At 62.0% G+C, this 110,946-nt stretch carries 112 protein-coding genes (1 of these 112 only partly in view); 70 read left to right on the forward strand and 42 right to left on the reverse strand.

Going from position 1 to position 110,946, the window contains the following annotated elements:
- Positions 1-144 precede the first annotated feature (144 nt).
- The 3 genes from groL to AC07E3_RS12275 form a co-directional block, all read right to left on the reverse strand.
- Positions 145-1,788, reverse strand: coding sequence for a chaperonin GroEL (groL, locus tag AC07E3_RS12265; RefSeq protein WP_336066722.1), 1,644 nt, complete (start codon positions 1,786-1,788; stop codon positions 145-147).
- 62 nt (positions 1,789-1,850) lie between these two features.
- Positions 1,851-2,147: a co-chaperone GroES gene (groES, locus tag AC07E3_RS12270; protein ID WP_007009707.1), complete on the reverse strand. Its 297-nt coding sequence runs from the start codon at positions 2,145-2,147 to the stop codon at positions 1,851-1,853.
- 213 nt (positions 2,148-2,360) lie between these two features.
- Positions 2,361-2,999, reverse strand: coding sequence for a DNA-3-methyladenine glycosylase I (locus AC07E3_RS12275; RefSeq protein ID WP_336066720.1), 639 nt, complete (start codon positions 2,997-2,999; stop codon positions 2,361-2,363).
- A gap of 273 nt (positions 3,000-3,272) precedes the next feature.
- Here AC07E3_RS12275 and AC07E3_RS12280 point away from each other — a divergent pair, with 273 nt between their 5' ends.
- Positions 3,273-4,109, forward strand: a complete 837-nt coding sequence (locus tag AC07E3_RS12280) for a L,D-transpeptidase (protein WP_478362200.1) — start codon at positions 3,273-3,275, stop codon at positions 4,107-4,109.
- 82 nt (positions 4,110-4,191) lie between these two features.
- On the opposite strand, the gene glcF is transcribed toward AC07E3_RS12280, so the two are convergent.
- The 5 genes from glcF to AC07E3_RS12305 form a co-directional block, all read right to left on the reverse strand.
- Entirely contained in the window at positions 4,192-5,535 is a 1,344-nt protein-coding gene (gene glcF, locus AC07E3_RS12285) for a glycolate oxidase subunit GlcF (protein ID WP_478362202.1), read from the reverse strand.
- Positions 5,536-5,545: 10 nt separating this feature from the next.
- Positions 5,546-5,926, reverse strand: coding sequence for a DUF4870 family protein (locus AC07E3_RS12290; protein WP_223004859.1), 381 nt, complete (start codon positions 5,924-5,926; stop codon positions 5,546-5,548).
- Positions 5,927-5,967: 41 nt separating this feature from the next.
- On the reverse strand, positions 5,968-7,176 hold the full coding sequence (locus AC07E3_RS12295) for an FAD-binding protein (protein ID WP_478362204.1): 1,209 nt from the start codon (positions 7,174-7,176) through the stop codon (positions 5,968-5,970).
- Between the two features lie 52 nt (positions 7,177-7,228).
- Entirely contained in the window at positions 7,229-8,725 is a 1,497-nt protein-coding gene (locus tag AC07E3_RS12300; RefSeq protein WP_478362206.1) for an FAD-linked oxidase C-terminal domain-containing protein, read from the reverse strand.
- 78 nt (positions 8,726-8,803) lie between these two features.
- Complete coding sequence (locus tag AC07E3_RS12305) at positions 8,804-10,174, reverse strand: DUF3422 family protein (RefSeq protein ID WP_478362208.1); 1,371 nt, start codon at positions 10,172-10,174, stop codon at positions 8,804-8,806.
- A gap of 181 nt (positions 10,175-10,355) precedes the next feature.
- On the opposite strand from AC07E3_RS12305, the gene AC07E3_RS12310 reads away from it, so the two are divergent.
- Genes AC07E3_RS12310 through AC07E3_RS12330 form a run of 5 tightly spaced genes read left to right on the forward strand, consistent with a single transcriptional unit; the run spans position 10,356 to position 14,802 of the window.
- Positions 10,356-11,141, forward strand: coding sequence for an FCD domain-containing protein (locus AC07E3_RS12310; RefSeq protein WP_336067611.1), 786 nt, complete (start codon positions 10,356-10,358; stop codon positions 11,139-11,141).
- Positions 11,142-11,186: 45 nt separating this feature from the next.
- Entirely contained in the window at positions 11,187-11,948 is a 762-nt protein-coding gene (locus AC07E3_RS12315) for a (Fe-S)-binding protein (protein ID WP_336066704.1), read from the forward strand.
- Positions 11,948-13,387 (forward strand): LutB/LldF family L-lactate oxidation iron-sulfur protein, encoded by a 1,440-nt coding sequence (locus tag AC07E3_RS12320; RefSeq protein WP_336066702.1) that lies wholly within the window; start codon positions 11,948-11,950, stop codon positions 13,385-13,387. Before AC07E3_RS12315 ends, AC07E3_RS12320 begins: the two co-directional genes overlap by 1 nt.
- Positions 13,384-14,058 carry a LutC/YkgG family protein gene (locus AC07E3_RS12325; protein WP_478362211.1) on the forward strand — a complete coding sequence of 225 codons (675 nt, stop codon included), beginning with the start codon at positions 13,384-13,386 and terminating at the stop codon, positions 14,056-14,058. Before AC07E3_RS12320 ends, AC07E3_RS12325 begins: the two co-directional genes overlap by 4 nt.
- Before the next feature lie 3 nt (positions 14,059-14,061).
- A complete protein-coding gene (locus tag AC07E3_RS12330) occupies positions 14,062-14,802 on the forward strand; it encodes a metallophosphoesterase (RefSeq protein WP_478362213.1) in 741 nt (246 codons plus the stop codon).
- A gap of 7 nt (positions 14,803-14,809) precedes the next feature.
- Here AC07E3_RS12330 and AC07E3_RS12335 read toward each other — a convergent pair whose 3' ends face one another.
- Complete coding sequence (locus AC07E3_RS12335; RefSeq protein WP_223004866.1) at positions 14,810-14,950, reverse strand: hypothetical protein; 141 nt, start codon at positions 14,948-14,950, stop codon at positions 14,810-14,812.
- A 146-nt stretch (positions 14,951-15,096) separates the two neighbouring features.
- Here AC07E3_RS12335 and AC07E3_RS12340 point away from each other — a divergent pair, with 146 nt between their 5' ends.
- From AC07E3_RS12340 to yidC, 8 genes are all read left to right on the forward strand, one after another.
- Entirely contained in the window at positions 15,097-15,741 is a 645-nt protein-coding gene (locus AC07E3_RS12340; RefSeq protein WP_336066693.1) for a hypothetical protein, read from the forward strand.
- 31 nt (positions 15,742-15,772) lie between these two features.
- On the forward strand, positions 15,773-16,510 hold the full coding sequence (locus AC07E3_RS12345; protein ID WP_478362216.1) for a 16S rRNA (uracil(1498)-N(3))-methyltransferase: 738 nt from the start codon (positions 15,773-15,775) through the stop codon (positions 16,508-16,510).
- 115 nt (positions 16,511-16,625) lie between these two features.
- Positions 16,626-17,999, forward strand: a complete 1,374-nt coding sequence (locus tag AC07E3_RS12350) for a glutamate--cysteine ligase (protein ID WP_478362218.1) — start codon at positions 16,626-16,628, stop codon at positions 17,997-17,999.
- Between the two features lie 103 nt (positions 18,000-18,102).
- The gene (locus AC07E3_RS12355; RefSeq protein ID WP_336066687.1) at positions 18,103-18,999 is read left to right on the forward strand and encodes a DUF937 domain-containing protein; all 897 of its coding nucleotides are present in this window, start codon (positions 18,103-18,105) and stop codon (positions 18,997-18,999) included.
- 105 nt (positions 19,000-19,104) lie between these two features.
- Entirely contained in the window at positions 19,105-19,731 is a 627-nt protein-coding gene (locus AC07E3_RS12360) for an FMN-binding negative transcriptional regulator (RefSeq protein ID WP_478362220.1), read from the forward strand.
- A gap of 216 nt (positions 19,732-19,947) precedes the next feature.
- The gene (rpmH, locus tag AC07E3_RS12365; protein ID WP_007009688.1) at positions 19,948-20,082 is read left to right on the forward strand and encodes a 50S ribosomal protein L34; all 135 of its coding nucleotides are present in this window, start codon (positions 19,948-19,950) and stop codon (positions 20,080-20,082) included.
- A 23-nt stretch (positions 20,083-20,105) separates the two neighbouring features.
- Positions 20,106-20,486, forward strand: a complete 381-nt coding sequence (rnpA, locus tag AC07E3_RS12370; protein ID WP_478362222.1) for a ribonuclease P protein component — start codon at positions 20,106-20,108, stop codon at positions 20,484-20,486.
- The gene (yidC, locus tag AC07E3_RS12375) at positions 20,479-22,296 is read left to right on the forward strand and encodes a membrane protein insertase YidC (protein WP_336066682.1); all 1,818 of its coding nucleotides are present in this window, start codon (positions 20,479-20,481) and stop codon (positions 22,294-22,296) included. Before rnpA ends, yidC begins: the two co-directional genes overlap by 8 nt.
- A 54-nt stretch (positions 22,297-22,350) precedes the next feature.
- Here the strand turns inward: yidC and AC07E3_RS12380 are convergent, their stop codons facing one another.
- Positions 22,351-22,974, reverse strand: a complete 624-nt coding sequence (locus AC07E3_RS12380) for a TetR/AcrR family transcriptional regulator (RefSeq protein ID WP_065816318.1) — start codon at positions 22,972-22,974, stop codon at positions 22,351-22,353.
- A 105-nt stretch (positions 22,975-23,079) separates the two neighbouring features.
- Between AC07E3_RS12380 and AC07E3_RS12385 the strand changes: the two genes are divergently transcribed.
- The 6 genes from AC07E3_RS12385 (at position 23,080) to yihA (ending at position 26,827) form a co-directional block, all read left to right on the forward strand.
- The gene (locus AC07E3_RS12385; RefSeq protein ID WP_478362225.1) at positions 23,080-23,943 is read left to right on the forward strand and encodes an NAD(P)H-binding protein; all 864 of its coding nucleotides are present in this window, start codon (positions 23,080-23,082) and stop codon (positions 23,941-23,943) included.
- Positions 23,944-23,980: 37 nt separating this feature from the next.
- A complete protein-coding gene (locus AC07E3_RS12390) occupies positions 23,981-24,469 on the forward strand; it encodes an anthrone oxygenase family protein (RefSeq protein WP_478362227.1) in 489 nt (162 codons plus the stop codon).
- Positions 24,470-24,633: 164 nt separating this feature from the next.
- The gene (locus AC07E3_RS12395) at positions 24,634-25,272 is read left to right on the forward strand and encodes a CatB-related O-acetyltransferase (protein WP_478362229.1); all 639 of its coding nucleotides are present in this window, start codon (positions 24,634-24,636) and stop codon (positions 25,270-25,272) included.
- A gap of 111 nt (positions 25,273-25,383) precedes the next feature.
- Positions 25,384-25,761, forward strand: a complete 378-nt coding sequence (locus AC07E3_RS12400; protein ID WP_478362231.1) for a hypothetical protein — start codon at positions 25,384-25,386, stop codon at positions 25,759-25,761.
- Complete coding sequence (locus AC07E3_RS12405; RefSeq protein WP_478362233.1) at positions 25,748-26,056, forward strand: hypothetical protein; 309 nt, start codon at positions 25,748-25,750, stop codon at positions 26,054-26,056. The genes AC07E3_RS12400 and AC07E3_RS12405 overlap by 14 nt, the downstream gene beginning before the upstream one ends.
- A gap of 93 nt (positions 26,057-26,149) precedes the next feature.
- Positions 26,150-26,827, forward strand: a complete 678-nt coding sequence (gene yihA, locus AC07E3_RS12410; protein WP_418792852.1) for a ribosome biogenesis GTP-binding protein YihA/YsxC — start codon at positions 26,150-26,152, stop codon at positions 26,825-26,827.
- Positions 26,828-26,838: 11 nt separating this feature from the next.
- On the opposite strand, the gene msrB is transcribed toward yihA, so the two are convergent.
- From msrB to AC07E3_RS12430, 4 genes are all read right to left on the reverse strand, one after another.
- On the reverse strand, positions 26,839-27,348 hold the full coding sequence (gene msrB, locus AC07E3_RS12415) for a peptide-methionine (R)-S-oxide reductase MsrB (protein ID WP_478362236.1): 510 nt from the start codon (positions 27,346-27,348) through the stop codon (positions 26,839-26,841).
- A 171-nt stretch (positions 27,349-27,519) separates the two neighbouring features.
- Complete coding sequence (locus AC07E3_RS12420) at positions 27,520-28,074, reverse strand: fasciclin domain-containing protein (protein WP_065816311.1); 555 nt, start codon at positions 28,072-28,074, stop codon at positions 27,520-27,522.
- A gap of 129 nt (positions 28,075-28,203) precedes the next feature.
- Positions 28,204-28,929, reverse strand: coding sequence for an anti-sigma factor (locus AC07E3_RS12425; protein ID WP_336066669.1), 726 nt, complete (start codon positions 28,927-28,929; stop codon positions 28,204-28,206).
- Entirely contained in the window at positions 28,926-29,465 is a 540-nt protein-coding gene (locus AC07E3_RS12430) for a sigma-70 family RNA polymerase sigma factor (protein ID WP_223004879.1), read from the reverse strand. Before AC07E3_RS12430 ends, AC07E3_RS12425 begins: the two co-directional genes overlap by 4 nt.
- Before the next feature lie 191 nt (positions 29,466-29,656).
- Here AC07E3_RS12430 and argB point away from each other — a divergent pair, with 191 nt between their 5' ends.
- From argB to AC07E3_RS12465, 7 genes are all read left to right on the forward strand, one after another.
- Entirely contained in the window at positions 29,657-30,550 is an 894-nt protein-coding gene (gene argB / locus AC07E3_RS12435) for an acetylglutamate kinase (protein WP_065816308.1), read from the forward strand.
- A 90-nt stretch (positions 30,551-30,640) separates the two neighbouring features.
- Positions 30,641-31,057 (forward strand): nuclear transport factor 2 family protein, encoded by a 417-nt coding sequence (locus tag AC07E3_RS12440; protein WP_478362240.1) that lies wholly within the window; start codon positions 30,641-30,643, stop codon positions 31,055-31,057.
- On the forward strand, positions 31,054-31,458 hold the full coding sequence (locus AC07E3_RS12445) for a MerR family transcriptional regulator (protein ID WP_478362242.1): 405 nt from the start codon (positions 31,054-31,056) through the stop codon (positions 31,456-31,458). Before AC07E3_RS12440 ends, AC07E3_RS12445 begins: the two co-directional genes overlap by 4 nt.
- Entirely contained in the window at positions 31,439-31,876 is a 438-nt protein-coding gene (locus AC07E3_RS12450) for a carboxymuconolactone decarboxylase family protein (RefSeq protein WP_210180075.1), read from the forward strand. The genes AC07E3_RS12445 and AC07E3_RS12450 overlap by 20 nt, the downstream gene beginning before the upstream one ends.
- Positions 31,876-32,550, forward strand: coding sequence for a DUF6544 family protein (locus AC07E3_RS12455; protein WP_478362245.1), 675 nt, complete (start codon positions 31,876-31,878; stop codon positions 32,548-32,550). Before AC07E3_RS12450 ends, AC07E3_RS12455 begins: the two co-directional genes overlap by 1 nt.
- A gap of 457 nt (positions 32,551-33,007) precedes the next feature.
- The gene (locus AC07E3_RS12460) at positions 33,008-34,411 is read left to right on the forward strand and encodes an MFS transporter (RefSeq protein ID WP_478362247.1); all 1,404 of its coding nucleotides are present in this window, start codon (positions 33,008-33,010) and stop codon (positions 34,409-34,411) included.
- Between the two features lie 144 nt (positions 34,412-34,555).
- Positions 34,556-35,221 (forward strand): ArsR/SmtB family transcription factor, encoded by a 666-nt coding sequence (locus AC07E3_RS12465; protein ID WP_478362249.1) that lies wholly within the window; start codon positions 34,556-34,558, stop codon positions 35,219-35,221.
- Positions 35,222-35,427: 206 nt separating this feature from the next.
- Here AC07E3_RS12465 and AC07E3_RS12470 read toward each other — a convergent pair whose 3' ends face one another.
- Entirely contained in the window at positions 35,428-36,330 is a 903-nt protein-coding gene (locus AC07E3_RS12470) for an EamA family transporter (RefSeq protein WP_478362251.1), read from the reverse strand.
- 155 nt (positions 36,331-36,485) lie between these two features.
- Between AC07E3_RS12470 and AC07E3_RS12475 the strand changes: the two genes are divergently transcribed.
- On the forward strand, positions 36,486-37,202 hold the full coding sequence (locus tag AC07E3_RS12475) for a pyrimidine 5'-nucleotidase (RefSeq protein WP_065816301.1): 717 nt from the start codon (positions 36,486-36,488) through the stop codon (positions 37,200-37,202).
- Between the two features lie 5 nt (positions 37,203-37,207).
- Positions 37,208-38,110, forward strand: coding sequence for a DUF817 domain-containing protein (locus AC07E3_RS12480; RefSeq protein ID WP_336066646.1), 903 nt, complete (start codon positions 37,208-37,210; stop codon positions 38,108-38,110).
- Between the two features lie 122 nt (positions 38,111-38,232).
- Here the strand turns inward: AC07E3_RS12480 and AC07E3_RS12485 are convergent, their stop codons facing one another.
- A complete protein-coding gene (locus tag AC07E3_RS12485) occupies positions 38,233-38,775 on the reverse strand; it encodes a copper chaperone PCu(A)C (RefSeq protein ID WP_255606314.1) in 543 nt (180 codons plus the stop codon).
- Between the two features lie 530 nt (positions 38,776-39,305).
- Complete coding sequence (locus AC07E3_RS12490) at positions 39,306-40,145, reverse strand: LOG family protein (RefSeq protein WP_336067605.1); 840 nt, start codon at positions 40,143-40,145, stop codon at positions 39,306-39,308.
- Positions 40,146-40,289: 144 nt separating this feature from the next.
- Here AC07E3_RS12490 and dapD point away from each other — a divergent pair, with 144 nt between their 5' ends.
- The 4 genes from dapD to AC07E3_RS12510 are packed head-to-tail and all read left to right on the forward strand — an operon-like array spanning position 40,290 to position 43,380.
- Positions 40,290-41,144 (forward strand): 2,3,4,5-tetrahydropyridine-2,6-dicarboxylate N-succinyltransferase, encoded by an 855-nt coding sequence (gene dapD / locus AC07E3_RS12495; protein ID WP_336066643.1) that lies wholly within the window; start codon positions 40,290-40,292, stop codon positions 41,142-41,144.
- Positions 41,145-41,164: 20 nt separating this feature from the next.
- On the forward strand, positions 41,165-41,536 hold the full coding sequence (locus AC07E3_RS12500) for a DUF805 domain-containing protein (protein ID WP_478362255.1): 372 nt from the start codon (positions 41,165-41,167) through the stop codon (positions 41,534-41,536).
- A gap of 59 nt (positions 41,537-41,595) precedes the next feature.
- Positions 41,596-42,783 carry a succinyl-diaminopimelate desuccinylase gene (gene dapE, locus AC07E3_RS12505; protein ID WP_478362397.1) on the forward strand — a complete coding sequence of 396 codons (1,188 nt, stop codon included), beginning with the start codon at positions 41,596-41,598 and terminating at the stop codon, positions 42,781-42,783.
- Positions 42,784-43,380 (forward strand): transporter, encoded by a 597-nt coding sequence (locus AC07E3_RS12510; RefSeq protein WP_065816295.1) that lies wholly within the window; start codon positions 42,784-42,786, stop codon positions 43,378-43,380. It begins immediately after the preceding gene.
- 22 nt (positions 43,381-43,402) lie between these two features.
- Here AC07E3_RS12510 and AC07E3_RS12515 read toward each other — a convergent pair whose 3' ends face one another.
- The gene (locus AC07E3_RS12515) at positions 43,403-44,578 is read right to left on the reverse strand and encodes an MFS transporter (RefSeq protein ID WP_478362258.1); all 1,176 of its coding nucleotides are present in this window, start codon (positions 44,576-44,578) and stop codon (positions 43,403-43,405) included.
- Between the two features lie 51 nt (positions 44,579-44,629).
- Between AC07E3_RS12515 and AC07E3_RS12520 the strand changes: the two genes are divergently transcribed.
- Complete coding sequence (locus AC07E3_RS12520; RefSeq protein ID WP_065816293.1) at positions 44,630-45,172, forward strand: Lrp/AsnC family transcriptional regulator; 543 nt, start codon at positions 44,630-44,632, stop codon at positions 45,170-45,172.
- Here the strand turns inward: AC07E3_RS12520 and truA are convergent.
- The 3 genes from truA to def all read right to left on the reverse strand — a co-directional run bounded on the left by truA (position 45,166) and on the right by def (position 47,555).
- Positions 45,166-45,909 carry a tRNA pseudouridine(38-40) synthase TruA gene (gene truA / locus AC07E3_RS12525; protein WP_478362260.1) on the reverse strand — a complete coding sequence of 248 codons (744 nt, stop codon included), beginning with the start codon at positions 45,907-45,909 and terminating at the stop codon, positions 45,166-45,168. The two genes, AC07E3_RS12520 and truA, sit on opposite strands and share 7 nt — an antisense overlap.
- Before the next feature lie 55 nt (positions 45,910-45,964).
- A complete protein-coding gene (gene fmt / locus AC07E3_RS12530; RefSeq protein ID WP_478362262.1) occupies positions 45,965-46,900 on the reverse strand; it encodes a methionyl-tRNA formyltransferase in 936 nt (311 codons plus the stop codon).
- Positions 46,901-47,024: 124 nt separating this feature from the next.
- Entirely contained in the window at positions 47,025-47,555 is a 531-nt protein-coding gene (def, locus tag AC07E3_RS12535; protein WP_478362264.1) for a peptide deformylase, read from the reverse strand.
- Between the two features lie 98 nt (positions 47,556-47,653).
- Between def and AC07E3_RS12540 the strand changes: the two genes are divergently transcribed.
- Together AC07E3_RS12540 and AC07E3_RS12545 are read left to right on the forward strand one after the other, a co-directional pair.
- Positions 47,654-48,922 (forward strand): DNA recombination protein RmuC, encoded by a 1,269-nt coding sequence (locus tag AC07E3_RS12540; RefSeq protein ID WP_478362266.1) that lies wholly within the window; start codon positions 47,654-47,656, stop codon positions 48,920-48,922.
- Positions 48,923-48,973: 51 nt separating this feature from the next.
- Positions 48,974-50,209, forward strand: coding sequence for an MFS transporter (locus tag AC07E3_RS12545; RefSeq protein ID WP_478362268.1), 1,236 nt, complete (start codon positions 48,974-48,976; stop codon positions 50,207-50,209).
- A gap of 67 nt (positions 50,210-50,276) precedes the next feature.
- Here AC07E3_RS12545 and hisG read toward each other — a convergent pair whose 3' ends face one another.
- The 4 genes from hisG to AC07E3_RS12565 form a co-directional block, all read right to left on the reverse strand.
- Complete coding sequence (gene hisG / locus AC07E3_RS12550) at positions 50,277-50,969, reverse strand: ATP phosphoribosyltransferase (protein WP_478362270.1); 693 nt, start codon at positions 50,967-50,969, stop codon at positions 50,277-50,279.
- Entirely contained in the window at positions 50,966-52,084 is a 1,119-nt protein-coding gene (locus AC07E3_RS12555) for an ATP phosphoribosyltransferase regulatory subunit (protein ID WP_478362272.1), read from the reverse strand. Before AC07E3_RS12555 ends, hisG begins: the two co-directional genes overlap by 4 nt.
- A 211-nt stretch (positions 52,085-52,295) precedes the next feature.
- A complete protein-coding gene (hisS, locus tag AC07E3_RS12560; RefSeq protein WP_478362274.1) occupies positions 52,296-53,876 on the reverse strand; it encodes a histidine--tRNA ligase in 1,581 nt (526 codons plus the stop codon).
- A 95-nt stretch (positions 53,877-53,971) separates the two neighbouring features.
- Positions 53,972-55,894 carry a TadE/TadG family type IV pilus assembly protein gene (locus tag AC07E3_RS12565; protein ID WP_478362276.1) on the reverse strand — a complete coding sequence of 641 codons (1,923 nt, stop codon included), beginning with the start codon at positions 55,892-55,894 and terminating at the stop codon, positions 53,972-53,974.
- A gap of 234 nt (positions 55,895-56,128) precedes the next feature.
- Between AC07E3_RS12565 and AC07E3_RS12570 the strand changes: the two genes are divergently transcribed.
- The 4 genes from AC07E3_RS12570 (at position 56,129) to AC07E3_RS12585 (ending at position 62,155) form a co-directional block, all read left to right on the forward strand.
- Positions 56,129-56,989, forward strand: a complete 861-nt coding sequence (locus AC07E3_RS12570; RefSeq protein ID WP_090330030.1) for a TIGR01459 family HAD-type hydrolase — start codon at positions 56,129-56,131, stop codon at positions 56,987-56,989.
- A 9-nt stretch (positions 56,990-56,998) separates the two neighbouring features.
- Complete coding sequence (locus AC07E3_RS12575; RefSeq protein WP_478362278.1) at positions 56,999-57,997, forward strand: bifunctional riboflavin kinase/FAD synthetase; 999 nt, start codon at positions 56,999-57,001, stop codon at positions 57,995-57,997.
- A 226-nt stretch (positions 57,998-58,223) separates the two neighbouring features.
- Positions 58,224-61,286, forward strand: a complete 3,063-nt coding sequence (gene ileS, locus AC07E3_RS12580) for an isoleucine--tRNA ligase (protein WP_478362280.1) — start codon at positions 58,224-58,226, stop codon at positions 61,284-61,286.
- 200 nt (positions 61,287-61,486) lie between these two features.
- Positions 61,487-62,155: a hypothetical protein gene (locus AC07E3_RS12585; RefSeq protein WP_478362282.1), complete on the forward strand. Its 669-nt coding sequence runs from the start codon at positions 61,487-61,489 to the stop codon at positions 62,153-62,155.
- A gap of 39 nt (positions 62,156-62,194) precedes the next feature.
- Here the strand turns inward: AC07E3_RS12585 and AC07E3_RS12590 are convergent, their stop codons facing one another.
- Positions 62,195-62,656, reverse strand: a complete 462-nt coding sequence (locus tag AC07E3_RS12590; RefSeq protein WP_065816280.1) for a nucleoside deaminase — start codon at positions 62,654-62,656, stop codon at positions 62,195-62,197.
- A 257-nt stretch (positions 62,657-62,913) separates the two neighbouring features.
- Between AC07E3_RS12590 and AC07E3_RS12595 the strand changes: the two genes are divergently transcribed.
- The 5 genes from AC07E3_RS12595 (at position 62,914) to AC07E3_RS12615 (ending at position 68,702) form a co-directional block, all read left to right on the forward strand.
- Positions 62,914-64,434, forward strand: a complete 1,521-nt coding sequence (locus AC07E3_RS12595; RefSeq protein ID WP_478362284.1) for a pseudouridine synthase — start codon at positions 62,914-62,916, stop codon at positions 64,432-64,434.
- A 3-nt stretch (positions 64,435-64,437) separates the two neighbouring features.
- Positions 64,438-64,992, forward strand: coding sequence for a 16S rRNA (guanine(966)-N(2))-methyltransferase RsmD (gene rsmD / locus AC07E3_RS12600; RefSeq protein ID WP_322339639.1), 555 nt, complete (start codon positions 64,438-64,440; stop codon positions 64,990-64,992).
- A 90-nt stretch (positions 64,993-65,082) separates the two neighbouring features.
- Complete coding sequence (locus AC07E3_RS12605) at positions 65,083-66,456, forward strand: M16 family metallopeptidase (protein ID WP_336066600.1); 1,374 nt, start codon at positions 65,083-65,085, stop codon at positions 66,454-66,456.
- Positions 66,457-66,488: 32 nt separating this feature from the next.
- Positions 66,489-67,808, forward strand: a complete 1,320-nt coding sequence (locus AC07E3_RS12610) for a M16 family metallopeptidase (RefSeq protein ID WP_478362400.1) — start codon at positions 66,489-66,491, stop codon at positions 67,806-67,808.
- A 3-nt stretch (positions 67,809-67,811) separates the two neighbouring features.
- A complete protein-coding gene (locus AC07E3_RS12615) occupies positions 67,812-68,702 on the forward strand; it encodes a patatin-like phospholipase family protein (RefSeq protein WP_322339636.1) in 891 nt (296 codons plus the stop codon).
- A gap of 108 nt (positions 68,703-68,810) precedes the next feature.
- On the opposite strand, the gene AC07E3_RS12620 is transcribed toward AC07E3_RS12615, so the two are convergent.
- The gene (locus AC07E3_RS12620) at positions 68,811-70,616 is read right to left on the reverse strand and encodes a monovalent cation:proton antiporter-2 (CPA2) family protein (protein WP_478362286.1); all 1,806 of its coding nucleotides are present in this window, start codon (positions 70,614-70,616) and stop codon (positions 68,811-68,813) included.
- 127 nt (positions 70,617-70,743) lie between these two features.
- On the opposite strand from AC07E3_RS12620, the gene AC07E3_RS12625 reads away from it, so the two are divergent.
- From AC07E3_RS12625 to lpxK, 6 genes are all read left to right on the forward strand, one after another.
- Positions 70,744-72,090: a TldD/PmbA family protein gene (locus tag AC07E3_RS12625; protein ID WP_478362288.1), complete on the forward strand. Its 1,347-nt coding sequence runs from the start codon at positions 70,744-70,746 to the stop codon at positions 72,088-72,090.
- Entirely contained in the window at positions 72,077-72,877 is an 801-nt protein-coding gene (locus AC07E3_RS12630) for a 3'(2'),5'-bisphosphate nucleotidase CysQ (RefSeq protein ID WP_478362290.1), read from the forward strand. Before AC07E3_RS12625 ends, AC07E3_RS12630 begins: the two co-directional genes overlap by 14 nt.
- Positions 72,878-72,969: 92 nt before the next feature.
- Positions 72,970-73,218, forward strand: coding sequence for a DUF4170 domain-containing protein (locus tag AC07E3_RS12635; RefSeq protein WP_065816271.1), 249 nt, complete (start codon positions 72,970-72,972; stop codon positions 73,216-73,218).
- A 39-nt stretch (positions 73,219-73,257) separates the two neighbouring features.
- Positions 73,258-74,043: a lysophospholipid acyltransferase family protein gene (locus AC07E3_RS12640; RefSeq protein WP_418792848.1), complete on the forward strand. Its 786-nt coding sequence runs from the start codon at positions 73,258-73,260 to the stop codon at positions 74,041-74,043.
- Between the two features lie 3 nt (positions 74,044-74,046).
- Complete coding sequence (gene waaA / locus AC07E3_RS12645; RefSeq protein ID WP_459439397.1) at positions 74,047-75,366, forward strand: lipid IV(A) 3-deoxy-D-manno-octulosonic acid transferase; 1,320 nt, start codon at positions 74,047-74,049, stop codon at positions 75,364-75,366.
- Complete coding sequence (lpxK, locus tag AC07E3_RS12650; protein WP_478362293.1) at positions 75,359-76,384, forward strand: tetraacyldisaccharide 4'-kinase; 1,026 nt, start codon at positions 75,359-75,361, stop codon at positions 76,382-76,384. The genes waaA and lpxK overlap by 8 nt, the downstream gene beginning before the upstream one ends.
- Before the next feature lies 1 nt (position 76,385).
- Here lpxK and AC07E3_RS12655 read toward each other — a convergent pair whose 3' ends face one another.
- Positions 76,386-76,616, reverse strand: coding sequence for a DUF2093 domain-containing protein (locus AC07E3_RS12655; protein WP_322339631.1), 231 nt, complete (start codon positions 76,614-76,616; stop codon positions 76,386-76,388).
- A gap of 62 nt (positions 76,617-76,678) precedes the next feature.
- Positions 76,679-78,535 carry a DNA mismatch repair endonuclease MutL gene (mutL, locus tag AC07E3_RS12660; protein WP_478362295.1) on the reverse strand — a complete coding sequence of 619 codons (1,857 nt, stop codon included), beginning with the start codon at positions 78,533-78,535 and terminating at the stop codon, positions 76,679-76,681.
- A 1,246-nt stretch (positions 78,536-79,781) separates the two neighbouring features.
- Here mutL and AC07E3_RS12665 point away from each other — a divergent pair.
- The 5 genes from AC07E3_RS12665 to tdh all read left to right on the forward strand — a co-directional run bounded on the left by AC07E3_RS12665 (position 79,782) and on the right by tdh (position 86,110).
- Positions 79,782-80,816, forward strand: a complete 1,035-nt coding sequence (locus tag AC07E3_RS12665) for a hypothetical protein (protein WP_478362297.1) — start codon at positions 79,782-79,784, stop codon at positions 80,814-80,816.
- A 2-nt stretch (positions 80,817-80,818) separates the two neighbouring features.
- Positions 80,819-81,712 (forward strand): hypothetical protein, encoded by an 894-nt coding sequence (locus AC07E3_RS12670; RefSeq protein ID WP_478362299.1) that lies wholly within the window; start codon positions 80,819-80,821, stop codon positions 81,710-81,712.
- 416 nt (positions 81,713-82,128) lie between these two features.
- On the forward strand, positions 82,129-83,340 hold the full coding sequence (locus tag AC07E3_RS12675; RefSeq protein WP_478362402.1) for an acyl-CoA dehydrogenase: 1,212 nt from the start codon (positions 82,129-82,131) through the stop codon (positions 83,338-83,340).
- 328 nt (positions 83,341-83,668) lie between these two features.
- The gene (locus AC07E3_RS12680) at positions 83,669-84,856 is read left to right on the forward strand and encodes a glycine C-acetyltransferase (RefSeq protein ID WP_478362302.1); all 1,188 of its coding nucleotides are present in this window, start codon (positions 83,669-83,671) and stop codon (positions 84,854-84,856) included.
- Positions 84,857-85,075: 219 nt separating this feature from the next.
- Positions 85,076-86,110 carry an L-threonine 3-dehydrogenase gene (tdh, locus tag AC07E3_RS12685; RefSeq protein ID WP_478362304.1) on the forward strand — a complete coding sequence of 345 codons (1,035 nt, stop codon included), beginning with the start codon at positions 85,076-85,078 and terminating at the stop codon, positions 86,108-86,110.
- Between the two features lie 5 nt (positions 86,111-86,115).
- On the opposite strand, the gene AC07E3_RS12690 is transcribed toward tdh, so the two are convergent.
- From AC07E3_RS12690 to AC07E3_RS12700, 3 genes are read right to left on the reverse strand one after another with little or no spacing between them, the layout of a single operon-like run.
- Positions 86,116-86,523: a type II toxin-antitoxin system VapC family toxin gene (locus AC07E3_RS12690; RefSeq protein WP_478362306.1), complete on the reverse strand. Its 408-nt coding sequence runs from the start codon at positions 86,521-86,523 to the stop codon at positions 86,116-86,118.
- Complete coding sequence (locus AC07E3_RS12695) at positions 86,520-86,777, reverse strand: type II toxin-antitoxin system Phd/YefM family antitoxin (RefSeq protein ID WP_336066573.1); 258 nt, start codon at positions 86,775-86,777, stop codon at positions 86,520-86,522. Before AC07E3_RS12695 ends, AC07E3_RS12690 begins: the two co-directional genes overlap by 4 nt.
- A 52-nt stretch (positions 86,778-86,829) precedes the next feature.
- The gene (locus tag AC07E3_RS12700; protein ID WP_478362308.1) at positions 86,830-87,276 is read right to left on the reverse strand and encodes a MarR family winged helix-turn-helix transcriptional regulator; all 447 of its coding nucleotides are present in this window, start codon (positions 87,274-87,276) and stop codon (positions 86,830-86,832) included.
- 109 nt (positions 87,277-87,385) lie between these two features.
- Here AC07E3_RS12700 and hmgA point away from each other — a divergent pair, with 109 nt between their 5' ends.
- From hmgA to AC07E3_RS12730, 6 genes are all read left to right on the forward strand, one after another.
- A complete protein-coding gene (hmgA, locus tag AC07E3_RS12705) occupies positions 87,386-88,699 on the forward strand; it encodes a homogentisate 1,2-dioxygenase (protein WP_065816260.1) in 1,314 nt (437 codons plus the stop codon).
- Positions 88,700-88,790: 91 nt separating this feature from the next.
- Complete coding sequence (locus AC07E3_RS12710; protein ID WP_478362310.1) at positions 88,791-89,807, forward strand: fumarylacetoacetate hydrolase family protein; 1,017 nt, start codon at positions 88,791-88,793, stop codon at positions 89,805-89,807.
- 2 nt (positions 89,808-89,809) lie between these two features.
- A complete protein-coding gene (locus AC07E3_RS12715; RefSeq protein WP_478362312.1) occupies positions 89,810-90,145 on the forward strand; it encodes a hypothetical protein in 336 nt (111 codons plus the stop codon).
- A gap of 23 nt (positions 90,146-90,168) precedes the next feature.
- The gene (locus AC07E3_RS12720) at positions 90,169-91,119 is read left to right on the forward strand and encodes an MBL fold metallo-hydrolase (protein WP_478362314.1); all 951 of its coding nucleotides are present in this window, start codon (positions 90,169-90,171) and stop codon (positions 91,117-91,119) included.
- 213 nt (positions 91,120-91,332) lie between these two features.
- Entirely contained in the window at positions 91,333-92,949 is a 1,617-nt protein-coding gene (locus AC07E3_RS12725) for an FAD-dependent oxidoreductase (protein ID WP_478362316.1), read from the forward strand.
- A gap of 2 nt (positions 92,950-92,951) precedes the next feature.
- Positions 92,952-93,149, forward strand: a complete 198-nt coding sequence (locus AC07E3_RS12730) for a DUF2783 domain-containing protein (protein WP_478362318.1) — start codon at positions 92,952-92,954, stop codon at positions 93,147-93,149.
- A 42-nt stretch (positions 93,150-93,191) separates the two neighbouring features.
- Here AC07E3_RS12730 and AC07E3_RS12735 read toward each other — a convergent pair whose 3' ends face one another.
- From AC07E3_RS12735 to hppD, 3 genes are all read right to left on the reverse strand, one after another.
- Positions 93,192-93,587: a c-type cytochrome gene (locus AC07E3_RS12735; RefSeq protein WP_478362320.1), complete on the reverse strand. Its 396-nt coding sequence runs from the start codon at positions 93,585-93,587 to the stop codon at positions 93,192-93,194.
- 25 nt (positions 93,588-93,612) lie between these two features.
- Positions 93,613-95,199 carry a flavin monoamine oxidase family protein gene (locus AC07E3_RS12740; RefSeq protein WP_478362322.1) on the reverse strand — a complete coding sequence of 529 codons (1,587 nt, stop codon included), beginning with the start codon at positions 95,197-95,199 and terminating at the stop codon, positions 93,613-93,615.
- A 208-nt stretch (positions 95,200-95,407) separates the two neighbouring features.
- Positions 95,408-96,520, reverse strand: a complete 1,113-nt coding sequence (hppD, locus tag AC07E3_RS12745; protein WP_478362324.1) for a 4-hydroxyphenylpyruvate dioxygenase — start codon at positions 96,518-96,520, stop codon at positions 95,408-95,410.
- Between the two features lie 146 nt (positions 96,521-96,666).
- Here hppD and AC07E3_RS12750 point away from each other — a divergent pair, with 146 nt between their 5' ends.
- From AC07E3_RS12750 to AC07E3_RS12765, 4 genes are all read left to right on the forward strand, one after another.
- The gene (locus AC07E3_RS12750) at positions 96,667-97,134 is read left to right on the forward strand and encodes an Lrp/AsnC family transcriptional regulator (protein ID WP_065816253.1); all 468 of its coding nucleotides are present in this window, start codon (positions 96,667-96,669) and stop codon (positions 97,132-97,134) included.
- A gap of 205 nt (positions 97,135-97,339) precedes the next feature.
- Positions 97,340-98,389, forward strand: coding sequence for a TRAP transporter substrate-binding protein (locus AC07E3_RS12755; RefSeq protein ID WP_223004925.1), 1,050 nt, complete (start codon positions 97,340-97,342; stop codon positions 98,387-98,389).
- Positions 98,390-98,660: 271 nt separating this feature from the next.
- Positions 98,661-99,191 carry a TRAP transporter small permease gene (locus AC07E3_RS12760; RefSeq protein WP_478362326.1) on the forward strand — a complete coding sequence of 177 codons (531 nt, stop codon included), beginning with the start codon at positions 98,661-98,663 and terminating at the stop codon, positions 99,189-99,191.
- Positions 99,188-100,510, forward strand: a complete 1,323-nt coding sequence (locus AC07E3_RS12765) for a TRAP transporter large permease (protein ID WP_223004927.1) — start codon at positions 99,188-99,190, stop codon at positions 100,508-100,510. Before AC07E3_RS12760 ends, AC07E3_RS12765 begins: the two co-directional genes overlap by 4 nt.
- 189 nt (positions 100,511-100,699) lie before the next feature.
- Here AC07E3_RS12765 and AC07E3_RS12770 read toward each other — a convergent pair whose 3' ends face one another.
- The 7 genes from AC07E3_RS12770 to AC07E3_RS12800 form a co-directional block, all read right to left on the reverse strand.
- The gene (locus AC07E3_RS12770) at positions 100,700-101,038 is read right to left on the reverse strand and encodes a protein tyrosine phosphatase family protein (protein ID WP_336066550.1); all 339 of its coding nucleotides are present in this window, start codon (positions 101,036-101,038) and stop codon (positions 100,700-100,702) included.
- A gap of 8 nt (positions 101,039-101,046) precedes the next feature.
- Positions 101,047-101,493 carry a DUF6691 family protein gene (locus AC07E3_RS12775; protein WP_478362328.1) on the reverse strand — a complete coding sequence of 149 codons (447 nt, stop codon included), beginning with the start codon at positions 101,491-101,493 and terminating at the stop codon, positions 101,047-101,049.
- A gap of 3 nt (positions 101,494-101,496) precedes the next feature.
- The gene (locus AC07E3_RS12780; protein WP_478362330.1) at positions 101,497-101,919 is read right to left on the reverse strand and encodes a YeeE/YedE family protein; all 423 of its coding nucleotides are present in this window, start codon (positions 101,917-101,919) and stop codon (positions 101,497-101,499) included.
- Between the two features lie 88 nt (positions 101,920-102,007).
- Positions 102,008-104,080: a 3-hydroxyacyl-CoA dehydrogenase NAD-binding domain-containing protein gene (locus tag AC07E3_RS12785; protein ID WP_478362332.1), complete on the reverse strand. Its 2,073-nt coding sequence runs from the start codon at positions 104,078-104,080 to the stop codon at positions 102,008-102,010.
- 34 nt (positions 104,081-104,114) lie between these two features.
- On the reverse strand, positions 104,115-104,912 hold the full coding sequence (gene pcaD / locus AC07E3_RS12790; RefSeq protein WP_478362334.1) for a 3-oxoadipate enol-lactonase: 798 nt from the start codon (positions 104,910-104,912) through the stop codon (positions 104,115-104,117).
- An 88-nt stretch (positions 104,913-105,000) separates the two neighbouring features.
- Positions 105,001-105,414 carry an OsmC family protein gene (locus AC07E3_RS12795; RefSeq protein WP_322339610.1) on the reverse strand — a complete coding sequence of 138 codons (414 nt, stop codon included), beginning with the start codon at positions 105,412-105,414 and terminating at the stop codon, positions 105,001-105,003.
- An 81-nt stretch (positions 105,415-105,495) separates the two neighbouring features.
- A complete protein-coding gene (locus AC07E3_RS12800; protein WP_336066539.1) occupies positions 105,496-106,359 on the reverse strand; it encodes a beta-keto acid cleavage family enzyme in 864 nt (287 codons plus the stop codon).
- Positions 106,360-106,419: 60 nt separating this feature from the next.
- Here AC07E3_RS12800 and AC07E3_RS12805 point away from each other — a divergent pair, with 60 nt between their 5' ends.
- From AC07E3_RS12805 to AC07E3_RS12820, 4 genes are all read left to right on the forward strand, one after another.
- Complete coding sequence (locus AC07E3_RS12805) at positions 106,420-107,325, forward strand: MurR/RpiR family transcriptional regulator (RefSeq protein ID WP_478362336.1); 906 nt, start codon at positions 106,420-106,422, stop codon at positions 107,323-107,325.
- On the forward strand, positions 107,322-108,644 hold the full coding sequence (locus AC07E3_RS12810; RefSeq protein WP_336066533.1) for an aspartate aminotransferase family protein: 1,323 nt from the start codon (positions 107,322-107,324) through the stop codon (positions 108,642-108,644). Before AC07E3_RS12805 ends, AC07E3_RS12810 begins: the two co-directional genes overlap by 4 nt.
- 290 nt (positions 108,645-108,934) lie before the next feature.
- Positions 108,935-109,915, forward strand: coding sequence for a TAXI family TRAP transporter solute-binding subunit (locus AC07E3_RS12815; protein WP_336066531.1), 981 nt, complete (start codon positions 108,935-108,937; stop codon positions 109,913-109,915).
- 78 nt (positions 109,916-109,993) lie between these two features.
- Positions 109,994-110,946 carry the beginning of a TRAP transporter permease gene (locus AC07E3_RS12820; RefSeq protein ID WP_478362338.1) on the forward strand. Its footprint extends 1,741 nt past the window's final position, so 953 of the gene's 2,694 nt are visible here — the first part of the coding sequence; it begins with the start codon at positions 109,994-109,996; its stop codon lies beyond the right edge, outside the window.

Genomic DNA, 110,946 nt, shown 5'->3' on the forward strand with positions numbered 1-110,946 from the left:
TCTCGAGCGCTGTCTGTTCGGGGGCCGGTGTCTTCAACATGACCCAGTGAATCAAAAACCCCCGGCAAATGCCAGGGGTTTGTCAGCAGTCTGAGCGCGCTCCCGAAAGGAGCGCCCTCGATTTTCAAGCGATGCGTGGCTGGCTTAGAAGCCCATGCCACCCATGCCGCCCATGCCACCCATGTCGGGAGCACCGGCCGGAGCGTCCTTCTTCGGAAGCTCGGCGACCATGGCCTCCGTGGTGACGAGCAGGCCGGCAACCGAAGCGGCATCCTGCAGTGCGGTGCGGACAACCTTCATCGGGTCGACGATGCCCATGGCGATCATGTCGCCATACTCACCGGTCTGGGCGTTGTAGCCGAAGGTGACGCCTTCGTTCTCCAGAATCTTGCCGGCAACGATGGAGGACTCTGCACCAGCGTTTGCGGCGATCTGGCGAACCGGAGCCTGAACGGCACGGCGCACGATGTTGATGCCGGCTTCCTGGTCGGGATTGTCGCCCTTCGCCTTGATCTGCGTGGAAGCACGCAGAAGCGCGGTGCCACCGCCGGGAACGATGCCCTCTTCAACAGCAGCGCGGGTTGCGTTGAGCGCGTCGTCGACGCGGTCCTTGCGCTCCTTCACCTCGACCTCGGTCGAGCCGCCAACGCGGATCACGGCAACACCGCCGGCGAGCTTTGCAAGGCGCTCCTGCAGCTTCTCGCGGTCGTAATCGGAAGATGTCTCTTCGATCTGCTGCTTGATCTGGGCAACGCGGCCTTCGATCTCGGACTTCTGGCCGGCGCCGTCGACGATGGTCGTGTTCTCCTTGGAGATCGCAACCTTCTTCGCACGGCCGAGCATGTCGAGCGTGACATTCTCAAGCTTGATGCCGAGGTCTTCGGAGATGACCTGGCCGCCGGTGAGGATCGCGATGTCCTCGAGCATGGCCTTGCGGCGGTCGCCGAAGCCCGGAGCCTTGACGGCAGCGATCTTCAGACCACCGCGCAGCTTGTTGACGACGAGCGTGGCCAGAGCCTCGCCTTCCACGTCCTCGGCGATGATGAGAAGCGGCTTGGACGACTGAACGACCGATTCCAGAACCGGCAGCATGGCCTGCAGGTTGGAGAGCTTCTTCTCGTGGAGCAGGATGTATGCGTCCTCGAGCTCGGCAACCATCTTCTCCGGGTTCGTAACGAAATACGGGGAGAGGTAGCCGCGGTCGAACTGCATGCCCTCGACCACTTCGAGCTCGGTCTCGGCGGTCTTGGCTTCCTCGACGGTGATGACACCCTCGTTGCCGACCTTCTGCATGGCCTCGGCGATCATGTCGCCGATTTCCTTCTCACCATTCGCGGAGATCGTGCCGACCTGGGCAACTTCTGCGGAGGTGTTGATCTTCTTGGTGGAGTTGCCGAGATATTCGATGACGTCGGCAACGGCCTTGTCGATGCCGCGCTTCAGGTCCATCGGGTTCATGCCTGCGGCAACGGCCTTGGCGCCTTCCTGAACGATCGCCTGGGCGAGAACCGTAGCGGTCGTCGTGCCGTCACCGGCGATGTCGTTGGTCTTGGAAGCGACCTCACGCACCATCTGTGCGCCCATGTTCTCGAACTTGTCCTCAAGTTCGATTTCCTTGGCAACCGTCACACCGTCCTTGGTGATGCGCGGTGCGCCGAAGGACTTGTCGATGACAACGTTGCGGCCTTTCGGGCCGAGGGTCACCTTCACCGCGTCGGCGAGGATGTTAACGCCGCGCAGCATGCGCTCGCGTGCGTCGCGGGAGAATTTTACGTCTTTTGCAGCCATATTTCTCTAGCTCCTGAGCTTCTTCGAGAAACTCTGTTACCGTTTTGATGTGGTGGCGTGGATTAGCCGATGACGCCCATGATGTCGGATTCCTTCATGATCAGGAGATCCTCGCCATTGAGCTTGACTTCGGTGCCCGACCACTTGCCGAAGAGCACGCGGTCGCCAGCCTTGACGTCCAGCGGGACAAGCTTGCCCGCCTCGTCGCGCGCGCCGGAACCGACTGCAACGATTTCGCCTTCCTGCGGCTTCTCCTTGGCGGTGTCGGGAATGATGATGCCACCTGCCGTCTTTTCTTCAGACTCGACCCGGCGGACGACCACGCGGTCATGAAGCGGGCGAAAGTTCGTGTTGGCCATGTTCTCTGAACCCTTGATTCGGATGATGAATTAGGCTTTTCCTCCGTCCGGCGGACGCCGGACCTCTCGTTAGCACTCCCTTAGCAAGAGTGCTAACGCGGCTTTGAGATAGTAAGCCCCAAATTCGGAGTCAAGATTTTCATGCGCGGAATCTGGTACAATTTTCGCAGCCGCCGACCGGTTTTTCGATCTGGCGCGGAAAACCCGACGGGCTCAGGCGGGCCTGCTGAACGCTTCGCGCTTCTTCTCCACCGCTGCCCGGCAGCAGCACCCCTCGATATGATCGTTGACCAGCCCCATGGCCTGCATGAAGGCATAGACGGTGGTGGGGCCAACGAAGGACCAGCCCCGCTTTTTCAGGTCCTTTGAGATGCGGGTGGATATCTCCGTCGTCGGATTGGCCGTCAGGGTTTTGTAGTCGACGGGATCAGGGCGTTCATGCGGCTGTGGCTCGTGGCGCCAGAAATAGTGGGCAAGAGACCCTTCCTGCTCGCACAGTTCGATCGCGCGCTGCGCATTGTTGATGGTGGAGCGGATCTTGCCGCCGTGGCGAACGATGCCGGCATTGCCCAGGAGGCGCTCCACATCCTTCTCGGTAAAACGCGCGACGCGCTCGAAGTCGAAACCCTCGAAGGCTTCACGAAAGTTCTCGCGCTTGCGCAGGATCGTCAGCCATGAAAGCCCGGACTGAAACCCTTCCAGGCAAATCTTCTCGAACAGCCGGTGATTGTCGGAAACGGGATGTCCCCATTCATTGTCGTGGTAATCGAGATAGTCCGGCAGTTCACCCGGCCAGAAGCATCGGGTCTTGCCGTCGGCGCCGAGGATCAGGCCGGTCTTTTCTTCGCTCATGTGTGTTGAATTCCCTGGTTAATGTGAAATCAGCCCGGTTTAGCGATATGTTCACCAGCTTTTTGAACGCGCCGGTAACCACGCCAAATGGTTTTTTGAATACATCGCATTTTATCGATGTCGATTCACCATTCGGTTGCAGCTTCGAGTCAGCATCCTGACACGGACAGGCGCATAGGGTGCGTTTGCCCTTCGCCGCCACCTGTTTTTGAGCCTGTTTTCGAGAACGCGTGGTCTGTTTGATCTGTGACGAATCGTAGAGAGAAGTTTGTCATGAAGTCGATGTTGACTGCGGCCGGCCTTGCGACCGCGCTGCTTTTTTCCTGGGGGGCGCAGGCCCAGGATCGATATGTGGAACCGCCGCCGGTTCTCGTCAGTCCTGATCTTTCCGCTCCCTGGGTGATGCAGCTCCGCAGTTCGCCGGTGCAGGCGCAACATCGCACCCAGCAGGCCGTGGAGTACCAGACCTACCAGCGTGCCCGCAATGCACGTGAACGCGACAGCGCGCGCCGCGATTACCGACCGCGTCATCAAATGGCGGTTCGTGAAATGGCGGTTCGTGGCGCCCAGCAGGAAAAACCCGCGCAGAAGGTGGCGTTTATACCACGCGCGAGCGAGCCCTTTCCCCTGAATGAACGCTCATGGAGGATGAGCGATCCCAAATGGCTGCCGCAGGTCGTGGAGTACGAGACCGACCAGCCTCCAGGAACCATTGTTGTCGACACCAGGCAGCGTTTCCTTTTTCTGGTGCTGAAGGGTGGCAAGGCGAAACGCTACGGCGTTGGCGTCGGCAAAGAAGGTTTCGGCTGGACCGGAACTGAGAAGGTTTCCAACAAGCGCAAATGGCCGGACTGGCATCCGCCGGCTGAGATGATCGAACGCGAAAAAGCAAAGGGCAGGATACTGCCGGTGAAAATGGAGGGTGGCCCGGCCAATCCCCTCGGCGCGCGCGCGTTGTATCTCGGATCAACGCTCTATCGCATTCATGGCACCAACGCGCCCTGGACCATCGGCCGTGCGGTGTCTTCCGGTTGCATCCGCATGCGCAACGAGGATGTGGTCGATCTTTATAACCGCATTCCGGTCGGCACCAAAGTGGTGGTGAAGTGACCGGATAAGCGGGGGATGCCCGGCAAGGGGACTGCCTGGGTAGATGGAAAAGGGCGGTGCTTGGGGGAGCATCGCCCTTTTCTCATTCCGCTGCAGTCAGCGCCGTCCCCGGCTGTTCCCGGCTCACAATTGCATCGGGCAGAGCTGCCGGTTTCGGTCCGCCATAGGCCCAGTCGAGAAGCTCCACGGTGTGAACGACCGGCATTTCAGTGCCCGAACCGATCTGGGTCATGCAGCCGATATTGCCGGTGGCGACGAGCGCCGCGCCCGTCGCTTCGATATTCCGGACCTTGCGGTCGCGCAACCTCGCGGCGATGTCTGGCTGGAGAATGTTGTATGTGCCGGCGGAACCACAGCACAGATGTCCCTCGCGCGGTTCTCGTACCACGAAGCCTGCCCTGCGCAGAAGCGCGCGCGGTTCGCGGCTGATCTTCTGTCCGTGCTGCATGGAGCACGCGGAGTGATAGGCGACGGCGAGACCGGGTTCGACAATCGGCTCAGGGAGGCTCAGCGTCTCCAGGTATTCGGTGATGTCTCTGGCAAGCGCCGCCACGCGGGCGGCCTTTTCGGCATAGGCGGGGTCGAGCCGTAGCATGTGCCCGTAATCCTTGACGGTCGTACCGCAGCCGGACGCCGTGATGATGATCGCGTCGAGCCCGCCGGTCTCGATTTCACGTGTCCAGGCATCCACATTGCGCCGGGCGGCGGCCAGAGCATCCTCTTCGCGGCCCATGTGATGCACCAGCGCGCCGCAGCACCCTTCACCTTCCGGGTGTTGCACCACTTCCACGCCGAGCCGCGCAAGCAGCCGCACGGTCGCAGCGTTGATACCGGGATCGAGAACCGATTGCGCGCAGCCTGTCAGAAGCGCCACACGTCCGCGCTTTTCTCCGGAAAGGGGCTGGCTGTCTCCGGGCTGTCGCGGCAATGTTCGCGGGGCGAGGTCCAGCATGGCTGCGACGGGCTTCATGCCCGGCAGATTTCGGAAGAGCCCCGCGAAGGGTCGCCCGAAGCGGGCCAGCTTCAAGGCGGCGCGGAAACGCGACGGATAGGGCAGGATCTGCGCCAGGACCGACCGCATCAGCCGGTCGAGCACCGGCCTGCGATAGGTTTTTTCGATATGCGCGCGGGCGTGATCCACCAGGTGCATGTAGTTCACGCCCGAGGGGCAGGTGGTCATGCAGGCAAGGCAGGAAAGGCAGCGATCTATATGGGTGACGATTTCCCGGTCGGCCGGCCTGCCGTTCTCCAGCATGTCCTTGATGAGATAAATGCGCCCGCGCGGGCTGTCGAGCTCATTGCCGAGCGTGACATAGGTCGGGCAGGTGGCCGTGCAGAAGCCGCAATGCACGCATTTGCGCAGGATCGATTCCGCCTCCGCGACATGCGGATCGGAAAGCTGCTCGGGAGTGAAATTGGTCTGCACGGCGCTTCTTCTATATCAGCCAGCTTTGCGGGTTCTTGATCGGCTCGTTCCGGCCCACGGCCTGCAGGCCGATCACGCAGCGCACCACGACCCAGATCGCAACCGCAATTATCAAAAGGAATCCGATGCCGACGACCATCAAAAGGGCCGAGACGAAACCGAACAGAACACCGATCCAGAATGTGCGAATGGCCCAGGTGTAGTGCGTTTCGAGCCATCCGCTGGCCTTGCCGCGGTTCATATAGGCAATCACGATGCCCACCAGAGCCGAAATACCAATGACGAAGCCGACCAGATAAAGAATATAGATGACCTGAATGTTGGTCGGTCCGGGTTCCAGCCAGCGGTCCGTCTTGCGGGTTTCATCGGGGGTCTGCTGCATGTCACTCATGGGTTCGCCCTCCATTGTTTCGATGGCAATCTATCATGGCTTCAGGTGAACGCCATGCGTCCCGGATTGAGGATGCCCTTGGGGTCGAACTGCTCCCTCAGGCGGGTGGAGAGAGCGGCAAGGGCCGGCGATTGCGGCTCGAAGACGGGCGTCGCCGCACGCACCGCGAGCGGTGCGCGCACCAGTGTGGCGTGCCCGCCACCGAAATGCGCAATCATTTTCCGCAGAATTTCCGCCTCGGGGTCGGCCTCCATGCGCATCCAGATCAGGCCGCCCTGCCAGTCGTAATAGACATTTGCACCGGCGGCCCGGCGGTAGGCGTCCACCAGTTCGTGACCGCGCGACGGCGTGACGGAGACACGCCAGACGGGCGCGGGCGTCCCGTCCGCAAAAGGCTGGCAATCGCGGATTTCGCGCCACAGCCGGCGTGAGGCATCTCCTTCCAGCGTGCCGATGGTTCCATACCCACGCAGAAGCCGGGCAAGAAGGTCAACCCGATAAGTGACGGAAGGTCCAAAACCTTCCACCCGCAGCGCGGTCTGTCCGCCGCTCGAAAACGCACCATCGATAAAGCGGACGACCACACCCTCGGGCAGATGCGCCGCGCCCGAAACCTCGGCACTCGACCCCATGGCGGTCGCCATGGCTTCGGTCGCACCTGCGTCGTCCAGCCCGGCAATACACAATGTGGTCTCGGTTTCCGCCGCCGGAAGAACCTTCATCGTAATGTCGGTGGCAACGGCGAGCGTGCCCCAGGAGCCGGCAAGCCCCTTGGAAAGGTCGTACCCCGTCACGTTCTTCACCACGCGCCCGCCCGATTTGAACCCTTCGCCACGGCCCGAAACCGCGTGAACGCCGAGCACATGGTCGCGCGCGGCCCCGGCCTTCAGCCGGCGCGGGCCCGAGAGATTGGCCGCAAGCAGTCCGCCCAGCGTGCCGCGTCCGGCCTTGCCGCCGAGAAGCGGGCCGTAGTCCATCGGTTCGAAGGCGAGTTCCTGATTGTGCTCGCGCAGCGCAGCCTCGATCCCGGCAACCGGCGTACCGGCTTTCGCTGAAAGCACCAGCTCTTCCGGTTCATAAAGTGTGATGCCGGCCAGTCTCGACAGATCGAGCGTGTGCTCGGTCTGGAGTGGTTGACCGATGCCGCGCTTCGAACCATGGCCGACAATTTCGAGCGGGGATTCTTCGGAAACCGCCCACTGGATGGTTTCCAGAACCTCTTCAGCGCTGTTGGGAAGGAATTCGGTCACGGCAAACCACTCATTGAAAAACTGCGGGCGAAGTTGGATGCGAAGGGCACGCTCAAAACCGCTCCAGGTCCGGGAAGGGCACCTGCCCGCGATGGATGTGCATGCGGCCAAGCTCAGCGCAGCGGTGCAGTTGGGGAAACACTTTGCCGGGATTCAGAAGATGGCCCGGATCGAACGCGCATTTGACGCGTATCTGCTGGTTCAGATCGTCTTCGGTGAACATTTCAGGCATCAAATCGCGCTTTTCCACGCCGACACCATGCTCCCCGGTCAGAACCCCGCCCACCTCGACGCAGAGGCGCAGAATGTCCGCGCCGAAATCCTCGGCCTTCTCCAGTTCGCCCGGCCTGTTGGCGTCATAGAGAATGAGCGGATGAAGATTGCCGTCGCCGGCATGGAACACATTGGCGACGCGCAGCCCGTATTTCTCGGACAGCGCGCGCATGCCTGCCAGAACCCGCGGCAATTGCTTGCGGGGGATCGTGCCGTCCATGCAGTAGTAATCGGGCGAGATGCGGCCCACCGCCGGGAAGGCGGCCTTGCGCCCGGCCCAGAACACGGCGCGTTCCTCATCTGATGTCGAGGCGCGGCTGGTGGTTGCGCCGTTCTCCCTGGCAATCGCTTCCACCCGGTCGATCAGGTGATCGACCTCCGCCTGCGGTCCATCGAGCTCGACGATCAGAAGCGCTTCCACGTCCAGTGGATAGCCTGCATGAACGAAATCCTCCGCAGCCCGGATGGCCGGCCCGTCCATCATTTCCATCCCGCCTGGAATGATGCCCGCACCGATGATCTCGGCCACGCACTGGCCCGCCTGTTCGCTTGATGGGAAGCCGATCAGAAGCGCGCGCGCCGTCTCCGGCTTCTGCAGAATGCGCACCGTCACCTCGGTCACGACGCCGAGCAGGCCCTCCGAGCCCGTCATGAGACCCTGCAGGTCATAGCCCTCCGCATCCAGATGTCTGCCGCCGAGCCGGATGACATCGCCATTCATCAGCACCATCTCGATGCCCAGAACATTGTTGGCGGTGAGCCCGTATTTCAGGCAGTGCACGCCGCCGGAATTCTCAGCCACATTGCCGCCGATGGAGCAGGCGATCTGCGACGAGGGGTCGGGCGCATAATAAAAGCCCTCCTGCTCGACTGCATGGGTGATGCCCAGATTGGTGACGCCCGGCTGCGCGACCACGGCCCGGTTCGCATAGTCGATGTCGAGAATGCGGTTGAAGCGGCTCATCACCAGGAGTACGGCGTCTTCAAGCGGCAGCGCACCGCCGGAAAGCGAGGTGCCCGAGCCGCGCGGTACGACGCGGATATCGCGCTCATGGCAATATTTCAGGATGCGTGACACCTGCGCTGTCGTTTCGGGCAGGACGACGACGAGCGGCATCTGGCGGTAGGCGGTCAGCCCGTCGCTCTCGAAGGCGCGCATTTCGTTTTCCGTGTCCACCACGCCTTCACCGGGCACGATGATGCGCATGTCGGCGACGATTTCGGCGCGCTTCTTCAGGGTTGCCGCATTGGCCTGCGGCATTTTCAGGCCGGACATCAGAACTCCCTCACTGGTTCATTCAATTTACCAGTGTGTTGGCGGTTCTGTAAATGCTGCGTGGAAAGCGTGCCTGCGTCAATCCGCCCCGGTGCCGATATTGGCGTCTTCGCGGGCGTGGTGGCGGCGTATGCGCCGCACCAGAAGCCAGATGCACAAAACGGCCATGGGAACGGCGGCGGCGGTGATCGCCTCGCTCGACAGGCCGGGCAGGGCGGGTTTTGCGCCCTTGGCCACATAGCCCACCAGCCCCACCACATAATAGGAGATGGCGGCAACGGAAAGGCCTTCGACCGTCTGTTGCAGGCGCAATTGCAGCTGCGCGCGGCGGTTCATGGAGGCGAGCAGGTCGCGGTTCTGGCGCTCCACTTCCACATCAACCCAGCTTCTGAGCAGGTTTGCGGCACGTGTCAGCTTGCGCGAAAGGTTGGCCTGGCGCTCTTCCACCGAGCGGCAGGTGCGCATGGCGGGCGCGACACGCCGTTGCAGGAAGGCGGCCCAGGTCTCGTAGCCGGCCATCGGTGCTTCGTTCAGCGTTTCCAGCCGCTCCTCGACAATGCCGTGATAGGCGCGGCTTGCGCCAAAGCGGTAGAGGCTGGCGGCGGCATCGGCCTCCAGGTCGGCGGCAAGCTCCGTCAGCTCGCTCAAAAGCGCGTGGCTGTCGTGCTTTTCACGCTGGCGCATGCGTGCCGTCAGGGCCGCGAGCTGATCCTCCATGCGGCGCAGGCGCGGCGAAAGCGATTGCGCCAGTGGCAGGCCAAGCATGGCAAGCGTGCGGTAGGTTTCGATGTCGATCAGGCGCTGCGAAAGCGCGCCGATACGGGCCGGCGCCAGATCCTTTTCAAGGATGAGAATCCGGGTCAGCCCGTCGCCATCCTGCCGGAAATCCGTAGCGACGGCGGCACGCCCGCCTTCCACCACCGAATAGCCGAGGCTTGCCGGATCGAACGCGCCGACCAGCCTTTCCGTCGCGCTCGTCCATTTGCGGATTTCCACCCGCGTGCCCGATATGGCGGTGCCGGGCGGGCTGAAGCCGTTTCCGAACGGGGATTCCTCAAGCGGCTTTCCGGTGCGCGGCGAGATCGGACAATCCCACTGATAGCTCGAAAACTCCGTATGCCGCTCCCAGCGCAGCGTGCCCTTGCCCCACTTCATCGCGTGGTGGCGCGCATTGGTCTGCGGCGGGGCCACGCCAAGCCGGCGCGACAGATCGGCCAGCACGGCCTGATCCACCGCCAAGCCGCCCTCGGTCATGAAGGAGAGCTGGATGATGAGGCGCGGCGCTTCAAGCAGCGCGTGCGGCCGCGCATGCACTTCACCCAGCGCCCCGGCGCGTCCGTCATGGGCGGGAAAGCCCAGAACGCTGCCTGTCACCAGTGTCTCCGTGGATGAAGCCTCGGGCCTGTCGGTGCCGATTACGACAAGCTGTTCCCCGTCTTGTTGGCTCATTGTGCCTTGCCGTCTGTCTCAGGATGGACCTTCTGCAAGTATGCTATTGCCTTTGCGCGGGGCGCAATGCGTGTCTGCAAGCGCCCGTCGATGGCGGGATTGGGCAAATTAATTGACCAGTTGTGTTCGGTCGCGCTAATCTGCGCCAACAAAGAGAGTGGATAGCGAGACGGCGAAGCCGGTGGACGCGGTTTTTTCAAGAATTGAGCATGCCCGCACGGCGGATGGCGTCATCCGGCAGATCGAGACGCTGATTCTCGAGGGCGTGCTGCGCGATGGCGACCGGCTGCCGGGCGAGCGCGAGCTTGCGCGCCAGCTCGATGTGTCCCGTCCGATCCTGCGCGACGCCCTGAAAACGCTGGAAGAGCGGGGCCTGATCCTCACGCGCCACGGCGGCGGCACCTATGTGGCCGACATTATCGGCCAGGTGTTCACAAAACCGGTACGTGAACTGATCGCCACGCATCATAAGGCGACCGCCGACTATCTGGAATACCGCCGCGAGATGGAGGCCGTCGCCGCCGAATTCGCTGCAAAACGCGCGACGCCCGAAGACCTGGTGCTCCTTGGGGCGATCATGACGCGGATGGACGAAGCGCATGCCGCGGAGGATTTCGAGGCGGAAGCGGCCTGCGACGTGGAGTTTCACAATGCCGTGGGCGAATGCGCGCACAACATTGTGCTCCTGCACACGCTACGCGCCTGCTACCGGCTGCTCGCCGATGGCGTCTTCCTCAACCGCGTCCGCATTTACGAACTGCCGGATGCGCGCGACATGCTGCTTGCCCAGCACCGCGCGATCCATGCGGCAATCGCCGCCGGCGATCCGGAAGCCGCGCGGAGTGCTGCGATCGCGCATATCGATTTCGTCGAAAAGGCCACCTTTCATGCCGAACGCACAGATGACTGGCAGCGCATATCGCGGCTCCGGCTCCAGCAGCGCGGCGGCGAGGCGGCACAAGCATGAGCAAGCGAACCTGAGCCAGCGAAAGAAGAACCGTTGAAAGAAGACATGACCCAACCGAAGCGCGTCGGCCTTTTCGTCACCTGCCTGGTGGACCTGTTCCGGCCCACTGTCGGGTTTGCCGCCGTCAAGCTTCTGGAAGAGGCAGGCTGCACCGTCGAGGTGCCCATGGCGCAGACCTGCTGCGGCCAGCCGGCGTATAATTCCGGCGACCGGGAGGATGCAGCCGCCATCGCGCGCCAGACCATCGAGGCCTTCGAGGAGTTCGATTATGTCGTCGCGCCATCGGGCTCCTGCGCGGGCATGCTCAGGAAACATTATCCCTCGCTTCTCAAGGGCACGCCATTCGAGGCGAGGGCGGAAGCCTTTTCCGGCCGCGTGCACGAGCTGGTAAGCTTCCTGGTCGATGTGCTCGGCATTACGGAAGTGCCGGTCCGCCACGAGGGCAGTGTCACCTATCACGATTCCTGCTCGGGCCTGCGCGAGCTCGGCATTCAGAAACAGCCGCGAAAACTCCTCTCTTCGGTCGAGGGGCTTGAGCTCAAGGAGATGCAGAATTCCGATGTCTGCTGCGGCTTCGGCGGCACGTTCTGCGTGAAATATCCCGACATCTCCAACAAGATCGTCGAGGAAAAGACGGCGAGCATCGAAGAAGCCGGGGCGGCTACGCTGCTCGCGGGTGATCTCGGCTGTCTCATGAACATGGCCGGCAAGCTGCATCGGCAGGGCAGCAGGGTTGAGGTCCGCCATGTGGCGGAGGTTCTGGCCGGCATGACCGACAAGCCGGCGATCGGCGGGGGAGGACGCTGATGGAGGTACAGTCTCCACAGTTCAAGGAAAAAGCGCGCAAGGCGATTGCCGACGAGCAGTTGCAGCGCGCCATGGGCAAGGCGAAGATCGGTTTCGTCGGCAAGCGCAAGAAGGCGGTCGATGCGCTGCCGGAGTTCGAGGATCTTCGCTCTTCCGCCCGCGCGATCAAGGATCACACGCTCGAACATCTCGATCTCTATCTGGAAGCCTATGAGCGCAAGGTCATTGCCTCGGGCGGCCGGGTGCACTGGGCCGAGACGGCGGAAGATGCCCGCCAGGCCGTGCTCGACATCTGCCGCGCCGCTGGCGCGCGCACCGTCACCAAGGGCAAGTCGATGATCACCGAGGAGATCGCGCTCAACGATTTCCTTGAGAAGGAAGGTGTCCGTCCGGTAGAGACCGATCTTGGCGAATACATCATCCAGCTGCGCGGCGAGCATCCAAGCCACATCATCGGCCCGGCCCTGCATCTGAACAAGGAACAGGTGGAAGAGGATTTCCGCCGCGTTCACACCGAGCTCCCGGCCGGGCGCGATCTCTCGCAGCCCGAGTCCCTTCTCGGTGAAGCGAGGCATATCCTGCGCCCGCAATATTTTCAGGCGGATGTGGGCATTACAGGCGCGAACTTCCTTGTCGCTGAAACCGGCACCTCAATCATCGTCACCAATGAGGGAAATGGCGATCTCACGCAGACGCTGCCGCGCGTCCACATCGTCGTCGCCTCCATCGAGAAGGTGGTGCCGACGCTGGAGGATGCGAGCCAGATCCTGCGTGTGCTGGCCCGCTCGGCCACCGGTCAGGACATGAGCGTCTACACCACGCTCTCCACCGGCCCGCGCCGCCCGGACGATCCCGACGGTCCGGACGAATATCACGTCATTCTGCTCGACAATGGCCGGTCTTCCATGCTCGGCACGGAGTTCCACGAGATGCTGCGCTGCATTCGCTGCGGCGCGTGCATGAACCATTGCCCCGTCTATCACGCTGTCGGCGGTCATGCCTATGGCTGGGTCTATCCGGGGCCGATGGGCTCGGTGCTCACGCCTTCGCTGGTCGGCGTCGACAAGGCCGGGCACCTGCCCAACGCCTCCACCTTCTGCGGGCGCTGCGAATCCGTTTGTCCCATGCAGATCCCGCTGCCGCGCATGATGCGGCACTGGCGCGAACGCGAGTTCGAGCGCGGGCTCAATCCGGCGACGCAGCGTTTCGGTCTCGGTTTCTGGGCCTTCTTCGCCCGCCGGCCAGGGCTTTATCGTCTTGCCACGTCGATGGCGATCCCGACCCTCTCAGGTCTCGCCGGGCGTCGCCGCTGGTTCCGCTCGCTCCCCTTTGCCGGGGGCTGGACGCGGCACCGCGATCTTCCCGCGCCTGAGAGCCGCACTTTCATGCAGCAATGGCGCGACCGCGAAACCGCGAAACAGGAAGGGGATGCATCATGAGCACGCGCGAGGCCATTCTTGGCAAGTTGCGGGCGGCGGCGTCCGTTTCCACCGATGACTCTGCACGGCGCGAAGCCGTCGAAAAGCGCCTTGCAAAGACGCCGCGCGGGCTCATTCCGGCGCGCGGGCAGGTGGAGGGCGAGGAGCGCATTGCTCTTTTCTGCCGCATGGCCGAGGCCGTCACGGCCACGGTGGAGCGCGTGAAAAAGTCAGACGATGTGCCGAAGGCCGTGACCCATTATCTGCGCTCCAAGAACCTGGCGCCCTCCGTTCGCATGGGGGACGACAGGCGTCTGAAGCGCATGGACTGGGCAAGTCAGAAGTCGCTTGAGGTGAAACGCGGACGGGCCGAACCTGAAGATGAAGTCGGCGTGAGCCACGCATTCGCCGCCGTTGCTGAAACGGGCACGGTCGCTCTGCCATCGGGCAAGGACAATCCGACCACCGTCAACTTCGTGCCCGATCACCACATCATCGTCATTGACGCGAAGGACATTGCCGGTGATCTTGAAACGGTGATTTCCCGCCTCAGGCGCAAATATGGCAGAGGTGACATGCCAAGACTGCTGAACCTCATCACCGGGCCATCGCGCTCCGGCGACATCGAGCAGACCATGCTGCTCGGGGCGCACGGGCCGCGCGCGCTGCATCTCATCGTCGTAGACGGGTGAGGGATGGCCGCCGGGGTCTCATATGATGAGGCTTCGACGCCCAACGGCCTGCGCCTCTACGCGGTCGGAGACATTCACGGCCGGCACGATCTGCTGGCCGCGATGCATGCGCGGCTCATGGAGGAAATCCTTCATGACCGCCCCGCCGACTGGCGCATCGTCTACCTTGGAGACTATGTTGATCGCGGTGCCAATTCACGCGGCGTGATCGAGTATCTCGCCAATCTGCGCGAGCGCGACCCGCGCGTCATCACGCTCGCCGGAAATCACGATCTGGGCTTTCTCGATTTCCTGTCGAACCCCGACCCCTTCGGCCTGTTCGCGTGCAATGGCGGTTTCGAGACGGCGCTTTCCTATGGCGTCGAGATCGATCTGACATCGCGAGAGAGGATGATGCCGGGCCACGCGGCGCTCGTTCGCGCAGTGCCGCGGCGCCACAGGGCGTTTCTGGCCACGCTGCCCTATTCAGTCTCGTTCGGGGATTTCTTCTTCTGCCACGCAGGCGTCCGGCCGGGCGTCGCCCTGGATGCCCAGTCGGCGGACGATCTCATCTGGATCAGGCGTGAGTTCCACGCATTCGAAGGGCTTCATCCCAAATTGATCGTGCATGGCCACACGCCCGTGCGCGCGGCGGAACTCCGTAAGAACCGCATCAACCTTGACACGGGCGCATGGCACAGCGGTCGGTTGACGGCGCTCAGGATGGAAGGGCGGGAAAAGACCTTGATCGAGGCTGCCTGCTGAAGGCGGCCTAGTCCATGGCGGCGGAAATGCCGTAGCCGTCCACGGGATGATGGTCCCCGGTGGCTCCAGCCGAAAGCAGCCTGGCCCCGATCAGCGTGAACGCAGAAACAGTGATGAGAAACACGACAGTCGCACGCCCGATGGTCATCCGGCCAAAGTCCCCTTGAAGGTCAATAAAACACGGCTCCCCGTGCCGCGCAGGTTGCTATAAACGCAAACAGCTTAAGATTGAAAGAACTTATATGCCAATACCCACATTGTTTATGACAGCCCCTGAGAAGCGGGGAAAAGTTCATGCCGCTGCAAAATCGCGTTGATCCGTTCGGTCGCATTGATACAACTCCCGCGCGCGGCCTTTTCACCGGCAATCGCGGCGTGATCCATGATCCCGATACGAAAACGCTCCTGCGCCGCCGCTGGACGACCAGGGCCTGGATCATCTGCGTCTGCGACTTCAGGGGGCGCCGGCGTGAGGTCATGGGGAGGAATAGCCCGACAGGCAGGGCGGGCTGGACGGAGCTCTTCTTTCTCGATGAGGTGACAGCCCTTGCGGCGGGCCACCGCCCCTGTTTCCTTTGCCGGCGCGAGGCGGCAACGCGGTTCTTGGCATGCGCGCGTGCGGCGGAGAACGATCAGGCGCTGAAGGCTCCCAATCTCGACTCAGCTCTCCATGGGCAAAGGCTTGCAGTCACAGGCAGAACACAATCCATCGCTGCAGAGGCGCTGTCGGATCTGCCCGACGGCTCCATGATTGGCTTCGGAGAGCGGGCTTATGCACTTCGCGGTGGGGCGCTTTATGAGTGGCGTTTTGAGGGCTACCGAAGCGCTCCCTCACTGGACAAGACCCCGCCGGTTGTTCAACTGCTTACGCCAGCCTTGACCGTCGCGGCGCTGCGCGAGGGTTATTCCCCGGTCTGGCACGCAAGCATCGGCTCTTGACGTGGCATCGTCGATCCACCATCAGACCGGCATGCGTGCGAACTATAAACTGCAGCGGCTGTTCATCGATGCCGCCCTCGCTTCCGGTGCCGAGGTGGAAACCAGCCGGGAACAGGCCCACTACCTGACAAATGTGCTGCGCCTGCGCGAAGGCGGCGAAGTGCTCGTTTTCAATGGGCGCGATGGCGAATGGCATGCCGCACTGATAGCGGTCGGCCGCAAGGCGGTGCGCCTGCGGATGACCAGCCAGGCCCGCCCCCAGACGCCTCATCCCGACCTCCTTTATTGCTTTGCCCCATTGAAAAAAGGCCGCCTCGACTATCTTGTGCAAAAGGCCGTCGAAATGGGTGCAGGGCGTCTTCAGCCCGTCATCACCCAGCACACGCAGGTGGCAAAGCCCGGTACCCAGCGGCTCGAGGCGAATGTCATGGAGGCGGCCGAGCAGTGCGGCATATTGGCCGTGCCGGAGGTGCTCGAGCCGGTAAAACTCGATCGTCTTCTGGCCGACTGGGAGCCGGACCGCCGCCTGATTTTCTGCGACGAGGATGCCGCGACGAACAATCCAATGCCGGCGCTTTCGGCTGTGCGCGAGAAGAAACTGGCACTTCTGGTCGGCCCGGAAGGCGGGTTTTCCGAGGCCGAACGCGCTCAGTTGCGCGCGCTGCCCTTCGTGACGTCCATCCCGCTCGGCCCCCGCATCCTGCGGGCCGACACGGCAGCCGTGGCCGCTCTCGCCGTCATTCAGGCGAGCGTGGGCGACTGGGAATAGGCGGGACGGTAAAGCGCTTGTGAAGAGAGGTTGACGCTCCTGTCAGCACTTTTTACTTGAAGCGGATTGTCAGCATGGTCCATCAGATCGCTGATGGTTTGCCAGGAGAGCAGTTATGGCCCGTGACACCACCGATAATCGGCCGATCGAACGGGTCGAAGAACTTGCCGCCGATCTCGCAATGGGTTGCAAGCCCCGCGAAAAATGGCGCATCGGCACCGAGCACGAGAAATTCCCTTTTTATGTCGATGGCAACCGGCCCGTTCCCTATGAGGGCGAGCGCGGCATCAAGGCCGTGCTGGAAGGCATGCAGCGGATTCTCGGATGGGACGCCATCAACGATGACGGAAAAATCATCGGCCTCGTCGAGCCGACGGGACAGGGCGCCATCTCGCTGGAGCCGGGCGGCCAGTTCGAGCTCTCCGGTGCGCCACTGGAAACGCTCCACCAGACCTGCCGCGAGGGCAACGCCCATCTGGCGCAGCTGCGCGAGATCGCCGAACCGCTCGGCATTCGCTTTCTGGGCCTCGGCGGCAGTCCGAAATGGACACTTGCCGAAACGCCGCAGATGCCCAAATCGCGCTACAAGATCATGACCGCCTACATGCCGAAGGTCGGCACGCAGGGCCTCGACATGATGTACCGCACCTGCACGATTCAGGTGAACCTCGATTTCGAGACGGAAGCGGACATGCGCCGCAAGATGCAGGTCGCCCAGCGTCTGCAGCCGCTCTCCACCGCGCTCTTTGCCAATTCGCCTTTCACGGAGGGACGGCTCAACGGGCTCCAGTCCTGGCGTGGCAATATCTGGCGCGACACGGACAACCAGCGCGCCGGTCTTCTGCCCTTCGTCTTCTCCGAGCGCTTCGGCTTTGCCGATTATGTGGAATGGGCGCTCGATGTGCCGATGTATTTCATCCTCCGCGACGGGCGCTATCACGACTGTACGCACATCACCTTCCGCCAGTTCATGGAGGGCGCGCTCAAGGACGAGGTGACCGACGGCCTGCCGACCATTGGCGACTGGTCGAACCATCTTTCCACGCTCTTTCCCGATGTGCGCCTCAAGCGCTTTCTTGAAATGCGCGGCGCCGATGGCGGCCCGTGGCGGCGCATCTGCGCGCTGCCGGCCTTCTGGGTGGGGCTGCTCTATGATCAGGCGGCACTCGACGCCGCCCACGACCTTACCGCCGACTGGTCGTTCGAGGAGGTGGATGCCATGCGCAACGCAGTGCCGAAGGAGGGGCTTGCCACGCGGTTCCGCAATCACGAGCTGCGTGACATTGCCCGCGAGGTTCTGGCCATTTCGCGCAAGGGCCTCTCCGCCCGCAGGCGCCTCAATCCGGAAGGCTATGACGAGGCAAGCTTCCTGAGCCCGCTGGATGAGATCGTTGCGCGCGGCACCACCAGCGCGGAAGAACTCGCCAATGCCTTCAATACCCGCTGGGACGGTTCCATCGAGCCGGTGTTTCTCGAACAGGCATATTAGACTTCCATTCAAGGCGGCAAAGACAAAGCCGCTTTGTCGGGTTATCTTCCTGAAACAATGGTCCGATAGGTGCTCGGCACCGATTGATTGAAGGAGAAAACCCATGCTTCCGCTCTTCGAGATGCTCAACAATGCCGGTCAGGGGCAGGGCGTGGATCAACTCGCCAGGCAGTTTGGCATTTCGCAGGCACAGGCGCAGGAAGCCATGGAGGCGCTCCTGCCGGCATTCAGCCAGGGGCTGAAGCGCAACGCGGCCGATCCCTACGGTGCCGGCAATTTTCTCGGTGCGCTTGCCTCCGGCCAGCACGCAAAATATTTCGAGGATGCCGCCAACGCTTTCACGCCGCAGGGTGTGGCCGAGGGGAATGGCATTCTGGGGCATCTGTTCGGTTCCAAGGATGTGAGCCGCGCCGTGGCAAGCCACGCAGCACAGGCCACGGGGCTCGGTCAGGACATGCTCAAGCAGATGCTTCCCGTGCTCGCTTCCATGCTCATGGGTGGCCTGTTCAAACAGTCCACGGGCCAGATGCAGGGCGTGCAGCCGCGGCAGGCGCAGGCTGGCGGCGGTGGCATGCTCGGTGACCTCATGGAGCAGATGATGCGCCAGATGGGCCAGCAGCAGCCGGGCGCTCAGCCGCGGGGCCGGGCCCCCTCTGGTATGAGCCCGTCCGACAACCCGCTCGGCCAGATTCTCGAGGGCATGTTTGGTGGTGGTTCCACCGGGCGCGGCGCCCCCTCTGGCGGTCAGGGCAACAACCCTCTGGGGGAAATCTTCGACCAGTTCCTGCGCGGCGGGCAGGGTGCCGGGCAACCTGAACCGCAGAGCCGCCGCGCACCGCAGCCCGAGCCGGAAGCCAATCCGAGTGGCCGCCCCCGCAATCCCTATGACGACCTGTTCGGCCAGATGTTCGAGACCGGCCGCAAGACGCGCGATGACTATGAGCGCGGCGTTGAAAACATCTTCGAGCAGTTCCGGCAGGGGATGGAACGCCGCCGATAGCGCTTTGCGCCACAGCGGTTTTCCTGTTGTGCAAGGCAGATCTCTGCCTTTTGCCTCTTCTTCGTGCGCGCTAGCATCAGGCCTTCTTCAGGGAGACGAACCCGGATGTATTGCCCACCCGCCTTTCGAGAAGAGGAGCTGCCCGCGCTTCATGAACTGATGCGGGCGGCGCGGCTTGCCAATGTGGTGACGTCTGGTGCGAATGGACTTCATGCAAGCCCTCTGCCGCTGTTTCTTGATGAGACCGAAGGCCCTTATGGCACGCTCTATGGCCATCTCGCCCGCGCCAACGACCAATGGAAGGACACGCCGATTGGCGAGGCGCTCGCCATCTTCATGGGGCCCGACGCGTACGTGACCCCGTCCTGGTATGCCTCCAAGAAGGAGCACGGGAAGGTCGTTCCCACCTGGAACTACAGTGTGGTTCAGGCGCGGGGACCGATTGAATTCTTCGATGACGAGGCCCGGCTTCGCGGGGTGGTTGAGCGCCTGACGACCCTTCACGAAAAGGGTCGCGCGGAAATCTGGTCTGTCTCGGATGCGCCTGAAAAGTTCATCATGGGCCAGTTGCGCGGGATCGTCGGGCTACGTCTTCCCATCACGAACCTCGAAGGCAAGCGCAAGATGAGCCAGAATCGCAGCGCCGCTGACAGGGCGGGTGTCGCTGCCGGGCTGGCGGCGAGCGCCCATCCGGCGGAAAGAGCAGTGGCTGCGGAGATTCCACAGGATTGACGACTGTTTCCCGGACAGGGTGAGACCCCTTGCCGCGATGGCCGCGCATTCGCGCCGTTTTGATTGACTCTGCGCATCCATGCTCCTATAAGCCCGGCCACGCTTGGGCCTTGCGTCCGGCGGCGCGTATTCGTGCCTTCGGTCCAGCCCGTTAAGCAAAGCTCCTGTTCATTGAAACAGAATTAAGAAGGGCCGCACTCCGCGGTATTAAAACAAATGAAGCGTACATATCAGCCTTCCAAGATCGTCCGTAAACGCCGGCACGGTTTCCGTGCGCGCATGGCCACCAAGGGCGGCCGTCGCGTGATCGCAGCCCGCCGCAATCGCGGCCGCAAGCGGCTGTCCGCATAAGGTTTGGAGGCGAGGCCGGAAAGATGACGGACCGGCCAGCCGTCCCCCCTCCGGCGCGTCTGAAGAAGCGCGCCGAGTTTCTGGCCGTCCGTCGCGGTGAAAAGCGACGCGGGCGGCTTTTTCTGCTGGAAGTGCTCGACCGCGGCGACAAGGACCCGCCACGGCTGGGCATTACAGTCACGAAGAAAGTCGGCAACGCGGTGGTTCGAAACCGCGTGCGCCGGCGGCTCAAGGAAGCCTGCCGCCTCCATGCGGTTCACGACATGGCCGCCGGCAAGGATTATGTGATCGTGGCGCGGCGTTCTGTGCTTGACGCGCCGTTCGCCTCCCTGAAAGACGAGCTTTCCCGTCGCATCGGAGAAACCGATGCCGGGCGTGGAAAGGGCAAGGACATCGATGGATAACAATCGCAATTTCCTCATCACGATCGCGCTGTCCGTGTTGATCCTGACGCTCTGGCAGGTTTTCTACATGAACCCGCGCATCGAGGCGCAGCGTGAGACGGCCCAGATCGAAGAGCGGCAGGCCGCTGAAACGGCCCCGGCCGGGACGGCTTCAAGTGGTGAGAACAGCGATATACCGGCACCTTCGGGCGGTGACGGTGCCGTGCCCGGCACGGCCAGCCAGTCCGCTGCTCCGCTTGACCGGGCCGCAGCCGTAGCCGGCAGCGCGCGTGTGAAGATCGATACGCCGCGCATTTCCGGGTCCATCAATCTGGCCGGCGCGCGTCTTGATGATCTGCTCCTCAAGGACTACCGGGTCACGGTCAAGAAGGATTCGCCCAACATTCAGCTGCTCAACCCCTCGACCGGCCCCGACGGCTATTACGTCGAGACGGGCTATGTGGGCGGTGAGGCTGCCGGAACGCTGCCAGGTCCTTCGACCGAGTGGACGCTTGCCGAAGGCGAGACGCTCACCCCGTCGACCCCTGTCACGCTCTCCTACACCAATGAGAAGGGCCTGACCTTCAAGCGCACCTTCTCGGTCGACGAGAACTACATGTTCACGGTTTCCGACACGGTGGAAAACGCCTCAGGTGCCGCCGTCGCACTGCGCAATTATGGCCGCACCACCCGCATCGGAACGCCAAAAACCTCCGGCATCTACATCCTGCACGAAGGCCTGATCGGCGTGACCGGCGAGGAAGGCCTGCAGGAAATCGACTATTCGGATGTCGAAGAGGAAAAGCGCATTACGCCGGCGAAATCCTCCGACGGCTGGCTCGGTATCACCGACAAATACTGGGCGGTGACCATGGTCCCGCAGAATGGCCGCGAATTCCAGCCGCGCTACACCTATTCGGGCGATGGCAAGCCGCGCTACCAGGCCGACTATCTGACCGACGAAATCACGGTCGCCGATGGCGCTTCCGCCACCAGCGAGCTCATGGTCTTCGCCGGTGCCAAGGAGGTCAATGTCGTCGATGCGTATGAAGAAGACCGGGGCATCCGCCAGTTCGAGCTTCTGATCGACTGGGGCTGGTTCTACTTCATCACCAAGCCGATGTTCTATCTCATCGACTGGCTATTCAAGCTGCTCGGTAACTTCGGCGTTGCCATTCTGGCCACTACGGTGGTCGTGAAGCTCATCTTCTTCCCGCTCGCCAACAAGTCCTACAAGTCCATGGCGAACATGAAGAAGGTTCAGCCTGCCATGATGGAAATCCGCGAGAAATACGCGGATGACAAGATGAAGCAGCAGCAGGCGATGATGGAGCTCTACAAGAAAGAGAAGATCAATCCGATCGCCGGCTGCTGGCCGATCCTGATCCAGATTCCGGTCTTCTTCGCGCTCTACAAGGTTCTCTACGTCACCATCGAGATGCGTCACGCGCCGTTCTTCGGCTGGATTCAGGATCTGTCGGCCCCCGATCCGACCTCGGTCTTCAACCTGTTCGGCCTGCTGCCTTATGACGTGCCGGCCTTCCTGCTGATCGGTGTCTGGCCGCTGATCATGGGCGTCACCATGTTCCTGCAGATGCGCATGAACCCGACGCCGCCCGATCCGACACAGGCCATGATCTTCAACTGGATGCCGGTGATCTTCACCTTCATGCTGGCCACGTTCCCGGCAGGTCTGGTGATCTACTGGGCATGGAACAACTTCCTGTCCATCGTCCAGCAGGGCGTGATCATGAAGCGCCAGGGCGCCAAGATCGAACTCTGGGACAATCTGGCAGGCCTGTTCAAGAAAAAGCCAAAACCGGCCGAATAGCCAAACAAACGAAAAGGCTCGCGAAAGTGGGCCTTTTCCTTTTCAGATGTGCTTCTACCCCAGCATTTCGCGCAGGGCGATGCGCTTGTAATCCTCCACCAGCCGTCGCCCCTCTGCTTCGCCCACCTGAATGGCAAGCCGCATGGTGGCTTCGCCCAGATGGATGATCAGCAGGGCGGTCGAGGCGGTGGAATCGGGATCGCGCTCGGGTGATGCGCGCAGCATCGCCTGCGCCAGTTCCTGCGCATTGGCTCTCGCATCTTCGAGATCGAGCAAAGACAGCGTCTTGTCTGCCTGCGTGCCCGACCAGATATCGCGCATGACCGGCTCGGACAGAAACATCGCGTAGTATTCGTCGATCAGCGCGGTGAATTCCTTCCTGAGGCTCGCCAGGTCATGAACCTCTTCCAGCCCGTCGCAGATGCACGCCCTGCCGAGCGCGTTGTAGTGTTCCGCAAGCGTGCGAATGATCGCCGCCTTGTCGGGAAAATACTGGTAGAGCGAGCCGATTGAAATTCCGGCACGCTGTGCCACCTCACTCATCTTCATCGCCTCGCTGCCGCTCTCGGCAATGATGCCCCGCGCGACGTCAAGAATGCGTTCCACGCGCTCCCGCGCGCGCTTTTGCGTGGGCATCCTGCGTGCCGCGATGGCGCCGGGCGTCTCTGTCTCCGTCATGCCTGATCCATTTTATGAGTGTTTCTCATATTTCTGTTGACATCCATAATATGAGGATTTATCACTTTTGCAAATGTGAGACTTTATCACTTTATGGAGAGTGAAATGACCAGGCACGATTCCGACCGCAGCAAACCCGTTCTCGTCACCGGTGGCACGGGCAAGACGGGCCGCCGTCTTGCCGAGCGACTGACAAACGCAGGTGTACCGGTGCGCATCGGTTCGCGCGGGGCTGCGATCCCGTTCGACTGGGAAAACCCGAGCACCTGGGATGCCGCGCTCGATGGCGTTGAGGCTGCCTATGTGGCTTACTATCCAGACCTTGCCGTGCCGGGCGCTGCCGAAACCGTGGAGGCCTTCGCAAGGCTGGCCGTGAAAAAGGGTGTCACGCGGCTGGTGCTCCTGTCCGGTCGCGGCGAGGTGGGCGCGGAAAGGGCTGAAGAACTCTTCAGACGAAGCGGCGCCGAGTGGACAATCCTGCGCGCCGACTGGTTTTTTCAGAACTTTAGCGAGGCCTTCTTCCTCGATGCGATCAGGGCCGGCGAACTCGCCCTTCCGGTGGGCGACGTGCGCGAGCCTTTCGTCGATGCGGACGACATCGCCGATGTCGCGTTTGCGGCCCTGACCGAAAAGGGCCACGAGCGGAAGCTCTACACCCTCACGGGCCCGCGCCTGATGAGCTTTCCCGAGATGGTGCGCGAGATCGGCGCGGCATGCGGGCGGGACATCCGCTTCACGCGCATCCCGGTCGATGCATTCGTTGAGGGTGCACGCAATGAGGGGCTCGATGAACCGCTGGTCGATCTGATGCGCGAACTTTTCACCGAGGTGCTTGACGGTCGCAACGAAAGCGTGGCCGACGGTGTCGAGCAGGCTCTCGGCCGCCCGCCGGTGGATTTCTCGGATTACGTGCGCCGCACGGTGGCAACAGGTGTCTGGAACACAGCGCCCGCCGCTGACACGATCTGAAGAAATCCCGTAATCTCAAGAAAACGGAGAAACCGCCATGGCTGACGGACTTGTCTTCGCGCTCGCGCTACTCGCCACGCTCGGCGCCGGTGTCATGGCGGGCTTCTTCTTCACATTTTCAAACACGGTGATGCAGGCGCTGGCACGCATTCCGGTTCCGGCAGGCATTCAGGCCATGCAGGAGATCAATGTCACCGTGCTCAACCCCGTCTTTTTCGCGGCGTTCTTCGGCACCGGGCTCCTGGGAATTCTGCTTGGTGTTCTCGCCCTGCTCGGGCTGGTGCCGTCCGGCGGCATCTGGCTCGTTGCCGGCGGGCTTTTCTATGTGGTGGGCACGTTTCTCGTCACCGTTGTTTTCAACGTTCCCATGAACGAGGCTCTGGCAAAGGTCGATCCGGCGTCAACGCAGGGCGCCGATCTCTGGCGCGATTATCTCTCCCGATGGGTCATGTGGAACCATGTGCGCGCATTGGCCTCGCTGGCTGCGCTCGCAAGCTTTGCCGTGGCGCTGATGCAGCAGGCATGATTGTCTGGCCGGAAGATTTCCTCTAAAGGATGCTCCTGCAATGAGGGAGAGGCTTCGATGATCAGCTAAGGGGACCGAAGAACACGCCGCCGGGACTTGAGGTCCGGCCCTTTGCCGTTTGACGGAGGCGGTGGTCATTTCCCTTTTTGATCAAGGAGGTCTGCATGCACGGACCAGATCCTGCTACGCCATATCCGATGGCGCGCTTTCCCCGAACCGTTTTTCTCAAAAATGTCATCACCCGGCCCAACATCGAAGTGGGTGACTTTTCCTATTATGACGATCCCTGCGGCGCCGAGCGCTTCGAAGAAAGGAACGTCCTCTATCACTTCGACTTTCTCGGTGACCGGCTGGTTATCGGCAAGTTCGTGGCCATCGCCCACGGCGCCACATTCGTGATGAACGGAGCCAACCATCTCATGACGGGCTTCTCCACCTTCCCTTTCAATATCTTCGGCAATGGCTGGGAGGAGGGGTTTGATGGCAAGGCCTATGTCCAGCACAGCCGGGGTGACACGATCGTCGGCAATGATGTGTGGATCGGGCGGCAGGCGCAGATCATGCCGGGTGTCACCATCGGCGATGGGGCGGTGATCGGAGCGCACGCTGTCGTCGCCTCCGATATTCCCCCCTACGCCATCGCCGTGGGCAATCCGGCGCGGGTCCTGCGTGTGCGTTTTGCGCCCGAGACCGTTGCCGCCCTCGTTGAGGTCGCCTGGTGGAACTGGCCTGCGGAGAAGATCAGCCGCAACCTTGCTGCCATCCGCGGTGCAGACCTTGATGCTCTTGCGGCAGCCGTCTGAACCCGCACAGCCGGCCGCATCATTAAACTTGACATTTTTAGTATAGTATTGTGTCTGTGTCTCCGGCCGCTCTGTTCATCAGAGGCGGCCGGAGGCCGAGAGGTGAGTGACATGATGCATTTGAGCCCAATCGACGATTTTGCATCCCATCATGCCTTTGAAGCGGAAGAGCTTGAGCGCTACCGCGGTAAATATTTGCGCGTGGAGCGGCTGCGTTCCAAGGTTCAGGCCGCCAAGCGGGCTGCCGCCGAAAGCCTGGCGCGTGCGAATGACGCACCGGAGCCGCATGACGGCAGCAACACGATCTTCGTTGCCCTGTTCGATGCCCACTGCCGGGACCGCGAAGCGCTCTTCGAGACGATGCGTGAACTGGACGAGGCCTGTGGCGAATTGCATGCGATGGCGGGCGGAATGCAGGCCGCCGAGGGTTTCTCGCGCAGAAACTCTGCGCACTTAGAAGGACAGACTGGCACCGATGAGTGGATTTGAACGCCGCCGCCAGGAGGCGGAATCGCATCTCAAGATGCAGATGATGAAGGAAATGAGCGAGCTGATGCGCCGGACCGGCCTGCCGCCAATGGTCGTCATGCGCGAGGCAGTGCGCGCCATCGGGCTTATTTATCGCGAGACAGCCGCAGCGCACCGGGAGCCAGCCTGTTGTCCCTGTGGATGGCGTCCGCAGGAAGCCTCCGATCTCGAATATCTCGGCCAGGCGCTGCTTGAAGCGAGCCGCAGGCCCCGCGCACGCGATCTGGGTGGCATGCAGGTTCTCGGCACCGCCTGAATGATCTGCAAAATACGGTTTCAGCAACAGCGCAGTTGACAAATGCCCCGTCAGTCTTGATGCCGTGATCTGAACGGCAATGGAGATGATGGCGTGAACGCATCACAGGATGGCGCAGCCGCAGGCAGGGCGCAGATTGATCGCGGGACGTTCCTGCGTCCGTGGGTTTTCCTGCGTGGTGCGCCGGCCATGAAGTTTCTGCCACCGGAAGGGCCGCCCGAAGTAGCGTTCGCCGGCCGGTCGAATGTCGGCAAATCGTCGCTGATAAACGCGTTGATTGTCCAGCGTGGTCTCGCCCGCACATCCAACACGCCCGGCCGCACGCAGGAACTGAACTTTTTTGTTCCTGACGGTTATTCCGGTGCGGATGGCGACCTGCCGCCCATGGCCATCATCGACATGCCCGGCTACGGTTTCGCCAAGGCACCCAAGGCGCAGGTCGACGCCTGGACCGAAATGGTTTTTGACTATCTCAGGGGGCGCGTCACGCTGAAGCGTGTCTTCCTGCTGATCGATGCCCGCCATGGCATCAAGAAAAATGACGAGGAGGTGATGGACCTGCTCGACAAGGCCGCAGTCTCTTATCAGGTTGTGCTGACCAAGATCGACAAGATCAAGCCGCCGGCGGTGGAAAAGCTGCTTGCCGCCACCGAGACGCAGCTCAGGAAACGCGCAGCCGCTTTTCCCGAAATTGTCGCAACCTCATCGGAAAAGGGCCACGGCATGGACGAACTGCGTGACGCCATCGCCCGCGCCGTGACCGACGGCTGAGCGCGGAAACTTCAGCTCGGCATTGTCGCACCCGGTTTGAACGTCATCGCCACGCCATTGATGCAGTGGCGCTTGCCGGTCGGCGGCGGGCCGTCATCGAAGATGTGGCCCTGATGACCTCCACAGCGCCGGCAATGGCACTCGGTGCGGGTCATGAAGAGGGAATTGTCCGGCTTTGTGCCGATGGCACCGGGCAGCGCTTCCCAGAAGCTCGGCCATCCCGTGCCCGAATCGTACTTCGCCTCGGATGAGTAGAGCGGCAGATCGCAGCCGGCGCAGTGAAAGAGGCCGGCACGCTTCTCATTGTTCAGCGGGCTCGTAAAGGCGCGTTCCGTTGCCTCCTGCCGCAGAACGGCGAATTGCTCCTTCGTCAGGATCGCTCGCCACTCTTCCTCGGTTTTGGTGATTTCGAACGTTTCAGCCATGGCGCTGCCGCCGGGCCGGTCGCGCAGCACGAAAGCTCCGCCCGTCAAGGCAGCCAGGGCGCCAGCGGTGCCATAGAGAAATTTGCGGCGTTTCATCGTCAAGCTCCTTTGCGCTTCTGGTGCGCATCAAATTCTGGCGGACCGTAAGCCGGATGGGCCTTCACCTCAAAGTCAAGTCGGTGTGAGGTGCGAAGGGCGGCAATGCGCCGCCCTTCGCGGTTCCGAAAGCCCCGTTCGGAACCTGCCTGTCCTTCTGCAGGGACCCAATCAGCCCTTCGGCAGAAGAACCGTGTCGATCACGTGGATAACGCCGTTGGACTGATCCACATCCGCGATGGTCACGGTCGCCACATTCCCGTTTTCGTCGGTCAGCGTAATGCTGTCGCCGTCCATCTTGGCTTCCAGCATGCAGCCGCCGACAGTCTTGACCGGGTGGTTGCCGCCATCGTCGGAAATCATCTTGCCAATGGCGTCGGACATGGCTTCGGTCGCCACGACATGGCAGGTCAACACCGTTGCCAGCGTTTCCTTGTTCTCGGGCTTCAGAAGTGTGTCGACAGTGCCGTCGGGCAGCTTCTCGAAAGCGGCGTTGGTCGGTGCGAAAACGGTGAACGGACCTTCGCCTGAAAGCGTGTCGACCAGACCGGCAGCCTTCACGGCCGCGACCAGCGTGGTGTGATCCTTCGAGTTGACCGCATTTTCGACGATGGTCTTGTCAGCATACATCGCTGCGCCGCCAACCATCGGGTTTTCGGCCAGAGCCGATCCCGTGAAAGCGAGAGCGAGCGAGCCGGCGAGAAGGGAAGCAGTGAACTTACGCATGTTTAAACTCCTCAGGTTCGTTTGCGGGACCGCCTTCGTGGTCGGCCCGTTTTGGGGAACATGAGGAAACACGGAGGGACACTCCGGGAAGTTTCAAAAAAATCTGGTTTTTTTTTCGGAAGCCCGAAATCAGATGTCGCGCAGGTCGCCGAGTGCAACCACCGGGCCGGTTGGCTCACCCGAGGGCGAACCGCCCAGCGGTTCGGTCGTAATGGCGAAAACGGCACCGGCATCGATGGCCGCTCCGAGCGCCTCGCTGAGTGCCACGTGCACGCTCGAGCCGACCGGAATCACGCCCAGAGAGACGGGCGGTTTATCGCCCTCGATGGCCCAGAGCTCGAAATCGCGCCCATCGGGCCGTGCACCCGAAACATGGGAGAGCGCCACGTCGCGTTTGCTGCTGTCATAGACTGCGAGATAGCGTACGTCGGTATCGTCATGAGCGAGTGAGGCAACGAAGCGCTGCTCTTCAAGCGGCTGGCTGCCGAAGGGCAGGCTCGTATAGGTGAGGGCGACATAGGTGCCGAACGCCAGGAGTGCCGCCACCGCGATACCGCGCCAGAAGGCAAGGCTCGACCACAGGCCGGCCTTGTCTTGCGCTGACGGCGCGGCACCAAAAAGCCGTGCGTCGATGACGGACTTCGCGTTTGCCGGGGGCTCCACCGCTTCAAAGGCGTCCGCCATGGGGGCAAGACGGGCTTCCCAGTGCTCCACGAGATGCGCAAAGTCCGGTTCCGTTTCGATGCGACGCGCAGCAGCGGCGCGCTCTTCGGCTGCGAGCACACCGAGCACATACTCGGCCGCAACGAGATCGTCGTCGCTCCTGTCCGGTCCGTGTTCGTCTGCCACCGTCATCGTTCCAGGCATTCCCTGAGCTTCAAAAGGCTGCGCCGCAGCCAGGTTCGCATCGTATTGAGCGGCACATCGAAACGCGCTGCAAGTTCGGCGTAGCTGTCACCGTTGAGATAGGCCCCGCGCACCGCCGTGGCTCGGTCGGTTTCAAGCTCGCCGAGGCAGGCATCGATCCGCCGGCGCTCGCTGCCGGCCTCGGCCTGTCTCTCCGGATCCGGCTTTGGATCGGCAATCGCCTGCGCCTCATCCAGCTCCGCAGCGGGCGTCTTTCGTGCCCGCAGCCGATCGATCGCATGATTGCGCGCCACCGCGACCAGCCACGTGATGGGACTGAGGTCCGTCGCGGCGAACCGGTCGGCCTTGGTCCAGATTTTTATATAAACGTCCTGCAAGGCCTCTTCGGCCTCCGCCCTGTCTTTCAAGACACGCAGACAGACGCCAAAGAGTTTCGCACTGGTGTGCCGATAAAGAAGGTCAAACGCGGCACGCTCCCTGAGCGCGGTGCGAAAGATCAGCTTCGTTATCTCGTCTGGTGTCATGTAGGGGAGATTAGGTGCAAAATTGACAATGGGAAAGGCAGGCTCGCAAGAGAGTTAGCGCACGTTCGCGCAAAGGCAAGCCTGCCTGCGGGGCTCGAACGCAGCTTTTTGCCGGCTCGCCTGCAAGATCGTTTCACTTGCCGCGAAAAATGCTTTAAGAAACCGCCGTTTTGACTTTGGGGAACAACGCGATGACGGACATGACGGAAACTGCTGAAGCCCAGGCCCGCTTTCTCTCGGCGGCACTGCCTTACATGCAGCGTTATGAAAACAAGACCATCGTCGTGAAATATGGCGGCCACGCCATGGGCGATGCGGAGCTTGGTCAGGCGTTCGCCCGCGACATCGCGCTCCTGAAGCAGTCCGGCGTCAGCCCCATCGTCGTTCATGGCGGCGGACCGCAGATCGCCGCCATGCTCAAGAAGATGGGCATCGAATCGAAATTCGAGGGCGGCCTGCGCGTGACCGACGAAAAGACCGTCGAGATCGTGGAGATGGTGCTGGCCGGCTCCATCAACAAGGAAATCGTTGCGCTCATCAACGCCGAGGGCGAGTGGGCCATCGGCCTGTGCGGCAAGGATGGCAACATGGTCTTCGCCGAAAAGGCGCACAAGACCGTGGTCGATCCCGATTCCAACATCGAGCGCGTGCTCGATCTCGGATTTGTCGGCGAGCCGGTCGAGGTCGACCGCACACTGCTTGATCTGCTCGCCCATTCCGAGATGATCCCCGTCATCGCACCGGTGGCGCCGGGCCGTGACGGCCACACCTACAACATCAATGCCGACACCTTCGCCGGGGCAATCGCGGGCGCGGTGCGCGCCACGCGTCTTCTGTTCCTCACCGATGTTCCCGGCGTTCTCGACAGAGACAAGAAGCTGATCGACGAGCTGACCGTCTCAGAGGCGCGCGCGCTCATCAGGGATGGCACGATCTCCGGCGGTATGATCCCCAAGGTGGAAACCTGCATCGAGGCCATCGAGCGCGGGGTGGAAGGCGTCGTCATCCTGAACGGCAAGACCCCGCATTCCGTCCTGCTCGAACTCTTCACCGAGCATGGTGCGGGCACGCTGATCGTTCCGTGAGGGCACGGACGATAAAATCGCCAGAAACCGCTTGACCTGGAGTTCACTCCAGAAAGTAGATGCATATGTGCACACTATGGAGATGCACATATGCATGAGCAGAACATCATCGAGAAATTCCTTGCGGCGCTGAAAGCGGGCGATGTCGATGCGGCCTGCGCCTTCGTGGCCGCGGATGCCGTATTCATTGGCGTTCGAGCGGAAGCGAAACCGTCTGTTCCGCCCTACGGAGCGCGCACAGGGCATGAAGGATTCCGCGCCTTTCTCGCCGCGCTCGGCAACACCTTCAGCAATCAGTCGCTCACCGTGGAGCACCTTGGAGCGGGCGAGGGCGTGGCCTTCGCCAGCGGTCAGCTCGACCACACCGTCGCTGCCACCGGAAAGCGCTTCTTCAGCGAATGGGTTCTGCGTTGCCGCGTGCGCGACGGAAAGATCGCGCACTATCAGTTCTGTGAGGACAGTGCCCGGCTTGAAGAAGCGCTTTCAGCCCATATGGAGGCCGCATGAAAATAGGCGAAGTTGCGCGGCGCACGGGCCTGAGCATCGATACGCTACGCTATTACGAAAAGCTGGGGCTTATCGACCCGCCATGGCGGCAGGGCGGCCAGCGGGCCTATGATGACGCCATCGTCCCCTGGCTCGGTTTCATCAAGATGCTCAAGGCAACAGGCATGCCGCTTGCCGATGTGGAGACCTATGCAAGCCTGCGTCGGAAGGGCGATGACACGTCGGCCGAACGCCGCGGCATGCTTGAGCGTCAACGCGCTGCGGTTCTGGCAAAAATTGCCGAGCTCCAGGAATGCGTCGAACTGCTCGACTACAAGATCATGAATTACGCCGAAATCGAAGCGCGCCATCGCGCCGGGGACGGCAGGAAGGAAGACGAGAGTGACCGACTTGACAAATGAGATGGGATCAACCGCCAGCGCGCTTGAGAAGGGACGCGCGATCGCGGAAACGCTCAATCCGGATCTGGAGGCCATTCTGGCCGGACGCTACGATGCGGCGCTTCCGGGCTTTTCCGAAACGCTGATCGAGGGGGCTTATGGGCGTTTCTATGCCCGGGAAGGCCTCGATCTCAAAACGCGGCAACTCGCCACCGTGGCGGCGCTGACGGCGCTCGGTGGACAAACCGCGCCTCAGCTCAGGGTGAACATCGAGCATACGCTCGCAGTCGGGGCAAGCGAACGCGAAATCCTGGAAGTGATCCTGCAAATGGCCGCCTATGGTGGCTGGCCGGCCGCCATCAACGGCATCAATGCGGCTTTGGAGCTGTTCTCCGAAAGGACAAACGCGCAGTCGGCTTCGGCCTGGGATGGTATCTGATGCAACGGGCAGTCCGCGAGCTTGCAGCGCGACTGGGTGCTTCGGCCACGTCTGCCGGGCACCGGGTCACGCTTGCCCAGTCGGGGCGGCTGCGGACAGGTGAGCAAAGCCGCTGGATGCGCTTTACGGCGCACCAGTGGATCGCCCTTGGAAACCCCGCATTCAGTTGGGTCGCAAGAACGGGGCCGTTCGGCGCTCTGACCGTCAGGGACGGTTTTAATAACGGGAAGCCGGAAGCGGGCCTTTTTCTGTTCGGGGTTGTGCCCCTGAACCGCTCCCATGCTTCCGATGCGCTCACAAAGGGCGAGCTCATGCGCTATCTGGCGGAGTTACCCTGGGCCCCCGATGCGATCCTGCACAACAGCCACCTGCGCTGGGAGGGCCTGCCGAATGGCAGTCTACGGGCGACGGCAAATATCGGGTCGGTCGAGGCATCGGTGATCTTCACGCTGGATACCAATGGCCACGTTTCAACCGTCACGGCTCACGACCGGCCACGGCAGGAGGAGACGGGCCTGCGGGAGCGCCCGTGGCACGGTGCTTTCAGCGACTATCGCCGGGTCGGTAGCCGCTGGATCCCGCACGCCGCCGAAGTCGGCTGGGAGGTGGCTGGCAGGCACTTCTGCGTCTGGCAGGGTCGTCTGGAACGCTGGAAGATCGCCGCGCCAGAATGAGATGCGGCGCTGATCCTGCAGAAGGATTCCGTCAGGTGGGATCACCCGTCATCGCATAAATTCGGATTACCAGACGCATGGAGCGGCACAGCGTTTCAGGAAACGGTGAGCCATTCCGGCAACCCCCGACTTCCATAGCCCAATGCAGCTCAAGCTCGCCGAACCGCACGCCCCGAGTGCAGGATGCGCGCAGCACGCTGCTTTCATCGACACCATCCCGTTGGTGTCAGAGCGCGGTCCCCACCCTCGCGCAACCGTCTGGCAAAACCACCCCGTCGCTGATGCCTCGGCCAGGTCGGCAAGTATCCTGCAGGCGGGTCCTCAAGCCGTCTTGAATCTATCATTCAATTATGTAATTGAATGATAGATTAGGCCGGAAAGATGCGGTGGCTCTGTGCGCTCAACGCGTGCGCCGTCTCGGGTCGGCTTCAGGTCCCTCCACAGCTACAGGACAATCATGGCTCCCATGCACCAGGCTCCCCCAATCGCCCGTTCGCCCGCATTCGCCATTCTGGCGACCGTGCAGGCAACGCTCATCTTCACCATCGCGCTCATCACCGTGCCGCTGCCAATCATCGCCGGTGAGTTCGGCCTGACGGCGGCGGACCTGCTTCTTGTGCTTGCAGCCTATGGGCTGCCATTCAGCGGCCTGCTTCTTTTCGGCGGCAGGCTTGCCGACCGTTTCGGCGGCCGGCGCATGTTTGCCATCGGTCTCATCGTCTTCGGTGTGGCGTCGGCCATCGCCGCGCTGGCGCCCAGCTATCGCATTCTTGTGGCGATGCGCCTTCTTCAGGGCGTTGGCGGCGCCATGGTGGCCCCCGCCGCCATGGCCGTTCTTCGAGCGCTCTTTCCGGAGCCGGCGGCATTCGGCCGCGCAATGGTCACCTGGGGCGGCGTGTCCGTACTGGGCGCGGTGCTGGGCTTCATCGTATCGGGCGTTTTGACCAGCTGGATTTCATGGCGCTGGATGTTTGCCGTGCCGGTGGCGGTCTCCTTGCTCGGATTGAGCGCTTCGTCGGGTCTTCTGCCGCGCGGTGTCAACGAAAGCACGCAGCACAGACCGGGCCTCGATCCCGTTGGCGCCGTGTTCGCCACATTGGGCATATCCCTTTCGAGCTTTGCGCTCATCGCCACCGACGATCATGGCTGGCGTTCCGCCATGGTGCTTGTCCCCCTGCTGACAGGCTTCGTCCTGCTCGCCGCATTCTTTGCGATCGAGCGCCGCGTCCGCGATCCGCTTCTCCCTCCGGGGTTCATACTGGAGCCGGTGCGCCTGACCGGTCTTTTCGGCATGTTTCTGGCGGCAGCGGGCTCGGGCGTCGTCAACTTCGTGCTCTCCCTCTATCTGCAACAGGTGCTCGGCTGGTCGCCCTTCATGACAGCGATGGCCTTCGTGCCCTTCGCAGTGGCCCTCATCGTCATGGGTCGGGTAGCGGGTCCGCTGGTCGGCCGTTTCGGGCCGGCCCGCATGACCGGCATCGGATTGCTGATCGCCGCCGTCGGGCTCGCGCTGCTCACGCAGCTTGCGCCCGATACGCGCTATCTGCCGGGCCTTCTGCCGGGGATCGTCCTTGTGGCGGTTGGCATCTCGTTCGCCTTTTCCGGCTCGGCAGTGCTTTCCACCGCAAACGTTCCCCAGCATCGGGCGGGGCTCGCCGGCGGCGTCATGAACACGGCGATGGAGCTCGGCCCCACAGTGGGGCTCGCGATCCTGATGGCGGTGGCGGCCACGCAGATCGACACCGTCGCTGGCTATGCCTGGGCGTTCGGCACGGCAGCGGTCGCCTATCTGGTGGCGGCACTTCTGTCCTTTGCGTCAGGCCGGCGGATTGCGACCACCGCGACCCATCCCGCCGAGTGAAGCAATTTCAGGAAAAGCGGGAACGCTTCAACTGGGATCACCGCGTCAGGCTTCATTCCGGGAGCCTGACGCACACTGCCGCCCTTCCGAATTGAGAACACTCAATAGATTGATTGATAAAGCTATTTTTCCTATATGTTGCAAATGGATATCGAACGCGCCCAGCTTGCCCTTCTCACCGAACTCGCGGAGATCGCGCGCACTTTGGGCAGTCCCCAGCGCCTGATGCTTCTCCAGCATGTGGCGCAGGGTGCGCGCTCGGTCGAGCGGCTTGCGGAACTGACGGGCCTTTCGGTCGCCAACACGTCGCAGCATCTGCAGCATTTGAAGCGCAGCGGTCTTGTGGTGGCAAGGCGCGATGGCAAGCGCATTCTCTACGATCTTGCCAGCGGGCCCATCAACGAGCTTCTTGCCGCGCTCACATATCTTGCCGAGCATCGGCGGGCCGAAATCCAGTCGGTCATCTCCGACAGCGTAAACCAGACCGAACGGCTGGAGGGCATTTCACGCGAAGAGCTTCTGGAGCGCCTTCGCGATTCTTCTGTGACGCTTCTCGATGTCAGGCCGCGCGAGGAGTTTGCCATGGGCCATCTGCCGGGCGCGATAAACATCCCGTTGGAAGAGCTGGAAGAGCGCCTTTCAGCACTGCCCGTGGAGCATGAAGTGATCGCTTATTGCCGTGGGCCTCACTGCGTTCTCTCGGTCAATGCCGTTGCCCTGCTGCGCCGAAAGGGCATCAGGACACGCCTCCTGAACGCCGGCTTCCCCGACTGGAAAGCCGCCGGCCTTTCCGTCGAGACCGGTGCCTGATCTTTTGAGCCAGTGACACTGGCCCGAAAACGCAAGCGGGTTTCCGATTTCGCGGCAACAGCGTTGTGCGTGGTTCGACAGGCTCACCATGAGGGAGGGAAGTGCCTGGCAGAAAATCTGTTTCACAGATGTGCCTCAGGGGCGGCAGCCAAAACGCCCCTCATGGTGAGCCTGTCAAACCACGCACGACATCTAGGGTCCTGACCCTAAAGCAGCACCAGAAGCACGATGCCCGCGACGATCAGCAGGCATCCCGCCACTTCTGTGCGGTTGATGTGCTCGCGGAAGAAGAACACGGAGGAGGCGAAGGTGAAGATCATCTCGATCTGCGCCAGCGCCTTCACCACCGCTGCCTGTTGCAGCGTCATGGCCGTGAACCAGCCGAGCGAGGCGGCAGCGCCGACAAAGCCCACGAAAAGCGAAGGCTTCCACGCCTTTGCGATGCGCCCCACCTCGGCGCGGTCGCGCCAGAGCATCCAGATGAGCATGATGACGGTCTGGAACGTGATGGTAACGGCCAGCGTCGTTGTCGCCTGCATCAGATAGTTCGGTCCGCCGAGAGAAAGCGAGGCGGCCCGATAGGCCACGGCCGTCACGCCGAAAAGCGTACCGGAGGCGAGGCCTATCAGCGCTGTGCGGCTGATGAGCGAGCGGAACAGATTGCCCCAGCTCATCGGCACGCGGGCGACCGAGATCAGCATCACGCCGATCACCGTGACCGCGATGGCAATGAGCGCCCCGAAGCCTGCCATTTCGCCAAGCAGCACAAGGCCAAAGATGGCCGCCTGCGCCGGTTCGGTCCGCGAATAGGCGGTGCCGACCGCAAAGTTGCGGAAGGAAAAGAGATAGATCAGCAGGAACTGCGCAGATATCTGGCCCAGTCCGCCGAGCAGCGTCCAGGCGAGAAACGTGCCGTGGATTTCCGGAAACTCGTAACCGGCGGCCGAGTGCAGCAGAACCCACAGGACAAGAACGAACGGCATGCCGAAGCCGAAGCGCACAAAGGTTGCGCCCGTCGTGCCCATCACGCCTTTGAGGTGCTTCTGGCCAACGGAGCGCAGGTTTTGCAGAAAGGCTGCGGCGATGGTGATCGGGATCCAGAGTTCCATGCCGCGCCTTTTGCTATCCCGATGCAAATTGCGCAAGGCGCACACGCAGCAAATCGGTATACCAATCTGGGCTACCGCCCGAGCCGACACGAATGCTCTGCAAAAGCCGGTTGTGCAGATTGTCGCGCAAGGGGCGTGTCTGCCATAAGGAATGTATGACAAACCAGCTCTCAGCCCACCGCATCACCGCAGATCGCTTTTCCCATGTCACCGACTGGGTGTTCGATCTCGACAACACGCTCTATCCGCATCACAGCAATCTGTTTTCGCAGATCGACGTGAAGATGACGGCTTATGTGTCCGAACTCCTGCAGATGGAGCGCGACGAAGCCAGAACGCTCCAGAAAAACCTCTACCGGGAATATGGAACGACGCTCAACGGGCTGATGGAGCGCTACAGCATCGACCCGGATGATTTTCTCGAGAAGGTGCACGACATCGATTACTCCTGGCTCGATCCCGACCCGAGGCTTGGTGATGCGATCCGGGCCCTGCCGGGCCGCAAGTTCATTTTCACCAATGGTGATCGCGGTCATGCGGAGCGTGCGGCGCGCCAGCTCGGCGTGCTCGACCATTTCGACGACATTTTCGACATCGTTGCGGCCGGTCTTCTTCCGAAGCCGGCTGCGGCCACCTATGACAAGTTCGTCGCCCTGCATCGGGTGGTGGGCGAAAACGCGGTCATGTTCGAGGATCTGGCGCGCAATCTGGCGGTGCCGAAGAAGCTTGGCATGACCACGGTTCTGGTCGTGCCCAACAATTTCGAGCCGACCTTCACCGAGATATGGGAGCAGGACGCGAACGAGGAAGACGATGTCGACTTCGTTACCGACAACCTCGCGGACTTCCTCGAAGCGGCGATGAAGGCCTGACGCCGATGCGGCGTTTCACGTCTCTTGAAGCGCGCATCGACGCACTCGCGCATCGCGTGCTCGACAGGTTGCCTGCGCACGGTCTGGCGGGCGCTCTGGTTGAGTTCGTCGTATTTGGGCTGAAGCAGGCATGGGCATGCCTTTTCGGCGGGCTGCTCCTCGCCCTGATCATCGCAACACACTACCTGTGGCCACAGGACGCCTTTCTGGCGCGCTACGATTTCCTGTTTCTGGCAGCGCTTGCCATACAGATGGTCATGCTGGCCGCCGGCCTCGAACAACCGTCTGAGGCGAAGGTCATCCTTATTTTCCATGTGGTCGGCACGGTGATGGAGCTATTCAAGACTTCGGCGGGCTCGTGGATCTATCCGGAAGAGAGTTTCTTCCGCATCGCCGCTGTGCCGCTCTTCTCAGGCTTCATGTATGCCGCCGTGGGGTCCTACCTTGCCCGCATCAGCCGGATTTTCGACATGCGCTATACCCGTTATCCGGCTTTCTGGATGACATTGGCCCTGGCGGCAGCGATCTATGTGAATTTTTTCGCCCATCATTATACGGTCGATGTGCGCTATGGGCTCTTTGCGGCCACTGCGCTGCTTTTCGCGCGCACGTCCGTGCACTACCGTGTGTTTCGGTTTCGCCATCGGATGCCGCTCTTGCTCGGGTTTCTGCTGGTGGCGCTGTTCATCTGGTTTGCAGAGAACATCGGCACCTGGTCGCGTGCCTGGATCTACCCGGATCAGTCCGGTGGATGGACGCCGGTTTCCATTTCCAAGCTGGGCTCGTGGTATCTCCTGATGATCATTTCGTTCGTTCTGGTGTCTGTGGTTCACCGTCCTCGAACGCCCGACGAAGCCCGTCTGGAGGATGTTCGGGCAGGCGCCGGTCAGGCCGACGCCGCCCTGTAGAGCATTTTGCAGTCAGGTGGAATCACCTGACGTTCGCACAAATGCGCAAAAACAGGCAGATGGAGCGGAGCGGTGCTTCCATGAGACGGTGAACTGTTCCAGCGGGAGGCCGCGTCCCGGCGTCAGTGGCTGTGCCCGGTATCGGACGCGCTGCCGCGTGCCGGGCCTGCGGTGAGCTCCAGATCGACCTTTCCCGCCTTCTCGAATTCGAGCGTCAGCGGTATGGATTCGCCCTCCTGAAAACCCTTTTCCACCTGCATGAACATGACGTGCAGGCCGCCGGGTTCCAGCGTCACCGTTTCGCCGGCGGGTATCGTCAGGCCGCCCTTTACCGGGCGCATGACCATGACGTCATTGTTCATTTCCATGGTGTGGACCTCCACCTTGCCGGCCCGTGGCGAGGTCAGGGTCAACAGCCGGTCATCGTCGGTGCCGGTGTTTTCGATGACCATGTATCCGCCGCCAGACGGTTGACCGGGCAGCATGGCCCGCACCCGGGGGTGTGCGATTTTCAGATCGCCGGCCTCAACGGCGTGGTGGTCCGCGGTCGTTTCCGTGGCCCCTTGATTGGAGGCGTGATGGTCGGCATTCGTGCCGTGAGCCACTGCTCCCGTTGTGATTAGCGGGAACGCAGCCGCTGCCGCGATAAGAATGTTTAAACGCATGGTTCTGCCTTTCATGTCTGAGCTTTGAACTGCCGGGAAACCCGGGCTTTAAAAGATCAGGCAGGGACAGGGGGCGCGCGAATGCCGTGTGCCGTGTCGCCGGCAGGGTTGGCATGTGGTCCGTCGCCCCAATGGGATACAGCGGCACCGTTCTCTTGCGGTATTGGCAGCACCAGCGCCGGAAGCTGCGACGTGGACGATGAAAACTGAAAGCCGCAAGTATGGCTGCTCACGCATAGGGGGCATTCGGTTGTGCGGGGATGTTCACGGCTATCATCGGAGGCTGTGCCAATCCCGTAAGTCGTGCAGATGACGAAGCCGTAGGACGCCGGTGCAGCCGCAGCCAGGGCCAGCGGCTGCAGCAGCCCCATGAGCAGAGAAAGACACCCGACCGCCGCGAAAAGCTTCGCATCGCGGCGCAGGCTTCCAAACCAGCTTGTGTTGCCTCGGCATGGGATCATCTGCAAATGCCTAGCCGATTGCAGGCCGTGCCGCCAGTGCCGCGGACTGCGGCATGACGGCATTCGGGATCAGAGTTCGTAGAACTCGGCGATCTTCGCCCAGGCTTCCTCGGCCGTGTCGACGAAAGTGATCAGCTCATCGTCTCCAGGCGAGATCGTGCCCTGTTCGGCCAGGAAGGCCAGATTGATCGCGCCTTCCCAGAAATCCTTGCCGAACAGCACCACCGGTAAACGCTCCATGCGTCCGGTCTGGATCAGGGTCAGCGTCTCGAACAGTTCGTCCATTGTCCCGAAACCGCCGGGGAACACGGCGACCGCCTTCGCACGCATCATGAAATGCATCTTGCGGATCGCGAAATAGTGGAAGTTGAAGCAGAGCTCGGGCGTCACATAGAGGTTCGGTGCCTGTTCGTGCGGCAGCACGATGTTGAGGCCTATGGAGGGGGCACCGCAATCGGCAGCACCGCGATTGCCGGCTTCCATCACGCCGGGTCCGCCGCCCGTTACGACGACATATTCGCGGTAATAGGACTTGGCCGATTCTTCCGAGCAGAGCCGCGCGAATTTGCGGGCTTCCTGATAGTAGCGGCTGTTCTTTTCGAGATTCTTCTTCTGCGTCTCGTTCTTGGCGGCCCAGGCCTCTCCACCGGGCTCGGGCAGGCGCGCGCCACCGAAAAGGATCACCGTCGATCGGATGCCGCGTTCTGCAAGTGCCATTTCCGGCTTCAGGAGTTCGAGCTGCAGGCGCACCGGGCGCAGTTCGCGCCGGGTCATAAACTCCTCGTCATCCCAGGCAAGACGATAGGTTTCCGCGCGCGTCTGCGGTGTATCGGGCACCTGTCTTGCGCGACGCAGGTCTTCATCGGAATGCGGTAGAGGTGTCCAGCCGTTTTCGTCTTTTGAATCCATCGTCATTTATCCGTCCGTTGGCGCGTCCCCGCGCGATCCCGAGATTGACCCCTAGTGACGCTTCGCATAGTTTCCGCGCCGACCTGGGTCCTTCTCCCAAACTATGGCTGAGCCCTTAACAGCTTGTTCAATGGAGCCGCAAGCATGACGAACACCGATGCCGCCGCGCTGGAAAAGACAATTGAAAAGGCATTCGACGAGCGCGACGGCGTTTCGACCGACACACGCGGCGAGATTCGCGATGCGGTGGAAACCTCGCTCGGTCTGCTCGACAGCGGCAAGGCGCGTGTCGCCGAGCGTCAGGAGGACGGCTCCTGGAAGGTGAACCAGTGGCTCAAGAAGGCAGTGCTGCTTTCGTTCCGGCTGAACCCGATGCAGGTCATCAAGGGCGGGCCCGGCGATGCCGTCTGGTGGGACAAGGTCGCTTCCAAATTCGACGGCTGGAGCGCCAACGAGTTCGAGAAGGCCGGTTTCCGCGCGGTTCCCAACGCCGTTGTGCGCCACTCGGCCTATGTCGCGCCCGGTGTCGTGCTGATGCCCTCCTTCGTCAATCTCGGCGCCTATGTGGGCGAGGGCACCATGGTCGACACCTGGGCCACTGTCGGCTCCTGCGCGCAGATCGGCAAGAATGTTCATCTTTCCGGCGGCGTCGGCATCGGCGGCGTTCTGGAGCCCATGCAGGCCGGTCCCACCATCATCGAGGATCATTGCTTCATCGGTGCGCGCTCGGAGGTGGTCGAGGGCTGCATCGTGCGTGAAGGCTCGGTGCTCGGCATGGGCGTCTATATCGGCAAGTCGACCAAGATCGTCGACCGCGCCACGGGCGAGATCTTCTACGGCGAAGTCCCGCCCTATTCGGTGGTCGTCGCAGGCACCATGCCCGGCAAGAACGTACCGGGTGAAAACTGGGGTCCGAGCCTCTACTGCGCCGTGATCGTCAAGCGCGTCGATGAAAAGACCCGCTCCAAGACGTCGATCAACGAACTCCTGCGCGATTGACCGGCCTGCGGAGAAGCACAATGCCCAAGGGACAGATCGCCTGGCTGTTTTTCGGATTTTCCGGACGGGTAAGCCGTGCCGCCTTTTTCCTGGCGGGCATGCTTCTGGCGATCCTGCAGGCTTTTGCGCTCTATCGCTTCACCCTGGCGCCGGAGGGAAGCGGCGCCAGCGGCATGTGGGCCCTGCTTTTCTGGGGCCTGTTCTTCGTTTCGGTCTTCTCGTCCGTCGCGCTGGGCGTCAAGCGTCTGCATGATTTCGGCAAGCCGGGCATTTTTGCCGTTTCACTCTTCATCCCGATGGTGTCGATCCTCGCTTTTATCGTGCTTTGCCTCTATCCGGGCGATGCGGGCGCCAACGAATATGGTGATCGGACAAACGCGCCGAAGTCGTAGCCGAAAGGCTGGGCCGCTTGTTGCGTGACAGCGGCCTGATGTTGGATTATCCCTTGCGCATGACACTGCCGACCGATCCCGCCGCGAATCTCGCCGAACTCATCCGTTGCCCCTCCGTCACGCCGGCTGAAGGCCGAGCGCTTTCCGTGCTTCAGGGCATGCTGAAGGCGCTCGACTGCACGGTTGAACGCCCGGTCTTCTCCGAAGAGGGCACGCCCGACATCGAAAATCTCTATGGCAAGCTCGCAGGCCGGGGCCCGCATCTCATGTTTGCCGGTCACACCGATGTCGTCCCACCGGGCGATGAGAGCGCCTGGAAACATCCGCCCTTTGCCGCCGCCATTGCCGATGGCCAGATGTATGGCCGGGGCGCCGTCGACATGAAGGGCGGCATCGCCTGTTTCGTCGCCGCGCTCGCCCGCTATGTGGAAGCCCACGGCAGGCCGAAAGGCTCCGTCTCCTTCCTCATCACCGGCGACGAGGAAGGCCCGGCCATCAACGGCACGGTCAAGCTTCTTGAATGGGCCATGGAGCGCGGCGAGAAGTGGGACGCATCGATCGTCGGCGAACCCACCAATCCCGACCGGCTCGGCGACATGATCAAGATCGGCCGGCGCGGTTCGCTCACCGGGCGCATCACCGTCAACGGCCGCCAGGGTCATGTGGCTTATCCACACCGGGCAGACAATCCGGTGCCCGGCCTCATGCAGCTGCTTGGTGCACTCCTCGAAAAGCCCTTCGATGAAGGCACGGTCGATTTCCAGCCGAGCAATCTGGAAGTCACCACGGTTGACGTGGACAACACGGCGACAAACGTCATTCCCGCAAAGGCGACAGCGGTCTTCAACATCCGCTTCAACGACGCCTGGACCGTGGAAAGCCTGCAGGCCGAAATTCACAACAGGCTCGACCGCGCCGCAGAAGAAAATCGCCTGCGCAAAGGCGCCGAGCAGCCAGTCGATTTCGACATTGACTGGCTTGGCCGCCCGAGCCCCGTTTTCCTGACACGGGACGAGAAACTGGTCGAAACCCTGTCGGCTTCGGTCGAGGCCGTAGTCGGTGTACGCCCGGAACTTTCCACCTCCGGCGGCACCTCGGATGCACGCTTCATCAAGGACCATTGCCCCGTGGTGGAGTTCGGTCTTGTCGGCCAGACCATGCACATGGTCGATGAGCGGGTGGCGCTGTCCGATCTTGAAACCCTGACGCAGATCTATCTGCGTTTTCTTCAAGACTGGTTTGCCTGAATGCCCTCCTTCGCCGATATCCAGCAGTATTTTGCCGGTGTCTGGCGCATGATGATGGGGCGTTCGGAGGGGTTGCGCCTGCTTGATCTGTCGGCGGACGGTTTCTGGAATTCGTTTTTCGCCATTCTCGTCGCTGTTCCGCCCATGGTGGTGGGATGGGTGACGATTTCCAATGAACTGGCGGGTGCAGATGTTTTCAGCTCCCGCTTCTCACTGTTCGCGCGGTTGCTGCTGACGGACCTGGCGACCTGGGTCCTGCCCTACGTCATTCTGGCGCTCGCCGCGCGCCCAGCCGGCGTTGCCGATCGATTCGTGCATTACGTGGTGGCGAGCAACTGGGCCTCTGCCCTGTTTTCCTGGGTCATGCTTCCTGTCATGCTCCTCCAGCTGCTTTTGCCGGAGGCTGCCGATCTCACGGGCTTTTTGACCTTCCTCGTTTTCATCGGCACGATGATCCTGTCCTGGCGGCTCACCAATGTCGCCATCGGCAAGGGGCCAGCCGTCGCCACGGCTGTGTTCGCCGCCATGTTTGCGGCGTCCCTCGCGGTGCTTTTCACGGCAGAAGGGCTGCTTGGCCTGTCGCGCGGAGTGGGTTAGGGGCAGGGCCCAAGCAAGTCTCTCAGCGCGCGGCCGACAAAGCGGCAACCAGCGTCAGAAGGGCTGCCATTGCCGCGGCCGCTGGCAGTCCAAACCCGGCATAAACAGGGCCGAAGCCCAGCGTGCCGGCAAAGGCGGCGATATAGGTGGTGGCGCTGTTCAGCCCCATGATCGCGCCGCGTCTGGCGGGCGCGATGCCGCTCAGCCGCACGATCAGCATGTTGAGACCGAGATGGTTTGCCAGACCCCACACAAAGGCCACGGCAAGCAGAATGCCAAAGCTATGCGCGCCCCACATCATGAAGAGGTAGATTGCAGCCACGAAGGCAAAGGCAAAGGGCAGAAGATTGTGAGCGCCGAGGCGCTGAACGGGTCTGTCGAGCAGCACCGCTCCGCCAAATCCGAGCCCGTAGACCAGTGTCAAAAGTCCGTTTGCGCTAACGGGTTTGCCAAGTGCACCGGCAAGATGCGCGCCGATATAGCCATAGACGCCGTAGAACGAGGCCATGAAAGCACCGCAGGCCAGAAGCAGCGGAAGAAGACCCGGCGTGCGAAGGGCAGCCAGCGGCGCCATGGCGGGCTCGTCGGATGGCGTGTCGCGCCGCCCGTTGAGAGCCAGTATCAGAAAGGCGCCCACGGCCAGCAGACATACAAGGGCAAACACGGCGCGCCAGTGCAATATGTCAGCCAGCACCGCTGAAAGAGAGACACCCGCGACAAGACTGAGCGTCCAGCCTGTCAGAACGATCCCGACGGTTTCCGTCTCGCGCCCGGCAGGGGCAACCGTAGCCGCATTGGTGTAGATCGCCGGCAGGGCGACGCCCGCGGCAAGCCCCGCCACAAGCTGCGCGGCCACCAGCACCGCCAGAACCGGGGCGAGGGCGCTGACACCGAGTGCGGCTGCAAGCGCTGCAAAGGCCAGCCGCAGCATGCGCCATGCGCCGAGACGGTCGATATGGCGCGCCAGAAAAAGGGCGCTGCCGGCCGTGCCCAGGCCGAAAGCGGCCGAGGCGATCATCACACCCTGAACCGAAGCGTCGAGCGAACGCGAAACCTCCGGTGCGATCGGGGACAGAACAAGCGAGTTGCAGCCGATCACGGCGACGCATCCCGTCAGCAGAAAGACGGCCGGGGGAATGCGGCCGTCGAGCGCAAGCGCCAGAGGCTCTTCGATAGGTGTTTGATTGATCTTCGACATAAGCGCATAATGGCCGAATGAAATTAAGCATCAATCGGAAAATGCCGAACCATGAAAGAAACAGATGATATTCGCTCGCTGGCTGCCGCGACACAGCAGCTGGACCCGATGGACCGAAAAATATTAGCCGTTCTGGTCGAGGATGCGACAGTCAGCTACGCCGAGTTGGGCAAGCGGGTGGGCCTTTCTGCACCCGCCGCCCATGAACGGGTCAAGCGACTCAAGAAAAGCGGTGCGATTCGCCGCATGGCGGCGTTGATCGATCCGGGCGCGGTGGGCAAGGGGCTGCTCGCCTTCATCCATGTGGACACGAGCGGCTGGGGCAAGACGCCGGCATTGATGGCAATCGCCGAGTGTCCCGAGGTGGAAGAGGTCCATTCGGTGGCAGGCGATGCCTGCATGTTGCTGAAAGTGCGCGCGGCTTCGACCCGCGCGCTGGAAGGTCTTCTTGCCCGTCTCTATGACACGCCGGGCGTCAAGGCCACACGCAGCTATGTGGTGCTCTCCACCTATCTGGAGCGGCCACCGCAGCCGGGTGTCACCTTGTCATGGCCGGTGCCGAAGGCCGCGCGGCCTGTGGAGATCGCTCAGTAGTCGACGCGTGTCAGGTAAAGCCCGTGCGGCGGGGCGACCGGGCCGCAGGCCTTGCGATCGCGGGCTTCAAGCGCCGCCGTCACGTCGTCTGCACTCCAGCCACCTTCGCCCACACGCTTCAGCGTTCCCGCGAAGGACCGCACCTGGTTGTGCAGGAAGGAGCGGGCCGAGGCGCGGATCTCCACGAATTCGCCATTGCGGGTCACGTCCAGCTTCTCGAGCGTCTTGATCGGGCTTTTTGCCTGACACTGGGCCGCGCGGAACGTTGTGAAATCATGGGTTCCGACCAGCCGCTGAGCAGCCTCGTGCATCGCTTCCGCATCGAGCGGGGCCGCCACATGCCAGGCATGAGCGCGGTCCACTGTCAGTGGCGGGCGGCGATTGTGAATGCGGTAGAGATAGTGTCGGGCCTTGGCGGAAAAGCGTGCATCGAAATCGTCCGGCACCTGCGCAGCCTCAATCACGGCAACCGTCTCCTCCGCCATGGCGAGATGCGCATTGATCGCGTTCTGCACGGTGCGCGCCGTCCATTCGCGCGAAAGGTTGAAATGCGCCACCTGCGCCAGCGCGTGCACGCCGGTGTCGGTGCGTCCGGCGCCGAAAAGCGTCACCTCTTCGCCTGAAAAGGCGGCGATGGCGGTCTCCAGCGCGGCCTGCACGGAGTGATGGGTGGCCTGCCGCTGCCAGCCGAAATAGGGCCCGCCGTCATATTCGATGTCGATGCGAAAACGCGCCATGCTCAAAGCCCGCCCGCGCTTGAGGGACTGGCCGCGCGAAGTGCAATCAGGGTACTCATGGAAGCACGGTCCCTTTGCCGAGCTTCGCCCCGCGCAGGAAGTCCACGGCGCGCATCGGCTTGCCGCCGGCACGTTGCACTTCGGTCAGTCGTATCGCGCCATCGCCGCAGGCGATCGTCAGGGCGTCGTCCAGAACTTCACCGGGCACGCCTTTGCCGTCGGCGCGTTCGGCCCGCAAAAGCTTGACGCGCTCCGGCTTGCTGCCGAAGGTCATTTCGCACCAGGCGCCAGGGAAGGGTGAAAGCCCGCGAATGTGATCGTGAACCGCACGGGCAGGGCGGCTCCAGCCGACGCGGGTTTCGTCCTTCAGGATCTTCTTGGCATAGGTCGCGCCCTCCTCGGGCTGCGGTGTCAGCGTGAGCGCCCCTTTTTCGAGCGCATCCATGGCTTCGACCATGAGAGAAGCGCCCGTTTCCTTCAGCACATCGTGCAGTTCGCCGCCGGTCATGTCCGCGGTGATGACAACGCGGGATGTCATGGCCACGGGCCCGGTGTCGAGCCCTTCGTCCATCTTCATCACCATCATGCCGGTTTCTGTGTCGCCGGCCATGATCGCGCGTTGGATGGGAGCCGCCCCCCGCCAGCGGGGCAGCAGCGATGCATGGCCGTTGAAACAGCCAAGTCGCGTTCCGTCCAGAATGGGTTTGGGAAGAAGAAGCCCGTAGGCCACCACGATGGCCGCATCCGCATCGAGTGCGGCAAACGCGGCCTGTTCATCCTCGCCCTTGAGCGACTTCGGTGTCCTGACCTCGATGCCGAGCGCTTCGGCAGCCTGATGAACGGGCGACTTGGTAAGCTCCAGCCCGCGTCGTCCGGCAGGACGGGGTGGCTGCGAATAGACGGCGACAATCTCGTGCCCGGCATCGGCCAGCGCCTGCAATGTGCCGACCGAGAAATCCGGAGTGCCCATGAAGATGAGACGAAGTGCCATGCCGCGTGTCCGATGCGTTCAGTCAGTCAAACGAGCGCACCCGCGCTCCTGCGGTGCTTGAAGCGGATTTATCCGCTTCTGGTCAAGCCCCGCAGGGCCAATTGCCTCACATGGCAGGATTGGGTCAGCCGACCATGCGCGCGGGCGGGCGGTCCTTGGCGAGTTTCCTGAACTTGCGCACCACCATGTCGCGCTTGAGCTTCGACAGATAGTCGATGAACAGAACACCGTTCAGATGGTCGATCTCGTGCTGCAGGCATGTAGCGAGCAGTCCATCGGCTGCTACCGTCTGCTGCTTGCCGTCCAGATCGAAATAATTGACGGTCACGCCGGCAGGCCGCTCCACTTCCGCATAGTAATCGGGAATGGAAAGGCATCCTTCCTCATGCACATTGCGCGCATCGGTGCTGGCAACGATCTGCGGGTTGATCACCACCATCGGCGCCGGCTCTTCGTCCTTCTCCGAAACGTCGATCACCAGCATGCGCAACGGCTCGCCGACCTGAATGGCGGCAAGGCCGATGCCCGGCGCGTCATACATGGTTGCCAGCATGTCGTCGGCAAAGGTGCGTAGCTGATCGTCAAAGCGCTCGACCGGTCTGGAGGTTTCGCGCAGGATCGGGTCAGGAAGAAGAACAAGTGGTTTAATCGTCATGGCAGTCAGGTAAGCCCTGCCTGCGGGAACGTCAATACGGAACGCCTGTTCACGTTTTGGTCTTATGGTGCCATTGCGAATCGTCTAGAGTGCCGCGCATGAACGAGATGTCCGACATTTTCTCCACGCCCGTGGCGCAGCTCGGTGCCAGCACTTTCACGCTTGGCCAGTTCTTGCTTGCCGGCGGCGTCCTGCTTTTTGTGCTGATGGCCGTGCTTGTCACCGGCCTGTGGCGCGCGGCGCGCGCGCGGGCGGTGGCGGCGGCAGAGGCCGCCCAGCACGCCCGCGAGGCGGAGGCGCGCATGGCCGAGCTCACCCGGGCGCAGGCCGAGCTTCAGGGGCGCATGGGCTCGATAGCAGAAGTGTTCGGCAGCAGGCAGGCGGAATTGACCAAGGCCCTGTCCGACCGTCTCGACGGCATGAGCTCGCGGCTTGGCCAGTCCATCACCGAGCAGACCAGATCGACGCACGAGAATCTCGCAAAGCTGCAGGAGCGGCTGGCGGTCATCGACACGGCGCAGAACAACATTCAGTCGCTCGCCGGTCAGGTGGTGCAGCTTCAGCAGATTCTTTCCAACAAGCAGACGCGCGGCGCCTTCGGCCAGTCGCGCATGGAGGCGATCATCGCCGACGGCCTGCCGCACACGGCCTATGAGTTTCAGGCAACGCTCTCCAATGGCAGCCGACCCGACTGTGTCGTCAAGATGCCCAATGATGCGCCCTCGCTGGTGATCGACGCCAAATTCCCGCTTGAAGCGTGGAATGCCATCCGCGCGGCATCCGAGGGAGAGGGCGGTTCTCCCGAAGCCCGAAAGGCCGCAGAATCGGCGTTTCGCCGCGATGTCGAGGTGCATATCAAGGCGATCTCGGAAAAGTATCTGCTGACCGGCGAGACACAGGATACGGCCTTCATGTTCGTGCCGTCAGAATCCATCTTTGCCGAGATCCACGAAAATTTCGAAAACCTCATCCAACGTGCTCACCGGGCACGGGTGGTCATCGTTTCGCCGTCACTGCTCATGCTCTCCATTCAGGTCATTCAGGCCGTTCTGAAGGATGCACGCATGCGCGAGCAGGCACATTTGATTCAGGCCGAAGTGGTGCGCCTGATGGAGGATGTGGGCCGGCTTGATGACCGGGTGCGCAAGCTGCAGACCCATTTCATGCAGGCCAACAAGGACATCGACATGATCCTCACCTCGACCGACAAGGTCACCAAGCGCGGGGCTAAGATCGAGGCGCTGGAGCTGGGCGCGGGCGAGGCCGAAAAGTCCGGAGGAAGCGACAACCGTCTGGCGCCCAAAAAGTCGAACGATGAGGGCGGACCGGGTGGCGGACAACTGCGCCTGCGCGTGGTTGACGAATAAACCCTGTGTGCGCGGGAACGGTCGGGCCTCCGGGCTGAGGGGAAAGTGAAGATGGCGAGCGCTTCCGGTTCAGAGCCTGGCTACAGGCGCATGATCACGGCGCTCGGCATTGCCCAGATTTGCAGCTGGGGGTCGATCTTCTACAGTTTCCCGCTCATCGCCGAAGCGATGCGAGATGATCTCGGCTGGTCAAAACCGCTTCTCTACGGCGGTGCCACGGCGGGCCTGATCCTCGCTGCACTCGCCGCCTATCCGGTCGGGGCGGCGATCGACCGGGGGCAGGGGCGCTGGGTCATGAGCGGCGCGTCCCTCATGGCCGGGCTTCTCTATCTCCTGTGGTCGCGGGTCGACAGCATCGCCATGTTCTACGTGATCGTTCCACTGCTTGGCGGGCTTCAGGCGGCCACCCTCTATGAACCGGCCTTTGCGGTGCTTGCCCGCCGCGTCGGTGCGCTTGAGGCGCGGCGCGCCATCACCGCGCTCACGCTTTGGGGCGGCTTCGCCAGCACCGTGTTCGTGCCGCTGGTTCAATGGCTTATCGACGCGCTCGACTGGCGCGGAGCGCTGATGGTGCTGGGCGCAATCAACGCCTTCCTCTGCGCAAGCCTTTATGTCGCGGTGATCGATCCCTCGAAAGACAGGCCGAAAGAGCCGGCGGGAGAGACGGGAAAGCCGGAGTTCGCCGGTCGCGCTGCCGTTTCCTGGGCGTTTCGCCAGCCGGTCTTCTGGGCGCTGGTTCTGTTTCTCGTGCTTTATGCCGGCGTTTTCTCCAGCCTGAGCTTTCACATCTATCCACTGCTTCTGGAGCGCGGGCTGAGTGCCGGCGAAGTCGTCAGCATCGTCGCCGTGATCGGTCCCGCGCAGGTGGCCGGTCGTATCGCCATCTGGACCTTTGCGCCCGACGCGCCCGTCCGCCGCATCGGCGCGATCATGGTGGGGGTCTTTCCGCTGGTGCTCATCGGCTACGCTTTCGCACCACCGCACATGCTGGTAATCGCTGCCATTGCCGCATTTTATGGCGCCGCCAATGGCATGATGACAATCGTGCGCGGGCTTGCCGTACCGGAAATGCTGAGCCGCGAGGCCTATGGCGCGATCAATGGCGCGCTCATCACCCCGTCCCGCATGGTGGAGGCGGTTGCGCCTCTGGGCGTTGCTGCCCTATGGGCGGCAAGCGGCGGATATGACCTTTATCTGATGCTCGCTTTCGCCGCGACACTGGTCATGGTCGGGGCGTTCTGGACGGCCTCATTCATGGCGCGCCCGAAATTCCCGAAAACCGCCTGAAACGGGGAAATTCCGTTTCATTTCGCGGATTTTTCCGGAATTCCGGTCGAAACTGCAGAAAACGATTCTAGCCTGAAAACCGCTCCGTCAGCGCGTCAAGAGCCGCCTGGTCAGACGCGGATCGCTCCCGAAGTGCTGTCACGAGACAGGCCTCGGAACGCAGGATAATTCCATCGTCAAGCACCTTCAGATGGTTGGCCGTGAGCGTCGATCCCGTCGAGGTGATATCGACGATCACGTCGGCCGAACCCGCCGCCGGCGCGCCTTCGGTCGCACCGAGGCTTTCCACGATCCGGTAGACCTGAATGCCGTGCTTCTGCGAGAAGAACTGCTGGGTCAGCCGCCAGTATTTCGTGGCGATCCTGAGGCGGCGTCCGTGCCGGTGGCGAAAGTCGGCGGCGACATCGTCGAGATCGGCCATGGTCGACACATCGAACCAGACCTCCGGCACCGCGACCACCACGTCTGCCCGGCCAAAGCCCAGCCTTGCGGCAATCTCCACCTTGCGCTGCCAGTCGGGGATGGTCTCGCGCACCAGGTCCTCGCCGGTCACGCCGAGATCGACCGTGCCGCGCTCCAGTTCGCGGGCGATTTCGGATGCGGAAAGGAAGGCGATCTCGACACCGTCCACGCCTTCGAGCGTGGCGCGGTAGCGCCGGTCGTTTTCCGGCAGGTGCACGGTCAGGCCGGCCTTTTCGAGCTGTGCCAGCGCGTTTTCCTTCAGGCGGCCCTTGGAGGGCAGGGCAAGGGTGATGCTCATGCCGCCGTCTCCTTCAGACCTGCCACGCGATCGAGCCAGATGGAAAAACCGACGCCGGGAATGGGCGTCTCCGCGCCCAGAAGGGTCAGAAGACGATCATAGCGCCCACCGCCAGCCAACACCGTGCCTGTGGGAGAGGCGATCTCGAACACGAAGCCGGTGTAATAATCGAGCGGGCGGCCGAAGCCGGCATCATAGGTCAGCGCGTCGAGCGGCAGGCCCTCGGCCTCGATGCGTTCCGCGCGCGCGGCGAAGGTTTCGAGCGCATCGTCGAGGATGAGCCCGTTCTCGGTGGCGAAGGCAGAAAGCCGCTCGCCCGCTTCGGCAAAGGGCACGCGCATGGAAACGAAAGCCTTCAGCGCGCTCATCGCTTCGTCCGTCAGCCGCACGCTGCGCAGTTCCGCCTTCTCGATCAGCCGCCGGGCGATCTCCTGCGGCGTGCGTCCGGCAGAAGGAGAAATCCCGGTCTCGTCCATCACCGTTGCAATGTGATCGGCAAGGGCGGGCTCATCGCCACGCGCCACGAGCCCGGCAACCGCGCGCGGCAGATTGGCTGCCCCCTGTGAGTTGGCCAGATCGTCGAGCGCGGCCTGCAGGAGCTTTTGCGAGCCGAAGGCGCGGGTCAGGCGCATCTGCCAGCCGCGCGGCAGGCCAAGGGCCGAAAGCACCGCTTCGAACACGGCCTGATCGCCAAGTGTGACGGAGAGCGCATGGCCCGGCAGAACACGCGTCAAAAGCGCATGCGCATCGGCCAGCGAGCGCGCATCCGCGCCGGCGCGGTCGCTTGCGCCAAGATCCTCGATGCCCGCCTGAAAGAACTCGGCTCCGCCCTCGCGCTGTTGTCGGAACACTTCACCCAGATAGGCGTAGCGCTGCGGCGTGGCTGCGCGCTTGTCGATATGGTCGCGGCAGACGGGAATGGTGAACTCGGGTCTGAGACAGAGATTGGCGCCGGTCTCGCTCTCCGTCAGGAAGATGCGGCGGCGCAAATCCTCGCCGGCCATGTCCAGAAACGGATCGGCCGGCTGGATGATGGCGATGTCGGTCAGCTCCGCATCGCGTTCGGCAAAGAGCGCGAAGATGTCGTCGGCGAAGTCGGGCGCGCGCAGGGTCATGTGGCGGTCTCCTGCCTTGCGCTTCGGGCAAAGGTCTCGCCTGATACCTGGCGACGGCGCTGCCCCTCATCCGCCTGCCGGCACCTTCTCCCCGCCAGCGGGGAGAAGGAGGATGGCCGCAACGTCGATGTCTCCCTCTCCCCGCTGGCGGGGAGAGGGTAAGGGTGAGGGGCGAGCACTGCGCTGCTGGAACCAGCGATGGCAGCTGTCATCACGCAGCCCCGCCGGCCTGCGCGGCAAGCATTTTGCGCACCGTCTCGACGAGATCGTCTTCGCTGACGGTCAGCTGCGCCACGCGGGCCTCGCGCCATTCCTCGTTGCTTTCGATCTCGGCGGAAAGCTTCTTGCCCTCGATCAGATCCTTGATCTGCACTTCGCCATTGGCGCGCTCGTCCGCGCCCTGAATGATGGCAAGCGGCGAACCGCGGCGGTCGGCGTATTTGAGCTGGTTTCCGAACTTCTTCCAGTTGCCCTGATACATCTCTGCGCGAATGCCTGCAGCGCGCAGGGTCTGCGTGAACTGCTGGTATTTCGCCATCGCCTCCGTGTCGCCATCCATGACGGTGACGAGGACCGGCGGCAGGACGGGGTCCTGACCGAGCTTGCCGAGATTTTTGAGCGCGGTCGCCAGACGCGACACGCCGATGGAAAAGCCGGTCGCCGGAACCGGCTGGCCACGGAAACGCGAGACGAGCCCGTCATACCGCCCGCCACCGCCAACAGAGCCGAAGCGCACGATCTCGCCCTTCTCATTGGGGATTTCGGCGGTCAGCTCGGCCTCGAAAACGGGGCCGGTGTAATATTCAAGGCCGCGTACGACGGAAAGATCAATCCTGATGCGATCGCCTTCATAACCTGCCGCCGCAATGAGATTGGCGATCATCCGCAGTTCTTCGACGCCTTCATCGAACATGCTGTTGACGGAGAAGGAAGATGAACGAGCTTCTTCTATTGACAACGAACTATGATAATCTCCATCTGCATCAGAAGCTGGAGTGGTTTGCTCAATAGTAGGGCGGATGACCTCTTCAAAAAGGCGATCCAATCGGGTTGCATTTAGAAGCTTCAGAATTGCTTCTACGGCATTTGTCGAAAGCCCAGCCCCCTTCGTAAAGTCGCCTTCGCCTTCCTTGCCGCCGTCCCAGCGACCTTCTTGAAGAAGCTTTCTGATTTCTTGGTCAGGAAACTTGTCCCTCTTGTCGATGGCCCGCAGCACGGTCAGCTTCTGCGCCTCGTCGGTGACGCCGATGGCCTCCATCACGCCGTCGAGCACCTTGCGGTTGTTGACGCGGATCACATACTGACCCTCTAGGCCCAGTGCTTCCATGACATCGGCCATCATCATGCACATTTCGGCATCGGCGGCGACGCCGGGCGCGCCCACCGTGTCGGCGTCGAACTGCATGAACTGGCGAAAACGGCCCGGTCCCGGTTTTTCGTTGCGGAACACATAGCCCGCCCGGTAGCTACGGTAGGGAAGCTGGATGTCGTTGAAATTCTCGGCCACGTGCCGGGCCAGCGGGGCGGTCAGGTCGTAGCGCAGTGAGAGCCACTGCTCGTCATCGTCCTGAACGGAGAACACGCCCTCATTGGGCCGGTCCTGATCGGGCAGGAATTTGCCGAGCGCGTCCGTGTATTCGAAGATCGGGGTCTCGACCGGGTCGAAACCATAGCGCTCATAGACCTCGCGGATCTTTGCGCACATCTCGTCCACGGCGCGAATGTCGCTCGCATGGCGGTCGACAAAGCCGCGTGGGAGCCTCGCCCGGGTCTTGTCAGCCTTTTTAGCCATGTCGAAATCCGTCCGTGAAAAGAAGAAAACCGCGCCCTGAAAGGGGGCGCGGCTGTCCTAGCCGATCAGAACCGAAGCGGCAAGGCCGCCCGGCGTCAGCCGACGATGCGCAGGTTGGAAAGCTCGTCGCCGATGGCCTTGAAGGCATCGTCCAGATCGCCGCCCGTGGCGTTCCAGAAGAGTTTCACCGGCTTGCCGTTGCCGTCCTTGCGCGTGCGCGAGTCGGACGAGCAGGCCTTCAGCGCGTCAATCTGCTTCTTTTCCGTGGAATCGCGGCTGTCGAGGTCGAGCGCAACCGTCATCACGATGATGTTGTCGCTCTTGGCGTTCTCGCAGATGGCGCTCATGTGGCTGGTCATCGCCGCCGAATAGTTGCTGTTTGAATAGTTGTATTCGCTGACACCGGTGGCGCCCTTGAAAAGACGGCTTTCGCCCGCCCGGTTCCGCACATAGCCATAATTGGAGTAGATCGACTTCGAACCGGCGAGGTCGTTTCCGCCGTAGCGATAATTGGAGCCGGAATAGCTCTGCGCGGTGATGCTTGTGGGCGTGTAGTAGGTGTTGGCGCCGTCGGTCAGAACGATCACCACCTTGTCATTGCCTTTTTCGGTGTCCGGACGGCCCTCGCTGAACGGCGCGCGGCCGGAAACCACCCGCCAGCCCCAGGCGAGACCTTCGGTGACATTGGTTGCACCGCCAGCATCCATGCCGTCGATGGCAGTATTGATCTTGTTCAGCCCTTCCACCTTGCCAACATCGGTCAGCGGCGTGATCGGCTTTGTGGTGCAGCTCGCATTCGGCCCTTCGCCGGCCCCGGTTGCAGCCGTCTCCGAAGGTTTGAAGTATTTGGGCATGTAGGCAAGATCCCTTGCGGGGTTTCTTCCCACATTGTCATCGTCATCCCACCAGTTGTTGTTGGCGGGGCGCCCTCCATCCGTCTGGTTTGTTTCGTCGGGCGCGAACATGGGAACGAAATAGGTTTCGGGTCTGCTGTTGACCGGCGCATCGTCGTTCAGATTGTACGGGTAGGGACGCATCTCCACGCAGCCGCCCCAGTTCGTGTAAGATGCGGTGACATCGACGTCTTTGTAGATCCAGCCTTCCCTGTAGCAGCGTCCGCCCCAGGAATAAGTGCAGCCCCACACGCGCTCGCGCTGGGTGCCCACGATCCGCTTCATTTCGTTGTAGAGCGTGAACCGCGTGACCTTCTGGCCTTCCTCTTCACCCCAGGCGCTGCCGCGCTTGTAGTAGACGCCACCGGACAATTCCACGCGCTTGTCCGGATTGTCGTCCTTCATGGTCGACCAGTCGAAATTCTCGTGGTGGATGGGCGAGCGGCCGTCCGTGTCCATCCAGCTTGCATTGGCATTGTTCGCGCCCACATTCACGGAAGCCGCGAACGGCACCACGCCGAACTGCACCGGTTTCTGGATCTGCTTCATCTGCGCGCCTTCGGCGGCGATGGTCTTCACGAGTTCCTTGGCGGCGTTCTTCAGGATTGCCAGACGCTTCTCGAAAGAGCCGGTCGAAGTGTAGTCCATGGAGCCCGAATTATCGAGCACGAGGGCCACTTCCAGCGTGTTTTTGAGCCGGACCTCGCTTTGTGCGCGGAAATCGATTTTCTGTTCCGCATCGGCAGCCTCCCCGCGCAGCTTCTGAAACACGGGATAGAAGATAGGGGCGTACTTCAGTTCCGCTTCCAGCTTCAGCGTGCCGCCACCGGTGTTCTGATTGGGCAGGGTGATGATGAGTCTCGTATTCTCCGGCTTCACGCCGCCGAGGTTCGCTTTGAAGAAGTCCAGTGCGTAGGCCTTGGCCTCCTCGTCGGTGGCACCCTGGGTGAGATAGCGGGCGGTTGCGATGCCGGCGGCATCCAGCGCGTTGAGCGTCATCTGCCGCTGGCGCGAAATCTGGCTGTAATCCACCACGAGCGCGGCAACACCCATGATCGGCGCCATGGCAAGCGCCGTCATCATGGCGAAATTGCCGCGACGGTCATGCACGAATTTCCTGAGCATTTGTGCCACCCCAATATCAGTGCTGGCCCAAAATCGCCCTTGAGTGCTTAACCGGTCGTAACTGGTGCGATCGCGGATGTTTTATTGGTTCCCACCGGGTTAACCCCCTGTTGCAAATGCGTGGCAAATTGCCCGTGCCGATAAAACCGGGTGACAGCGAAGCCCGCATCCGATAATTCCCGGCCTGAGCCATTCCCGCCGCATCCTCAAATGTCCGAGACGACCCGTTTTCCCATGCCACAGGCCCCGCAGATCATCGATACACTCGACCGCCTTACCGGTTCCTATGACGCCGTCCTGTGCGATGTGTGGGGCGTGGTGCACAACGGCGTCAGCGTTTTTCCAGAGGCGTGCGCAGCGCTTTCGCGGGCGCGTGCCGCCGGCAAGGCGGTTGTGCTGATCACCAATTCGCCGCGTCCGCACCGGGGCGTCGAGGAGCAGCTTGGCGTGCTTGGCGTTCCCGACGACGCGTGGGACCGTGTCGTGACATCCGGCGATGTCACCCGCGACCTGATCCGCACCGCGCCGCGCCGTCTCTTTCACATCGGACCGGACCGGGACCAGGCAATCTTCGACGGGATCGACGTGGATCTTGTCGAGGATTTCGAGGCTTCGGGTGTGGTGTGCACGGGGCTGTTCGACGACGAGAACGAGACGCCCGAGGATTATGCGGAAATGCTGGAGCGCCTCAGGATGCGCGATCTTCCGTTTATCTGCGCCAATCCCGACATCATCGTTGAGCGCGGCGACCGGCATATCTGGTGCGCCGGCGCGCTGGCGCGCGACTACGGTCTTCTGGGCGGCCGCACGCTGATTGCCGGCAAGCCGCATCGTCCGATCTATGAGGCGGCGTTCAAGGCGGCTGGCGAGATCATGGGGCGCGAGCTGGCGCGCGACAGGGCGCTGGCCATCGGCGATGGCGTGCTGACAGATGTGAAGGGCGCGGATCAGTACGGCATCGACGTGCTCTTCGTCACCGATGGCATCCATGCGCGCGAATATGGCAATGGCCAGGGGCCCGAGCCCGAGCGGCTCGCCGCGTTTCTGGAAACGCACGGCCACAATCCCGTGGCGGCCATTCCGCGTCTCAGATAGGGTGTGCGCGTGGCCGGTCCGATCAAGCGCATTGCATATCTGAAGGATTTGCCCGCCGCCCGGCGCGGCGGTGTGGTCGCCATTGGCAATTTTGATGGTGTGCATCGCGGGCATCAGTCAGTGCTCGAACCCGCGCTGGAGATCGCCCGGCGCGAAAGGGTGCCGGCGCTCGTTCTCACCTTCGAGCCGCATCCGCGCCAGGTCTTCCGGCCCGATGTCCCGCTTTTTCGCCTCACGCCTGCGCCCATGAAGGCCGAACTTCTCGGCGCGCTCGGCTTCGATGTGGTGGTCGAACAGCACTTCGACCGCGCATTCTCCGGCCTTTCGCCGGAGGAATTCGTCAGCTCCGTGCTGGTTGCGGGCCTTGGCATCACCCATGTGGTGACGGGTTTCGACTTTCATTTCGGAAAAAACCGGGGCGGCACGCCCGAACTCCTCGCAGCCGCAGGAAAGGAAAACGGTTTCGGCGTCACCGTGGTCGATGCCTATGCCGACGAGGGCGGGGCGGTCATTTCCTCAAGCCGCATTCGCGGTCTTCTGGCGGAAGGCGAGGTGGCGGAAGCGGCCGGTCTTCTCGGCTATCGCCATACGGTAGAGGCCGAGGTGAGCGGAGGCCAGAAGCTTGGCCGCACGCTGGGTTTCCCGACGGCCAACATGGCGCTCCCGCCTGAGACCGATCTGCGCCACGGCATCTATGCGGTGCGCTTTCGCCGGGCCGATGGCACACTGCACAATGGCGTTGCCAGTTTCGGCCGCCGCCCGACCGTGACGGAAGAGGGCGCGCCGCTTCTGGAAACCTTCCTGTTCGACTTCGACGGCGATCTCTACGGCGAAACCTGCTCGGTCTCGCTGTTTTCTTTCCTGCGCGGCGAGGAGAAGTTCGACGGGCTCGATCCGCTGGTGGCGCAGATGAAGCGCGACGAGGCGGAAGTCCGCGCGCTGCTTGCCGGGGTGAAGCCCATATCCGCCCTCGATACGGTGCTCGCATTCGACGGGTTGGTCGTGTGAGGCCATTCGCCTCTTTATTCTTGGCGCAGCGTCGGCTAAAAGCCCTTCCCATGATGACACGCGCCGGTTTCATACCGATTGCCATACGAATTATTGGCCCGGCCTTCCGTGCGGCCTGAGTGCTGCGGAAGGTCCGGGTTTGCCGCGCGTCAAACGCGCATTTTCCGATTTTCCATAATGGCTATGGCGAAGCCCTCCGACGCTTTGCCCACCTCACGGCGATAAAATGACCGATACGTCCGAAAAGATCGACTATTCCAAGACCCTCAACCTGCCGCAGACCGAGTTCCCGATGCGCGCCGGCCTCCCGAAGAAGGAGCCCGAGATCGTCGCCCGCTGGCAGGAGATGGACCTCTACCGCCTCCTGCGCGAGGACGCGGCGGGGCGCGAAAAATTCGTGCTGCATGACGGCCCGCCCTATGCCAATGGCAACATCCATATAGGTCATGCGCTGAACAAGGTTCTGAAGGACATCATCACGCGCTCCTTCCAGATGCGCGGCTATGATTCCAACTATGTGCCCGGCTGGGACTGCCATGGCCTGCCGATCGAATGGAAGATCGAGGAACAGTACCGCGCCAAAGGCAAGAACAAGGATGAGGTTCCGGTCAACGAGTTCCGTCAGGAATGCCGCGAGTTCGCCAGCCACTGGATCAAGGTCCAGTCGGAAGAGTTTCTGCGGCTGGGCATCGAGGGCGACTTCAAGAACCCTTATACGACGATGAACTTCCACGCCGAGGCACGGATCGCCGGCGAGCTGTTGAAGTTCGCCATGTCCGGCCAGCTCTATCGCGGCTCCAAGCCGGTGATGTGGAGCGTGGTGGAGCGGACCGCACTCGCCGAGGCGGAAGTGGAATACCAGGATGTCGAAAGCGACATGATCTGGGTGAAGTTTCCGGTGGCGGAAGCTTATTATTCGGAAGGAACTTGGGGTGCATCTGGGCAAACTGACCTTTCAGAACACTCAGAAAAGGTGGCTGAAAGGCAGGCCGCTCTAAGGGATGCTCACGTGGTGATATGGACCACCACGCCATGGACGATCCCCGGCAACCGCGCCATCGCTTACTCGCCACGCATCTCCTATGGGCTGTATGAAGTCGCGGAGGCTGAGAACGACTTCGGTCCTCAGCCAGGTGAGAAACTGATCTTTGCGGACGCTCTTGCGGCAGATAGCTTTTCAAAAGCGAAGCTGACAGCAAAGCGCTTGTTCGATGTGCCAGCTCGAGTATTCACCCAGCTAACGGTTCACCACCCCCTCAAGGGCCTTGGCGGCGGTTATGAGTTCACCGTGCCGCTGCTGCCCGGCGATCACGTCACCGACGATGCCGGTACGGGCTTCGTGCATACTGCGCCCAGCCATGGTCGCGAAGATTTTGAAGCATGGAACGATTTTACAAGTCGTCTGATGCAGCAATTTACCGGTAAGGATAATACCGGGTACTCACTTGCCTTTCACGCGGATGAGCACGGCTTCCGTCTAAATGGCAGGCCGTTCTCGCTGAATATCCCGTTCCCCGTAGATGACGCAGGCTTTTACACCAAGGATGCGCCGGGCTTCGGTCCCGACCGCGAAGGCGGCGCGGCGCGCGTCATCGACGACAAGGGCAAGAAGGGCGACGCCAACAAGGCCGTCATCGAGGCGCTGATCGCGCGCGACATGCTTTTCGCGCGTGGCCGCCTGAAGCACTCCTATCCGCATTCGTGGCGGTCGAAAAAGCCGGTTATCTTCCGCAACACGCCGCAATGGTTCGTCTATATGGACAAGGACCTTGGCGACGCTTCAACATTGCGTTCTCGCGCGCTGAAGGCCATCGACGAGACCCGCTTCGTGCCGGCAGCAGGCCAGGCGCGTCTGCGCGCCATGATCGCCGACCGGCCCGACTGGGTGCTCTCACGCCAGCGCGCCTGGGGCGTGCCGATCTGTGTTTTTGCCGATGAAGACGGCAATGTGCTTCAGGACGAGGCCGTCAACCAGCGCATTCTCGACGCCTTCGAGGCCGAGGGCGCGGATGCTTGGTTTGCCGAAGGGGCGCGCGAGCGCTTCCTCGGCGAGCGCGCCGGCGAGCCGTGGCAGCAGGTCATGGACATTCTCGATGTGTGGTTCGATTCCGGCTCCACCCACACCTTTACGCTGGAAGACCGGCCGGACATGAAATGGCCCGCCGACGTCTATCTGGAAGGCTCCGACCAGCATCGCGGCTGGTTCCACTCTTCCCTGCTGGAAAGCTGCGCCACGCGGGGCAGGGCGCCTTACGACACCGTCATCACCCATGGTTTCACCATGGCGGAAGACGGTCGCAAGATGTCGAAATCGCTCGGCAACCAGACTTTTCCGCAGGACATCATGAACCAGTCGGGCGCCGACATTCTGCGCCTGTGGGTCGCCACCACCGATTACTGGGAAGACCAGCGTCTGGGCAAGGCGATCATTCAGACCAATGTCGATGCCTACCGCAAGCTCAGAAACACCATCCGCTGGATGCTTGGCACGCTCGCGCATGACACGGGCGAGGATGTGCCTCTGGCCGAGATGCCGGAGCTGGAGCGCCTGATGCTTCATCGCCTCGCCGAGCTCGACGAGCTTGTGCGCAGGGGCTATGACAATTTCGACTTCAAGCGCATCATCCGCTCGCTGCTCGATTTCATGGTGGTGGAGCTCTCCGCCTTCTACTTCGACGTCCGCAAGGACGCGCTTTACTGCGATGCGCCTTCGAGCACGCGCCGCAAGGCTTCGCTCCAGGTGGTGCGCACCCTGTTCGACTGCGTCGTGACATGGCTTGCGCCCATGCTGCCCTTTACCATGGAAGAGGCATGGCTTGAGCGTCATCCCGAAGCGCGTTCGGTGCATCTGGAGCAGTTCCCCGCCGTGCCGCAGGAATGGCGCGATGCAGCACTTGCCGAGAAGTGGCGGAAAATCCGGCAGGTCCGCCGTGTCGTCACCGGCGCGCTGGAGATCGAGCGCAAGGAAAAGACCATCGGCTCCTCGCTGGAGGCTGCCCCGGTCGTCTATGTGAACGATGAGGAGCTGCAAAAGGCGATCGCCGACCGCGACATGGCCGAAATCTGCATCACCTCCGGCATCGACATTCGCCATGAGGCACCGCCTGCCGGTGCCTTCACGCTGGACGAGGTGCCGGGTGTCGGCGTCGTTTTTGCGCGAGCGACGGGCGAGAAATGCGCGCGTTCCTGGCGCTACACGGACGATGTGGGCTCCGATCCGGAATTTCCGGATGTGTCGGCACGCGATGCGGCAGCGCTGCATGAACTCCAGGCGCTCGGCCGCCTTTGAACGGTTGGTGGGGGAAGCTTCGGCACGGCCGATTGCTTCCCGCCGCCTCCTTCGCTACAAATGCCGCCGGGTTAAGGATGCCACGTTGTCGCCGGATTCGTGCGCGACATGCGTGATTTGAGTTTCCCGACGGTCTGGTACAACGGGACGACAAGCAGAATGCATCGCCTTGCCGGCAGCGTTCTGGGAGAGAGGTGGCAGTGAAGAGAACGGAAACCACAACGTCGCGGCGTTCCGCGCGCATGGTTGCGGCTTCGGGCACTTTGTGCCTCTCGGCCGTTCTTTTGTCCGGTTGCATCGGTGCACCGACTTACGGAACCGACAAGCCTGCCGATCAGCAATTGCTTGAAGATGTCACCGGCGTTCTGTCGCTTGGCCCGAAGGATAGGGAGCGCGTCGAATACAAGCCGCGCGCGGGCATTGTCATGCCTTCTTCGACCGAGGTTCTGCCGCCGCCGCAGGAAGACGTTGCCTCCGCCGGCAACCCCGCCTGGCCCGAATCGCCTGAAGAGCGCCTCGCACGCATTCGCGCGGAAGCGACCGAGAACCAGGACAATCCGTTCTACAAGTCTCCCATCGAGCGCGACATTGGTGTCAATGCGCGTAATGAGGATGGCTTTGTGAACCCGGAAATGGCCAAGAAGCAGCGCGAAGAATACTTCAAGCGCCGCGCTGCCACTGCACAGGGAAACCCGACCACCCGCCGCTATCTGAGCGAGCCGCCGGTCAACTATCGTCAGCCTGCCGACAGCGCGCCCACCGGCGAGCTCGGCGAGGATGAGGCCAAGAAGGCCCGCGCCGCAAAACGTGCCGCGCAGAAGGATGGCGGCGGTTTCGACCTGCGCCGTCTGTGGCCCTGGGGCTCCTGATGGAAATTCCGAGAAGCGGGCCGTGCGCCCGCTTTTTTTTTAGCGCTGCTGCCTGAAAAAGCGCCTCAGCAATGCAGCGGCTTCCGCCTCGCCAATGCCGGGATAGACGTCCGGTGCGTGGTGGCATGTCGGCTGTGAGTAGAAGCGCGCGCCATTGGTCACCGCTCCGCCTTTCTCGTCGCCGGCTCCGAAATAGAGACGGCGGATGCGGGCAAAGGAGATCGCGGCAGCGCACATCGCGCACGGCTCAAGCGTGACGTAGAGATCGGCGTCGACCAGCCGTTCCGAACCCAGAAGATCGCAGGCCGCGCGGATAGCGACGATTTCCGCGTGGGCGGTCGGGTCGTTGCATTCGCGGGTGCGGTTTCCCGCGCGTGCGATCACCCTGCCTTCATGCACGATCACTGCACCGACCGGCACCTCGCCACGTTCTGCGGCAAGGTGTGCTTCTTCGAGTGCTGCATCCATGAAGCTGGTGTAGTTCGCTTTCGTCGGTCTCATCAATCTTTTTGCTCGCAACTGGCGGTGCGAATTGATACCTAGAGCGCCAAGCGCCCGGAAGGGTGCTCAATCTTGCTATTTTCAGCATTTATGCGCACGTCAGATGATTCCACCTGACTGCAAAATGCTATAGCCGCCTCTATAGCATCGGGTGCGAATTCGGAATCGATTTTCCTGCAGTCCGATCTCTGATTTAAAACACTGGAGTGGTTCCGGCGCATGGGGCGCAAGACGGAAACCCAGGGCAAAAGGCCATCATGACCAAAGACCGACCCAACGACACCAAGCGGGAAAAGCAACCGGGCAAGCCGGGTAAGGGCAGGGACACGACCCCGAAAGAGGGCGACAAGGCAGATGGCGAGCGCATCGCCAAGCGTCTGGCGCGCGCAGGCGTTGCCTCACGCCGTGATGCCGAAGCGATGATCGAGGCCGGCCGCGTTGCGGTCAACGGCAGGGTTCTTGATTCTCCGGCGTTCAATGTGAGCGCTTCCGACCGCATTCTGGTGGACGGAGAACCGCTGCCGGCGGTTGAGCGCACGCGGCTCTTTCTCTTCCACAAGCCCGGTGGCGTGGTCACCACCAACCGCGATCCGGAAGGCCGCAAGACCATTTTCGACGCGCTGCCGGAAGGTCTGCCGCGCCTGATCACGGTCGGTCGTCTCGACATCAACACGGAAGGTCTGATCGTCCTGACCAATGACGGCGGGCTGGCGCGCGCGCTGGAACTGCCGGAAACCGGCTGGCTGCGCCGCTATCGCGTGCGCGTGCATGGCAAGGTCGATGCGACAGCTCTTGAAGGCCTCAAGGACGGTATCGCCGTGGATGGCGTGTTCTATGGCGCGATCGAGGCCACGCTCGACCGCGAGCAGGGCAGCAATGCATGGCTGACGCTTGGCCTGCGCGAAGGCAAGAACCGCGAGGTCAAGAACGTGCTCGGCGCGCTGGGGCTCGAGGTCACGCGCCTGATCCGCATTTCCTACGGTCCCTTCCAGCTTGGCACGCTGGGCGAGGGCGAGGTGCAGGAGGTCAAGGGCCGCACCCTGCGCGATCAGCTTGGCGAACGCCTGATCGAGAAGGCGGGTGCGAATTTCGACGCACCCATCGTCAATCCGTTCTCCAACAAGCCGGTTCGCGCCGAGCGCAAGCCGCGCGACGGCGACGCGGAGGAGAAGCAGGGTGGCCGCGAGCGTGAGGGTGGCAAGACCTTTGTGAAAAACCGCAAGCGCGACCGCGAGGAAAAACGCGAGGCCGCGCGCGACAGGCTCCAGACTTCACGTCCCGGTCGTCGTGAAGAGGAGCGCGGACCGCGCCAGAACCGCGGCAGCCATGTGTGGATGGCGCCCGGTGCGCGCCCGCAGGGAAAGCGCAAACAGGCCGCAGCCGAGGCGGAGGCCGACGAGCGGGCGCAGAAGCCGCGCAAGCCGCGCCGGGAAGGGGCTGCTCCGGCACGTGGCGACAAACCGTTCCGTTCACGCGGGGACAAGCCGTTCGACAAGGATCGTCCGGAGCGGGGCGACCGCGCGCGCGGTGGCGACAGACCCCGTTTCTCGAAAAGCGAAAGCGCCGCCGGCGAGACGCGGGAGGGCAGGCCCTTCCGTTCGCGCGACGACCGCCCGGCTTCCGGTGACAGGCCTCGTTTCTCGAAGGGCGGCAAGCCCGGCGGCAAGCCCTCCGGAAAACCGGCAGGCAGGTTCTCGGGCAAGCCGGGTGGCGGATCGCGCCCCGGCAAGGGACGCCCCGGCGGTCGCAAGCCGGGCAAGCCTGGCGGGGAAGGCTGACCCATGCGGATTGTGGGCGGGGAGTTTCGCGGGCGCACGCTGGCGGCGCCGAAGTCGGACGCGATCCGACCGACGACGGACCGCACCCGCCAGGCGCTGTTCAACATTTTCGAGCACCGCCATGCCGGCCGGCTGGAAAACGCGCGCGTGCTGGATCTCTTCGCCGGCACGGGCGCGCTCGGGCTCGAGGCGCTTTCGCGCGGCTCTGCCTTTGCGCTTTTCATTGAGGAGGCGGCTGCCGCCCGCGCGCTGATCCGTACCAATGTGGAAAATTTCGGCCTTCAGGGGCGCGCCAAGATTTTCCGCCGCGATGCGACGCGGATCGGCGAGGTGGGAACGATACAGCCTTTTGATGTCGTTCTGGCCGACCCGCCCTATGGCAGGGGCTTTGGCGAAAAGGCGCTCGCCGCCGCGCTGGCCGGTGGCTGGCTTGCACCCGGCGCGCTGGTCATGGTCGAGGAAGCGGCAGGCTCACCATTCCAGCCGCCGGAAGGTTTTCGGCTCATTGAACGGCGTGAATACGGTATATCCTGCGCAACCTTTGCCGAGCGCGCCTGAGTTTCGTCACTTTTGCGCCGATAGCTTTGCCTTGTCATGAGCCCGTGGCATTGTGCACGGGCGCACCACAAACCGTACAGGGCCTTGTCCATGAGAAATTCCATAGCGAATGTCGCTCTGAGCGCGGCGTTCGCCTTCATCGTTGCAGTCGCAGCGCCGTCCATAGCCACCGCGCAGGAAGCCGAGGATGACACTGCCGTTTCCAGCTTCACCCTAGAAAACGGCCTTGACGTTGTCGTTATCCCGGATCACCGGGCACCTGTTGCCACGCACATGCTCTGGTACAAGGTGGGCAGCGCCGATGAGGAGCCGGGAAAATCGGGCATCGCCCATTTCTTTGAGCACCTGATGTTCAAGGGCACGAGCACCTATCCCTCGGGCGAGTTCTCCGCGGCGGTTGCAGCAGTGGGCGGCAGCGAGAACGCTTTCACCTCCTATGACTACACGGCCTATTACCAGCAGATCGCACCGTCCGAACTGCCGGACATGATGCGCTTCGAGGCCGACCGGATGCGCAATCTGGTGCTGTCGGAAGAAAACATCGAGACCGAGCGCCAGGTGGTGCTTGAGGAGCGGCGCCAGCGCACCGACAATGTGCCATCCTCCATTCTCTCGGAGGAACTCAATGCCACGCTCTACCAGAATCACCCCTATGGCATTCCGGTCATTGGCTGGCAGCAGGAGATCGAGGGGCTTACGCACGACGACCTCAAGAGCTTCTACGACCGGTTTTACACGCCCAACAATGCCGTTCTGGTGGTTGCCGGCGACGTGAACGCCGATGCGGTGCGCGCGATGGCCGAAGAGACCTACGGCAAGATCGCCCGCGGACCCGATCTGCCGCCACGCGCCCGCCCGATGGAGCCTGACCAGAAGACCACGCGCGATGTCACATTCCGCGATCCGCGCGTCACCGTGCCCAACCTGTCGATCAACTGGTATGTGCCGTCCGCGCGCAGGGCCGAGAAGGGTGAATTCGAAGCGCTCGCCATCCTGTCCGAGGTTCTGGGCGAGGGGCTGCGCAGCCGGCTCTACCAGGATCTCGTCGTCAAGCAGGGGATCGCGTCCAGCGCCGGCAGCTATCTGCAGGGTGCGGCGTATGATTATTCCGCCCTCGTCGTTTACGGCGAGCCGCGCGGCGGTGCCGATCTTGAAACGGTCGAGGCCGCGCTTGTGGCCCAGATCGAGAAAATCAGGAACGAAGGCATTACCCCGGAGGAACTGGAGACCGCGCGCACAAAAATCCTGCGTGACCAGATTTTCATGCGCGACAGCCAGGTGCGCAGCGCCAACCTTTTCGGTGCAGTCCTGGCGACGGGCGGCAGCGTCGAGGACATCACCGGGCTGCCGGAGCGGCTTGACGCCGTGACCGTCGAGGCCGTTCAGGCCGCCGCCAGACGCTATCTTGATATGGACCATGCCGTGAAGGGCTATCTCCTTCCGCAAGAGGGAGACCGCTCGTGAGACAGAGACTGAATTTTCATCCAGGTGTTTTTATGCGCAGTTTCCTGAACGCGGGGGCTCTTCTCGCCCTCATTCTCGTCGTCGTGCCCGCAAAGGCGGCGGTGCAGATACAGGATGTGACCTCGCAGAAAGGCATCGAAGCCTGGCTGGTCGAGGATCACTCGCTGCCGATCATCACCTTCCAGTTCTCCTTCAAGGGCGGTTCCGCGCAGGACCCGGAAGGCAAGGAAGGCATCGCCAATCTCATGACCGGCCTGTTCGACGAAGGCGCTGGCGATCTCGATTCCGATGCGTTTCAGCTGAAGCTGGAAGAGCTCGGCGCGGAAATGTCGTTTCGCACCAACTCCGACGAGATATCCGGTCAGGTGCGGATGCTTGCCGAAAACAGCGACGAGGTTCTCGACCTGGTGCGGCTTGCCATCACCAGCCCGCGCTTCGATGCCGACCCGGTCGAGCGTATCCGCAGCCAGATTGCCGTCGGCATTCGCTCGGACGAACGCGATCCGCGCAAGCAGGGTTTTCTAAAACTCTCCGAGGCGCTCTATGGTGATCATCCTTACGCCCATCCCGATGAGGGCACGCTTGAAAGCCTGGCCAGCATTTCACCGGAAGACCTGAAGGCCTTCCACGCCCGCGTCTTTGCCCGCTCGAACCTGACCATCGGCGTCGTGGGTGCGATCGATGCCGGGCGTCTTGCCGGTGTTCTCGACACGGTGTTCGGCGATCTGCCGGAGGAGGCCGGGCTTCAGCCCGTCGCAGACATTGCGCCGAAGCTCGGCCAGGAAATCCGCGTCGAATACCCCCTGCCGCAGGCCACGCTGCAGCTCGTCTATCCCGGCGTGGAACGCGACGATCCGGAGTTCTTCTCCGCCTATCTGCTCAACCAGATACTCGGCGGCGGCGTGTTTTCCTCGCGCCTTTTCAACGAGGTGCGCGAGAAGCGCGGCCTTGCCTATGGCGCGTCGTCCTATCTTCACAGCCGCGACCATGCCCAGTCGCTCGCCATCCAGACGGCCACCAGCGCCGAACGGGCCGGTGAAACGCTTTCGGTCATCGAGGATGTGATCGCCGGCCTGCGCGACGAGGGCCCGACGGAGCAGGAACTGGAAGCGGCCAAGACCTACGTCATCGGCTCCTATGCGATCAACAATCTGGATTCTTCCACCGCCATCGCCCGCACTCTGGTCGGGCTGCAGCAGGACGATCTGGGGATTGATTATCTGGAGCGACGCGCCGATCTTATCAATGCCGTCACGCTGGACGATGTGAAGGAAGCCGCAAAGCGTCTTCTTTCACAGGAACCGGCGCTGCTGGTGATCGGCCCTGCGGAGCAGGCCCAGAACGGAGGCTGACGGATGGAAACGGCGTTGGCGAACGACGAGACGAAAGGCAGGGCGCCAGCCGGCGGACCAAGCTTCGCGCTTGCGCTCGGCGGTGGTGGCGCGCGCGGCCTGTCGCACATCCATATCATCGAAACGCTCGATGAGCTGGGCATCACGCCGACTGTCATCGCCGGCTCCTCCATCGGTGCGCTCATGGGCGCGGGCTTTGCCGCCGGCATCAGCGGCAAGGACATCCACGCCCATGCGCGCGCCATTCTGGGCAGCCGCACCGAGGTCGCCAGCCGCCTGTGGAAGGCCAGACCCGGCAATTTCGCCGAAATGATGGAAGGCGGCTTTCGCGTTGGCCAGTTCAACGCGGAACGCATCATCAGCGCATTCCTGCCGGCAGGCGTGCCGCGGACCTTCGAAGAACTGAAAATTCCGCTGCGTGTCACCGCCACCGACTATTTCCGCCACGAGCTAGCGGTGCTTGAAAGCGGGGCTCTTGCGGAAGCGCTCGCCGCCTCGGCGGCGATCCCGGCTGTGTTCCGTCCCGTGGAGCGGGGCGGGCGCACATTGATCGACGGCGGCATCTACAACCCCGTGCCCTTCGATCTGGTCGAGGGGCGTGCCGACATTCTGATTGCCGTCGACGTCGTGGGCGCACCGAACGACACGGGCGGCAAGCCCCCCACGTCGATCGAGCTCATGTTCGGCGCAAGCCAGCTGATGATGCAGTCGATCATCGCCATGAAGCTGGAACACGGGCGCCCGGATATTCTCATTCGCCCGGCCGTTTCGCGCTTTCGCGTGCTCGATTTCATGAAAATCGACGCGATTCTTGCCGAAACCGAAGCCATTCGTGAAGAGCTGAAACGCGCCATCGACGCTGCCGTCGCCGATTTCGAAAAAGCCCGCGCGTAATATCAGATAGAGCGGTTCACCGTTTCACGGAAACGCCGCTCCGCTCTATCTGTGTGTTTCTCCGCATTTGTGCGGACGTCAGGTGATTCCACCTGACTGCAAAATGCCCTAGCCAACGGGCTCTTCGTCCTGATCGATCCGCTGGCCTTCGCGCTTCGGCTTGATGAGCGGTTCGGGTGTGACCGGGCGCACGCGCATCTTGTCGTTTCCGGCGTAAATGCCTTCGACGGACTGGATCGCCAGCCGCTCCTCGTCGCGCCGGCGCACATCCTCGACGATTTCGCTGGCGATCTCTTCGCTGGTGCCCAGCGCCTGCAGGGTCCTGCCGCCGAAAATGAGAGCTGATTCCACGGTTTCGCGTATCTCATACTCCACGTCGCGGTCGCGCAGCGAGAGCGTGTGGGCCCGGTCGTAAGAGCGCACGTAAAGCCGTACATGCGGGTACTCGTCGCGGATCAGATTGACGATCTGATCCGTCGCGGTTGCGCCGTTGGTGCAGACCGCCACGATCTTCGTGTTGCGGATGCCCGCTGCCTCCAGAACCTCCATGCGCCGGCCGTCGCCGAAATAGATGCGAAACCCGAAACGCTCGGCGGCCCGCACCCGGTCGGCCGAATGATCGATGATGGTCACCTCGGTTCCGCCCGAAAGCAGCACCTGCGAAACCATCTGCCCGAAACGGGAAAAGCCGATCATCATCACATCGGCGCCCGCACCCTCGAAATCCTCGTCCATCTCTTCTGCCGGTTCCGTGCGAATGAGCATTTCGCCAAGCCGCACGGAAAGCGGCGTCAGCGCCATGGAAACGGTGACGATGGCGATCAGAAGGGATGCGGTGGACTGCGGGAAAATAAAGGCCGAGGCGGCGGCCGTGAACAGCACGAAACCGAACTCACCACCCTGAGGCAACAGGGCGGCAACGCGAACGGCACCGTTGTGTTCGCAGCCGAAGGCACGGCTGATACCGTAAAGAATAACGGCCTTCACCAGCATCAGGATGGGCACGGCGATCAGGATCGACAGCCAGTTTTCCAGCACAATGCGCAGGTCGAGCGAAAGGCCGATGGCCATGAAGAACAGGCCAAGAAAAATGCCGCGAAAGGGTTCGATATCGGCTTCCAGCTCATGCCGGAAGGAGGATTCGGCTAGCAGGACACCGGCGATGAATGCCCCCAGCGCCATTGAGAGCCCGGCCATCTGCATCACTGTTGCGGAGCCGAGCACCACCAGAAGCGCTGCGGCGATCATCACTTCTTTCGCACCGGTGTTGGCAATGACGCGAAAGAGCGGATTGAGCAGATAGCGCCCGGCAACAATCAGCGCGATCACGCTGGCAATGGCGAGCGCAAACCGTTCGAGGCTGATGGCTTCGGCCCCCTCGCCACCGGGTGAAAGCAGCGGAACCAGTGCCAGGAGAGGGGCGATCGCGAGATCCTGAAACAGCAGGATGGAGAAGGATGTCTGCCCATACTGGCTGTTGAGCGCCCCCTGCGATTCCAGCGTTTGCACCGAGAATGCGGTGGATGACAGGGCAAGACCAAAGCCGACAACGAAAGCCGCGCCATAGGAAAGTTCCGTCAGAAGCAGCGTGATCATGGCGAGGACGACACCGGTCACGGTCACCTGGATCAGCCCCATGCCGAATATGCTGCGCCGCATCGCCCAAAGGCGCGCCGGTTTCAGCTCAAGACCGATGATGAACAGCAGCAGCACCACGCCGAGTTCCGCCACGTGTAGCAGTTCCTCTCCGTCCGATATGAGCAGGAGAACCGGGCCGATGGCGATGCCTGCAGCGAGGTAGCCGAGGATCGTGCCAAGACCGATGCGGGCGAACAGGGGCGCGGCGATCACTGCACCGCCCAGGAGCAGCAGAGGTTCGTAGTAGAGCGGGGCAGCAGCAGCTTCGACGGCCATCGGGTCTCCAGCGTATCTCGGGGCGTATCCGGGGAATCTCAGCTTACCATTGCACATGCGCGCTGCGAATCATAAATGGAACAGACCGGTGTTTCCCATGCGCGACCAATTTCCAGCCAGGACTACGATGACAGATCAGAACGAAAAGCAGCAATTGACCGATCGGGTCGTTGCCCTTGTGGAGGCTGCGAAGAAGGCCGGCGCCGATGCGTCCGATGCGGTGGTGGTGCGCGCGCGCTCAAGAAGCGTGTCGGTCCGGCTAGGCAAAGTGGAAGGCACGGAAGCGTCCGAAAGCGATGACATGTCGCTGCGCGTGTTCGTTGGCAGGCGGGTCGCCAGCGTCTCGGCCCCTGCGAATGCCGACCCGGCCCCGTTGGCCGAACGCGCCGTCGCGATGGCGAAGGCTTCGCCGGAGGACCCGTATCAGGGGCTGGCCGAGCCGGATATGCTCGCGCATGCCATTGCCGATCTCGATCTTTTTGACACAACCGAGGTCTCCGCCGAGCGCCTTAAGGAGGATGCGCTCGCCGCCGAAGCTGCGGCGCTCGATGTGTCCGGCGTTACCAATTCATCGGGCAGTGGGGCGAATGCAGGTTCGGGCGGTCTGGTGCTTGCGACATCGGAAGGGTTTATCGGTGCCTATGAAGCGACACGCTTTTCCCGGTCCGTGAGCGTTCTGGCCGGCGAAGGCACCGGAATGGAACGTGATTACGATTTCTCCTCACGCCTGCATTTCGTCGATCTGGATGCACCTGAAGAGATCGGTCGCAGCGCCGGTGAACGGGCCGTCCGGCGGCTCAACCCCCGCAAGGTGGACACCGGCCGCTACCCGGTCGTCTACGATCCGCGTGTGGCGCGCGGGATTGCCGGCCATCTGGCCTCGGCGATCAATGGCGCATCGGTTGCGCGCAAATCGAGCTTCCTGCGTGACATGATGGGGAAAAAGGTGGCGGCTGCCGGCATAACGGTGACGGACGATCCCCAGCGCAGGCGGGGCCCTTCCTCACGGCCTTTCGATGGCGAGGGTGTTGCCGGCCAACGGCTTGTCATGATCGAAGACGGTTTCCTGAAACACTGGTTCCTGTCAACCTCCGTCGCCCGCCAGCTCGGTCTTTCGGCCACCAATGGACGCGGGACGCGCGGCGCCTCGTCGGTCAATCCGTCCTCCACCAATCTGGCGCTTGAACCCGGTACGCAAACGCCGGAAGCGCTGATCAAGGGCATCAGCTCGGGCTTCTATGTCACCGAAGTGTTCGGGCAGGGGGTAAATCTCGTGACCGGTGAATACAGCCGCGGTGCGGCGGGCTTCTGGATCGAGAATGGCGAGATCACTTATCCGGTCTCGGAAGTGACCATCGCCTCAAACCTGAAGGACATGTTCCTCAACATGACCCCCGCCAGCGACATTGACCGCAATTTTGGAACAGCCGCACCGACCCTGCTTGTGGAAGGCATGACGCTTGCCGGAAAGTGAACCGCAGAAGGCGGCACCTGAAGCCGATCTCGAATTGGTCGCGGATGTGGCGCGCGAGGCGGGAGCCATCGCGCTCAGATATTTCCGTCGTGATCCCGAAGTCTGGTGGAAAGGCGGTGTTTCGCCGGTCAGCGAGGCTGACTATGCGGTCGACCGCTTTTTGAGGAAGGAACTCCTTGCAGCACGCCCCGATTATGGCTGGCTGTCGGAAGAAACGGCACTAGCAGATCAGGAACTGGCCCGCGAGCGGGTGTTTGTCGTCGATCCCATCGATGGAACACGCGCGTTTATTGCCGGGCGGCCGATCTGGTGTGTCAGCATCGGCGTGGTGCATCGCGGGGAGAGCATTGTGGGCGTGCTCGAATGCCCGGAGCTTTCTGAAACCTATCGAGCGTTGAGGGGCGGGGGCGCATTCCGCAACGGGGAGCGCCTGGCGGTAAAACCGGAAGGCGATGCGTTTGTTGTTGCCGGTCCCAAGGCGATGGTTTCCGAATTACCTTCTAAAATTCTGCAGAAAACCAGAGCTTACGGCTATGTGCCGTCACTTGCCTATCGCATCGCCATGGTCGCGAGCGGGGCGCTTGACGCCACTTTCGTCAAACCGAATGCGCATGACTGGGACCTGGCGGCTGCCGACGTGATCCTCCGCGAGGCGGGAGGCGTGATCAGGGACGCCAGTGGAAACACGCCCTCCTATGCGGGCCCCGACCCGAAGAAGGGCGCACTGGCTGCCGGCAGTGGCGCGCTCCTGCAGGCCATGACGCAAACGCTCTCAATCGGTGAATGAGCGGGTTTGCGGTTCCAAAATCGCAGGAATTCCTCTACACGGGCGGTTAGCGATTTGCTTATTGCCATATTCGTCTGCAAATGGGCTCGAACATGTCCGAGAAAAAAGAGAACTCCCAGCTTCTGCATCTGGTCTTCGGCGGCGAGTTGACGTCGCTGACCGGCGTAACATTCCGCGATCTCGACGGGGTCGATATCGTCGGCATCTATCCGGATTACAAATCCGCGGAAAAGGCGTGGCGCGCCAAGGCGCAGGAGACCGTTGACAACGCGCATATGCGTTATTTCATCGTTCACCTTCACCGCCTGCTGGACCCTGCGTCCGATGAGACCCGGGGATAGCCCTTGGGGATAGCCCCTGGGGATAGCAAGGAACTGCATATGGAAAACAAGGCGAGTGCGCCTTCCCCTGCCATGACCGCCAATCGGAAGAAGACCGGCCCCCGCCCCTTGAAGGAGCTGTGGCGTCGTATTCGCAAGCCGCTGGCAAAGTCGCGCTTTGTGAAACAGGCGCTGGCAACGCTCATGGCGGGCGCCATTCGCCTGATCGACCGCACCAATCCGCGTGTCGAGGGATCGCACGACCTGCAGGCGGCAATCGACGCCCATTCGCCGGCAATTGCCGCTCTCTGGCACGGCCAGCACATTCTGGGCCCCGCCATCAATCCCCGCCGGCACAAGATCGTGGCCATGTTTTCCCGCAGCGCCGATGCGGAACTGAACGCGCTCGTGGCGGAAAAACTCGGTTTTGAAACCGTTCGCGGCTCCGGTGGCCGCAAGGGGGAGCGCGACGTCCGCAAAGGCGGCGCGAAGGCGCTGATCATGCTGAAAAAGACCATCGATCGCGGCTGCAATGTTGCGATGATCGCCGACATTCCGCATGGCACACCGCGCGAAGCCGGACTTGGCATCGTCACTCTGGCGCGCATTTCCGGTCGCCCCATCGTTCCTGTTGCCATTGCCACCAGCCGCCGCAAGGTGCTGGAACGGACCTGGGACAAGACCACGATCAATCTGCCCTTTGGCCGAAGCGCGGTCATCCTGGGCGACCCCATCTATGTCACGTCCGATGCGGACGAGGCGACAATGGAAGAGAAGCGCCGTGAGGTTACCAACTCGCTCAATGAGGCGACGCGGCAGGCCTACTCCCTGGTCGACGGTCAGTGAACCATGAGTGAACGCTGGGCGCGCGCCATCCTCACAACCTATCGCTGGGTGGGTGCAGCAGCCTTCCCCATGATTGGTGGCTACATCGTCTGGCGCGCCGGAAAGGGCAAGGAGGACCGCGTCCGCCGGCACGAGCGCTACGGACGCGCCGGCCATCCGCGCCCGGACGGCCCGCTGATCTGGATGCATGCGGCCAGCGTGGGCGAGACCATGGCCGTGATCGGCCTGATCGAGCATCTTCTGGGCTATGGGATCAACATTGTTCTGACCACCGGAACCGTGACCTCTGCCCAGGTGGCAGAAGAACGCCTTGGCGAGGGCGTGATCCATCAATATGTGCCGCTCGACCTGAAGCCTGCCGTCAGCCGGTTTCTCAATCACTGGCAACCGGATCTGGCCATCATGGCCGAGTCGGAGATCTGGCCGATGACCATTCTCGAGCTCGGTGCGCGCCGAGTGCCGCAGGTGCTCGTCAACGGCCGGCTTTCCGACCGCTCCTTCGAACGCTGGAAGAAGCGGGCCTATCTCGCCGAAGCGCTTTTCGAAAACCTTGCCCATGTGGTGGCGCAGTCCGAGGTGGATGGCGAGCGCTTCCGCACACTGGGGGCGAGACCGGTCACCGTTTCGGGCAATCTCAAGGTCGACACCCACGCACCGCCGGTGGAGAAGGAAGCGCTTGCCACGCTTGAAGAGCAGATTGGCGACCGGGAAACCTGGGCTGCCGTCTCCACCCATGAGGGCGAAGAGACGATCGCCGCCAATGTGCATGAAAAGCTGAAGTCCCGCCACCCGGACCTTCTGACGATCATTGTGCCCAGGCACCCCGAACGGGCAGACGGCCTGGAAGAAGAGTTCACCGCCCGCGGCCTCAAGGTGGCGCGGCGCAGCCGTAACGATACGGTCCTTGCGGAGACGGATATTCTGCTTGGCGATACGATTGGCGAGATGGGACTTTATCTTCGATTGACCGAAGTGGCCTTTGTCGGGCGCTCGCTCGTGCAGTCGGGCGGGCAGAACCCGATCGAGCCGGCTCGTCTGGGCACGGCGGTGCTTTCAGGCTGCAATGTGCAGAATTTCCGCGATGCCTATCGCCGCCTTATCGACGCCGGCGGGGCGCGGCTGGTGCGCGATGGCGAGATGCTGGCCGGTGGCGTGAACTTCCTGCTTAACAATTATTCGGCGCGTCGCACCATGATAAAGGCGGGGCGCGCTGCAGTCGACGATATGTCTGGCGCGCTGAACCGCACGCTGCAGGCGCTCGACCCGTATATCCATCCGCTGATCGTCAAGAGCAGGCTCGAGGGCGACGAGGGGCATGGCTAGCGAGGCACCTCCATTCTGGTGGGAGGCGGCGGACTGGCGGGCCTGGGGCCTTTCGCCGCTGTCAGCGCTCTATGGCCTCGTGGCCGGATACCGGATGGCCTCTGCGAAACGCGCTAAAGTGGATGTGCCGGTCCTGTGCGTGGGCAATTTCACCGTTGGCGGCGAGGGCAAGACCCCGGTCTCCATCGCGCTCGCCAAACAGGCGAAGAAACTCGGCCGCAAACCCGGTTTCCTGACGCGCGGGCATGGTGGCTCGATGGCGACGGCGCATCTGGTGGATGCGAAGAAGGATCTTGCGCGCCATGTGGGTGACGAGCCCCTGCTACTGGCGCAGCATGCGCCGACGCTGGTCGCCCCCGACCGCCTGACGGGCGCGCTGGAGCTGATCGGCATCGGCTGCGACTTCATCATCATGGATGACGGCTTCCAGAGTGCGCGGCTGCACATGGATTATGCGGTGATGGTGGTGGATGCGCGGCGCGGGCTGGGCAACGGCCATGTCATTCCGGGCGGGCCCATGCGCGCGCGGCTGATCGACCAGTTGCGCCACGCCGATGCGATCCTAACCATGGGCGAAGGGAGTGCGGCCGACCATGTGGTGCGCAAGGCTTCGCGGGCGGGACGCCCGGTGTTTCAGGCGCGGCTCAAGCCGCGCGGCGTGCGCGCGATCAAGGGCGGGCGGTTTCTCGCTTTCGCCGGGATCGGCAACCCGAAGAAATTCTTCGACAGTGTGGCGCAAGCCGGCGGCGCGGTGGTGGGGGGGAAGAGCTTTCCCGATCATCACCCCTACGACGATGACGATGCGCGCGATCTGATCGCGGCGGCGGAGAAGGAAGGGCTTGAGCTCATCACCACCGAGAAGGATCTGGTACGGCTGAAGGGCGGCAGCACGGCGCTTTCTGCGCTGGCCGAACACTGCCGCGTGCTGCAGGTGGAAGCGCAGTTCGATGCGCCCGACATGCCGGTGACCATCATCGAAAGCGCGATCGAGGCCTGGCGCGAGCGCATTCTGAAATAGGTCAGCCGCGCTTCCTGAGTTCCGGATGCATTTCCAGCTCGCGGGCGAGCGAGGTGTCGGCGTTCACATAGGCTTCCTGCCGCGCGACGCTCCAGTATTTCAGATCGTCGAGCTGGATCGGCTGTTCGGTCACGGCGCAGCGCACGAAGGCGCCGGGCGTCATCACCTGAAAATCGCCATCCAGATAGCGAATGCGCGCCTCGCGCGCGCCGGGTCCTTCAAAACGGTTCATCGGTAAAACCTCTCATCGGGTTCCTTGCGCCATATTTCGAGGCAGAGGTCAAGCATCTCGCATCACCGCCGCCCGAACAGCCGCTCGATATCGGTCAGCTTCAACTCGATATAGGTCGGGCGGCCGTGATTGCACGTGCCGGAGCCGGGCGTCGCCTCCATCTGGCGCAAGAGCGCGTTCATCTCTTCGGCCCTGAGCCGCCGTCCGGAGCGCACCGAGCCATGGCAGGCCATGGTGGCGGCGATGTGGTCGATCCGCTCCTTCAGCGTGTCGGCGGTGTCGTTCTCGGCGATCTCATCGGCGAGATCCCGCACAAGCTGCGGCACATCCACCTTGCCAAGCATGGAGGGCGTCTCGCGCACGGCGATGGCGCCGGGACCGAACCGCTCCAGCCCCAGCCCGAACCGGGCGAGGAAGTCCGCATGGGCGGAAAGCCGGTCGGCATCCTCCTCCGGCATGTCGACAATCTCCGGCAACAGCAGCATCTGCGCGGGGAGGGGACGGGCATGCAGCGCCTCTTTCAGCGCCTCATAGACAAGTCGCTCATGGGCGGCATGCTGGTCGACGATGACGAGCGAATCCTCCGTCTGCGCGACGATGTAATTCTCATGCACCTGCGCCCGCGCGGCCCCCAGCGGGGTGCGCATCAGTTCTGGCGCTGCCTCCACTTCGCCCGCGCGCGCATCGGCGGAAAGCGCTGACCCCACATCGAACGCCGCCTGGCCGGCCTCGGCAAAGCCCGGTGCCTTGCTCATCTCCAGCGGACGGGTGGGGGAGGTGGCCGCACTCCAGCCATGCTCAGGGCGGGGTGGAGGCGTGTAGCGCTGTGGCGTGGCGTGGCCCGCTGCCCGCTGCTCCGGCCGCTGGAAGGCGGCGAGCATGGCGTCGGCCCCGGAGGTGGAGGCGCGCATGCCGCTCATCTCCAGCGCATGGCGGATCGCGCCGACGATCAGCCCGCGCACCAGCCCCGGATCGCGAAAGCGCACATCGGCCTTGGCGGGGTGCACATTGACATCGACCAGCGCCGGATCGAGCGTGATGAACAGCGCCGCCACCGCATGCCGGTCGCGCGGCAGCGCGTCCATATAGGCGCCGCGAATGGCGCCGGTGAGCAGCTTGTCGCGCACGGGCCGGCCATTCACATAGAAATATTGCAGCATCGCATTGCCGCGCGAAAAAGAGGGGACCGACGCATGGCCCGAAAGGGCAACGCCCTCGCGTTCGGCCTCGATGGGCAGCGTGTTTTCGGCAAAGTCGCGGCCCATCACCTGCGCAATGCGGCGCAAGAGCCCCTCGCCATCGGCGGGCACGGCGGCTAGCTCCAGCGTGTTGCGGTCGGAGCCCGTCAGCGTGAAGCGCACCTGCGGGAAGGCGAGCGCCATGCGCTTCACCACCTCGGTGATGGCGGCGGTCTCCGCTCGCTCGCTCTTCATGAATTTCAGCCTTGCGGGCGTGGCGAAAAAGAGGTCGCGCACCTCCACCGTCGTGCCGCGATTGGCGGCGACGGGCTTCACCGCCGAGACGCGCCCGCCCTCGACGGAAATCTCCGCCGCACTGTCGGCCCCTTCCGGTCGCGAGCGCAGCGAAAGCCGCGCCACCGAGCCGATGGAGGGCAGCGCCTCGCCGCGAAAGCCGAGCGAGCGAATGTCGTGAATGTCGTCGGTAAGTTTCGACGTGCAATGGCGCGAGACGGCGAGCGGCAGCTCCTCTGGCGGCATGCCGCCGCCATTGTCGGTAACGCGGATCAGCGAAAGCCCGCCGCCGGCGGTGGCTACCTCGATGCGCGTTGCGCCCGCATCGAGCGCGTTTTCCACCAGCTCCTTCACCACGCTCGCCGGCCGCTCGATCACCTCACCAGCGGCGATCTGGTTGATCACGGTATCGGTGAGCTGGCGGATGGTGCGGGGGGCTGTGGTCATGGCTGCGATTTTAGGGGGATTCGGGGGTGGGGAGAAGGGTGGGGCGGTGATGAAGGCCGCCTTCTCCCCACCTGTGGGGAGAAGGTGCCGGCAGGCGGATGAGGGGCGAGCGCCAACGCGCGATCATTCCCGTTTTCATTTCATTCTGTACCCTCACCGCTCGCCCCTCATCCTCACCTTCTCCCCGCTCGCGGGGAGAAGGGGGCGCATGCGCAGGTGCCTTTCCACGGTCGCTGCATCGCCGTGCCATCACCCTCATCCTGAGCTTGTCGAAGGGCGGGGGTGAAGGCATGCACCACGCTTGCCGCTTCTGCACTTCATGCCGCCCTCGCCCTTCGACAAGCTCAGGATGAGGGCTGTGTGGGCCCGGCTCATACACCCCCCGTCATCCCGGGCTTGACCCGGGACCCATTGAGAAACGGGGCCGGGTGCCGCAGAAGGCGCAACCGCCGGCGCGGGAGCGAGGACCGGGCTGTGCCCTGCACGCTCTTCCAATGGGTCCCGGATAGCCTGCGGCTTCCGGGATGACGGGGGTGGTGATGCGGGCAGGGTCGGCTTTCCATGGGGCGCACCTCCGCTCCCGCACGGCTTCGCCGCCGGGGTTTGAACAGCTTCGGGAAGACGGGCGGCCAAAGCGTCGCGCGTCTAAAGTAGTCATGCGACCCTCGGGCCGCCCGTCCGGCCGCTGTCCCGACTGTTGGCCGATCACTCGGGCGGGGTGCGCCCTAGCGGCTTCTCCGCAACCGGTCTTGCAACCGGCCGCCGGCCTTTCGCGGGCCCTCACATGCCTTGAGCCACCGATGCCCAAGGGGGAGGCTGCCGCCGCCCTTCCTGATCCCCGGCTCCGGACCCGGTTCCCGACAAGGGCGATGGGGGGATTATAAGTGAGGTTTTGGGGGCGGGGATAAAATTGGGGGAGTGAAAGCGTCCTTCTCCCCGCTCGCGGGGGCCGAAGGACAGGTCGAGACCCGTTGCTTCACCCCGGCTAGTGCCGGCAAGCGGATCAGGGGGAGGGCGAACGCCCGGTAGTTCTCGTGTTTTTATTCCGCCCTTCTGTAATTTCAGCTGATTACCTGCATGTTACCTTTAGGCTTGATCCTGGAAGCCAAAGCAGTAAGGCTGGATGTAGCTGCAGGCCAAAAAGCAGGAGCAAGAATGCAGAAAAAAATCACAGGGTGACGTGGTAGCATTTACGTACACCCAGACGAGTGTTGGCGTCCCTAAAGAGACTGTAAAGAAGGGTAATATGTCAGTTAAAATCCATCATTCAACAAAAGATTTAGTCATAAAGAGTGCAACTGCAGTGGGGCACACCAATTATGCGTTCGCTTTAGAAAATCTGTCGCCGCTTATTGGGCGATTCGATGAGCAAAGGAAGAAACAAAGCGCAAAATTTTATCAGCGTTTAAAAAACGATATTGTAAAGGGGTGCGTGATGCCCCCAATTACGCTTGCCTTCGTGGAGCCCGAATTGGCACTGTCAGCCGAGGCGGACGATCTCGAGAAGTTTGTGAATAAAAATATCGCAAAGGGCTACATTCTCGACGGGATGCAGCGGCTTAATACGCTTACAGCCGCTGCACGGGAAGATGGATTCGATAGAAATAGAGCTATTTATCTAACTGTCATTGTCGCAGAAAAGTATGATTTTCTGCTCTATCGAATGATCACGCTGAACAATGGCCAGAAGCCCATGACGCCTCGGCATCAGATTGAAATCTTGGCGAAGAATCTTATGGATTTTTCTGATTTCAAGAATATTACTGTACAAACAGAAAAGGATACAGAGAATAGTCTTGTTCATGGTGCATTTAAGCTAAGCGATATTGCAGCGGCATATACTGCTTACCTGACGAATAATGCGAACAATCAGAATAATAAAATTATCGACGATAAAATGAATGAGATTCTGGTTGGAAGGGTTATGAGTTCAGATTTGACTTCTGCAAAGGCGGAGTTTGGTCAGATACTCTATCTGGTTGACAGTTTCTCCTCCAATAAGGAGGCGAGGAGGTGGCTAAAGCTACAGAATAATCTGATCGGCTTCACTTTGGGAGCTAAGGCGTCATTCGACGTAATAGATAAGCTTACAGCTGATGAATTTGCTGAGCAGGTCGCGAAGTTTGAAGGTGCGTTCGATGTGATTAACCCGTCGAAGGTGAATGTCGGTCGTTCCAGAAGAGAGTTGTCCCAGAGATTTTTCACAGACTTCGAGAAGACGCGTGACCTAAGCATTGATGAGGTTTCTGAGGATTTTGTTGACTGGACGACGAGTGACTGACTGTGCACGTTTTTGATATTCGAGACAGGGAAAAGAATAAAGAGAATTTCCCAGATGTTTTGCTGTCCTCTGAGGCGCTTAGTCACGCACTCAATTGCGCAAAAATTCTCCATGGTCGCTGCGAAATCTATCAACTATCTAGTCAATCGTCTAAGGTTTGTGCTCGTGACTATGCGAGATTAAAGAGAACCAGGGATGGGGTTCGTCCCGACAAGTTTGTTGCCGACGTTCTTGGTAGCGAGGTCGATCTAGTTTCTGGGCTTAAGATTTTTAGGGCGATGAAAACGCTCAATGTAGCGTTTTTTAAGAGGCTTGAAGTTGAGTTAACGCATTGCGTTTTCAACCACCTTCAGGGGAAGTCATTAGCTTCGTTTTTGCATCTGTATCGATCACTTGAGAAGTTGGCTGTCGCATTCCCTTTGATTTACATTGCAGGGCAGTCGGATTTTGAGAAAACCATAAACAACCTTCAGATGTATTTTGACGGGAGTGGAGGTGAGCTGGGTTTTGCTAAAAAGTTTGCTCAATATATAGCAGAAAAATCATCAAATCTTTCGGAGTATTCTATTGATTTCAGGACGAAACTTGAAGACGTCGATAAATTTAGGGTTTTGCTTGATGAGATTCAGCGGTGTTGCCCGGGATTTTTGAGCAACGAAATTGATCCCTCTTCGGGGGTTTTTTCAATTGATTTTGTTAGGGTTCCATCTTTCTTGATTGAGTGTCGTAATAGAATGTTTCATTTTGGGAATAATGGTAAGAAAAACTTCGACATCGATAGAATTGAAGGCGTTGACGAGATTTGTCGTATCCTTGTCGAGCCGGGATTGCATTGGCTCGCATTAACGTTCGATGAGGTTCTGAGGCGGCAATCCGAGCGTATCGTTATCACTTGACAGCATTTGCCTCGCGCGTGCGTGGAGGTAGTAAAATGGCTACCGGTGTCCTGGATGATTACTTAGTTTGAATCGCAATTTGGCATTTCCAAGAGTGGGACAGTCAACGTTGCTTGACGGAGTCAGGCTACTCTAAGTGTTTTAGACTGCCTCTGGGCTCCCTTTGTGGATTCAAATGTGCCCCCCATCCATCCCCTCCCGTCACAATCCCCTTCCAAAAAATCATTTTAAGCTTGAAGCAATCTGGCGCAAGATGCTGTATGCTCCGCTCAGGCGTCAGGAGTGCAAGCGCCCTTGCGGCGCGCAAGGCACCCTCTGGCGAATGGTTTTTCCGCATTTGCGCGGAGGTCAGGTGAGACCATCTGGCTGCAGAAGGCTTGAAAGAGCGCAACCGCATCAGGAAGGCATGAATGAACATGGAAGCACAGAAATCCGCGGCGAAATCGTCCAGATCGACATTCGTGTGGGACGATCCCTTCCTCATGGAAGAGCAGCTCACCGATGAAGAGCGCATGATCCGCGATGCGGCCGCCGCCTTCGCTGCCGACAAGCTCGCCCCGCGCATCGAGCATGCATATATGAACGAGGAAACCGACCCGGAAATCTTCCGCGAGATGGGCGCGGCGGGGCTTTTGGGCGTGACGGTGCCGGAGGACTATGGCGGCGTGGGTGCGGGCTATGTGTCCTACGGGCTGGTGGCGCGCGAGGTGGAGCGCATCGATTCGGGCTATCGCTCCATGATGAGCGTGCAGTCCTCGCTGGTGATGTTCCCGATCCATGCCTATGGCTCGGAAGAGCAGCGCAGGAAATATCTGCCGAAACTGGCGTCGGGCGAGTGGATCGGCTGTTTCGGCCTGACCGAGCCGGATGCGGGCTCCGATCCCGGCGGCATGAAGACGCGCGCCGACAAGATCGATGGCGGCTACAGGCTCACCGGCTCGAAAATGTGGATCTCCAATTCGCCGATTGCCGATGTGTTCGTGGTGTGGGCGAAATCGGCGGCCCATGGCGGCAAGATCCGCGGTTTCGTCTTGGAAAAGGGCATGAAGGGGCTTTCCGCGCCGAAGATCGGCGGCAAGCTTTCGCTGCGCGCCTCGATCACCGGCGAGATCGTGATGGACGGCGTGGAAGTGGGCGAGGATGCGCTTTTGCCCAATGCGGAAGGGCTTGGTGGGCCGTTCGGCTGTCTGAACCGCGCGCGCTATGGCATTTCCTGGGGCGCGATGGGCGCGGCGGAAGATTGCTGGCACCGGGCGCGGCAATATGGGCTCGACCGCAAGCAGTTCGACAAGCCGCTGGCGCAGACGCAGCTTTTCCAGAAGAAGCTCGCCGACATGCAGACGGAAATCGCGCTTGGGCTTCAGGGGAGCTTGCGCGTTGGCCGGCTGTTCGACGAGGGCAAGATGGCGCCGGAGATGATCTCGGTCGTCAAGCGCAACAATTGCGGCAAGGCGCTGGAGATCGCGCGGATGGCGCGCGACATGCATGGCGGCAATGGCATCCAGATCGAATATCACGTGATGCGCCATGCGCAGAACCTGGAAACGGTGAACACCTATGAGGGCACGCATGACGTTCACGCGCTGATCCTCGGCCGCGCGCAGACGGGGCTGCAGGCGTTTTTCTGATCGGGTGACGCGCGCGCATCTTGCGCTGGTGAATTGAGAAGGGGCGGGTGCTGCGGCGCCTGCCTCTTTTTTTGTTTCGGGTGGCGCGGGCCCCTCATCCGCCTGCCGGCACCTTCTCCCCGTGAACGGGGAGAAGGAGGAGGTGGAGAAGCTCGGCTCTTTGCTTGAGATTGGCTGGAACGTTGAGGTCCCCTCTCCCCGCGTGCGGGGAGAGGGTAAGGGTGAGGGGCGGGCGGCGGAGGAGCGTTGCAGAAAAGCAGGTGGTCGAAAGCGGCGGCACTCTGTAGTAGAGGAGGGAAAGCCTGTCCCCGTTCGATCCGAGGTGTTCATGACCGCGTCCTTTCTTTCCCATCTGCGCTCCGAACTCGATGGCCTGAAGGAGGCCGGGCTTTATAAATCCGAGCGGGTCATCACCTCCATGCAGTCGGCTGAGATCGAGAGCGGCGGGCGGACGGTGCTGAACTTTTGCGCCAACAATTATCTGGGCCTTGCCGACAATGAGGAATTGCGCGAGGCGGCGAAGGCCGCGCTCGACCGCTATGGCTATGGCATGGCCTCGGTGCGCTTCATCTGCGGCACGCAGGAAGAGCATAAGGAGCTGGAAGCGAAGATTTCCGGCTTTTTGGGCTATGAGGACACGATCCTCTATTCCTCCTGCTTCGATGCCAATGCGGGGCTTTTCGAGACGCTGCTGGGCCCGGAGGATGCGATCATCTCCGATGCGCTCAACCATGCGTCGATCATCGACGGGGTGCGGCTTTGCAAGGCCGAGCGCCATCGCTATGCCAACAACGACATGGCAGCACTTGAGGAATGCCTGAAGAAGGCCGAGGGCGCGCGCTTCAGGCTGATCGCCACGGATGGCGTTTTCTCCATGGATGGCATCGTCGCCAATCTGGGCGCGGTCTGCGATCTCGCGGAAAAATACGATGCGATGGTGATGGTGGACGACAGCCATGCGGTCGGTTTCGTGGGTGAGAACGGGCGCGGCACGCCGGAGCATTGCGGCGTGGAAGGCCGGGTCGACATCATGACGGGCACGCTCGGCAAGGCGCTGGGCGGGGCGTCTGGCGGCTATACCTGTGCGAAGGCGGAGGTGGTGGACTGGCTGCGCCAGCGTTCGCGGCCCTATCTGTTTTCCAACACGCTGGCGCCGGTGATCGCGGCGGCCTCTTTGAAGGTCTTTGATATGGTGGAGCAGGGCGATGCGCTGCGCCGTCATCTTGCCAGCAATGCCGCGCGGTTCCGCTCGGGCATGGAAAAGCTGGGCTTCACCCTGGCGGGCGCCGATCATCCGATCATTCCGGTGATGGTGGGCGATGCGGCTCTCGCCGCCCGCATGGCTGAAATGCTGATGGATGAGGGCATCTATGTGATCGGCTTCTCCTTCCCCGTGGTTCCGAAGGGGGCTGCGCGCATCCGCACGCAGATGTCGGCGGCGCATTCGGCCGACGATATCGATCGCGCGGTGGAGGCGTTTGGAAAAGTGGGGCGTGAGCTTGGGGTGATCGGGTGAGTGACGGAAGGGCCGGCACCGACCCCTCATCCCCCTGCCGGGATCAGCCGGGGTCGAGCCACGGGTCTCGACCCGTCCTTCGGACCCCCGTAAACGGGGAGAAGGAAGATGGCGGAAACGTCGAGGCCTCCCTCTCTCCGCTTGCGGGGAGAGGGTAAGGGTGAGGGGCGGGCGGCCACGCCAATTGCTCAAGATTTCGCTTTGGAAGGATAATCGACCATGTCCAACATGATGAAGGCGCTCGTGAAATCGAAGCCGGAAGAGGGGCTTTGGATGGAGCGTGTTCCGGTGCCCGAGGTGGGGCCCAATGACGTGCTCATCAAGGTCAGGAAAACCGCGATCTGCGGCACGGACGTACATATCTGGAACTGGGACGAGTGGGCGCAGAACACCGTGCCGGTGCCGCTGGTGACGGGGCACGAATTCGTCGGCGAGGTGACGGAGGTTGGCTCGGCGGTGACGGAGTACAAACCCGGCCAGCGGGTTTCGGGCGAGGGGCACATCGTGTGCGGCCATTGCCGCAACTGCCGGGCAGGCCGCGGGCATCTTTGCCACAACACGCTGGGCGTGGGCGTTCACCGCGCCGGCGCGTTTGCCGAATTCATCGCACTGCCGCAGCACAATGTGGTGCCGATCCCCGACAACATTCCAGACGAGATCGCGGCGATCTTCGATCCGCTCGGCAACGCCGTTCACACGGCGCTTTCGTTTGATCTGGTTGGCGAGGATGTGCTGGTGACGGGGGCGGGGCCGATCGGCATCATGGGGGCGCTGGTGGCGCAGGCCGTGGGCGCGCGCAAGGTGGTCATCACCGATATCAATCCGGGCCGGCTGGAGCTTGCGAAGAAGCTTGGCGTGCAGCACACGGTGAATGCGGCAGACGAAACGCTGCCGGAGGTGATGCGCCAGCTCGGCATGACCGAGGGCTTCGATGTGGGGCTTGAAATGTCGGGCGCAGCCCCCGCCTTCCGGGACATGATCGACGCCATGAACAATGGCGGCAAGATCGCCATTCTGGGAATCGCGCCGGCGGGTTTCGAGATCGACTGGAACAAGGTCATCTTCAAGATGCTGCACCTGAAGGGCATCTATGGGCGCGAGATGTTCGAGACCTGGTACAAGATGATCGCGCTGGTGCAGACACGGCTCGATGTGCGCGATCTCATCACGCACCGCATCAAGGCGGATGATTTCCGCGACGGTTTCGATGCGATGCGCACCGGCAAGGCCGGCAAGGTGGTGATGAGCTGGTAGGGCGCTTACGAGGCGAACAGGGGGATCGTTTCGGCGATCGCCGCTTGTGCCAGCCTGCGGTCGAGCGTCGCCAGCGGCACGGCATTGCGCCGCGCTATCTCCAGATAGGAGGCGTCATAGACCGTCAGTCCGTGCGCGCGGCTGAGGCGCAGCATTGCCGCAGGGTCGATATTGTCATCGACGAGGATGGGATGGTCGTAAAGCGCATCGAGGATGGTCTTTGTGATGGCCGGCGTGTGTTGTTTTCGGCGCTCGCACATGACAAGCAGGTTGCATATCTCGAACCACCAGATCGGCGGCACGATGGCCTGCGAGGTGAGAAGGCTTTCCTGCACCGCCAGGGCCAGATCATGATCCTCGTCGGGCAGAAGCCAGGCGGCGGTGATCGAAGCGTCGAGCACGAACCGCGTCAATAGCGGTGATCCTCATGTTTCCATGCAAGCATGTCGTCCAGTGATGTCGCGGTTTTGGGAAGGGTATCGCGCAGGGTGCGCAGCTTCCGGACCGCATTGTCAGCGCGTGTCTGCGCAGCCGTCTCGATCTGATCGGGGACAATGCGCGCCACCGTCTTGCCGTGACGTGTGATGAGTATGGTCTCGCCCCGCTCCACATCACCAAGAAGGGCCGCGAACCGGGACTTTGCTTCTGTTGCAGTCAGTGTTTTCATCTCGATGGTCATTTTGACTGGTCAATTTGACCATAAATATGGGATGTGAACGCTACTTCGTCAAGGTCGTGCGCTCGAGCGCGGCGAGGCCGGCGAGAAGGGCTGCGCGCTCCTCCGGTGTCATGCGTTCCAGCAATCCCGTTTCGAAGGACCGGGCCACGGGCACCATGTCTTCATAGGCCTTCTGGCCGGTTTTGCTGAGTGTCAGCCGCTCGACGCGGCGATCCTGCGGGTCGGGCGTGCGGACCAGCCAGCGGCGGGTTTCTAGCGAGGCCACGGCGCGGCTGACCTTGGTCTTGTGCATGGAGGAATGCGCACCGACCTCGGTTGCCGTCATCGTGCCGAACTGGCCGATGGTGGCGAGCGTGCGCCATTCCGGCCGCGTGAGCCCCAGGCGGGCGCGATAGGCCTGCGAGAAATCCCGGCTGATCGCGTCGGTGAGGCGCGTCAGGCGGTAGGGCAGAAAATCTTCCAGGGCGAGCGTGGTCCGGTCGGTCATGGTGTTCCTTTGCAACGCGGCAGTTTTCCCTTCCCGTGTCGTTGATAGTTACATTCGCCATGGTTACGATTGCAACCAATTCCTGAACTCCCCTTGCATGGAGGATCGAATGACCGTGCAGTACATGCCGGGTTTCGGCAATGATTTCGAGACAGAGAGCCTGCCCGGCGCGCTGCCGCAGGGGCAGAATTCGCCGCAGCAGCCGGCCTACGGGCTTTATGCGGAGCAGCTCTCCGGTTCGCCCTTTACCGCACCGCGCGGGACCAATGAACGCTCCTGGCTCTACCGCATCCGGCCGAGCGTGAAGCACACGGGTCGCTTCAAGGCCGTCAGCTTCGAGGAATGGAAATCTGCACCCAATGTGCATGACCATAAGCTGGCGCTTGGTCAGCTGCGCTGGGATCCGACGCCCATCCCAAACAGGGAAACCGATTTCCTGGCCGGCGTGCGCACGATGACGACCGCAGGTGACGTGCAGGGGCAGGCGGGCATGGCGGCCCACATCTATGCCTTCAACACGTCGATGGTGGATGAGTATTTTTTCAACGCCGATGGCGAACTGATGCTGGTGCCGCAGGAAGGCGGCGTGCGGCTGAAGACCGAGATGGGCATCATCGAGATCGAGCCCGGCGAAATCGCCGTCATGCCGCGCGGCATGATCTTTCAGGTCGAGCTGATGGACGGGCCGGCGCGCGGCTATATGTGCGAGAATTACGGCGCCAAGTTCACCCTGCCGGATCGCGGTCCGATCGGCGCCAACTGTCTCGCCAATCCGCGTGATTTCAAGACGCCGGTCGCCTGGTACGAAGAAAAGGAAAAGCCCTGCCGGCTGTTTGTCAAATGGTGCGGCCAGTTCCATGTGACCGAGATTGACCATTCGCCACTCGACGTGGTGGCCTGGCACGGCAATTACGCGCCCTACAAATACGATCTATCCACCTTCTCGCCGGTGGGGGCAATCCTGTTCGACCACCCCGACCCGTCGATCTTCACCGTGCTGACAGCCCCCTCGGGTGAGGAGGGAACGGCCAATATCGACTTCGTGATCTTCCCGCCGCGCTGGATGGTGGCCGAGCATACATTCCGCCCGCCCTGGTATCACCGCAACATCATGAGCGAGTTCATGGGGCTGATAAAAGGCCAGTATGACGCCAAGGAAGAGGGGTTTGTGCCGGGCGGTGCTTCGCTGCACAACATGATGCTGCCGCACGGGCCGGACGCTTTCGGTTTCGAGAAGGCGAGTCACGGAGAACTGAAGCCGGTCAAGCTGGAAGAGACCATGGCCTTCATGTTCGAGACGCGCTTTCCCCAGCACTTGACGCGCTACGCCGCTGAAACGGACACGCTGCAGGAGAACTACATCGACTGCTGGAAGGATTTGAAGAAGCGTTTCAACGGCACGCCGGAGGGTGACTGGTCCTGATCGACCGGAGCGGTCACAGAAGGTATGATCGGCGCCGGTCCGGCGGACCTGCGCCGATTGCGCGTCTCCCCCAACGCATAAAGGACATTGCATGAAACTCGCCACGCTGAAGAACGGAACGCGCGACGGCAGACTGGTCGTCGTCTCCCGTGATCTGACACGCTGCACGGACGCATCTTTCCTTGCACCGACGCTGCAGGCGGCACTGGACGACTGGGCGCGCATCGCGCCGCATCTGGCAGCCCTTTCCGAAAGTCTTGAGCATGGCTCGGTGCCTGCCGAACGCTTTCATGAGCATGATGCGCTTTCGCCATTGCCGCGTGCTTATCAGTGGGCGGACGGTTCGGCTTACGTCAATCACGTGGAACTCGTGCGCAAGGCACGCGGAGCGGAGATGCCAGAGAGTTTCTGGACCGACCCGCTCATGTATCAGGGCGGGTCGGATGCGTTTCTGGCTCCGCGCGACCCCATTCGCATGGCCGACGAGGCCTGGGGCATCGACATGGAAGGCGAGATCGCCGTCATCGTCGACGATGTGCCGATGGGCGCGACGCCGGAACAGGCAGGGGAAGCCATTCGGCTTGTCATGCTGGTGAACGATGTGTCGCTGCGCGGGCTGATCCCGGCAGAACTTGGCAAGGGCTTCGGTTTCTTCCAGTCGAAACCGTCCTCGGCCTTCTCGCCGGTCGCGGTGACGCCCGAGGAACTCGGCGATGCGTGGGATGGCGGCAAGGTCTCGCTGCCGCTATGTGTTGATTTTAACGGTAAGCCGTTCGGTCGGGCCGACGCCGGCATCGACATGACATTCGATTTCCCGACGCTGATTGCCCATGCCGCCAAAACGCGTCCGCTCTGCGCCGGCACGATCATCGGCTCGGGTACGGTATCCAACAAGCTGGACGGCGGACCCGGAAAGCCGGTTGACGAGGGCGGGGTTGGTTACTCCTGTATCGCTGAAATCCGCATGATCGAGACGATAGCACACGGTAAACCGAAGACGCCTTTCTTGCGCTTCGGCGATACGGTGCGTATCGAGATGAAAGACAGTGGGGGCCATTCCATCTTCGGCGCCATCGAACAGCGCGTCGAGGACTATCAGGAGCCCTGAAAATGGCACTCGACCCTCTCAAGCGTACCGCGCTCGTTTTCGCGATATTCAATCTGGTTGGAATATCACTCCTGGCCTGGGCGTTGAGGTCGGTCTTCAACACACTTTACGCCACATCGCCTCAGTGGATGGGCATCGCGTTGTCCTTCGTGTTTGTCATTGGCGTCATTGGCGTCAATGTCGCCTTGTCGATGCGCGCGTATCGCATCGACAGCGGCTCGGTTCTGACACGCGTGATGATCGCCTGGACGCTGATCTCGGCGATAAGTGCAGTCGCTTTCAGTGCTCTCGATCCCTGGAGCATCATAAAGTCCCTGGCCGTGATCGTCGGGGCGTAGTTGTTCAACGAGAAAGGCGCGTAATGGCCAAACAGTTCGCATCTGCAGGTGATCTCACAGAAAAGAAGATATCGTTTGATGAAATCGGGCGGGATCTCTGGGCCTTCACGGCCGAGGGCGATCCCAATTCGGGCATCATCATCGGCGACGAGTCGGTGATGGTGATCGAGGCGCAGGCAACACCACGCCTCGCCGAAAAGGTGATCGAGAAGGTGCGGTCCGTCACCGACAAGCCGATCAGCCATCTGGTGCTGACGCATTATCACGCCGTGCGCGTTCTGGGCGCGTCTGCCTACAGGGCGCCAACCGTGATCATGAGCGACAAGGCGCGGTCGATGGTGGTGGAGCGGGGCAAGGAAGACTGGGATTCGGAATTCGTGCGCTTCCCGCGCCTTTTTCAGGGCCATGAATCGATCCCCGGTCTGACCTGGCCGACAACGACTTTTTCCAGTTCCATGACGGTCTATCTCGGCAAGCGCCGGGTGGACCTGATGTTCCTTGGCCGGGCGCACACGGCTGGCGACATCGTGGCCTTCGTGCCGGACGCCAATGTGATGTTCACCGGAGACATAGTGGAGCATCACTCGGCCTGCTATTGCGGCGACGGGCATTTCCACGACTGGCCGACGACACTGGAGGAAATCCGCGCCTTCGACCTCGACGCCATTGCGCCGGGACGCGGCGGAGCGCTGGTGGGGCAGGCCATGGTCAATGAAGCACTGGATCTGACCAGCGATTTCGTGATGTCCACCTATCAGCCGGTGGCGCGGGTGGCGCAGGGCGGTGGCACGCTGAAAGAGGCATGGGACGCCTGCCGGGCGGCGTGTGACCCGAAATTCTCCGATTATGCAATCTACGAGCATTGCCTGCCGTTCAACGTGGCGCGGGCCTATGACGAGGCACTGGGCATCGACACCCCACGCATCTGGACCGCAGAGCGCGACCGGCAGATGTGGGACGCGCTGCAGGGGTAACGTTACGAAGCGGGCTGGCGCGACGTTTGAAGGACGCGCGCCGCTCGCGATCCCGGCTTCCTTCTCTCCGCTTGCGGGGAGAAGGGGCGTCAGCGCTGGCGCTTTTTTTCACGACCACCGACTTCATGCTCGGAGTTGAGGGTTGTGAACTGGAAGAGGTTTGAGCTGCTTCATTTCTGAGGAGAAGCGGCTGCAAAGGGAGGGTAAAAGTCAATGCCGCGTTACGAGTACAATCCCTTTCCCTACACAGCACCGCCGGAACTCGCAGGGGGGCATGTGGGGCAGTACCCGGTGGTGGTGATCGGTGCCGGGCCTGTGGGGCTGGCGGCGGCGATCGACCTTGCGCAGCGCGGCGTCTCCGTCGTCGTGCTCGACGACAACGATGTCGTGTCGGTGGGCAGCCGGGCGATCTGCTGGTCGAAGCGCACGCTGGAGATTTTCGACCGGCTTGGCGTCGGCGAGCGTATGGTGGAGAAGGGCGTGACCTGGAAGGTGGGGCGGCTGTTCCATCGCGACCGCGAGGTGTGGAGTTTTGACCTCCTGCCGGAGGAGGGGCACAAGATGCCCGCTTTCATCAACCTGCAGCAATACTATGTCGAGCAGTTTCTGGTGGAGCGGGCGGGGGAGCTTTCCGACCGGATCGATCTGCGCTGGAAAAACCGTGTGGTCGGGCTTGAGCAGACGGGCGGCGATGTGCGCCTTCAGGTGGAAACGCCGGACGGCGCTTATGAGATGGATGCTGCCTGGGTGGTCGCCTGCGACGGCGCGCGCTCGCCCGTGCGCTCCATGATGGGGCTCGACTTTGCGGGCCAGGTGTTCGAGGAGCGTTTCCTGATTGCCGATGTGGAGATGAAAGCGGACTTTCCCTCCGAGCGCTGGTTCTGGTTTGAACCACCCTTCCACAAGGGTCAATCGGCGCTTCTGCATAAGCAGCCGGACGATATTTACCGTATCGACCTGCAGCTTGGCCCGGATGCGGACCCGGACGAAGAAAAAAAGCCGGAGAACGTCATCCCGCGCATTGCCAAGGTAATCGGTCATTCGAAATTCGAGCTCGACTGGGTGTCGGTCTACACCTTCCAGTGCCGCAGGCTGGAGCGCTTCGTGCATGATCGCGTGATCTTTGCCGGCGACAGCGCGCATATCGTTTCGCCTTTCGGCGCGCGCGGCGGCAATGGCGGCATTCAGGACGTCGACAATCTGGGCTGGAAGCTGGCGCTTGTGGTCAAGGGCGAGGCGCCGGCCTCGCTGATCAGAACCTATGACGAAGAGCGCATTCTGGGCGCTGACGAGAATATTCTGCACTCGGCGAGGTCGACCTCTTTCATGACGCCGAAGAGCGACATGGAGCGCATGTTCCGCGACAGCGTTCTAGCGCTTTCGGCGGATCACGATTTCGCGCGGCGGCTGGTGAACTCGGGCCGGTTGTCAAAGCCCTGTTCGCTGGCTGGCTGCAAGCTTCAGGCCGAATGGGACGGCGATGGCCCGCTGGCGCCGGGGGATGTGATGCCCGATGCGCCGGTGCATGTTGGCGGCCGCCCATCCTGGCTGCTTGGCGAAGCCGGTGGCGGTTTCGTGCTTCTGGCGGTCGACTGTGACCCACCCATCGGCCTGCCGGCCGGGCTGCATGTGGTGCAGGTGACGAAGCCCGGCGCTTCGGCGGTGGATGGCGTGGCGCATGTCGAGGATAACGAGGGCGCGGTTGCCGCCCGCTATGGCGCGGGGCGGCTCTATCTGGTGCGGCCGGACCAGCATGTGGCGGCGGTTTTCACGGCATCGGACGCGCATGAGATCGCGGCGGCGATGACCCATGCGATGGGGAGGGAGTGAGGATGGACAGGATCGAGATCGGCGAGGACCGGCTGGGTGCGGCAGGCGATGATTTCTATGCCGCGCTGATGGCGGCGCATGAGGGGCTGAGCTTCGAGGAGAGCGCACGTCTCAACGCAAGACTGGTGCTGCTTCTGGCCAATCAGGTGGGTGATCTGGAGGTGATCCGCGCGGCGCTCAGGGCCGCGCGGGAGGCTTGAGGAGGAGGCAGACCCTTGCCGGGCTACCGGCTGTGAACACGCTCAGGGCCAGGGCGGGACGATCTGGTCCGCTGTCACTTCGTCGGTATAGGTGTTGCCGAAATGGGTCCGGATATAGGTCACCACATCGGCGATCTGCTGGTCGGTGAGTATATCGCCCATGGCGGGCATGGCCTTCTGCCCATATGTGATGACGAAGATCGCATATTCTGGGTATTCGAGGTTTCCATTGTTGGCCAGGGAAGGATAGCGGCCTGCACCGGCAGCGCCTTTTCCGTCGGGCATGTGGCAACCCTGGCAGACGGATTTGTAGATCTGTTCACCGCTGGTGACTTTAATCTTATCCGTATCCGCGGGTGGTACGCCATCCTCGGCATGTGCATGGGCGACAAACATTATCGAAACGGCGATGCACAGCGCGAGAGCTTTCAATTGCATGGCAGGTTCCTTTGCACGCCGTCGATCAGCCGTTCATGACCCGGTCGTGGAGGCGGGAGATGGCATCGAGGCCGGAGAGGAGCGCGCCTTCCTGCCATCCCGGCAGATAGGATATGTGCTCGCCGGCCATCAGTGTGCGGCCGTCGAACCCTGTTGCGCGGCTGTAATCAGCTTCCCTGTTTTTCCAGACCCCGTAACAGCCCAGCGCCCAGGGTACGCGATGCCATCCGACGCTCGCCCCGCTGGAAAACTCCTGCCGATATTGCGGGTGGATCATGGCGCCGTATTCGAGAGCCTTGCGGATGCGTTCTTCCGGCTCCATGGCGGTGAATTGATAGGCTGCAGCGTCCCAGCTATAGCCGCCGACGAGCACGCCCTTGCCGCCGGAGAGATAGTCGCCCGAGGGGTAGCCGATCAGCGAGATGGGGAGATCGGTATAGGAGATGCCGCCATAGATCTGTTCATCCTCCTCCCAGAACCGGCGATTGAACTCGAGGCCGAACTTGATGGACTCCGCATAGTGAAGCTTGTCGATCACGCCCTTCATCGAGCCCGAAAAATTGCTTTCGATCTGGCCGAGGATGGAGAACGGGATGGTGCAGATACACCAGTCAGCCCGGGTTTGCTGAGGTTCTCCTTCGTCGCCGGTGTCTTCATAGGTCACAGTCACGCCGGTCCCGTCCTGCTGGATCGAGGTGACCTTCGCATTGTAGCGGATCAGGTCCCTGATCTCGCGCTCGAAGGCCTGGGCGATCATATCCATGCCGCCGACGGGCTGGAACATGGTTTCCTGATGATCGACGGTCTCGGCTTCACCAAGCCATTGCCATAAGCGTGATTGAAGAATAGCAGCCGGGCCAATCGGCTCTGAGGGGCGTGGTGCCGCTCCCACACCACCGCCCGGCCATCTTTGGAAGCCGCGGAACTCGCTGGTGTTCAGGCCTTTCACATAGGCGTAGTTCTTGTCGAGCATGCCATTGATGCGCAGCGATTCCAGCAGCATCTCCTTGTCTTCATCACTGACCAGTTCGTCGAGGCCACCCTGATTGGCGGCTTTTGCGAGGAGCTCGGCGGTGTGACCGCGATAGTCGGTGGCAATCTTGCGAAAACGCTGTGGCCGCCCGCCAAAGGCGTTGACGGAGTGGAGGTAGGCATTGTGATTTTTCTGAATAAAGGGCTCGAGCCTGACGCCGAGGCGCCGACAGTAGTCAAGGACGGCATGGTGGTGGTGAGGAATGCGCCATGGGCCGGGATTGAAATAGTTGCCTTCGGCATAGCCGATGTCCTGCTGGAAACCGCCAAGCTCCGTATAGGTATCGCCTCCGCGCAAGGTCCAGCACCGTCCGCCGGCTTTCTCCCGGTATTCCAGTAACTCGACCTCATAGCCAACTGCGCGTAGCTCGAGCGCCGCTGCCATGCCGGCAAGGCCTGCCCCGAGAATGAGAACCTTCACCGCCCCGGGATCGCCCTGGAGCTTGACCGGCCCCTGATAGGTCGATGCCCTGGCATGCCCAAGCGTTGTCATCGCCTGGTAAAGAGCCGCGCCGCCGGCCGTTGCACCGATCATCGTCAGGAGGTCGCGGCGTGACATCCGTCCAAATGCGCGTTGCATTATGTTATACTCCCTGCCTGTTTGGCCAAGGGGTATCATCGCGCTGTCTGCCGCGCCAAAAAAGGTAATATTGAGTAAAGATTTTGAACTATTTCACTTTTATTATGAAAACATAACATGTTATTGAGAATTATATAGTCGACAAAATAAAAGACCGCCTTGCAGCGGTCTTTTATTTATAAATTCGCCATGAAGGATGTGTGTCTTGCTACTCAGCCGCATCCACCTTGATGACGCCGCGGCGGATCTGGTCTTCCTCGATGCTTTCGAACAGGGCGCGGAAATTGCCCTCGCCAAAGCCTTCGTCGCCCTTACGCTGGATGAACTCGAAGAAGATCGGACCGATGACGGTCTTGGAGAATATCTGCAGGAGGATCTTCGTCATGCCGCCATTCACCACGCCTTCGCCATCGATCAGGATGCCGTGCTTCTTCATGCGCTCGATGGGCTCGTCGTGGCCCTGAACACGGTCAAAGCTCTTCTCGTAATAAACTTCTGGCGGGCCGGGCATGAATTTAAGCCCATTGTCCGCGAGCCTGTCGGTGGCGTCGTAGATGCCATCGGTGCCGACCGCGATGTGCTGGATGCCTTCGCCGTTGTACTTCTTCAGATATTCGACGATCTGGCTGGTGTCGTCCTTGGATTCGTTGAGCGGGATGCGGATCTTGCCGCAAGGGCTCGTGATCGCGCGGGAGACAAGGCCGGTGATGCGGCCATCGATGTCGAAATAGTGGATCTGCGAAAAGCCGAAAAGCTCGCGGTAGAAATCCCACCACTTGTCCATGTTGCCGCGATAGACATTGTGGGTGAGGTGATCGAGGTAATAGAAGCCGACGCCCTCAGGACACGGATTCTGCTCACCAAGCCATTCGAATTCTGCGTCGTAGGCAGACCCTTTCTCACCATAGCTATCGATGAAGTAGATAAGCGAGCCGCCAATGCCGACAATGGCGGGCACGTCGAGCGTCTTGTCGTCGCCTTTGTAGGGTTCCGCACCCTTGGAGACAGCATGATCGAACGCATGTTTCGCATCGACCACACGCCAGGCCATGGAGGGCGCACAGGGACCGTGATCCTCGACAAAGCGCATGGCGTGGCTGCCGGGCTCAGCGTTGACGATATAATTGATGTCGCCCTGCCGCCAGACGGAAATCTTCTTCGTCTTGTGTCGCGCGACTTCCGTGTAGCCCATCTTGGTGAACAGTTCGGCGAGTTTCTCCGGTTCCGAATGCGCAAATTCGACGAACTCGAAGCCATCGGTGCCGGCGGGGTTTTCTTCACTGATTTTCGGCGGCGGTGCGTCGTGGGGGAACGGGCCCATGGATTAACTCCTCCTCATCTGGGTACATACGGATGTGTTCAAACGTCGTATGCACATTTTACGCTTCCTGGATTGCACGCGGCTTGCATTCTGGGGCGTGTTTTGGGAGAAATGCGCACCTATCATGCATCAAGGAGGAAAATTGCATGGCTGATGCGCGTGTTGATGGTTATGACCGCAAGATATTATCGCTCTTGCAGGTCGATGCGCGGCTGACCAACAATGATCTGTCGGAGCGGGTGAATCTGTCCCCCTCGCAATGTTCGCGCCGCCGGCAAAGGCTCGAGGAAGAAGGCTATATCCGCGGCTATGTGGCCATGCTTGACCGGGACAGGCTCGGTTTTCCGCTCGTCAACATCATCACGGTGACGCTTGCCACGCACAACCCCGACAATGCACGCCGTTTCGGCGAACTGCTTGCCCGTCTGCCCGAAGTGCAGGAAGCGCACGCGCTGACGGGCGAAATGGATTACATCCTCAAAGTGGTGACACCCGACCTGAAATCGCTGTCGGATTTCGTCAATGGCGTGCTCCTGCCTCATGACTCGGTGCAACATGTGAAGAGCGCCATCGTGCTCGAAACGCTCAAGGAAACCGGCGCCCTGCCGCTCTGACGTTCTTTTGTTACGAATATGGCAGGGAATTCCTCTTTATTGTTACATAATTTCCGCTAAAGTCGCGGTGGACGAGGGGCGGGATTCCAGTGGATACTCGGCTCTCAGGCGATCGTGCGGAGATGGGAGAAGCTTCAAACGGTATCGCCGGCGAACATAGAGCGTCGTTTCCGACGCTTCGGGGCATGCAATCGGGAGGAGAAGCATGAAACCATTTTCCGTCAGAAAACTGGCCCTGGCGGCTGCCGTCGCCGCCACCGGGCTCATCGGGGCCACGGCCTCGTCATGGGCGCAGGAGGTAACGCTCAGGCTGCACCAGTTCCTGCCGCCGCAGGCCAATGTGCCAAAGCTGGTTCTGGACCCCTGGGCGGACAAGGTGGAGCAGGAATCGGGTGGGCGCATCAAGATCGAGCGCTACCCGGCCATGCAGCTCGGCGGCACACCGCCGCAGCTCTACGATCAGGCGCGTGACGGCATCGTTGATATCGTCTGGACCCTGCCGGGCTCCAATCCGGGCCGGTTCCCTTCGACGGAAGTGTTCGAACTTCCCTTCATGATGACGAATGCCGAGGCGACCTCGCGCGCCTACTGGGACCTGTTTGAAAAGCACATGAAGGATACCGAGTTCAAGGACACGCATGTGCTGGGTGTCTGGGTTCACGGCCCGGGCATGCTCCACTCCAAGGAGCCGATCGAGAAGCTCGAGGATCTGAAAGGCATGAAGATCCGTGCGCCCACGCGCATCATCAACTCGCTGCTTGGCCAGCTTGGCGCGACGCCTGTCGGCATGCCTGTGCCGCAGATCACCGAAGCGCTTTCCAAGGGCGTGATCGATGGCTGCGTGATCCCGTGGGAAGTCACGCCGGCGCTGAAAGTGCCGGAGCTCGTGTCGAACCACACGGAGTTTGGCGGCGATCATGCGCTCTACACCACGACCTTCGTGCTGGCGATGAACAAGGCGAAGTATGACAGCCTGCCGGATGACCTGAAGAAAGTGCTCGACGACAATTCCGGCCAGGAATTCGCTGCCTTCGCCGGCAGGACGCAGGCCGGTGCGGATGTTCCGAGCCGGAAGATCGCGGTCGATCGCGGAAACAACATCATCGAGATCAGCGCTGAAGACACGGAAACCTGGAAAGAGGCGGCGGCACCCGTCTACGAACAGTGGGTGACCGAAATGAAGGACAAGGGGATCGACGGCCAGATGCTGATCGACGAGGCCCGTGCCCTGATCGAAAAATATACCAGCCAGTGAGGCTGACACGGCCATGAGAGACGGGGCGGGCTGCGAGGCCTGCCCCGTTTTTTGGACACGGTTGAGCATTTTGCAGTCGGGTGGAAACACCTGACACCCGCGCAAATGCGGGGAGACCAACCGAAAGAGCGGAGAAACGTTTCCGTGAAACGGTTAACCGCTCTATCGTGTCGAGGCGCAAGCTTGCGAAGGCGGGAACCGCTGGCTAACGTTTTCGAACCCGGCGCAAAATGAGAAAACCAGGCGGGAAGGCCATGGGACGGGAAGGGGCATGAGACTATCGAGCATTGTTGTCTGGCTGGCCAGGGTGATGGCCATTCTGGGCGGTCTCGTTCTGGCGGCGGTGATCATCATGACCGTGGCGAGCATCACCGGGCGTGCGCTGGTGCGCTTCGGCCTTGGACCCGTACCTGGTGATTTTGAGCTGGTTCAGGCCGGCGTCGGCTTTGCGGTATTCGCGTTTCTGCCCTGGTGTCAGCTCAATCGCGGGCACGCCACGGTGGATATTTTTACCACCTTTTTGCCGAACAGCGTCAACCACGTCATCGACCTGGTGACCGAGATCATCATGACGCTGGTTCTCGTGCTGATCGCCCTTCAGCTCTATTACGGCATGCTCGACAAGCTGAGCTATAGCGAGACCACCTTCATCCTGCAGTTTCCGCTCTGGTGGCCCTATGCGGCCTGCCTTGCGGCGGCGGTGATTGCGGTGATCGTGTCATTTTACATGATCCTCGTGCGCTATCGCGAACTGAAGGTTGGCACACCGATGCCTGAGCCCGGACAGGGGAGCCTCCATTGACCAATCTTGAAATCGGGCTCTGGTCCTTTCCGCTTCTCCTGCTTCTGATCTTCGTGCGTCTGCCCATCGGTCTCGCCATGCTCCTGTGCGGGCTTGGCGGAAGCTGGCTCGTGTTCGGCAATGTGACGCCTGTGCTGGCCAAACTGAAAAACGAGACCTATTCCACCTTTTCGGGCTATTCGCTCTCCATCGTTCCGCTGTTTCTGCTGATGGGGCAGTTTGCAACGCTGGGCGGCATGTCGCGGGCGCTGTTCAAGGCGGCGGAGACCTGGATGGGGCACAGGCGCGGCGGGGTCGCCATGGCGGCGGTGGGTGCGTGTGCGGGTTTTGGCGCCATCTGCGGCTCCTCGCTGGCGACGGCGGCGACCATGAGCCAGGTGGCACTGCCGGAACTGCGCCGCTACGGCTATTCGGGCGCGCTCGCCACGGGCACGCTCGCGGCAGGCGGCACGCTGGGCATTCTCATTCCCCCATCGGTCATTCTCGTCATCTATGCGATCCTGACCGAGCAGAACATCGCCAAGCTTTTCGTCGCCGCTTTTGTGCCGGGCGTCCTTGCGGCCATCGGCTACATGATTGCGATCTCGATCTATGTGCGGCTATGGCCGGACTCGGCTGGAACACGCGAGCGTGCGCCTTATGCGGAGCGGACGCGGGCGCTGCTCGACGTGTGGCCGGTTCTGGTGGTGTTTCTGGCGGTTGTCGGCGGCATTTATCTTGGCGTCTTCACACCGACGGAAGGCGCTGCCGTGGGCGCTGCCGGCACCGGGCTGATTGCGCTCGTGAATGGCGGGCTGACCCGCGAAACCTTCGTTGAATCGATCCTCGCCACGGCGACCGCCACGGCGATGATCTTCTTCATCGTGCTGGGGGCCGGCTTCTACAACTCGTTTCTGGCGCTGGCGCAGGTGCCGCAGCAGATGGCGGCATTCGTGAGCGAACAGGGCTACAGCCCGTGGATGGTGCTGACGCTGATCCTGCTGCTTTATCTCGTGTTCGGCTGCGTGATGGACTCGCTATCGATGATCCTGCTCACCATTCCGATCTTCTTCCCGATCGTCACGATCCTCGATTTCGGGCTGGGGGCGGAGGAGTTTGCCATCTGGTTCGGCATTCTCGTTCTGATCGTGGTGGAGGTGGGGCTGATCACGCCGCCGGTGGGGATGAACCTCTTCGTCCTTAACTCAATGGCGAAGGACACGCCGATCTCGGCGACCTATCGTGGCGTGATGCCCTTCGTGATCAGCGACATTCTGCGCGTGGCGCTTCTGACGCTGTTCCCGGCGATCTCGCTGTTCCTGATGCGCTGGCTATACTGACGGCGGGGTGGGGGCGCTTGCGTTGATGGGGTGCGTGGTTCGACAAGCTCACCATGAGGGAGGGGGGTAGGGCTGCAAGACCTGTCGGGAACATCAGCGACCAACTTCCAGGCAATACACCACATCCCTCATGGTGAGCTTGTCGAACCACGCACAGCGCTGTTGCCACCCCAAGTCGCTTCAGAGCGGTTAGAGACCGCGCTCCTGAATGATGCCGTAGAGATTGGCCGAGCGGGTGCCGCTGCGGCAATAGGCAAAGACAGGGCCCGGCAATTCCCTGAGGGCGGCGGCCATGTCCGTGACGTCATCGATTGTCATGGCACCGGAAACGACCGGCACATGGCGGAAGGACAGACCGGCCTCTTTCGCCGCTTTCGAAATAGTCTCGACCGTGGGCTGTCCGGCATCCTCGCCATCGGGCCTGTTGCAGACGATGCTTCTGTATCCGGCCTGTTTGATGGCGGTGACGTCTTCCACGGCGATCTGCGGTGACACCGCGTAGTCGTCCGAAATTTTCTTGATATCCATGGTTTTCCTCACTGAGTGACGCGTTTTTCGGCGGCAGAGAAGCGCCGTTTGAGGGATTTGGCAATGAGAATGCCCGCGATGAGCGAGGCGAGGAATACGATCGTGTCCGCATAGCCGAGCCCAAGGGCCGGGATCGCCGCACCCGGGCAGAAGCCGGCAATGCCCCAGCCGATACCGAAAATGGCTGCGCCGCCGACAAGCTGCGGGTCGAGATCGCTTCGCGTCGGGAGCTGGAAGCGTTCAGCGAAGAACGGCTTCTCGCGCGCACCGAAGAGGATGCGGTAGCCGAGGGCAGCGACCGCAAGCCCGCCGCCCATGACGAAGGCGAGACTTGGATCCCAGGTGCCCGCAAGATCGAAGAAATTCAGAACCTTCGCGGGGTTGATCATGCCCGATAGCGCGATGCCGGCGCCAAACAGAAGGCCGGCGATGAGGGCTGCGACAAGCTTTCTCATCGGTCAGCCTCCGATCACGTGACGAATGACGAACACGGTGATGAGGGCCGTGGCCATGAACGTAATGACGGCAACGATGGAACGGATGGAGCCGCGCGATATGCCGCACACGCCATGGCCGCTGGGGCAGCCATTGCCGAAGGTGACGCCGATGCCGACGAGGAAACCGCCAATAACGAGCGCGGCGGTGGAGACTGGAACCTGAAAGGGAATGGCCGTGCCGCTCAGCATCAGGAACAGGGGCGCGGCGATGGCGCCGATGATGAAAGCGGCGCGCCAGTGCCAGGCGTTTTCCTGTGGGGGTAGGAGGCCTGACAGAATGCCCGTCATGCCGGCAACCCGTCCGTTGAAGGCCATGAGCACCACTGCGGCAAGGCCGATCAGCGCGCCGCCGGCGAGTGAGGCCATGGGGGTAAACTCGGTCATTTCTGCAACTCCGTCGCCATGAGATCAAAGGCGATCTGAATATGGGGTCACGCCTGCCTCAATGCCAAGGGGGATGACGACGAGTTGTCTAAACAAGATCGCCGAAGCCACCGCCCGTCAACGCCAGCTGGCGAAGGATGGGAGCGGGCTCGAAAACGCGATTGCCGGTCTTCCGGTGCCAGTGCTCCAGCCGCTCGACGACGGTCTTGATGCCGAAGCGCTCGGCCCAGAACATCGGCCCGCCCTTGGCGACCGGGAAGCCGTAGCCATTGACCCAGACGACGTCGATGTCGGAGGCGCGGGCGGCGATGCGCTCTTCGAGGATCTTCGCGCCCTCGTTGATCATCGGGTAGAGCGTACGCTCGGTGATTTCGTCGGCGCTGATTTCGCGGCGTTCCACGCCAAGCTCGGCTGCCTTCTTCTCGATAAGCTCCTGAACGAAGGGATCGGGTTTTGGCGTGCGGGAGCCTTCTTCATAGAGATAGAACCCACGCCCGGACTTCTGGCCGAAATGGCCTGCTTTGCAAAGCGTGTCGGCGATGGGGGCGGTGAGGCCCTGCGACTGACGGTGCTTCCAGCTGATGTCGAGACCGGCGAGGTCGACCATCTGGAACGGGCCCATGGGCCAGCCGAAATCGGTGAACACACGGTCGACCTGTTCGGGCGTCGCGCCGGACAGAAGCAGGTCCTCGTTCTGCTCGCGCCGGGCGGCGAGCATGCGGTTGCCGACAAAGCCGTTGCACACGCCGACCACGACCGGAACCTTGCCGATTTTTCGGGCGAGCGCGAGCGCTGTCTTGATGACATCGGGGGCGGTTTCCTCGCCGCGCACGATCTCCAGAAGCTTCATCACATGGGCGGGCGAGAAGAAATGGAGGCCGACCACATCCTGCGGGCGGCTGGTGGTGGCGGCGATCTCGTTGACATCGAGATAGGAGGTGTTGGAGGCGAGTATGGCGCCGGGCTTCAGCACGCGGTCGAGCGCGGTGAAGACCTGACGCTTCACGCCCATGTCCTCGAAAACGGCTTCGATGACGATATCGCAATCGGCGAGATCTTCATAATCTGTGGTGCCGGAGATGCGCCCCGTGCGGGCCTCTTTTTCCTCAGCCGTGATGGAGCCGCGCTTGAGCGAACCTGCATAGGTCTTGTCGATGTGGGCGAGACCGCGCGCGATGGCGTCCTCGTTCATCTCCAGAATGGTGACGGGAATGCCGCCATTGGCAAGCGCCATGGCAATGCCGGCCCCCATGGTGCCCGCGCCAATGACGCCGGCGCGCGCGATCTTTCGCGCCTCGGTCTCGCGCGGAATACCCGGCACACGGGTTGCCTCGCGGGTGGCGAAGAAGAGGTGGCGCTGGGCGGCGGATTCTTCGCTGTCGCGACGCTCCAGAAAGAGTTCGCGCTCGCGGTCGAGGGCTGCATCGAACTCCATGGTGATGGCATTGCGGACGGCTTCTGCCGCCGTGTGCGGCGCGGTGAGACCGCGCGCTTTTTTTGTCGCTGCCTTCACCGCTTCATCGAATTCGGCAATGTCGACGGCGAGCTTCTCGTCGCGGGCGCGGATATGGATGTGCGGCTTTTGGGATGCAGCCATGTCGCGGGCGAAGGCCACGGCCTCGGCCAGAAGGTCGCTCCCGGCCACGCGGTCGACCGCCCCGAGCCGTACGGCTTCATCCATGCCGATGGGTTTGCCGGAGACGATCATCTTCAGCGCGGCTTCGGGGCCCACCAGACGCGGCAGACGCACCGTGCCGCCGGCTCCGGGAATAAGGCCCAGATTGACCTCGGGCAGACCGATCATGGCGGTCTTTTCTGCGATGCGGTAATGGCAGCCGAGCGCGAGCTCCAGCCCGCCGCCGAGCGCCGTGCCGTGGATGGCGGCGACGGTGGGTTTGTCGATGCTTTCCAGCTTTTCGATCAGGTCGGGAAGGCTCGGCTCCTTCGGCGGCTTGCCGAACTCGGAAATGTCGGCACCGGCAATGAAGGTGCGACCCGCGCAGGCGATGACGATGGCCTGAACCGTATCGTCCGCATTGGCCTCTCCAAGCGCTTCGAAGAGAGGTGCGCGCAGCGCGTGGCCGAGCGCGTTGACCGGCGGATTGTCCAGAGTGAGGACGGCAATGCCATTGTCACGGGTGATCTTTACGGTGTCGCTCATTCGGGGTCCTCTTGTCATCCAAAGTGCCGGCGTCTCAGGCGGCGGGCGTGGTCTCGCGCAGAAAATCTGCAATCAGGGCGGCGGTCGCCTCGGGCTGTTCGATACAGGGCAGGTGGCCGGCGTCTGCGATGATTTCGAAGCGGGCACCTCCGATGAGGTCCGCCAGTTCCTGCACCAGCTCGGGCGGGGTGGAACCGTCCTGATCGCCGACGATGCAGAGCGTGGGCAGCTTCAGGGCGCGGGTGGCTTCGGTGAGATCGGCATCGCGCAGGGCGTAGCAGGTGCCGGCATAGCCATCGACCGTGGTGCGGGTGAGCATGGCCGTGTAGCCGACGAAAGCATCGTTGTCCGGTGCGCGGAAAGAGGGCGTGAACCAGCGCTCGAGAATGCCGTCGGCGATGGCTTTGATGCCTTTGGTGTTCACGGCTTCGATGCGGCTGTTCCAAAGATCGTCATGGCCTATTCTGTGGCCGGTGTCGCAGAGCACGAGGCGGGAAACGAGGTGCGGCCAGCGGGCAGCAAGCCCCTGGGCGATCATGCCGCCGACGGAGAGACCCACTATGGTGGCGCCTGTGATATCGAGGTGGTCGAGCAGTGCGGCGAGATCGTCGACGTGATCGGTCATCGCATAGGGCTGGGGCGTGGCTTCGGAAAGGCCATGGCCGCGCTTGTCGTAGAGTACGATGCGGTAATCGGCTTCGAGCTGCGCGACGACGGCATCCCAGATGCGGAAATCGGTTCCAAGCGAGTTGGAGAAGACGAGAACGGGTTTGCCGACCGTTCCACGCATTTCGTGATGAATGACGACGCCGTTCACACGCGTGAAGTTCATGCACCTGCCTCCCATGGTTTGCCGCAAGGCGGCTTCTGTATGGGAGAAGGGGAGGGCGTCGTCAATCGACCCGGCAATGGAAAAGCAATCAGCCGGCCATCTTCATGTTGACCGCGCCATTGAGCGAATTGGAGACCGTGCAGCGGGCCTTGGCGCGCTTGATCAGCTCTGCGCACTCTTCCTCGCCGGGCATGGTGTCGAGCGAGACGGTGGCGTCATAGCTGCCGATACGGTCCGGCAGGTCCTCGGCCTTCTTGCCGGAAACCTCGACGGAGACCTGCCCGACATCGATCTTCATCTCCTGCGCGGCGTGATGGAAGGAGAGGGCAAGGCAGGCACCGAGCGCGGAGATCATGAAGTCGACGGGCGTGCCAGCCTCTTCCGTGGAGGGCGAGGTGATGGCGACAGTCTGCTTCGGCGCGGTGTCGACATGAATCACCTTGCCCGGGCCGATGGCGGTGGTGAAGGGGCCATAGGTTTTTGCTTTGATGCGGATCGCCATGAGAAACTCCAGAGAGGCAATTCAGATCGCTCACATGTAGTGATGCGTCCTCCCGGCGTCTACCGGAGAAGGCGGGAAGTCTCAGCGACCTTTTGCCGGTGGGCCGAGACCCCAGCTTTCGCGCAGGCCGTTCGCAGTCTCCAGCGGGGTGCCAAGGGCCGAAAGCGTTTCTGCCACCCCGGAAACAATGGCCGCATTGTCCGGCGCGATGGCACCGCTGGCCAGGTGGAGATTGTTTTCAAACCCCACGCGCGCATGGCCGCCGAGCAGGCATCCCGCGGTGACGCAGGCAGCCTCGCGCGGGCCGAAGGCACAGACCATGAAATGCGCGAAATCCGGCATGGCCTCGTCAAGGAAGGGCAGGAGATCGGCAGGGTCGGAGCGCTGGCCCTCCGTGTAACGGCCGAGCACGTAGAGGACCGGAATGTCGGGGAAGGGGATGAGGCCGTGCGCCATCATGCGTTTGAGCTGCAGCGCCTCTTCAGGATGATAAAGGATGATCTGCGGCGCGATGTTCTCGGCGCGCATGAAGGAGAGAAATTTCGAGAATTCCTCTTCGTGGGCGGCATCGGGCACCAATTCCCTGAGAGCAAGCGAGGCGGCTTCCGGGCGCACCTGGCGCACCACGTCCATCTGCTCGCGCACGCCATACCGCCCCACCGCCTCGGTGGTGATCTGGATGACAAGTCGCTCGCCCACGGCTTTCCGGATGGCCCCTATGGCATCGCGATAGGCATCGGCATCGAGGATGTGGCGCCCTTGATCGTCGCGCACATGACAGTGGATCATGGCCGCTCCGGCATCGAGGCAGGCTGATGCAGTCTCTGCCAGTTGCCTGGCCGTCTGCGGCAGGGCGGGGTGATCGGCACGGGTGCGTCTTCCGCCATTGGGAGCGACGGCGATGGCTGCGCGGTGGGCGCTCACGGAATACTCCATTTGATGCATGTATAAAATGAATGCAACATTTGTTGCATATGCTGAAGCGCCCGTCTAGGATGCGTGATCATGGATCGTGCCACGCTTGCTGACCGCATTACCGCTTCCTTCAACGAGTTGCCGGGGCAGCTTGGCGCGGCGGCGCGCTACATTCTCGACAATCCGGGTGATGTGGCGCTTCTCTCCATGCGCGAGCAGGCGCGGCGTGCGGGCGTTCAGCCCTGGACCATGACGCGGCTCGCCAAACGTTTCGGCTTCGATGGCTATGACGAGCTTCGTCAGCTTCACGGCGACGCGCTGAAGGAACAGGCGCTCGGCTTTGCCGGTAAGGCGGGGGAGCAGGTTGCCAGGCAGAGGCAGGGCGGGAGTCATGCGCTGGCGCGCGATATCGCCACGCAGACGGCGGCCCTGCTTGGCAATCTCGCTGACGCCGGCACGCTGGAAGCGCTGGCGCGCGCTGCGGCAACCCTGGCCGCAGCGCGCCGCATCTATTGCTTCGGGCTGCGCTCAAGCCATGCGGTGGCGGCGCATTTTGCCTATTCGATGACCTTTCTCGGCGAGAAGGCGCATCTGCTCGATCATGTAAACGGGGCGGGGCTCGACAAGTTGCGCCATGCGACCGCCGAGGACGTGTTGTTCGTGACCACGGTTGCGCCCTACACACGGGCGACGGTGGAAGCGGCGGCCAGCGCCAGGGCACTGGGGCTGACCGTGGTCGCGCTGACGGACAGCGCCGTTTCACCGCTGGCGGGCCTCGCAGACCAGTGCGTGATCGTTTCGACGGAAAGCCCCTCCTTTCTGCACACGATGACCCCGGCCTTTGCGGCCGCCGAAATACTGGCAGCGCTCGTTGCCGGCGAGGGAGGCGAGGAGGCGCTCGCGGAAATCGCCAAGACCGAAGCGCTGCTTTCCAGTCTCAATACGCATTTGCTCGATCCCGCGCCGCGTGCGCATCGCTCCGGAAAATCCAGATGACACACATTCTGCATCGTCAGATTCACGCTTCCCTTCCCGTTGCCAGAGGTGGCCGCGGCGTCGAACTCTTCGATGAGGCGGGCAATGCCTATGTCGACGCCTCCGGCGGTGCTGCCGTTTCCTGCCTCGGTCACGGCCATCCCGACGTGGTGAACGCCCTGAAGAAACAGGCGGAGACGCTTGCCTATGCCCACACAAGCTTCTTCACCAACGAACCGGCTGAGCAGCTTGCGGACCGCCTGATTGCCGGTGCGCCAGAGGGCATCAGCCATGCCTATTTCGTGTCCGGCGGTTCGGAGGCCAATGAGGCGGCGCTAAAGATGGCGCGCCAGTATTTTGTCGAAAAAGGCGAGCCGCAGCGGCATAGGATCATCGCCCGCCGGCAGAGCTATCACGGCAACACGCTGGGCACGCTGGCGACCGGCGGCAATGAATGGCGGCGCGAGCCGTTCAGGCCGCTCTTGATCGAGACCCATCACATCGACCCGTGCTACGCCTATCGCTACCAGGAAGCCGGAGAGAGCGAAGAGGCTTATGGCCTTCGCGCGGCACAGGCGCTGGAAGACCGGATCAACGAACTGGGACCGGACACGGTGATGGCGTTCGTCGCCGAGCCGGTGGTCGGGGCCACGGCAGGTGCCGTGCCGGCCGTGAGCGGCTATTTCAAACGCATCCGCGAGATCTGCGACCGCTATGGCGTGCTGCTCATTCTCGATGAGGTGATGTGCGGCATGGGGCGCACGGGCACCATGCATGCCTGCGAGCAGGACGGGATCGCGCCGGACATGATGACCATCGCCAAGGGGCTCGGCGGCGGCTATCAGCCCATCGGCGCGGTGCTTCTGGGGCAGCACATTTTCGATGCCTTCGCGGAAGGATCGGGCCTCTTTCAGCATGGTCACACCTATATCTGCCACCCGATGGCCTGCGCCGCCGCGCTGGCCGTGCAGGACGTGATCGAGCGCGACGGGCTTCTGGCCAATGTGCGCGAGATGGGCGGCTATCTGCGCGAGCGCCTTGAAGCGCGTTTCGGCAACCACGCCCATGTGGGCGACATTCGCGGACGCGGGCTGTTCCTCGGGCTGGAACTTGTCGCGGATCGCTCGGGCAAGGAGCCTTTCGACCCGGCGCGCCGCGTCCACGCGGCAGTGAAAAAGGAGGCGATGCAGCGCGGCCTCATGGTCTATCCGGCCGGCGGCACAATCGATGGAACGCGCGGTGATCACATATTGCTGGCACCGCCCTTCATCATTGACCGCGTGGTTGCCGACACCATCGTGGAGCGTCTCGGGGAGGCCGTAGACGCCGCGACAGCGTAATTTACGTAAACGGAGGAGGAGAGAGTATTAAACATCAAAAACAGAAGCTTGTGCATGGCTCTCTGGCTGTGTTGACACAGCCTGCCGTTGCAGGTTTTTGCAATTTGCGCGTTCCGGCCATTGACTCGAGGCGGGGGGCGTTTAACGCTTTGCGCAGGGTCTTTTTCGGACTGCGCTTTGCCGGGCATCTCGCACGCAATGCCCGGCTGCGGTTGCCGGTTCGAACTGACCGCAGCATCTTTCGACGTGCACGTATGCGCAAACGCGTAACATCAGTAGGGAGACGCAATATGAAATCTCATCGCATTCTCGGTTTTGGCCTCGCGGCCGCGATGCTCGGTTCGCTGGCGACCGGGACGGCCAGCGCCCAGGAGCAGCGCTTCGTTTCCGTCGGCACTGGCGGCGTGACGGGCGTTTACTATCCGGTTGGCGGCGCGATCTGCCGCCTGATGAACCAGAACCGTCGTGAGACGGGCATTCGCTGCTCGGTCGAGTCGACCGGCGGTTCCGTCTTCAACGTCAACGCCATCAAGGGCGGCGACCTGGAATTCGGCGTCGTGCAGTCCGACGTTCAGTACAATGCCAACAAGGGCGAAGCCAATTTCGCCGATACCGGCGCACACGAGAAGCTGCGTTCGGTGTTCTCGCTGCACGCCGAGCCGCTCACCCTGGTGGCGCGCAAGGAAGCAGGCATTGCGTCCTTTGACGACCTCAAGGGCAAGCGCGTGAACATCGGCAATCCGGGCTCGGGCCAGCGCGCCCTGATGGACCTTCTGATTGCCGAAAAGGGCTGGACGAATTCGGACTTCGCCGTTGCTGCAGAGCTGGCCCCGGCCGAACAGAGCTCCGCACTGTGCGACAACAATATCGACGCGTTCGCCTACACGGTCGGTCACCCGGCCGGTGCGATCCAGGAAGCCACCACGACCTGCGACAGCGTGATCGTGCCTGTCGAGGGTGAGGCGGTCGACAAGCTGGTTGCCGACAACCCCTACTACTTCAAGGCGACGATCCCGGGCGGCATGTATCGCGGCACGGACAATGACGTGAGCACCTTCGGTGTTGGCGCGACCGTCGTGACCTCGGCAGATGTTCCCGATGATGTTGTGGCCGCTTTCGTGGACGCCGTGTTCAAGGACTTCGACGCCTTCAAGGCGCTGCATCCGGCACTCGCCAACCTCACGCCGGAGAGCATGGTCAACCAGGGCAACTCCGCCCCCATGCATCCGGGTGCGGAAGCCTACTACAAGGAAAAAGGCTGGCTCAAATAAGCTGGTTTTAAAAGGGCGCCCGCCATGCGGGCGCCCTTCTTTTCCCAATAAAGAAAACCCATCGAGAGGGGATGGCGCATGGCGATGAAACCTGAGAATGCTGGCAAGAATACAGCGCCGCTGAACGACGACGAGCTTCAGGATCTTGTTGCGTCATCCGATACCGGAGCGCGCGATCCGGAGGGAACCGCCGGCTATATCATTGCCGGTGTTGCGCTTTGCTGGTCGCTCTTCCAGCTCTACATCGCGTCGCCCCTGCCCTTCATACTGACAAGCATGACCGGCCTGCCGCTGGTGTTGAACGATGCGCAGTCGCGCGCGATCCACCTGGCGTTCGGCCTCTTTCTCGCATTCATGGCGTTTCCGGCACTGGCCTCCAGCCCGCGAAACCGCATTCCCGTGGGCGACTGGGTGCTCGCGATCGTGGCGGCAAGCTGCGCGCTTTACATCTTCGTTTTCTATCGTGACCTGTCCCAGCGGCCCGGCCTGCCGATCACGCAGGATCTGGTGGTGGCTGGCATCGGCATGGTGCTGTTACTGGAAGCGACGCGCCGGGCGCTCGGACCGCCGCTCGCCGTGGTCGCCATTGTCTTCCTGCTTTATGTTTTCTTCGGTGCGTCCAGCTTCGTGCCCGACACCATCCGCTGGGGTGGGGCTTCATTCAGCCGCGCAATGGATCAGATGTGGCTCTCCCCCAATGGTGTGTTCGGCGTGGCGCTGGGCGTTTCATCCGCCTTCGTGTTCCTGTTCGTGCTGTTCGGCTCGATGCTCGACCGGGCGGGGGCAGGCAATTTCTTCATCAAGCTGGCCTTCGCGCTGCTTGGTCATCTGCGCGGCGGACCGGCCAAGGCGGCGGTGCTGGCCTCGATGATGACCGGCCTGATCTCGGGTTCCTCCATCGCCAATGTGGTGACGACGGGTACTTTCACCATTCCGCTCATGAAGCGCGTGGGCTTCTCGCCGGAAAAGGCGGGCTCGGTCGAGGTGGCAAGCTCGGTCAACGGTCAGATCATGCCGCCCGTCATGGGCGC

It is taken from the genome of Nitratireductor lacus (assembly GCF_056431025.1).

Bases quoted from the DNA above. Each gene is read 5' to 3' on its own strand.
- groL (WP_336066722.1), bottom strand. From the start codon at position 1,788: ATGGCTGCAAAAGACGTAAAATTCTCCCGCGACGCACGCGAGCGCATG.
- groES (WP_007009707.1), bottom strand. From the start codon at position 2,147: ATGGCCAACACGAACTTTCGCCCGCTTCATGACCGCGTGGTCGTCCGC.
- AC07E3_RS12275 (WP_336066720.1), bottom strand. From the start codon at position 2,999: ATGAGCGAAGAAAAGACCGGCCTGATCCTCGGCGCCGACGGCAAGACC.
- AC07E3_RS12280 (WP_478362200.1), top strand. From the start codon at position 3,273: ATGAAGTCGATGTTGACTGCGGCCGGCCTTGCGACCGCGCTGCTTTTT.
- AC07E3_RS12290 (WP_223004859.1), bottom strand. From the start codon at position 5,926: ATGAGTGACATGCAGCAGACCCCCGATGAAACCCGCAAGACGGACCGC.
- AC07E3_RS12300 (WP_478362206.1), bottom strand. From the start codon at position 8,725: ATGTCCGGCCTGAAAATGCCGCAGGCCAATGCGGCAACCCTGAAGAAG.
- AC07E3_RS12305 (WP_478362208.1), bottom strand. From the start codon at position 10,174: ATGAGCCAACAAGACGGGGAACAGCTTGTCGTAATCGGCACCGACAGG.
- AC07E3_RS12315 (WP_336066704.1), top strand. From the start codon at position 11,187: ATGACCCAACCGAAGCGCGTCGGCCTTTTCGTCACCTGCCTGGTGGAC.
- AC07E3_RS12320 (WP_336066702.1), top strand. From the start codon at position 11,948: ATGGAGGTACAGTCTCCACAGTTCAAGGAAAAAGCGCGCAAGGCGATT.
- AC07E3_RS12325 (WP_478362211.1), top strand. From the start codon at position 13,384: ATGAGCACGCGCGAGGCCATTCTTGGCAAGTTGCGGGCGGCGGCGTCC.
- AC07E3_RS12330 (WP_478362213.1), top strand. From the start codon at position 14,062: ATGGCCGCCGGGGTCTCATATGATGAGGCTTCGACGCCCAACGGCCTG.
- AC07E3_RS12335 (WP_223004866.1), bottom strand. From the start codon at position 14,950: ATGACCATCGGGCGTGCGACTGTCGTGTTTCTCATCACTGTTTCTGCG.
- AC07E3_RS12340 (WP_336066693.1), top strand. From the start codon at position 15,097: ATGCCGCTGCAAAATCGCGTTGATCCGTTCGGTCGCATTGATACAACT.
- AC07E3_RS12345 (WP_478362216.1), top strand. From the start codon at position 15,773: ATGCGTGCGAACTATAAACTGCAGCGGCTGTTCATCGATGCCGCCCTC.
- AC07E3_RS12350 (WP_478362218.1), top strand. From the start codon at position 16,626: ATGGCCCGTGACACCACCGATAATCGGCCGATCGAACGGGTCGAAGAA.
- AC07E3_RS12355 (WP_336066687.1), top strand. From the start codon at position 18,103: ATGCTTCCGCTCTTCGAGATGCTCAACAATGCCGGTCAGGGGCAGGGC.
- AC07E3_RS12360 (WP_478362220.1), top strand. From the start codon at position 19,105: ATGTATTGCCCACCCGCCTTTCGAGAAGAGGAGCTGCCCGCGCTTCAT.
- rpmH (WP_007009688.1), top strand. From the start codon at position 19,948: ATGAAGCGTACATATCAGCCTTCCAAGATCGTCCGTAAACGCCGGCAC.
- rnpA (WP_478362222.1), top strand. From the start codon at position 20,106: ATGACGGACCGGCCAGCCGTCCCCCCTCCGGCGCGTCTGAAGAAGCGC.
- yidC (WP_336066682.1), top strand. From the start codon at position 20,479: ATGGATAACAATCGCAATTTCCTCATCACGATCGCGCTGTCCGTGTTG.
- AC07E3_RS12380 (WP_065816318.1), bottom strand. From the start codon at position 22,974: ATGACGGAGACAGAGACGCCCGGCGCCATCGCGGCACGCAGGATGCCC.
- AC07E3_RS12385 (WP_478362225.1), top strand. From the start codon at position 23,080: ATGACCAGGCACGATTCCGACCGCAGCAAACCCGTTCTCGTCACCGGT.
- AC07E3_RS12390 (WP_478362227.1), top strand. From the start codon at position 23,981: ATGGCTGACGGACTTGTCTTCGCGCTCGCGCTACTCGCCACGCTCGGC.
- AC07E3_RS12395 (WP_478362229.1), top strand. From the start codon at position 24,634: ATGCACGGACCAGATCCTGCTACGCCATATCCGATGGCGCGCTTTCCC.
- AC07E3_RS12400 (WP_478362231.1), top strand. From the start codon at position 25,384: ATGATGCATTTGAGCCCAATCGACGATTTTGCATCCCATCATGCCTTT.
- AC07E3_RS12405 (WP_478362233.1), top strand. From the start codon at position 25,748: ATGAGTGGATTTGAACGCCGCCGCCAGGAGGCGGAATCGCATCTCAAG.
- msrB (WP_478362236.1), bottom strand. From the start codon at position 27,348: ATGAAACGCCGCAAATTTCTCTATGGCACCGCTGGCGCCCTGGCTGCC.
- AC07E3_RS12420 (WP_065816311.1), bottom strand. From the start codon at position 28,074: ATGCGTAAGTTCACTGCTTCCCTTCTCGCCGGCTCGCTCGCTCTCGCT.
- AC07E3_RS12425 (WP_336066669.1), bottom strand. From the start codon at position 28,929: ATGACGGTGGCAGACGAACACGGACCGGACAGGAGCGACGACGATCTC.
- AC07E3_RS12430 (WP_223004879.1), bottom strand. From the start codon at position 29,465: ATGACACCAGACGAGATAACGAAGCTGATCTTTCGCACCGCGCTCAGG.
- argB (WP_065816308.1), top strand. From the start codon at position 29,657: ATGACGGACATGACGGAAACTGCTGAAGCCCAGGCCCGCTTTCTCTCG.
- AC07E3_RS12440 (WP_478362240.1), top strand. From the start codon at position 30,641: ATGCATGAGCAGAACATCATCGAGAAATTCCTTGCGGCGCTGAAAGCG.
- AC07E3_RS12445 (WP_478362242.1), top strand. From the start codon at position 31,054: ATGAAAATAGGCGAAGTTGCGCGGCGCACGGGCCTGAGCATCGATACG.
- AC07E3_RS12455 (WP_478362245.1), top strand. From the start codon at position 31,876: ATGCAACGGGCAGTCCGCGAGCTTGCAGCGCGACTGGGTGCTTCGGCC.
- AC07E3_RS12460 (WP_478362247.1), top strand. From the start codon at position 33,008: ATGGCTCCCATGCACCAGGCTCCCCCAATCGCCCGTTCGCCCGCATTC.
- AC07E3_RS12465 (WP_478362249.1), top strand. From the start codon at position 34,556: ATGGATATCGAACGCGCCCAGCTTGCCCTTCTCACCGAACTCGCGGAG.
- AC07E3_RS12470 (WP_478362251.1), bottom strand. From the start codon at position 36,330: ATGGAACTCTGGATCCCGATCACCATCGCCGCAGCCTTTCTGCAAAAC.
- AC07E3_RS12475 (WP_065816301.1), top strand. From the start codon at position 36,486: ATGACAAACCAGCTCTCAGCCCACCGCATCACCGCAGATCGCTTTTCC.
- AC07E3_RS12480 (WP_336066646.1), top strand. From the start codon at position 37,208: ATGCGGCGTTTCACGTCTCTTGAAGCGCGCATCGACGCACTCGCGCAT.
- AC07E3_RS12485 (WP_255606314.1), bottom strand. From the start codon at position 38,775: ATGCGTTTAAACATTCTTATCGCGGCAGCGGCTGCGTTCCCGCTAATC.
- AC07E3_RS12490 (WP_336067605.1), bottom strand. From the start codon at position 40,145: ATGGATTCAAAAGACGAAAACGGCTGGACACCTCTACCGCATTCCGAT.
- dapD (WP_336066643.1), top strand. From the start codon at position 40,290: ATGACGAACACCGATGCCGCCGCGCTGGAAAAGACAATTGAAAAGGCA.
- AC07E3_RS12500 (WP_478362255.1), top strand. From the start codon at position 41,165: ATGCCCAAGGGACAGATCGCCTGGCTGTTTTTCGGATTTTCCGGACGG.
- dapE (WP_478362397.1), top strand. From the start codon at position 41,596: ATGACACTGCCGACCGATCCCGCCGCGAATCTCGCCGAACTCATCCGT.
- AC07E3_RS12510 (WP_065816295.1), top strand. From the start codon at position 42,784: ATGCCCTCCTTCGCCGATATCCAGCAGTATTTTGCCGGTGTCTGGCGC.
- AC07E3_RS12515 (WP_478362258.1), bottom strand. From the start codon at position 44,578: ATGTCGAAGATCAATCAAACACCTATCGAAGAGCCTCTGGCGCTTGCG.
- AC07E3_RS12520 (WP_065816293.1), top strand. From the start codon at position 44,630: ATGAAAGAAACAGATGATATTCGCTCGCTGGCTGCCGCGACACAGCAG.
- truA (WP_478362260.1), bottom strand. From the start codon at position 45,909: ATGGCGCGTTTTCGCATCGACATCGAATATGACGGCGGGCCCTATTTC.
- fmt (WP_478362262.1), bottom strand. From the start codon at position 46,900: ATGGCACTTCGTCTCATCTTCATGGGCACTCCGGATTTCTCGGTCGGC.
- def (WP_478362264.1), bottom strand. From the start codon at position 47,555: ATGACGATTAAACCACTTGTTCTTCTTCCTGACCCGATCCTGCGCGAA.
- AC07E3_RS12540 (WP_478362266.1), top strand. From the start codon at position 47,654: ATGAACGAGATGTCCGACATTTTCTCCACGCCCGTGGCGCAGCTCGGT.
- AC07E3_RS12545 (WP_478362268.1), top strand. From the start codon at position 48,974: ATGGCGAGCGCTTCCGGTTCAGAGCCTGGCTACAGGCGCATGATCACG.
- hisG (WP_478362270.1), bottom strand. From the start codon at position 50,969: ATGAGCATCACCCTTGCCCTGCCCTCCAAGGGCCGCCTGAAGGAAAAC.
- AC07E3_RS12555 (WP_478362272.1), bottom strand. From the start codon at position 52,084: ATGACCCTGCGCGCGCCCGACTTCGCCGACGACATCTTCGCGCTCTTT.
- hisS (WP_478362274.1), bottom strand. From the start codon at position 53,876: ATGGCTAAAAAGGCTGACAAGACCCGGGCGAGGCTCCCACGCGGCTTT.
- AC07E3_RS12565 (WP_478362276.1), bottom strand. From the start codon at position 55,894: ATGCTCAGGAAATTCGTGCATGACCGTCGCGGCAATTTCGCCATGATG.
- AC07E3_RS12570 (WP_090330030.1), top strand. From the start codon at position 56,129: ATGCCACAGGCCCCGCAGATCATCGATACACTCGACCGCCTTACCGGT.
- ileS (WP_478362280.1), top strand. From the start codon at position 58,224: ATGACCGATACGTCCGAAAAGATCGACTATTCCAAGACCCTCAACCTG.
- AC07E3_RS12590 (WP_065816280.1), bottom strand. From the start codon at position 62,656: ATGAGACCGACGAAAGCGAACTACACCAGCTTCATGGATGCAGCACTC.
- AC07E3_RS12595 (WP_478362284.1), top strand. From the start codon at position 62,914: ATGACCAAAGACCGACCCAACGACACCAAGCGGGAAAAGCAACCGGGC.
- rsmD (WP_322339639.1), top strand. From the start codon at position 64,438: ATGCGGATTGTGGGCGGGGAGTTTCGCGGGCGCACGCTGGCGGCGCCG.
- AC07E3_RS12605 (WP_336066600.1), top strand. From the start codon at position 65,083: ATGAGAAATTCCATAGCGAATGTCGCTCTGAGCGCGGCGTTCGCCTTC.
- AC07E3_RS12610 (WP_478362400.1), top strand. From the start codon at position 66,489: ATGCGCAGTTTCCTGAACGCGGGGGCTCTTCTCGCCCTCATTCTCGTC.
- AC07E3_RS12615 (WP_322339636.1), top strand. From the start codon at position 67,812: ATGGAAACGGCGTTGGCGAACGACGAGACGAAAGGCAGGGCGCCAGCC.
- AC07E3_RS12620 (WP_478362286.1), bottom strand. From the start codon at position 70,616: ATGGCCGTCGAAGCTGCTGCTGCCCCGCTCTACTACGAACCTCTGCTG.
- AC07E3_RS12625 (WP_478362288.1), top strand. From the start codon at position 70,744: ATGACAGATCAGAACGAAAAGCAGCAATTGACCGATCGGGTCGTTGCC.
- AC07E3_RS12635 (WP_065816271.1), top strand. From the start codon at position 72,970: ATGTCCGAGAAAAAAGAGAACTCCCAGCTTCTGCATCTGGTCTTCGGC.
- AC07E3_RS12640 (WP_418792848.1), top strand. From the start codon at position 73,258: ATGGAAAACAAGGCGAGTGCGCCTTCCCCTGCCATGACCGCCAATCGG.
- waaA (WP_459439397.1), top strand. From the start codon at position 74,047: ATGAGTGAACGCTGGGCGCGCGCCATCCTCACAACCTATCGCTGGGTG.
- lpxK (WP_478362293.1), top strand. From the start codon at position 75,359: ATGGCTAGCGAGGCACCTCCATTCTGGTGGGAGGCGGCGGACTGGCGG.
- AC07E3_RS12655 (WP_322339631.1), bottom strand. From the start codon at position 76,616: ATGAACCGTTTTGAAGGACCCGGCGCGCGCGAGGCGCGCATTCGCTAT.
- mutL (WP_478362295.1), bottom strand. From the start codon at position 78,535: ATGACCACAGCCCCCCGCACCATCCGCCAGCTCACCGATACCGTGATC.
- AC07E3_RS12665 (WP_478362297.1), top strand. From the start codon at position 79,782: ATGTCAGTTAAAATCCATCATTCAACAAAAGATTTAGTCATAAAGAGT.
- AC07E3_RS12675 (WP_478362402.1), top strand. From the start codon at position 82,129: ATGGAAGCACAGAAATCCGCGGCGAAATCGTCCAGATCGACATTCGTG.
- AC07E3_RS12680 (WP_478362302.1), top strand. From the start codon at position 83,669: ATGACCGCGTCCTTTCTTTCCCATCTGCGCTCCGAACTCGATGGCCTG.
- tdh (WP_478362304.1), top strand. From the start codon at position 85,076: ATGTCCAACATGATGAAGGCGCTCGTGAAATCGAAGCCGGAAGAGGGG.
- AC07E3_RS12695 (WP_336066573.1), bottom strand. From the start codon at position 86,777: ATGAAAACACTGACTGCAACAGAAGCAAAGTCCCGGTTCGCGGCCCTT.
- AC07E3_RS12700 (WP_478362308.1), bottom strand. From the start codon at position 87,276: ATGACCGACCGGACCACGCTCGCCCTGGAAGATTTTCTGCCCTACCGC.
- hmgA (WP_065816260.1), top strand. From the start codon at position 87,386: ATGACCGTGCAGTACATGCCGGGTTTCGGCAATGATTTCGAGACAGAG.
- AC07E3_RS12710 (WP_478362310.1), top strand. From the start codon at position 88,791: ATGAAACTCGCCACGCTGAAGAACGGAACGCGCGACGGCAGACTGGTC.
- AC07E3_RS12715 (WP_478362312.1), top strand. From the start codon at position 89,810: ATGGCACTCGACCCTCTCAAGCGTACCGCGCTCGTTTTCGCGATATTC.
- AC07E3_RS12720 (WP_478362314.1), top strand. From the start codon at position 90,169: ATGGCCAAACAGTTCGCATCTGCAGGTGATCTCACAGAAAAGAAGATA.
- AC07E3_RS12725 (WP_478362316.1), top strand. From the start codon at position 91,333: ATGCCGCGTTACGAGTACAATCCCTTTCCCTACACAGCACCGCCGGAA.
- AC07E3_RS12730 (WP_478362318.1), top strand. From the start codon at position 92,952: ATGGACAGGATCGAGATCGGCGAGGACCGGCTGGGTGCGGCAGGCGAT.
- AC07E3_RS12735 (WP_478362320.1), bottom strand. From the start codon at position 93,587: ATGCAATTGAAAGCTCTCGCGCTGTGCATCGCCGTTTCGATAATGTTT.
- AC07E3_RS12740 (WP_478362322.1), bottom strand. From the start codon at position 95,199: ATGCAACGCGCATTTGGACGGATGTCACGCCGCGACCTCCTGACGATG.
- hppD (WP_478362324.1), bottom strand. From the start codon at position 96,520: ATGGGCCCGTTCCCCCACGACGCACCGCCGCCGAAAATCAGTGAAGAA.
- AC07E3_RS12750 (WP_065816253.1), top strand. From the start codon at position 96,667: ATGGCTGATGCGCGTGTTGATGGTTATGACCGCAAGATATTATCGCTC.
- AC07E3_RS12755 (WP_223004925.1), top strand. From the start codon at position 97,340: ATGAAACCATTTTCCGTCAGAAAACTGGCCCTGGCGGCTGCCGTCGCC.
- AC07E3_RS12760 (WP_478362326.1), top strand. From the start codon at position 98,661: ATGAGACTATCGAGCATTGTTGTCTGGCTGGCCAGGGTGATGGCCATT.
- AC07E3_RS12770 (WP_336066550.1), bottom strand. From the start codon at position 101,038: ATGGATATCAAGAAAATTTCGGACGACTACGCGGTGTCACCGCAGATC.
- AC07E3_RS12775 (WP_478362328.1), bottom strand. From the start codon at position 101,493: ATGAGAAAGCTTGTCGCAGCCCTCATCGCCGGCCTTCTGTTTGGCGCC.
- AC07E3_RS12780 (WP_478362330.1), bottom strand. From the start codon at position 101,919: ATGACCGAGTTTACCCCCATGGCCTCACTCGCCGGCGGCGCGCTGATC.
- AC07E3_RS12785 (WP_478362332.1), bottom strand. From the start codon at position 104,080: ATGAGCGACACCGTAAAGATCACCCGTGACAATGGCATTGCCGTCCTC.
- pcaD (WP_478362334.1), bottom strand. From the start codon at position 104,912: ATGAACTTCACGCGTGTGAACGGCGTCGTCATTCATCACGAAATGCGT.
- AC07E3_RS12795 (WP_322339610.1), bottom strand. From the start codon at position 105,414: ATGGCGATCCGCATCAAAGCAAAAACCTATGGCCCCTTCACCACCGCC.
- AC07E3_RS12800 (WP_336066539.1), bottom strand. From the start codon at position 106,359: ATGCATCAAATGGAGTATTCCGTGAGCGCCCACCGCGCAGCCATCGCC.
- AC07E3_RS12805 (WP_478362336.1), top strand. From the start codon at position 106,420: ATGGATCGTGCCACGCTTGCTGACCGCATTACCGCTTCCTTCAACGAG.
- AC07E3_RS12810 (WP_336066533.1), top strand. From the start codon at position 107,322: ATGACACACATTCTGCATCGTCAGATTCACGCTTCCCTTCCCGTTGCC.
- AC07E3_RS12815 (WP_336066531.1), top strand. From the start codon at position 108,935: ATGAAATCTCATCGCATTCTCGGTTTTGGCCTCGCGGCCGCGATGCTC.